This window comes from Pseudomonas sp. GD03858 (genome assembly GCF_029840925.1).
GTDB lineage: Bacteria > Pseudomonadota > Gammaproteobacteria > Pseudomonadales > Pseudomonadaceae > Aquipseudomonas.
This window is the reverse complement of record NZ_JAOCDM010000004.1, coordinates 1-107,688: the sequence shown is the minus strand read 5'-3', so window position 1 is coordinate 107,688 and position 107,688 is coordinate 1. Positions and strand designations below refer to the sequence as shown.

Here is a 107,688-nt window from a genome sequence, read left to right as displayed (position 1 = left end):
CCGCAGGTGACCGCGTACTTCTGCGCCAGGCGCAGGCCCGGCAGGGTCTTGCGGGTGTCGAGCAGGCGCACCTGGGTGCCCTCCACCAGGTCGGCCAGAAAACGCGCGCGGGTGGCCACGCCCGAGAGCATCTGCAGGAAGTTCAGCGCCGTGCGCTCACCGCTGAGCAGCGAGCGTGCCGGGCCTTCAAGATGGAACAGCGCCTGGTTGGCCGTGGCCCGCTCGCCATCGGTCACCTGCCAATGCACCGCGACTCGCGGGTCGAGCTGGCGAAATACCGCATCGACCCAGGCGGTGCCGGCGACCACGCAGTCCTCGCGGGTGATGATGGTGGCCTTGGCCAGGCGCTCGGCCGGGATCAGCTGGGCGGTGATGTCGCCGCTGCCGATGTCTTCCAGCAACGCGCGGCGCACGTTGGCTTCGATTTCGGCGGTCAGGTCGGCGAGACGTAGGTTCGGCATGGTCGGCTCCACAAGCTAGGTGGCGGCGATTATAGGGCAGGGGGGCGGCGTGTACAGCTGCCTGGCCGATGACCTTTGGTCGGGACGCGCGAGCGGATTGGCGATTGCAGTGTCAGTTCAGGGCGTGCGAATACGCGCTGGCAGCTGTCACTTTTTTCACCGATAATGGCGCCCAGTATTTGGCGTCATAGCTTTGACGATTTTCCTTCCAGTCGAACAACCAACATCCAGCAAGGAGTCCGGGATGCATAAAGAAGGCAAGGTGGTGCCCTTGGCGACCACCCTCGACCGGGGCGCGCGCGCGTCCTCGCCGTGCCTTCCCGTGCTGCTCCTGCAAGTGCGCGACAAGGCTGCCCTGCAACTGCGCCAGGGCTTGCAGGCGTTGTTCGACAATGCCGACGACACCCTCTTCGAGATGGCCGACAAGGCCAGTGGGCGTCTCGACCAGAACCTCTACTTCGAAGCCATGCGCGACCTGCGCCTCAAGCGCAAGAGCATCGAGCGTGGCTTCCTCGATACCTTCTACGATGCCTTCGCCCGCATTGGGCAGAACGATGCGCTGGCGTCGCTGGTCCGTGCGCAGCTGGCCCAGGGCGGGGTGTCGCTGGAGCGCTCGGTGGCGGTGCAGGCCATGGTCGACCGGGTGCTGTCGCGCGATGGCTTCATGCTCGAGCACCTGAACCTGCGTTTCGCCGCATTGCTCGAGACGCCCCTGGACGAGCCACGCAACCCGCTTGGTCCCGCCAGCCTGTGTGGCTATTTCCTCGAGGCCGGGCGCAGCCTGGGCGTGGGCGCCAACGTCAAGCTGGTGCTGCTCAAGCTGTTCGAGCGCGCGGTGCTGCGTGACCTCGACTTGCTGTATGGCGAAGCCAACCAGTTACTGGCCAGTGCCGGGGTATTGCCCGACCTCAAGCCCTCACCGCGTCGACGCGCCGAGGACCGACGCGACATCGCCCGGCGCACGCCGACTGATCCGGCCTTGCATGCGCCAGGGGCGGACAGCGCCGGCCAGGCGTTCTTCGCCTCCCTGCAGGCGTTGCTGGCGCCAACCCGGGGCCGCGTGGCACCGCGCCTGCATACCGTCGGCGTGGCCCAGCCGATCAGCAGTGGCGACCTGCTGCGACTGCTCACCCACCTGCAGCACTACGTGCCGGCGCCCGGCGAGCCGGACGACTTCAACCTCGGCCAGCAACTCGAACAGCTGCTGCTGCGGGTCAGCGTGCGCAGTGGCACGCGTCGGCGCATCGCCACCAGCGACGAGGACATGATCAACCTGGTGGACCTGCTGTTCGCCTTCATCCAGGCAGACGCCAACCTGCCCGCGAGCCTGCGGGCGTTGATCGGCCGCCTGCAGATCCCGCTGCTCAAGGTGGCGCTCATCGACAAGGGGGTGTTCAGCCGCGCCAGCCACCCGGCGCGCCGCCTGCTCAACGAGATCGCGTCGGTGGCGATCGGTTGGGAGAACAGCGCCGAAGGCCTGCGCGACAGTCTGCACCTGCAGGTGGAACGTATCGTCCAGCGTCTGCTCAACGACTTTTCCGAGGACTGCGGACTGTTCAGCGAGCTGCTCGAGGAGTTTCTGGCGTTCAGCCAGGACGAGCGGCGGCGCAGCGAGTTGCTGGAACAGCGCACCCGTGACGCGGAGGAAGGCCGGGCGCGGGCGCTGCTGGCGCGCCAGCGGGTACAGCACGAACTGAACCTGCGTCTGCGCGGCCGGGTGCTGCCGCGTGCGTTGGTGCAGATGCTGGAACAGGCCTGGAGCCAGGTACTGCTGCTGGCCTGGCTGAAGCAAGGCGATACTTCCACGGCATGGGACGAGGCGCTGGCGACGGTGGACGAGCTGCTCGCCAGCGTCGCGCCGCAGCAGGACCCATCCCGTCTGCTGGCCCGGGTACCGAGCCTGCTCAAGGCCCTGCGCGAGGGCCTGGCGGGCGTGGCGCTGGACTCGGCGGTCACGCGCGACTTTTTCCTGCAACTGGAGCAGTTGCACCTGCGGGCCTGTGGCGGGGCGCTGCAAGGTGACGATGATCTGCCCGAAGTGCTGGTGCAGGACGATATCGTCCTGGCTGTCAGCGATGAGCTCGCCCCGAGGCCATGCCTGCAGCTCGACGACCAGGATCCGGCCCTGCGTCAGGTGCAGCGCCTGCCCGTCGGCACCTGGGTCGAGGTGCTGGATGATGACGAGCCGCTGCGCTGCAAGCTGGTGGCGCGCATCGACAGCAGCGATCGCATCGTGTTCGCCAACCGTACCGGCCTGAAGGTCCGCGAGTGGAGTCGCGCCGGGCTCGCCGTGGCGCTGCGCCGTGGCGAGGTGCGCCTGCTCGATGCCGGCTCGCTGTTCGAGCGCGCCCTGGACGCGGTGCTCGAGCAATTGCACGGGCAGCGGCCGCAGTGATGCCGCCGGCGCCCTGAAATCCGCGCACAATCATTTACATGCAAGCGCCATCGGCGCACGGCATACTGACGGCCTGCCTCCGGCGTTTTTCAGGATCTGCCCCATGCAATTGGACCGTGCGACCGGCTGGTTCTCCGGCGTCAGCCACTGCCCCTCGCCGAATTTCAATGCCCGCCCCGAGGGCGAGGCCATCTCGCTGCTGGTCATTCACAACATCAGCCTGCCGCCTGCCTGTTTCGGTACCGGCAAGGTGCAGCAGTTCTTCCAGAACCGCCTGGACCCGAACGAGCATCCCTATTTCGCGAGCATCAACCACCTGACTGTCTCGGCGCACCTGTTCGTCGAGCGCGATGGCGCGGTGACCCAGTTCGTCTCGTTGCTCGATCGCGCCTGGCATGCCGGGGTGTCGCGCTTCGGCGAGCGTGAGGGGTGCAACGATTTTTCCATCGGTATCGAGCTCGAGGGCACCGACGAGCTGCCCTACACCGATGCCCAGTACGCCACCCTGGAGCGGCTGACCCGCGAGATCCGTGCGGCCTGGCCGGTGATCGACTCGCAACGCATCCGCGGCCACAGCGATATCGCCCCGCAGCGCAAGACCGATCCCGGCCCGGCCTTCGACTGGGCGCGTTATCGGGCTGCGCTGCAACGCAACGAGGACAAGGCATGAGTTTTCTGGTGTTGGTGCTGGCGCTGTGGGTCGAGAAATTCTCCGCCTTGCGCCAGCGGTTGCAGCGCGACGGCTTCTATCTGGGCGAGCTGGTGCGTCTGGAGCGCAATGGCAAGGTCCATCCCTGGTGGACGCTGGCCATCCTGATCCTCGCGCCAGTGGCGCTGCTGGCGCTGCTGCTGCATGTGCTGGAGCCGGTGGCCTACGGCCTGCTGGCGCTGCCGGTGCATCTGCTGGTGCTGGTCTACAGCCTGGGGCGTGGCGATGTGAAAACGGCGCTGGGGCCGTTTCGTGATGCCTGGCGCCGAGGTGACGAGCAGGCCGCGCTGCATGTGGCCGAGCGTGACCTGGGGCTGGCGGCCGACGATGCCCAGGGCCTGATCAAACGGGTCCAGGGGCATCTGCTGTGGCAGGCCTACCAGAGCTTCTTCGCGGTGATCTTCTGGTACTTCCTGCTGGGCCCGGGCGCGGCACTGGCCTATCGCTTGCTCGCCCTGACCGCCGACAACAGCCGTCAGCCGGCGCTCAAGACCCTGGCCGGGCAGCTGCGCCATGCCATGGACTGGTTGCCGGTGCGGGTGATGGCGGTGAGCTTCGCCCTGGTCGGCAACTTCGTCGCGGTGACCCGGGTGATGCTGCACGAACTGCTCGACTGGCACATCAGCGCCGGGCACCTGGTGGCCAAGGTCGGGCGCGTGGCCGATGACATTCCCGAGGAAGAAGATCGCCAGCGCGGCCTGGAGCGACTGGACAGTCTGTGGGAACTGCTGCTGCGCTGCGCGGTGTTGTGGTATGCCTGCTTTGCCCTGTGGACCGTTCTGGTCTGAGGTATTGCCGGCCAATACACGCCACGTTTAACCATAAGTTACAAACCTTGAATTCAATTTGCGCTATACAAGGCTTCGGCCCACAGATGGCCTAGTGCTACCCCGCAGAAAAACAAGAATTCAAGGAGGTGACCTGTGAAGCGTCTGCTCTATCCGGCCATCGCACTGATGGACCGTCTGAGTTTCGGCATGAAGTTCAGCCTGATCAGCGTCCTGTTCTTCCTGCCCATGCTGGTCACCAGCTTCTATCTGGTCCGCGATGCCTACAGCCAGCTCCAGGCCACCCGTGGCGAGCTGCAAGGGCTGGTGCCGCTCGCCGAGAGCCTGGCCCTGCGCGGCGACCTGGAGACCTTGGGCAACCTGTTGCAGATCAACGCCGTGCTCGGCCAGTCGGGCCAGGCCGGTGATGTGGAGAGCCGCGTTGCCACCCAGCAGGACAAAGTCCAGGCCCTGCTCGATAACCTCGAAGGCAGCGACCCGGCAGTCGAAGCCAAGCGCGGCGAACTGGCCGAGGCCTTTGCCCGCGCCAGGGGCGAGACATCGCTGCAGAACAAGCTGGCGCTGTTCGACAAGCTGCTGGTCCAGGCTCAGGTACTGGGCAGGCTGGTCGCCAGCCAGGCGGGGCTGACGCAGGACAGCGAGGCCTCGGTACGCCAGCTCAGCGAGCTGATCGGCAGCGCTACGGCGCAGGTCACCCAGGCGATCGGTGAAGGCCGGGCGATGGGCGCCGTGGCGCTTGGGCGTGGCTTCATGGATTCCTCCGCCAGCGCACGCTTCGAAGACCTGCTGCAGCGTCTGGAACGCTTGTCCGCCGATTATGCGCTGCGCCTCGACGACGCCCTGGCGGCCGATACGCAGGCCAAGGCCGCCCTTGACGCCAGTGCCCAGGCCAGTCAGGCCACGGTCAGGCAGGCCGCGACGTTGTTCGAGGACCAGGTGGTGGTGGCCGAGACCCTGGACAGCCCCTGGGCCGCTTTCTACCAGCAATCCAGCGAACTGATGGCCCAGACCTATCGCCTCAACGACGCCGTGCTCGCGCACCTGCAAGGGCAACTGGAGCATCGCCTGGGCCAGCACCAGTTGCGCATGGTCGCACTGGTTGCCGCCCTGGCCACGGTGTTCGCGCTGATCATCTATCTGTACAGCGGCTTCTATGTCTCCACCCGCGCCACCCTCGGCAATCTGGGGCGCGCCATGGATCAGGTGGCCGCCGGCGACATGACCGTCAGCTTCCAGGCCAGCAGCCAGGACGAGCTGGGTGAGTTGGGGCGTGGCTTCAACGAGACCGTGCGGCGCATTCGCGGCCTGATCGAGCAAGTCGGCAAGACCGTGGTCACGGTCGAGGAGCAGGCCGGCCAGGTGCTGTCGGTATCCAGTCGCAGCAACCAGGCGGTCAGCGGCCAGCGCGAGCAGATCGAGCAGGTGGCCACGGCCATGAACCAGATGAGCGCCACGGCGCTGGAGGTCGCGCGCAGTGCCGCCCTGGCCGCCGAGGGCGCGCAGCGCGTCAATCACGAGAGCGCTTCGGGGCGCGACCTGGTGGCCAGCCAGCAGGGCAGCATCGCCCGCCTGGCCGGCGAGATCGACCAGAGCGTGGCCACGGTGAACCAGCTGGCGGGCGACAGCCAGGCCATCGGGCGCGTGCTGGAAGTGATCCGCAGCATCGCCGAGCAGACCAACCTGCTGGCGCTCAACGCCGCCATCGAAGCCGCCCGGGCTGGGGAACAGGGCAGGGGCTTCGCGGTGGTTGCCGATGAAGTGCGCACCCTGGCCAGGCGTACCCAGGACTCCACCGAGGAAATCGCGCAGATGATCCAGCGTCTGCAAGAGGGCGTGGGCGCGGCGGTGCGGGTGATGGGCAGCAGTCACCAGATGGCCGCTGGTACCGTGGACGAAGCGCGCCAGGTGCAGCAGGCGCTGGGCAACATCCTCGGCGCGGTGGGCGGGATCGTCGAGCAGAACCAGCAGATCGCCGCCGCCGTCGAGCAGCAGACCGCCGTGGCCCACGACATCGACCAGAACATCGTGGCGATCAACCGGGCGGCGCAGGCCACGACCGAGGGCGCCTGCCAGACCGAGGACGCCAGCCGGGCGTTGTCGGCGCAGGTGGTGGAGCTCAAGCGGTTGATCGGGGCGTTTCGGGTGTGATCGATGGCGGTACGTTCCCTGCTGGAGATCACCTGCGTAGGGAACTTAGTGGGAGCAACTGTCTTGCTCAATTTTTAGAATCTGGCGCGCTCCCTGTGGGAGCGGGCTTGTCGGGACGCCGAACCGCCGCGAACACGGGCGAAGCCCGTGCCATCCACCACAGTGTCGGCCTCGCGGGTAAACCCGCTCCCACAGAATCTAGCTAAATCAATGAGTTACATTCAGGTCTGCAGGAGTGGCCTGCCAGCCAAACAGCTCGCAGGCATTGCGGCTGCTGGCCTCGGCCAGCAGTCCTGGGTCTATCCCCATGACCTCGGCCAGCGCCTGGGCAATCTCGGGTAGGTGTTCCGGGCTGTTGCGCAGCCCTGGGAACATCGCCGGAGCCATGTCCGGCGCATCGGTCTCCAGCACCACGCTGTCCAGCGGCAAGCGCGGCAGCGTCTTGCGCAGGCGCAATGCCTGCGGCCAGGTGCCGGCACCGCCGAGCCCCAGCTTGAAGCCCAGCTTGATGTACTCCCGCGCCTCTTCGTAGCTGCCGGCAAAGGCATGGATGATCCCCGCCCGCGCCGGCTTGTAGCGCTTGAGCGTGGCGATCACCTGGGCATGGCTGCGACGCACGTGCAGCAGCGAGGGCAATTGGAAGTCGCAGGCCAGTTGCAACTGGGCCTCGAACAGTGCCTGTTGGCGCGCTGGGTCCAGCTCGGGCAGGTAGTAGTCCAGGCCGAACTCGCCGACCGCGCAGAGCTTAGGGTCGCCCCGCAGGCGTTCTAGCCAGTCGCGCAGTCGCACCAGGTGCTCGGGCCGGTGCTGCTCCAGGTACACCGGGTGCAGCCCCAGCGCCGCGTACACGCGCTCATCGCTGCAGGCCAGGTCCCACACGCGCTGGAAATTGTCCTGCGACACCCCCAGCACCACCATGCGCTCCACCCCGCGCGCCGCCGCGTTGGCCAGCAGGCGCGAACGGTCGGCGTCGAAGTCGGGGAAGTCGAGGTGGGTGTGGGTGTCGATCAGGCGCATGCTCAGGCCTTGGCGATCCGTTGCTTGAAGGTGCGGCCGATGGCGTGCACGCCGGGTTCGTAGCGCTTGTCTTCGATGGCGGCCAGGGCCAGCTCCAGTGCGGTGGCGGCGATCAGCCCATGCTGCTGGGCCATGGCGTTGACCGGCAGCGGCAGGAAGTCGAGCAGCTGGTTGTCGCCGAAGGTACCCAGTTGCAGCTGGCGCGAATCCTCCGGGCGTGCCTGCAGGGTGTCGAACACGCCCTGCAGCAGCACGTAGGAGGTCGTCACCAGGGCGTCCGGCAGGCCGCCCAGTTCATCGATCAATTGCTGCATCAGACGCTGGCCGCACTCGCGGCTGAAGGCTTCGCCCTGATAGCGACGCGCTTCGCCATCGAAGCCTTGCAGGGCTTCGTCGAACCCACCGGCGCGGGCCTGGCTCACCGACAGCTCCGGGCGGGCGCCGATCAGGGCGATGCTACGCGGACGGGTGCTCAGCAGGCTCTGGGCCAGTTGGCGGCTGGCGTCGCGGTCGTCGCTGATCACCGAGCAGAAGTGCGCCGGGTCCAGGCGTCGGTCGATGGCGATTACCGGCAGGCCCTTGGCTTGCAGTTCGCGATAGCTGTCGTCTTCCGGTGGCAGGCAGCTGGCGACGAACAACGCATCGCAGCGCCGGGCGCGGAACAATTGCTGCAACTGGCGCTCGCTGTCGGGCTGGTCGTCGCTGCTGGCGATCAGCAACTGGTAGCCGCGGGCGCGGGCGCCTTGCTCCAGCTGCTTGGCGATGCGGGCGTAGCTGGGGTTCTCCAGATCCGGGAGAATGAAGCCCAGTGTGCGGGTATGCCGGCTGCGCAGGCCGGCGGCCTGGGGGTTGGGCGTGAAGCCGTGGGCCTCGACCACCGCGCGCACGCGCTCGACGGTGCTGTTGCTGATGCGTTGCTGTTCGGCCTTGCCATTGATGACGTAGCTGGCGGTGGTCACGGACACACCGGCCAGACGGGCGATATCGCTGAGTTTCACCGAATTTTCCTTGTTGTTTCCGGGACTGGCTGCGGGGCTTGACCGGCTAGTTTCACCCATCGGCGGGCCCGCGCGCAGACGACCATTGTCGCAATTGTCCGACAGGATGGGGCTTTTTCGTCGGCAGATTATCGAGTAACGTGGCCGTCTGGTCAGATTAAACGTTTCAGCAAGGCGAAATTTCCTGCCGCGAAATCCGTATTCGCCCCTTGCGCTGTTCGTTTTGGCGGCTTTTGCCGGCGAATTCCACAACAATACCTCGGTGGCCGACTGGGCCGCCGCAAAAGGAGAGGGTCATGCTCGAGCTTGCCGTGGAGCAGATTGCCATGGGCCAGCGCGCCGCCGACAAGGGTCAGGCACTGGCGTTGCTGGCCGACCGGCTGGTTGCCGATGGTCTGGTCGCAGAGGGTTATCTGGCGGGGTTGCAGGCCCGGGAGGCGCAAGGCTCGACCTTCCTTGGCCAAGGCATCGCCATCCCCCACGGCACGCCGCAGACCCGTGATCAGGTGTTCGCCACCGGCGTGCGCCTGTTGCAGTTTCCCGATGGCGTGGACTGGGGCGATGGCCAGATCGTCTACCTGGCCATTGGCATCGCCGCGCGTTCCGATGAACACCTGCGCCTGCTGCAACTGCTGACCCGCGCCCTGGGCGAGACCGACCTGGCCGAAGCGTTGCGTCGGGCCGCCAGCGCCGAGGCGCTGCTCAAGCTGCTGCAAGGCGCGCCACGGGAGCTGGCGCTGGATGCCCAGCTGGTTGGCCTCAACCTGGCGGCGGAAGACTTCGACGAGCTGGCCTGGCGCGGCGCTCGCCTGTTGCAACGGGCCGGGTGCGCCGACAGCGGTTTCGCCGCCGTGCTGCAGCAGACCGAAGCGCTGCCGCTGGGTGAGGGCCTTTGGTGGCTGCACAGCGAACGCGAGGTGCGCCAGCCGGGCCTGGCTTTCGTCACCCCGCAACAGCCACTGCGCTACCGTGACCAGCCGCTCAATGGCCTGTTCTGCCTGGCCAGCCTCGGCGCCGCCCATCAGGCCCTGCTCGAACGGCTGTGCGAGGTATTGATCGAGGGCCGAGGGCAGATGCTCTACCAGGCCACCAGCAGCCGCGCGGTGCTCGAAGTGCTCGGCGGCGAGGCGCCCGCCGATTGGCCGAGCGCGCGCGCGCTGCTGGCCAACGCCCATGGCCTGCACGCTCGCCCGGCCAAGGTGCTGGCGCAGTTGGCCAAGGGCTTCGAGGGGGAGATCCGTGTACGTGTGCAAGGCAGCGACCAGCCCGCCGTTTCGGTGAAGAGCCTGAGCAAGTTGCTGAGCCTCGGCGTGCGCCGTGGCCAGGTTCTGGAATTGATCGCCGAGCCGGGCGTTGCCGCCGATGCCTTGCCAGTGCTGCTGGCTGCCATCGAGCAGGGGCTGGGCGAGGACGTAGAGCCCTTGGCGCAAACGGCAGCGGTGGAGCAGTCACCGGTCGAAACCCTCCAGGCCCCGGCGCCCGGCAGCACCCTGCAGGGTGTCGCGGCCGCGCCGGGTATCGCCAGTGGCCCGGCCCATGTCTGCGTCGAGCGCGAGATTGACTATCCGCTGCGCGGCGAGTCGCCCGGCCAGGAGCGCGCCAGTTTGCGAGCGGCCATCGACAAGGTGCACGCCGACCTGCAGGCCCTGGTGCAACGCAGCGACAAGGCCATCGGCGAAATCTTCGTCACCCACCAGGAAATGCTGGCCGATCCGGCCCTGACCGACGACGTCGAGCTGCGCCTGGCCCAGGGCGAGAGCGCCGCCGCCGCATGGATGGCGGTGATCGAGAGCGCCGCCCGCCAGCAGGAGGCGCTGCACGATGCGCTGCTGGCCGAGCGCGCCGCCGACCTGCGCGACATCGGTCGCCGGGTGCTGGCACAGCTGTGTGGCGTGCAGCAGGGCGCCGAACCCGAACAACCCTACGTGCTGGTGATGGCCGAGGTCGGTCCGTCCGATGTTGCCCGCCTGGACCCGACCCGGGTCGCCGGTATCGTCACCGCCCAGGGCGGCGCCACGGCGCACAGCGCCATCGTCGCCCGGGCCTTGGGCATTCCGGCGGTGGTCGGGGCCGGGGCGGCGATACTGTTGCTGCAAAGCGGCACGCCGCTGCTGCTCGACGGCCAGCGCGGACGCGTCGTGGTCGCGCCGCCAGAGGCCGAGTTGCAACGGGCCCTGGCCGAGCGCGATGCCCGTGAGCGCCGGTTGCAGATCGCCTGGGCCAACCGCCATGAGCCCGCGCAGACTCGCGACGGCCATGCCGTCGAAGTGTTCGCCAACATCGGCGAAAGCAACGGCATCGAAAAGGTGGTGGAGCAGGGCGCCGAAGGCATTGGCCTGCTGCGCACCGAACTGATCTTCATGGCCCATTCACAGTTGCCTGACGTGGCGACCCAGGAGGCCGAATACCGTCGGGTGCTCGATGGCCTGAACGGGCGGCCACTGGTGGTCCGTACCCTCGATGTGGGTGGCGACAAACCTTTGCCGTACTGGCCGATCGCGGCCGAGGAAAACCCCTTCCTCGGCGTGCGTGGCGTGCGCCTGACCCTGCAACGTCCGCAGGTGATGGAGGATCAGCTGCGCGCCCTGCTGCGCGCGGCGGATGGCCGCCCGCTGCGTATCATGTTCCCCATGGTCGGCCAACTGCACGAGTGGCGCGCCGCCAAGGCCATGGTCGAGCAGCTGCGCCAGGAGATCCCGGTGGCCGATCTGCAGGTGGGCATCATGGTCGAGGTGCCCTCGGCTGCCTTGCTGGCGCAGCAGCTGGCTCGCGAAGTGGACTTCTTCAGCATCGGCACCAACGACCTCACCCAGTACACCCTGGCCATCGACCGTGGCCACCCGAGCCTCTCGGCCCAGGCCGACGGCTTGCACCCGGCGGTGCTCAACCTGATCGACATGACCGTGCGCGCCGCCCATGCCCAGGGCAAGTGGGTGGGCATATGCGGCGAGCTGGCGGCCGATTCGCAAGCGGTGGCGGTGCTGCTGGGCCTGGAGGTGGACGAGCTGAGCGTCGCCGCCCGCAGCATCCCTGAAGTCAAGGCACTGGTGCGCCAGGCCGACCTTTCAACGGCCCGCGCCCTGGCGCGCGAGGCCCTGCGACAAGACAGCGCCGAGGCAGTTCGGGCGCTGGTGGAGCGTTATTGATGGCCAAGATCCTCACCCTCACCCTCAACCCGGCGCTGGACATCACCATCGGCCTCGAGCGGCTGCGCCCCGGCGCGGTCAACCGCAGCCAGGCCCAGCACAGCCATGCCGCCGGCAAGGGGCTGAACGTCGCCCAGGTGCTGGCCGATCTGGGCCACCAGGTGACCGTCGGCGGTTTCCTCGGGCTCGACAACCTGGCGCCGTTCGAGGCGCTGATCGCCCAGCGCGGGTTTGTCGATTGCTTCGTCCGCGTGGCGGGCGAGACCCGCAGCAACATCAAGCTGGTCGAAGCCGATGGCCAGATCACCGATATCAATGGGCCGGGGCCCGAGGTCGACGAGGCCGCTCGCGACACCTTGTTGCGCCGCCTGGCTCAGGTGGCCCCAGGGCATGATGCCGTGGTGGTGGCTGGCAGCCTGCCGCGGGGGATCAGCCCCGAGTGGTTGCGCGAGCTGCTGCTGATGCTCAAGTCGCTGGGCCTGAAGGTGGCCCTGGACAGCAGCGCGGACGCCTTGCGCGCTGGCCTGGAAGCCGCGCCCTGGCTGGTCAAGCCCAACACCGAGGAGCTGGCCGAGGTGCTCGGGTTGCCCGTGCAGGACCCGGTCGGCCAGCGCGCCGCCGCGCAGCGGTTGCTGGCCAGCGGCATCGAGCATGTGGTGGTGTCCCAGGGCGAGCAGGGCGTGAGCTGGTTCGCCGCCGACCTGGCACTGCACGCGCAACCGCCGAAAGTGCGCATCGCCAGCACGGTAGGTGCCGGTGATTCGCTGGTGGCGGGCATGGTCCATGGCCTGCTTCAGGCCGAAGCCCCCACCGTCACCTTGCGCCGCGCCACCGCCATCGCCGCCCAGGCGGTCACTCAGGTCGGTTTCGGCATCCACGATCGCGAGCAACTGGCGCGGCTGGAAGCCGCCGTGCACCTGGCAGAACAACAAGAAGAGGGCTGCTGATGAACATCGCCATTGTCACCGCCTGTCCCAACGGCCAGGTATCCAGCGTGCTCAGCGCCCGCCTGCTGGCCGCCGCGGCCCAGCGTCGGGGCTGGAGCACCAGTGTCGAGGTGCAGGATGCCGAGCACCCCGAGCGCCGCCTGACGCCAGCACAGATCCTGGAGGCCGACTGGGTGCTGGTGGTCAGCACCGGGCCGGTGGACCTGGCGCGCTTCGCGGGCAAGCGTCTGTTCCAGAGCACGCCGGCCCAGGCGCTGGCGGACCGTGAAGGCTTTCTCGACGAAGCCGCGGCCGGGGCTCGGGTGCGAGAGGCGGCGCCATCCTCACGGCAGCGCGCGCCGAAGATCGTCGCGGTGACCGCCTGCCCGACCGGCGTGGCCCACACCTTCATGGCCGCCGAAGCCCTGCAGCAGGCGGCGCAGGCCATGGGCTTCCAGCTCACCGTGGAAACCCAGGGCTCGGTCGGTGCGCGCAATCCGTTGCCGCCCGAAGCCATCGCCGAGGCCGATGTGGTGCTGTTGGCCGCCGATATCGAAGTGCCGGCTGCGCGTTTCGCCGGCAAGCGGATCTACCGCTGCGGCACCGGCATCGCCCTCAAGCAGGCCCGCGCCACGCTGGACAAGGCACTGGCCGAGGGCAAGGTGGAAAGCGCGGCGGATGCGCCCAGCGCGTCGCCGAATGCCGAGAAGGCCGGCGTCTACAAGCACCTGCTGACCGGCGTCTCGTTCATGCTGCCGATGGTGGTGGCCGGCGGCCTGCTGATCGCCCTGTCGTTCGTGTTCGGCATCGAGGCCTACAAGGAGCCCGGCACGCTACCCGCCGCGCTGATGCAGATCGGCGGCGAAGCGGCGTTCAAGCTGATGGTGCCGCTGCTCGCCGGCTACATCGCCTGGTCCATCGCCGACCGTCCGGGCCTGGCGCCCGGGATGATCGGCGGCCTGCTGGCCAGCACGCTTGGCGCCGGTTTCATCGGTGGTATCGTCGCCGGCTTCCTCGCTGGCTACAGCGCCAAGGCCATCGCCCGTTGGGTTCGCCTGCCCAACAGCCTCGACGCGCTCAAGCCGATCCTGATCATTCCACTGCTGGCCAGCCTGTTCACCGGCCTGGTGATGATCTACGTGGTCGGTCAGCCCGTGGCCGCCATGCTCGAGGGGCTGACCCATTTCCTCGACAGCATGGGCACCACCAACGCCATCCTGCTCGGGCTGCTGCTCGGCGGCATGATGTGCGTGGACCTCGGTGGGCCAATCAACAAGGCCGCCTATGCGTTCTCGGTGGGGCTGCTGGCTTCGTCGAGCTATGCGCCGATGGCCGCGACCATGGCCGCCGGCATGGTGCCGCCGATCGGCCTGGGCATCGCCACTTTCCTGGCCCGGCGCAAGTTCGCCCAGAGCGAGCGCGAGGCCGGCAAGGCTGCCTTGGCGCTGGGGCTGTGCTTCATCTCCGAAGGGGCGATCCCGTTTGCGGCCAAGGACCCTTTGCGGGTGATTCCGGCGAGCATCGCCGGTGGCGCATTGACCGGGGCCTTGTCGATGTATTTCGGCTGCAAGCTGATGGCGCCCCATGGCGGGCTGTTCGTGCTGCTGATCCCCAATGCGATCAACCATGCGCTGTTGTACCTGCTGGCGATCGTGGCGGGGAGCCTGGTGACGGCGGTGGTGTATGCCGTGATCAAGAAGAGCGAGCAGGTCGAGCTGGTGGTGGCGCCGGCCAAGGGGTAACCCGGCCCTGCGCAATTCCTGTAGGAGCGGCCTTGTGTCGCGAAAGGGGCGCGAAGCGGCCCCGGCGATTGTTGCATGAACGCTGAAATCCAGGGGCCGCTTTGCGGCCCGATCGCGACACAAGGCCGCTCCTACAGAGGGCCGTCACCCCCGCGTCTTGCCCCGCAACGGTTTCAACAGATCGCCCAGCCCGTTGTGGTCGATCTCGTGCATCAACGCCAGCAACCCGCCCAGCTCTCCGGGCGGAAACCCCTTGCGCGCGAACCATGCCAGGTAGTCGCCGGGCAGGTCGGCGATGATTCGCCCCTGGTACTTGCCGAAGGGCATGGTGCGGGTAACCAGCAGTTGCAGGGATTCGGGCTTCATCAGGTGGTGGCCTGTGGCGGGTGATGCGCGGACCATACTGCAAACTGCACGACGACCCAAGCGCCGATCATGCAGAACGCCGTTTCCCAGAGTTTCTATATAAATAGAAGTTGTTGATTTAATTGGATTATTTTTTAGATTTCGGCCTGGCATGAAGCCTGCTCGGGTAAAGGTGACTTCCACCTGCCAAGGAGTAGTTGCCATGAGCAATCCCAACAAAGACACGATCGATGTGCTCAACGACCTGATCGAGTACAGCAAGGATGGCGAGAAAGGTTTCAAGACCTCCGCCGAGGATGTCAAGAACCCTGAACTCAAGGCTTTCTTCGCGCAGCGTGCCGGTGAGTGCGCCAGCGCCGCGGCCGAGTTGCAGAGCGAAGTGCGTCGTTTGGGCGGCGATCCGGAAACCAGCACCAGCATCAGCGGTGACCTGCATCGTGGCTGGGTGAACCTCAAGTCGATGGTCACCGGCAAGGATGAGGAAGCGGTGCTCAACGAAGTCGAGCGCGGCGAGGACCATGCCCTGAAAGCCTACAAGGAAGCGCGCGAGAAGCTGGTCAAGCTGGGGCGCTCCGCCAATGACCAGAGCTATGCGCTGGTGGAGAAACAGCTGCAGGGCGTGCAGCGCAATCATGACCAGGTGAAGGCGCTGCGTAACGCGGCGCGGGCTCGGTCTTGATACTTTTGGGGCCGTTCTGCGGCCCCTAGCCCTGAGGCCCTTCCACCCGGTTTCGCCCATTGGCCTTGGCCCGGTACAAGGCTTCGTCGGCGTCGCCCAGCAGGGCCGTCAAGTCCTGCTGCATCCCGGGAACATGCAGGCCGATGCCGACGCTGACGGTCACCGAACGCTGGTCATCGCCGAACGGCGGCATCGCCTCGACGCTGGCGCGAATGCGCTCGGCCAGCAGTAGGGCGCCGGCCAGCTCGGTCTCCGGCAATACCACCTGGAACTCCTCCCCACCGTAGCGTGCCGCCAGGTCCGCCGGGCGGCGGGTGCACAGCGCCAGGGTCGTGGCCACCTCGCGCAGCACATGGTCGCCACCGGCATGGCCATGGCGCTGGTTGAATGCCTTGAAATGATCCACATCCACCATCAGCACCGCCAGCGGCTTGCGGTTGCGCTGCGCGCGCGCCCACTCCTGGCGCAGCACCTGGTCCAGGCGGCGCCGATTGGCCAGCCCGGTGAGGCTGTCGGTCGCCGCCAAGGCCGCCAGGCCTTGCTCGGCATCGTGGCGGCGGCGCAGCTCACGGCCCAGCAACAAGGTGAGCCAGAGAATGCCGATGCACAGCACGCCAGTGGCGACGCTGACCAGGATCGCCGTGCGCCGCCACGACTGGAACACCTCGTCGGCCGAGTGCACCACCAGCACGATCAGCGGCAGGTCGGCGACTCGGGCGAAGGTGTACATGCGCTGGCCGCCCGTAGTCATGGACGTGGCGGTGAAGCTGCCGCTGCGCTCGATGAGGATGCGCTGGAAATTGGGGCGTTCGCTGTAGCTGGTCCCGATCAACGGATCCTGCGCACGGGTCGGCTGACGGGCCAGCAGTTGGCCGTTGGTGTTGAGCAGGTTGATGCTGCTGTCCACGCCGATGTCCAGGCGCTGGAACAGCTCGTTGAAATAGGACAGGCGCAAGGCGCCGGCGGCCAGCCCCTGGAATTCGCCGTTGGCGTCGGAGATGCGCCGGCTGAAGCTGATGCACCAGTCCAGATTGCCCAGCCGCGCCTTGAATGGCGGGCTGATCAGCAGGCCCAGGCCGGGGTGTTCGCGATGGGTCTGGAATGGCACCGTGTCGGCGAAGTTGGCCTGGCGCGGCACCGCGCTGGTGGAGTCACCGAGCACATCGCCCTTGGCGTCGAGCCAGAGGATGTCGCCGCGCACGGGGGCGGAGAAGGCCTGGTTGAACAGGATCTGTTGGCGCAGCTTGCTCGGCACGTTGAGCAGTTCGGGATGCTGCACGGCCCAGATCAGGCCCTTGAGTGACTGGTCGTAGAGCTCGACGTTGCGCAGGATGTCGCTTTCGATCAGTTGCACGATGTTGCTCGACGAACGCATGGCCGACTGCTCGACACTGTCGCGCTCACGGGCCAGCAGGTAGCTGACGATGGCAACAATGGCGAGCACGGCGAGGCAGCTGCCCAGGTTGAGGACCAGCTCGGGGTGCGACTTGTACAGGGCGGATCGTGGTGATCGGGTGGGCAACGTCATGCTCGCTACTGCATAAGCCCCGGGATCCATGGGGAGTGGGCCAAAAAGCGGCGGCGGTATTTTAGGCAAGAGGGGGATTGTCGGACAAGATCAAAGCTGTTTCGCCCGACGGAAATGCTTCAGCAGGGGCCTGCGCGAGCAACTGTCCTGCTCGGATGTCTCGATCTGGCGCGATCCGTGTGGGAGCAACTGTCTTGCTCAATTTTTAGAATCTGGCGCGATCCCTGTGGGAGCGGGCTTGTCGGGACGCCGAACCGCCTCGAACACGGGCGAAGCCCGTGCCATCCACCACGGTGTCGGCCTCGCGGGCAAACCCGCTTCCACAGGACACTGTGCAGTGCCTGTGGAAGCGGGCTTGCGGATCAGAACACGTTCAGCGGGTAATCCACGATCACGCGGAATTCGTCGTTGTCCGCCGCGTCCGAGTACGCCGCGTTGGCCCGGTGCGTGGCATAGCGCAGCAGCACCGACAGGTCCTTGAGCTGGCCTTCCTGGAACACGTACTTCAGGTCGAAGTCGCGCTCCCAGTGCCGGGCGTTCTTGCCCTCGGGATTGTAGAAATCATAGAACTGGGTGTCCTGGCTGGCCTTGGTCAGGTCGGCCTTGCCGCGCGAATACGACAGCGACGAGGTCAGGCCCGGCACGCCGAGGCCGGCGAAGTCGTAGTCGTACTGCAGCTTCCACGAGCGCTCGTTCGGCGCGTTGAAGTCCGAGTACATGCGCGAGTTGTCCAGGTAGATGCTGTCACCCAGGTTGATGTAGTCGAACGGCGTGTTGCCGTTGACCCGCTGGTAGGCGGCGGTGACGCTGTGGTAACCGGCGGCCACGGTGAAGTGCACGCTCCAGGTGTTGTTGTCGATGCTGCCCAGCTTCGATTCGCCGGTGTCCTGGGTGTGATAGAAGTGCACGCCCGGATTGAGGCTGACCAGGTCGTTGACCGCGTAGGTGTAGTCGAAGTCGGCGTAGTACTGGTTCCAGATGTCCTTGAGCTCGGCGGCATAGACATTGGCGGTGATGTTCTCGGTACCGCTCCAGGAAGCGCCAGCCCAGCTCAGGTTCTGGCTGTCCTGGTCCGGTGTCTGGTTGCTGTAGTAGGTGTTGATGCGGCGATGGCCGCTCTGGTTGTACGGCTTGGTGAAGCTGACCTTGCCGCCTTCGAGCATCAGCCCGTCGATGCTGTTGTTGGTCACCGCGAAGCCACGGAAGGTCTGCGGCAGCATGCGTGTCTCGCCACCGGCGATCACCGGGTTGGTGAGGAACAGGTCACCGGCCTTGAGCTCGGTGTCGAAGCCTTTGAGCTTGATCGCGCCGCCGGCGGTGGAGAACGAGTGCGGCGCCGCGCCCTGGCTGCCATCGTCCTTGACGTGGTTCGGCAGGATCGAGGTTCCGGCGTGGCCGGCTCCGCCGTCCAGCTTCAGGCCGACCATGGCGTGGGCGTCCAGACCGAAGCCGATCACGCCCGGGGTGTAGCCGGACTCGAAGCGCGCCACGGCCCCTTGGCCCCACTCGCGCTTGTCGTTGTTGTCGTGGTTCTTCTCGTTGCGGTTGAAGTAGGCGTTGCGAAAATGCAGGTTCAGCGTGGAACCTTCGATGAAGCCATCAGCCAGGTCTTCATCGGCCTGTGCGGCGACGGGCATCGTTGCGGCCAATGCAACGAACAGCGGGGTGAAACGAAACGCGAAAGGCACCGGTACAAACTCCTTTGGTCAAGCGGTGGGGCAGTTTTTATTGTCGTGTCTGCAAGTTTCTTATTAGAGACGTAACAGCCTGGCTGATATTTTCGACACATAAAAAAAGCCGCTGATGGGCAGCGGCTTTGAAAGGCTAACATATCGTCACGGGCAGTGCCCATGGTGTAGCCAAGGGAAAACTGAGAAGCGCGAGGCGCCGATCAACTGTCGGCATTGCCGTCGCTGGAAACCTTGGAAGCAGTCTGCTGTACGTCTTTCACCGTATCGCTGCGTTGCCCGGCATAGGCTTCGCGAGCCTCCTGATGCACGGTGGAGAGTTCGGCGTTACGGGCGACGAAGGCCGGGGATTCTTCTGCCATGGCCAGGGGCGACAACAACAGGGAAGACAGGACGAAGACGCTGGCAATACCCATACTGTTGGACATTTGATGCAACCTTCTTGCGATGCAAGTGTGAGTGGAGACAGGGCTAAAGTTAGTCCTGTCGACACCGGCGAAACAGAGCCTGTTCGGATAAGCACTCTTGCGAAAAAGGTAATTATTGCCGCGCAAATCCTTAGACTTTTACCGCAAACCCTTGTAGTTGAGCGCTTGGCAGGCTGATGCCGAAGGTGTTGGCACCGGCCTCGCTATGCACGAAGACATTGCCGCCATGCATCAGGGCGATGGCCTTGACGATCGCCAGCCCCAATCCGTGGTTGCCCGCGCCACTGTTGGTGCGGGCGGCATCCACGCGATAGAAGCGCTCGAACAGCAGTGGCAGGTGCTCTTCGGCGATCGCCGGCCCCGGGTTGCTCACGGCGATGCTGACCTGTTCCGCATCCGCCTCGATGCGCACCCGGATCACCTGCTGCGGCGCGGTGTGCTGCACGGCGTTGTTCAGCAGGTTGATCAGCGCCCGGCGCAGTTGGGCCTTTTCGATGCGCGCCTGGGCGTCGCCGCTGACGCTGACGCTGACCTGGGCGTCCTCGAGGATGTAGTCGAGGTAGTCCAGGGTGGTGGCCACTTCCTCGGCCAGCGAGGCGTGGCTCAGGGCCGTGGCCTTGCTGCCCTGGTCGGCGCTGGCCAGGAACAGCATGTCGTTGATGATGCTGCGCAGGCGCTCCAGTTCCTCGAGGTTCGATTGCAGCACTTCGAAGTAGTGCTCGGCGCTGCGGCCACGGGTCAGCGCGACCTGGGTCTGGCCGATCAGGTTGGTCAGCGGCGAGCGCAGTTCGTGGGCGACGTCGGCATTGAACGCTTCGAGCTGTGTATAGGCCTGGCTGACCCGGTCGAGGGCGGCGTTGAAGGCGCCGGCGAACTGCGCCAGCTCCGGCGGCAGGTCGTGGGTCTGCAGGCGCCCGTCCAGGCGTGGCGGGGCGAGGGTCTGGGCTTCGTCGGAGAGCGCTTGCAGCGGCTTGAGGCCGATGCGCGCGACCCAGTAGCTGAGCAGCGAGGCCAGCAGCACGCCCAGCACGGCCAGGCCGACGATGGCCACCAGCAGGCTGTGCTGGGCCTGCCAGAAGGTTTCGGTGTCGATGCCGATCAGAAAGCGCAGCGGCGGGCGGCTGCCGAGGGCCGGCAGTTCGCTGACCAGTACCTTGTACGGGTAGGGGCTTGCGGCCAGGCGCAGCTCACGCATGCCCTGCGCGCCGTTGGCGAAGGCGCGGATCTGCTCGCTCGGCTTCCCGTATTCGAAGGCCGGGTCGCCACTCACCACCCAGAAGCGGATGCGCCGGTCTTCCTCGCCCAGCAGGTTGAGCTTGTTGTTGATCTTGGCCCAGTGCTCGGCGGTGCCGTAGCGGTTGAGGGTGGACTCGAGCACGCTGAAGCGCGCGTCCAGCTCGGCCTCGGGCAGCAGGTCGAGACTGCGGTCGACCTGGCGGTACAGGGCGCTGCCGATCAGCACGAACACGGCCAGGGCGACCAGGGTGAACAGGGCCGAGAGGCGCAGGGCGATCGAGTTGCCGGGTTTTCTACGCAAAAGGTTCATGGGCGACTACCCCAGGGGGCTGCCTTGCGGCCCTTTCGCGACACAAGGCCGCTCCCACAGGGGACCGCGATCCTCTGTAGGAGCGGCCTTGTGTCGCGAAAGGGGCGCGCAGCGCCCCCCGGGCTAGCCACGGCTTTCCAGGACATAGCCCATGCCTCGGATGGTGTGCAGCAGCTTGTTGTCGAACGGCCCGTCGAGCTTGGCGCGCAGGCGCTTGATGGCCACTTCGACGACATTGGCGTCGCTGTCGAAATTGATGTCCCAGACCAGCTCGGCGATGGCGGTCTTGGACAGGATCTCGCCCTGGCGCCTGGCGAGCACGCTGAGCAGCGAGAACTCCTTGGCGGTCAGGTCCAGGCGTGCTCCGGCGCGGGTGGCCTTGCGCGCCATCAGGTCGATCCACAGGTCGGCCACCTGGATCTGCAACGGCTCGTGAATGGCGCTGCGCCGGGTCAGGGCCTGCAGGCGGGCGACCAGTTCGAGGAACGAGAACGGCTTGCCCAGGTAATCGTCGGCGCCTTCGCGCAGGCCGTGGATGCGATCCTCGACCCGCTCGCGGGCGGTGAGCATGATCACCGGCGTCTGTTTGCGGGCCCGCAGCGCGCGCAGCACGCCGTAGCCGTCCAGGCCGGGGAGCATCACGTCGAGCACGATCACCGCGTAGTCGCCCTCCAGGGCCAGGTGCAGCCCGTCGATGCCGTCCCGTGCCAGGTCGACGGTGAAACCCTGCTCGGTGAGGCCGCGATGCAGGTAGTCGGCGGTTTTCTCTTCGTCTTCGATGATCAGCACACGCATGGTCTTTTCTCAGCTGGCGGTCGGCGCTGGCACGGCGGTGGCCCGACGGCGGTGGAACAGACGCTCCAGCGCCAAGTATATGACCGGTGTGGTGAACAGCGTCAGGGCCTGGCTCACCAGCAGGCCGCCGACCACCGCGATGCCCAGGGGTTGGCGCAACTCGGCGCCGGTGCCGAAGCCGATCATCAGCGGCACCGCGCCGAGCAGCGCGGCCAGGGTGGTCATGATGATCGGGCGAAAGCGTACCAGGCAGGCCTGGTGGATCGCCTGTTCGGGGGACATGCCGTGGTGGCGCTGGGCCTCGAGGGCGAAGTCGATGAGCAGGATGCCGTTCTTCTTGACGATACCGATCAGCAGCACCACGCCGATCAGCCCCATGATGGTGAAGTCCTGGCCCATGGCCCAGAGCATGAACAGCGCGCCGAGGCCCGCCGACGGCAGCGTCGAGATGATGGTCAGCGGATGCACGAAGCTCTCGTAGAGCACGCCAAGGATGATGTACACCGCCACCAGCGCGGCGAGGATCAGGTACGGCTGGCTCGCCAGCGAGCTCTGGAACGCCTGCGCCGCGCCCTGGAAACTGCCGGCGATGGAATCGGGCATGCCCAGCTCGCGCTGGGTGCGCTCGAGGATCTGCACCGCGTCGCCCAGGGCCACGCCGGGGGCGAGGTTGAACGACAGGTTGGCGGCCGGGAACAGGCCGTCATGGCTGATCGACAGCGGGCCGGTGCCGGGTGCGGCGACGTGGGCCAGCGCCGACAGCGGGACCATCTCGCCGGACAGCGGCGAGCGCAGGTAGAAGTAGTTGAGGCTTTCGGCCTTGCCGCGCTGGCGCGCGTCCAGCTCGAGGATGACCTTGTACTGGTTGGTCTCGGTCTGGAACTCGCTGATCTGCCGCTGGCCGAAGGCGTCGTAGAGGGCCTGGTCGACGTCGGTGGTGGTCAGGCCGAAGCGTGCCGCGGCCTGGCGGTCGATCTCGATATGGGTGACGCTGGCGCCCAGTTGCAGGTCGTTGGACAGGTCGCGCAACGCCGGGCTCTCGCGCAGGCGCTCGGTCAGGCGCTGGGTCCACAGGTTCAGGGCCGCGCCATCGTTGCTCTTGAGCACGTACTGGTACTGGGTGCGCGTGGGGCCGGAGCTGAGGTTGATGTCCTGGCCGGCGCGCATGTACAGGACGATGCCGGGGACCTGGGCCAGTTGCGGGCGCATGCGGTCGATCCACTGGCTGACCGAGACATCGCGATCACCGCGCGGCTTGAGGGAAATCCAGAAGCGGCCGTTGGCGATGGTCTGGTTGCTGCCGGTGACGCCGACCGAATGGGAGAAGGCGCGCACCGCCGGGTCGGCGCCGACGATCTTCGCCAGGGCCTGGTGTTTCTCGATCATCGATGAATAGGACACATCCGCCGCGGCCTCGGTGGTACCGAGGATGAAACCGGTGTCCTGCATCGGGAAGAAGCCCTTGGGGATGACGACGTAGCCGGCGATCGTCAGTGCCAGGGTGACGCCGAACACGCCCAGGGTGATGCGCTGGTGGGCCAACGCCCGGTCCAGGCCCTTCTCGTACCAGCGCACCAGGCGTTGGCCAAGGCCACCATGCTGCTCCTCGGGCGGGCGACGCATGCACAGCGCGGCGAGGGTCGGCGCCAAGGTCAGCGACACCACCACCGAAATCAGGATGGTGGCGGTGGCGGTCAGGGCGAACTCCTTGAACAGCCGGCCGACCACGCCGCCCATGAACAGCAGCGGAATGAACGCGGCGATCAGCGAGAAACTGATGGAAACCACGGTGAAGCCAATCTCGCCAGCGCCCTTGAGCGCCGCGGTGCGGCTGTCGTCGCCCGCTTCCAGGTGACGATGGATGTTCTCCACCACGACGATGGCGTCGTCGACCACGAACCCCACGGCGATGACGATGGCCACCAGGGTGAGGTTGTTGAGGCTGAAACCGAAGACGTACATCAGGGCGCAGGTGGCAATCAGCGAAACGCCGAGCACGCTGGAGACGATGAAGGTCGCCGACCACTGGCGCAGGAACAGCGCCATGACGCCGATCACCAGGACCACGGCGATGATCAGCGTCAGCTCCACCTCGTGCAGCGAGGCGCGGATGGTCTGGGTGCGGTCGTTGAGCACCGACACCTCGACCGACGCCGGGAGCATTTCCTGCAGGCGCGGCAGGGCCTCCATCATGCGGTCCACGGTGTCGACGATGTTCGCCCCCGGCTGGCGGAAGATCACCAGGTTCAGCGCCGGCTTGTCGCCGGACCAGGCCTTGGCATAGGCGTTCTCGGCGTCGTAGATCACCTTGGCGACGTCGGACAGGTGCACCGGGGCGCCGTTGCGGTAGCTGACGATCAGCCTGGCGTAGTCATCGGCGTGGAACAGCTGGTCGTTGGCGGCGATGGTCGAGACGCTGTGCTCGCCGTACAGCGCGCCCTTGGCCAGGTTCAGGCTGGTCTGCTGCACGGCCTGGCGGATGTCGGCCAGGGTCAGGCCGATGGCGGCGAGCTTTTCTGGCTGGGCCTGCACGCGGATCGCCGGGCGCAGCTGGCCGGTGATGTTGATCAGACCGACGCCTTCGATCTGGCTGAGCTGGCGGGCCAGCAGGGTTTCGGCGTAGTCGCTCAGTTCGTTGCCGGGCATCTGCGTCGAGCTGACCGTCAGCACCAGCACCGGGCTGTCGGCCGGGTTGACCTTGCGCCAGGTCGGCGGGCTGGGCATGTCCTGGGGCAGGCGAGCGGTGGCGGTGTTGATCGCCGCCTGCACTTCCTGGGCGGCGGTGTCGATGTTCTTGTCGAGGGTGAATTGCAGGATCAGGTTGGTCGAGCCCAGGGCGCTGCTGCTGGTCATCTGGGTCATGCCGGGGATGGCGCTGAACTGCACTTCCAATGGCGTGGCGACCGAGGACGCCATGGTTTCCGGGCTGGCGCCGGGCAGCTGGGCGGTGACCTGGATGGTCGGAAAGTCGGCCTCGGGCAGTGGCGCCACCGGCAGGCGCGGGAAGGCGATGGCACCCAGCAGCACCAGGGCGAAGGTCAGCAGCAAGGTGGCGATGGGGTGGTCGATGCACCAGGCCGAGACGCCGTTGCGGGTGTTCATGGCTGGCTCCTGCGCTCGGCGATCTCGGCGGCGGCGGGGGCATCCGGGGTGACTTCGATGGTCGAGCCGGGCTTGAGCCGCGACTGGCCATCGAGTACCAGGCGGTCGCCGGCCTTGACCCCGGCGATGATGTTCAGCGTGCTGTCCTGGTACACCACCTTGACCGGCACGGCGCTGACCTTGTCGCCGTCCAGGCGGTAGACGAAGTGGCCATCGAGGCCGCGCTGCACCACCGGTGGCGGCACCACCAGGGCGTTCTCGTCGACGGCGGTGCGCAGGCGCACGGTGACCAGTTGGCCGGGCCACAGGCGCCCGTGCTTGTTGTCGAATTCGGCCTTGACCCGCACCGTGCCGGTATTGGCCGAGACCTGGTTGTCGATCAGCGTCAGGTGACCCTTGTCGAGCAGGCTGCGCTCGCCGTCGGCATCCATGTAGGCCTCGACTTCGGCGGGCGTGGCGGATTCAAGCAGGCCTTGCAGCACCGGGAGTTGCTGCTGGGGCAGGGCGAATTCCACGGCGATCGGGTCGATCTGGGTGACGCTGAACAGGCTTTGCGTGTCGCTGGTGCGCACCAGGTTGCCGGGGTCGACGTTGCGGATGCCGACGCGGCCGGTCACCGGCGAGCGGATCTGCGTGTAGCTCAGTTGCACGGCGGCATTGTCGATCGCCGCCTGGTTGCCCTTGATCGTCGCCTGCAGCTGATTGACCAGCGCCTGCTGTTGGTCGAGGGTCTGCTTCGACACGCCATCGTCGGTGCTGAGCAATTGGTAGCGCCTGAGGTTGACGTTGCCCACTTGCAGTTGCGCCTGGGTCTGGGCGAGCTGGGCGCGGGCCTGGTCGAGACTGGCGCGGATGGCCCGGTCGTCGAGGGTGGCCAGCAGGTCGCCTTCCTTCACCCACTGGCCTTCCTTGACCAGCACCTGGGTGAGCACGCCCTCGACCTGGGGACGGACCTCGACGCTGTGCAGCGACAGCACCGAGCCGATCGCGCTGAGGTAGCGTGGCACATCCTGCTGGGCCACGGCCACCACGCGCACCGGCACGGCACTGCTGGGGCGGTTGGCCGGGGCCTGCTGGCGCAGGCTCAGCCAGGCGCCGACGCCCGCCAGTAGAACCAGGGCCAGGGCTGCGAGAACGAGGGGGCGGGTTGGACGTCGCATCGTGGCGGGCACCTTGGCCGGAGGGCGGGGAAACGGGTCTGGGTAGTGACTGGTTATAGCGCGCCGACCGGGTCGCCAGCGTGACGCCTGGCTGTCACGTCTGTCAGTTTCGGCTCGCTGATGGCCAATTGCCAATATGCTGTCGTGGATCAATGTTTCGCCGGCCATTGGCCCTAGTGTCCTGTCTCGGAAATAAGCTGTTCACTTTTGGCGGCGTCTTGGGCGCCCGGCCGGCGTTGCCGCTCCTCGCCATAGCCCTGCTATGACTCGTCGCGGCGCCTTGGCCGAGCACCCAAGCCACTCGCCAAAAGAGAACGTATTTCCGAGACAGGACACTAGAGTCGTACGCCCTGCCGATCTCCCGTACAACAACGAGAGCCTCCGATGAAGCGCAACATGCCCATTACCGGTCGCGAAGTGGATTACCCCGGCGACGCCAACATCCTGTCCACCACTGACCTGGACAGCCGCATCACCTATGCCAACGACGACTTCATGCGGATCAGCGGATTTTCCCGCGAGGAGCTGCTGGGCAACGCCCATCACATGGTCCGCCACCCGGACATGCCGTCCCAGACCTTCGCCCAGATGTGGCAAACGCTCAAGGCCGGGCGCTCGTGGATGGGGCTGGTGAAGAATCGCTGCAAGAACGGCGACCACTACTGGGTGAGCGCCTTCGTCTCGCCGATCAGCAATGGCGGGCAGGTGCTGGAGTACCAGTCGGTGCGGACCCGGCCCGGGGCCGAGCAGGTCGCGGCGGCCGAGCGTTGCTATGCGCGCCTGCGCGAAGGCCGGCGTAGCTGGTTCGAGCGTTTGCCGGTGCTGGGGCTGGGAGCGCGCTTGTCGCTGGCGGTGGGGGGCGTGCTGGCATTGGTGCTGGGGGGCGGGCAGTGGTGGCTGGGGGCGCCGTTGCTGGCGTCGCTGGTCGAAGTGATGCTTGCCGTGGGGCTGAGCAGCCTGGCGATCCTGGCGCTGCTGCGCCCCTACGAGCGGCTGCGCCGACAGGCCCAGGCGATCGCCGACAATCCGCTCAGCCAGCAGTTGTATACCGGCCGGCGTGACGGCCTGGGACAGATCGAGTTCGCCATGCGCATGCTCAAGGCGCAGCTGGGCGCGGTGGTCGGTCGCATCGGCGACACCTCGTCGCGCCTGGCCGGGCATTCCGGGTCGCTGGTCGAAGCCTTGCACAGCAGCCATGCCAACAGCCTGGAGCAGCAGAGCGAAGCCGACCAGGTGGCCACGGCGATCCACCAGATGAGCGCCAGCGTGGCCCAGGTGGCGAGTAGCGCGCAGATGGCCGCCATGGCCGCCGACCAGGCCGAGGACGAGACCCAGTCCGGCCATCGACTGGTCGATCGCAACCGCTGCGCGATCCAGGACCTGGCCGGCTCGCTGGTCGAAGCCAGCGAGGTGATCCAGCAGTTGGAGAGCCACAGCAGCGAGATCTCCGGGGTGCTCGACGTGATCCGTGGCATCGCCGAACAGACCAATCTGCTGGCGCTCAATGCCGCCATCGAAGCGGCGCGGGCGGGTGACCAGGGGCGTGGTTTCGCGGTGGTCGCCGATGAAGTGCGCGGCCTGGCCCAGCGCACCGCGCAGTCCACCCACGATATCCAGCGCATGATCGGCGCGTTGCAGCAAGGTGCGCGGGCAGCGGTGCAGGTGATGCAGCAGAGCAGCGCCCATGCCGGGCACAGTGTCGAGCAGGCGCAACTGGCCAGTGACGCGCTGGACAGCATCAGCGTGCGGGTCAACCAGATCAACGAGATGAGTTTGCAGATCGCCGCGGCGGTGGAGCAGCAGAGCCAGGTCAGCGAGAGCATCAACCGCAACATCAGCAGCATTCGCCAGGCCAGCGAGGCGACGGTCAGCGTCGGCCAGCGCAGCCACAGCAGCGCCAGCGATGTGGCCGACCTGGCCAAGGACCTGCGGCGGCTGGCGGATGAGTTCTGGCGGCGTTGTCAGTGATTGGGTTGTCAGTACTGGCCCTATCGCGGGGCAAGCCCGCTCCCACAATAGTGGCCTCGAAGCCAGGAGTGTTGAGGGCCAGGGCGTGGGAGCGGGCTTGCCCCGCGATTGGATCTATCTAGAAACCGATGAACGCGTAGTAGACCGGCGCTTCGCCCGTCACCTGCAGGCGATGATCCTGTAGCTCGGTCGCAAGCGCCTCGTCCTGCACATGCACCACCCACGGCCCATCGACCGCTGTTGGCGCCTGTTTCAGCACCGCAGCAAACGCCGCCATGTCCGGCAACCACGCGGTAAACCCGTTGCCCTTCAGCGCGCTGGTGGTCATCCCCAGCGCCTGACAGATCGCCACCTTGGCCGCGATATCGTCGCGGTCGGCCTGGCGCGAGGCCTCGATCAAGGCGCGCAGTCCCTCATCCACCGGCAGGCTGCCATGAATCAGCTCAGGCCCTTGTTCCCAAGCCTCGGGCGGGCAGTCCTTGTTTTCCGGCCGCAGCGGCAGGTGCGGGTTGATCTCCGCCGGGTAGATGCGACAGACCAGTGGTCGGCTTTCATAGATGCCGCACAGGTCGTTGTCGTCAAGGTTGCGGCAGCGCCCCGGGTTGAACGCGGCGAAGGTGACCGATACGTGTAACTGCCCAGCGCCACAGGGCACCGGGAACGAGCGGCGCAGCACATGCTCGCGATGGTCCGCCGGCATGCCAGGGCCATCGGCAATGAACCCTTCGATCAGCACCACCACCTGGCCGCCGGAGGCTGCCCATTGGCGGGCCTCGGCAAGCGTCAGCGGCACATGATGGCCCGTGCAGCATTTGCCGCAGCCGGTGCAGGCGAAGCGAATACTGTCGCTCATCGCTTGCCGGCTTCCCATTCGCTGGTGAAGGCTTGCTGGCGTTGGCGGTCGTAGAGGCACAGCTCGGTACCGGTGCGGTTCTGCATGTGCTTCTGGGGGTAGGTGCCCTCGATCAGCAGCGCGCTGTAACCGACCTGGTCGTCGAACTCGGCGGGTTTGCCCAGGGCGTGGGCATCCTTGAACTGGCTGGCGGCCAGGCAGGTCTTGAGCATGTGCTGGCGCTGGTCGCTCCAGGCCTGGTTGCTCGAGGCGTGGGCTGCGCCGCTGGCAAGGGCGCAGAGGATGAGGAACGAACAGAGATATTTCATACGCGACACCGCCAATGAACCTGCGAAGGGCGCGAATTATGCCCGAACGTTTTCCTTCATCAAGTCAGGAAAATCCTGACCTGATGTGTCAGCGCTCCTCGAACACCACCGCCCGCGCCGCCGTCACCAGGCAGTTGGTCAGCTCCGGCGAGGAGAACTTGGTCAGGATCGCATTGGCCCCCGCCAGCTTGGCCTTGTCGCCGCTCATCGCGCTGTCCAGCGAGGTGTGCAGCAGGATGTACAGGTGCTGGAAGTCCGGGGTTTCACGCAAGGTGCGGGTGAAGGCGAAGCCATCCATCTCGGACATCTCGATGTCGGAGACGATGATGTTGATCTCCCTGTCGGTGCCTTGCAGCTCCAGCAAAACGTTGATCGCATCCTTGGCGCTGCGCGCGGTATGGCACTCGATGCCGAGGTTACGCAGGGTGTGCACCGACTGCTGCAGCGCGACCTGGCTGTCGTCCACCACCAGGATGTTGGCGGCGGCCAGCAGGCTCGCGTCTTCCTCGCTGACTTCGCCGGGGTGCGGTTCGTGCGGCGGCGGCGCGATGCCGTGGATGACCTTTTCGATATCCAGCACCTGTACCAGGGTGTTGTCGACCCGGGTCACGCCGGTGATGAACGAGCGATTGCCCGAACCATAAGGGGGCGGTTTGATGTCGGTGCTCAGGCAATGAACGATGCGGCTCACCGCCTGCACATGCAGGCCCTGGCGCGAGCGGCTGATCTCGGTGACGATCAGGCAGCCGCCGTCGGGGTCGGCCAGGGGCATTTCGCCAATGGCGCGGGACAGGTCGATCACCGACAGCGAATTGCCGCGCAGGGTGGCCACGCCTTTGACATGCGGGTGCGCCTCCGGCAGCTTGGTCAGCGGCGGGCAAGGGATGATCTCGCTGACCTTGAGCAGGTTGATTGCCATCAGCTTGCCGCTGCGCAGGGTGAACAGCAGCAGGGACAGCGAATCCGCGCGGGCTTTTTGCGTGGCCATTGGGCAACCTTCGGTTCGAAATGGAGAGGATGCCGGGTTATCGGCTTTCGGGCGCCGGGCTTTAGCTTAGTTTGCTATTGGCGATCCATCGGGCAAGCCCGCTCCCATGCTGTTTACCCTGCCTGCTTGACCTGCCTGCGTGGGAGCGGGCTTGCCCCGCGATGGCGTCCTCAGCGCAGGCCCAGCCGCTTGGCCAATCGGCTCAGATTGGCCCGGTCCAGCCCTAGCTCCCGTGCCGCGGCAGCCCAGTTGTCCCCGTGACGCGCCAGGCACGCTTCGACGATCTGTCGCTGATAGTCATCCACCGCCTCGCGCAGGCCGCCTTCGGGCAGCGGCGCATCGGCGGGAGGTGTCTCGGTCTCGACATGGACGATGGGCGCCATGGTGCGCAGATCAAGGTCAGCCGCCTCCAGTGTGAGAATCTTCGGCCGTTGCCCATGCTGCCCCAGCGCCTTGAGCGCCGAACGACCGATCAGGTGTTCCAGCTCGCGCACATTGCCCGGCCAGGCGTAGGCCAGCAGCGCAGCCTGGGCATCGGTTGACAGGCGCAGGCTGCCCAGACCGAGTCGGGAGCGGTTCTGCTCGAGGAAGTAACCGGCCAGCAGCAGCACATCGCGACCGCGCTCGCGCAGTGGCGGGACCTGCAGCGGATACACGCTCAGGCGGTGATAGAAGTCGGCGCGGAAGTTGCCGCTGCGCACTTCTTCGGCCAGGTTGCGGTTGGTGGCGGCGATCAGGCGCACATCCACCAGGTGCTCGCGATCGGAACCCAGTCGCTGCAACTGACCGCTTTGCAGCACCCGCAGCAGCTTGGCCTGCACCGCCAGCGGCAGCTCGCCGACTTCGTCGAGGAACAACGTGCCGCCATTGGCCAGCTCGAACTTGCCACGGCGCTCGCCGTGGGCGCCGGTAAAGGCGCCGCGCACATGGCCGAACAGCTCGCTCTCCACCAGTGTGTCGGGCAGGGCGGCACAGTTGAGGCTGATCAGCGGCTTGTCGGCGCGATGGCTGGCGCGGTGCAGGGCCTGGGCCACCAGCTCCTTGCCGACGCCGGTCTCGCCGGTGATCAGCACGGTCAGGTCGCTGCCAGCGACCAGGCGGATTTCCTCGACCAGGCGTTTGTGCGCCGTGCTCTGGCCGATCAGCTCCCGGTCCTGGCCGCTGGCCTGGCGATACAACTCGGCGCGCTGGTGTTCATCCTCGGCGCGCAGGGCCAGGTGCTCGATGCGTTCGGCCACGGTGACGGTGGCGGCAGCCAGGCTGGCGAACGCCTGCAGGGCGTCCAGTTCCAGGCTCTGGAACTGACCGGGGCTGAGGGCATCGAGGGTCAGCAGGCCCCAGGGGCGTTCGTCGACCATCAATGGGCAGCCCATGCAGTCATGCACTTCGAGATCGACGTGCTGGGCATTGACCAGGCCGTCGTAGGGGTCGGGCAGCGGGCTGTCGCTGGCGAAGCGAGTCGGCCGTGGGCTGCTCAGCAAGATCTCGAAGCGCGGATGTTCGCTGACCCGGAAGCGTCGGCCCAGGGTATCGGGCGAAAGTCCGTCGACCGCCAGCGGCACCAGCCATTCGCCATCGAGCCGCAGCAGTGCGGCGGCGTCGCACGGCAGCAGGCCGCGCATGGCCTCCAGTAGCCGGCGATAGCGCTCCTGGTCGGGCAGGTCGCAGGACAGGTCGCTGACCAGGGGGAGCAGGGCGGTGAGCAGGGGCTTTGCAGTCATATGGACTCCTGTTGGTCGGATTGACTATACGCTTGAGTGTGTCGTTTTGACAGCGACTGGCTCAAGCCCCTGATTTCATGGGGTTTTGAAGTTGGCACGATTGCTGAAATAGCGAAGGCAACCATTCGAAGCCAAAGGCTCAGGAGTTGTCGCAATGCTCAATGCCGAACAACGTGCAATCATCAAGGCCACCGTCCCCCTGCTGGAAAGCGGCGGCGAGGCCCTGACCACCCATTTCTACAAATTGATGCTCAGCGAGTACCCCGAGGTGCGCCCGCTGTTCAATCAGGCCCACCAGGCCAGCGGCGACCAGCCGCGTGCCCTGGCCAATGGCGTGCTGATGTATGCCCGCCACATCGACCGGCTCGAGCAGCTCGGTGGCCTGGTCGGGCAGATCATCAACAAGCATGTGGCCCTGCAGATTCTCCCCGAGCACTACCCGATCGTCGGCAGCTGCCTGCTGCGCGCTATCGAGGAAGTGTTGGGCAAGGACATCGCCACGCCAGAAGTCATCGCTGCCTGGGCCGCGGCCTACGGCCAGCTGGCCGACATCCTCATCGGCGCGGAAGAGAACCTCTATAAAGAGAAGGAGCAGGCCGCCGGCGGCTGGCGCGGTAGCCGTGAATTCCGCCTGGCGCGCCGCGAGCAGGAAAGCCGCGAGATCGTCTCGTTCTACTTCGTCCCGGTCGATGGCAAGCCGGTGCTCAAGGCCGAGCCGGGCCAGTACATCGGTCTGCAGCTGTTCATCGATGGCCAGGAGCTGCGTCGCAACTACTCGTTGTCGGCCCTGTGCGACGGCGAGCAGTACCGCATCAGCGTCAAGCGCGAAGCGGGGGGCAAGGTCTCCAACTACCTGCATGACGGGTTGATGGTCGGCGATACCCTGCAACTGTTCCCACCGTCCGGCGACTTCACCCTGGTGGCCAGTGACAAGCCGCTGGTGCTGATCAGTGGCGGCGTGGGCATCACTCCGACCTTGGCCATGCTCGAGGCGGCGCTCGAGACCGAGCGTGCGGTGCACTTCATCCATTGCGCGCGCAATGGCGCGGTGCATGCCTTCGGTGACTGGGTCGATGATCTGGCCGCGAAGCACCCGCAGCTCAAGCGCTTCTATTGCTACGCCGAGGACGATGGCAGCCGCAAAGCCGACGCCGTCGGCCTGCTGGATCAGGCGCTGCTGGGCGAGTGGTTGCCGCGTGAGCGTGACATCGATGCCTACTTCCTCGGGCCGAAGGGCTTCATGGCCGCGATCAAGCGCCAGCTCAAGGGCCTGGGCGTGCCGGAAGGGCAGAGCCGCTACGAGTTCTTCGGGCCGGCGGCGGCTTTGCAGTGAAACGCTGAGCCCGTCGCGGGGCAAGCCCGCTCCCACGCTGAACCAGGTGGTGCTGGCGTGGGGGCGGGCTTGCCCCGCGATTCATCCCAATCGCTGCGGTTCGGCGTTCTGTCGGGCCGGCAGCACCCGGATGCTCCCGGCCGTGGGTAATCGAGAACGAAACGGACGATGACATTCGGCGCTGTCGGCGTGGCCGAGCGCCGAACCGCAGCGATTGGGCCTATCCCTTCTCTATATAGAAAGAGATGAACGCCTCTACACTGGCGTTCATCTTTAATCCTCCTTTAATCACTGTATCCTTCACTCCTGAGTGTCGAGGGGCTTGGCCCTGTCCGGCGCTCGGGCTGCCGTGTTTTTCATCCGCGGCAGTTGAACCGAAACCGACCCGCTCGGTCCTAGGTCATCAATGGATAGCCGCGCACGCCCCCTCTATGCATTCACAGGTCATCTCCAGCGTGTAGACTTGGCGCCCCCGGGCAGCCAGCGCTGCCACTCTCCATCGAAGGAACCGGCAATGAACGAACTCACATCGCGCCTGAATCGGGAACGGCGCTTTCTGGTGCTTCTCGGCGTGATCTGCCTGGCGTTGATCGGCGGCGCGCTGTACATGCAGGTGGTGCTGGGCGAGGCGCCGTGCCCGCTGTGCATCCTGCAGCGCTATGCCTTGCTGTTCATCGCGGTCTTCGCCTTCATCGCCGCCGCCATGCCGGGGCGCAAGAGCCTGACCTTCTTCGAGGCCCTGGTGGTGCTCAGCGCCATCGGCGGGATCGTTGCGGCCGGCAACCATGTGTATATACTCGCCAACCCGATGGTCAGCTGCGGCATCGACACGCTCCAGCCCATCGTCGACGACCTGCCCCTGGCCAAGCTCTGGCCGCTGGCGTTCCAGGTCGACGGTTTCTGCTCCACGCCGTACCCGCCGATCCTTGGCCTGTCCCTCGCCCAGTGGGCCCTGGTGGCGTTCGTGCTGACGGCGATCCTGGTGCCGCTGGGCATCTACCGCAACCGTCGTCGCGCTTAGACCAAAGTCCCGAGTTGACCCAGGTCTGTTGCGCGGCGAGATAAGTCGGAAATCTTTCCCCGCAGTTGATCCAGATCAGGCTTTAGCCCTTGCGCAGCAAGGGTTTCAGGGCTATCAAGCGGGGTGCGACAAACTGTCGCGAAGTTGATTTTTTGAGCAGCATTGTTACGCATCCTGTAAAAGACTGTTGCTCAATAAGTCATAGTCAAGGTCTATCGACCTATCTACAATCGCCCCCAATTTCCGTTCGGCACTGCTTGCGAGTCGCAGGATTGATGGAAGCCGCAGCGCTTTCCATTTGCTGACTTCGACAAGTTTCGCCCAACGGCGATACCGGGCGGACCCCCCTCCGCGTTTTCCCGCACCAAATGGACTTGGTCTGAAGTACAGGCCTGTTGCCTACGAAACCATAAGCACCGCTAACACGCTTGACGCCAAGGTCCTGCAGTCGGACCCCGGGCAGGAGCGAGTACGGGCGCGAATTGCCGCACTTGGCAGGACGAAGTGTTGGCTACCAAAACACAAATTGCATTGAAGCAAGCTGATCTAGAGGTCGTGAGATGAGTAAAAAGCGTTACCCCAGACTGTTTGGCATATTGCCCTTTTTAGGCATGCTTTTACTCAGTGGGTGCAACTGGACCCTGCTCGATCCGAAGGGCCAGGTCGGCATTGAGCAAAAGAACCTGATCCTGATCGCCACCGGCCTGATGCTGCTGGTGGTCGTGCCCGTGATCATCATGACCCTGGCGTTCGCCTGGAAGTACCGTGCTTCCAACAAGGCCGCCACCTACACCCCCGACTGGTCGCACTCGACCAAGATCGAAGCCGCGGTGTGGATCATCCCGATCCTGATCATCATCGCCCTGGGCTACGTCACTTACCACTCCACCCACAAGCTGGACCCGTACCGTCCACTGGATTCCGATGTGAAGCCGGTGCAGATCGACGTGGTCGCGCTGGACTGGAAATGGCTGTTCATCTACCCGGAGCAGGGCATCGCCACGGTCAACAAGATCGTCTTCCCGGCTAACACTCCGGTCAACTTCCGCGTCACCTCCGATGCCGTGATGAACTCCTTCTTCATCCCGGGTCTGGGCGGTCAGATCTACGCCATGGCTGGCATGACCACCAAACTGCACCTGATCGCCAACGAGAACGGTGTGTTCGACGGTATCTCCGCCAACTACAGCGGCGCCGGCTTCACCGGTATGAAATTCAAGGCTGTCGCCACTTCGCAAGCCGACTTCGATGCATGGGTCGCTGAAGTGAAGGCATCGCCGAAGAAACTGGACAAGGCCGAATACGACGCCTTGGCCAAACCAAGCGAAAACAACCCGGTCGAGCTGTACAGCGAGGCGCCGGCTGACCAGTTCCAGCGCATCGTCGACAAGTACGAAGGCATGAACCGCGGTCGTCCGAGCCACGAAGAAGCAGGCAGCAAAGATCTGGCCACAACCAAGGGTGTGGAATCGAGTATGCAACCAGCTGCCGGTGCAGAGGAGTAAGAGATGTTCGGTAAATTAAGCCTGGAGGCGATACCCTATCACGAGCCGATAGTCATGGTGACGCTTGCCATGATCGCGCTCGGTGGTATCGCCGTCGTTGGTGCCATCACCTATTTCCGCAAGTGGACCTACTTGTGGACCGAGTGGCTGACCACGGTCGACCACAAGAAAATCGGCGTGATGTACATCATCGTCGCTATGATCATGCTGCTGCGCGGCTTCGCCGACGCCATCATGATGCGTACCCAGCTGGCCGCCGCCACCGGTGGCTCCGAAGGCTACCTGCCGCCTGAACACTATGACCAGATCTTCACCGCCCACGGTGTGATCATGATCATCTTCATGGCGATGCCGTTCTTCACCGGCCTGATGAACCTCGCGGTTCCGCTGCAGATCGGTGCGCGTGACGTTGCCTTCCCGTTCCTCAACTCCCTGAGCTTCTACCTGCTGCTGGCAGGCGTGCTGCTGGTCAACATCTCGCTGGGCGTTGGCGAATTCGCCAAGACCGGCTGGGTTGCCTATCCGCCGCTCGCGGGTATCCAGTACAGCCCTGGGGTGGGTGTCGACTACTACATCTGGGCGCTACAGCTATCCGGATTGGGTACGACGCTTACCGGCGTGAACTTCCTCGTCACCGTGATGAAGATGCGCGCCCCTGGCATGAAGCTGATGGACATGCCGATCTTCACCTGGACCTGCACCTGGGCCAACGTGCTGATCGTCGCTTCCTTCCCGATCCTGACCGCCGCACTCGCCCTGCTGACCGTTGACCGTTATCTGGACTTCCACATCTTCACCAACGAGCTTGGTGGGAACCCGATGATGTACGTCAACCTGTTCTGGGCGTGGGGTCACCCTGAGGTCTACATCCTGATCCTGCCGGCCTTCGGCGTGTTCTCGGAAGTCACCTCGACCTTCGCGGGCAAGCGCCTGTTCGGTCACCACTCGATGATCTACGCCTCGGGCGCGATCGCCATCCTCGGCTTCGCGGTCTGGCTGCACCACTTCTTCACCATGGGTGCCGGCGCCAGCGTCAACACCTTCTTCGGCCTGGCGACGATGCTGATCTCCATTCCGACCGGTGTGAAGCTGTTCAACTGGCTGTTCACCATCTACCAGGGCCGTCTGCGCTTCACCGCGCCGATCATGTGGACCCTGGGCTTCATGGTCACTTTCTCCATCGGTGGCATGACCGGCGTCCTGCTGGCTGTTCCAGGTGCCGACTTCGTTCTGCACAACAGCCTGTTCGTGATCGCCCACTTCCACAACGTGATCATCGGTGGCGCGGTATTCGGCTACATCGCCGGCTTCGCCTTCTGGTTCCCGAAAGCCTTCGGTTTCACCCTGAACGAGAAGTGGGGCAAGGCTGCCTTCTGGTTCTGGATCTCCGGCTTCTACGTAGCGTTCATGCCGCTGTACGCCCTGGGCTTCATGGGCATGACCCGTCGTCTGAACCACTCCGACAACCCGCTGTGGGAACCCTACCTGTACGTAGCCGTGGTCGGCGCCGTGCTGATCCTGTTCGGTATCGCTTGCCAGCTGATCCAGATCTACGTCTCGGTTCGCGACCGCAAGGACAACATGGACGTCACTGGCGATCCATGGGGCGGCCGTACCCTGGAATGGTCGACTTCGTCGCCACCTCCGTTCTACAACTTCGCTCACATGCCTGAGAAAGTTGGCCTGGACGCCTGGCACGAAGCCAAGGAAGCCGGTGTTGCCTACAAGGCGCCTGCCAAGTACGAAGCGATCCACATGCCGAGCAACACTGCTACCGGCCTGTTCATGGGTCTGTTCCTGACCGTGTTCGGCTTCGCCTTCATCTGGCACATCTGGTGGCTGGTGGGCGCGAGCCTGGTTGCGACCATCGCTGTCTTCGTTCGCCACGCCGCGCGTGACGACCAGGGCTACATGGTTCCGGCCGAAGAAGTGGCGCGCATCGAAGGCGAGCGCATGAAAGCGCTGGCCCAAGCAGGTGCTCTGCCTGCCGGCGCACGTGTCGAATCGTTTGAACGGGTGTAATCAATGTCCAGTCAAGTAATCCACGGTGGCGCGCATGGCCATGACCATGCGCACGATGACCACCACCACGACTCGGGCCAGATGACCGTACTCGGTTTCTGGCTGTACCTGATGACCGACTGCATCCTGTTTGCGTCGCTCTTCGCCACCTACGCGGTGCTGTCCGGCGGTTTCGCCGGCGGCCCGTCGGGTCATGACATCTTCCAGCTCGACTTCGTGCTGGTCGAAACCGCGTTCCTGCTGCTGTCCTCGATCACCTTCGGCTTCGCCATGCTGAAGATGTTCGACGGCAAGAAAGCCGGCGTGCTGGGCTGGCTGGCCGTGACCTTCGTGTTCGGCGCGGCCTTCATCGCGATGGAAATCTATGAGTTCCATCACCTGATCGCCGAGGGCTACGGCCCGCAGCGCAGCGGCTTCCTGTCGGCGTTCTTCGCGCTGGTCGGTACCCACGGTCTGCACGTGACTGCCGGTCTGATCTGGATGGCGATCATGATGTATCAGATCAACAAGCACGGCATCACGCCGACCGCCAAGACCCGCATGAGCTGCCTGAGCCTGTTCTGGCACTTCCTGGACGTGGTCTGGATCTGCGTGTTCACCGTCGTCTACCTGCTGGGGGTTCTGTAATGGCTAGCGCACACGACACTCATCACGAGGGTAACCACGGTAGCGTGAAGTCGTACATGATCGGCTTCGTGCTCTCGATCATCCTGACCGCGATCCCGTTCGGCCTGGTGATGTTCCCGACCCTGCCGAAGAACCTGACCGTCCTGATCGTGGTGGCCATGGCCGTCATCCAGGTGGTGGTACACCTCGTGTACTTCCTGCACATGGACCGCTCGAAAGAGCAGCGCTCCAACGTGTCGACGTTCCTGTTCACCGTGCTGGTCATCGCACTGCTGGTCGGCCTGTCGCTGTGGATCATGTTCAGCATCCACTTCGAAATGATGGCCAAGTGAGGTAAGACTGCATGTCCGTTAAGCACCTTATCCAAATCACCAAACCGGGGATCATTTTCGGTAACGTGCTTTCCGTGGCAGGCGGTTTCTTCCTTGCCTCGAAGGGCCATGTGGATTTCGCCCTGTTCCTGGCGGTGGTGATCGGTACGTCCCTGGTGGTCGCGTCCGGATGCGTGTTCAACAACTGCATCGACCGCGACATCGACCAGAAGATGGAGCGCACCAAGAACCGCGTCATGGTCCAGGGCGGCATGTCGCTGCCCTTCGCGCTGCTTTACGCCACCCTGCTCGGGGTGGCGGGTTTCAGCCTGCTGTATGTCCAGGCCAACCCGCTGGCGGCGTTCTGCGCCCTGGTCGGCTTCATCGTCTACGTCGGTTTCTACAGCCTGTGGCTGAAGCGCAAATCGGTGCACGGCACCCTGGTCGGCAGCCTGTCCGGTGCCATGCCTCCGGTGATCGGCTACTGCGCCGTGAGCAACAGCTTCGACCTGGCCGCGGTGACCTTGCTGGTGATGTTCAGCCTGTGGCAGATGCCGCACAGCTTCGCCATCGCGATCTTCCGCTTCAAGGACTACAGCGCCGCCAACATTCCGGTACTGCCGGTGGCGCGCGGTATCCTCGCGGCGAAGAAGCAGATCGTGCTGTACGTGCTGGCCTTCGTCCTGGCGACCCTGATGCTGACCCTCGGCGGCTACGCCGGCCTGGGTTACCTTGCCGTGGCGGCCGCCATGGGCCTGTACTGGCTGTACATGGCCTGGGGTGGCTACAAGGCCGAGGACGACAGCAAGTGGGCACGCAAGGTGTTCGGCTTCTCCATCCTCACCGTCACCGCCCTGAGCGTGATGATGTCGGTGGACAGCCAGACCGCGGCTGATGTGCTGATGACCTACGCACGCTGATACCGCTACCTGTTGCAAGAAAAGCCCCGGCCTTGTGCCGGGGTTTTTTTTGATCTTCAGGCACGGCTTCCAACTGATGGTGCCTACACCGCAAGCGCATTCTTCCCACTCCTACAACAGAGGAGTCAGGCAAATGAGTGTATTTACAGCTTACTTTTGCGGTACTGGTTCTCACCGATTCGACACCACGAATCCGAATTTCTGGAATGGCGAGCTGGTCTCGACACTGGCCAGCAACGATCTGGGCAAGGAGTTCGCGCACTGGATCGCGGTCGATGGACCGGGGAGCGGCAACATGCAGGACGACGCGCTGTTCGTCGAGCCAGGCGGGTATTTCAACTGGACCGGTCAGGTGTTCGGGCGAGGTTGGGAGGAAAACGTCGCGCACGTTCTGCAGGTCATCAAGGGCAAGAGCCAGTGGCAGCGCGAAACGCTCACCCAGGCCCAATACGAGGCGCTCAGGCGCGCGGGTGTCAACATTCCCGAGGTGGCCTCCAATGGTTCGTGGTTCTGGCGCAAGTACAATTACGGCAATCGCCAGCCCACCCCACAGGCATTGCAGGAGCAGATCATCAGCGTTTTCCGCAGACCGCGCATACCGACCACGGTCAACCTGGTGGGCTGGAGCCGCGGTGGTATCAGCTGCCACATGCTGGCCAACGCCATGGCCAACGCCATGGCCAACGATCCGGAGCTCAGGCATGTGGCGGTGAACATCTTCGCCATCGATCCGGTGCCGGGGGCCGGTAACGTCCAGCCCCATAGGGTGCAACTGGGCAGCAACGTCAAGGAATATGTCGGCTTCTACTCTCGCGATGAACGTTCCAGAGGTTTTGCCTGCGTGATTCCGTCGGTCCAGCGCAGTACCCGTAAACGCATTTTCCCGATGCCGGGGCGCCATGCCACGCTGGTGGGCAACGCATCGCTGGATGGCGCGGGCAGTGGCAGGCAGCTCGCCGAGCCGGGACTGATCGTGCGTCATTTTGCCGAGGTGTGCCTGACGCGCTGGGGAGCCAAGCTGGACAAGTGTCTGCGCTTGAGCGACAGCCAGTTGATGGACTATCACCGCGTCATCGCCAACCAGGACTCGCAGTACGTTGCCATGCGCAGCAAGTCCTACACGGTCGTCACCGAAGGCGACCGCAATGACCGCCTCGTTCATCGTGGCTCGACCAGTACCACCTTCAGCAAGGTCCAGGGCGCGCACCTCGATCCTAGTGCTGGATTGAGCCTGCAGCGTTTTGATCTGAGCACCTACAAGGCGCTACGTTGACCGGGTAAAGGGCGCCTGCGCAGGCGCCCTTTACAAGGCCAGGACGATACCGCTATCTTCTGTTTCGGCCGCCACAGCGGCCAGCGTCGCTCGGACGGTTCCGGGCGCTTACGTCTCCAGAGGAAAGCATGGCCAACCCAGGTTCGCCGCGCCGCTTCGCGCGCATCGATCGTCTCCCCCCGTACGTTTTCAATATCACCGCCGAACTCAAGATGGCCGCCCGCCGCCGTGGCGAGGACATCATCGACCTGAGCATGGGCAACCCCGATGGCGCCACGCCGCCGCACATCGTCGAGAAGCTGGTGCAGGTCGCCCAGCGTGAAGACACTCATGGTTACTCCACCTCGCGCGGCATCCCGCGCCTGCGCCGGGCCATCTCCAACTGGTACAAGGAACGCTACGAGGTCGAGATCGACCCAGAAAGCGAAGCCATCGTCACCATTGGCTCGAAAGAGGGCCTGGCGCATCTGATGCTTGGTACCCTCGATCACGGCGACACGGTGCTGGTGCCCAACCCCAGCTACCCGATCCACATCTACGGCGCGGTGATCGCCGGCGCCCAGGTGCGGTCGGTGCCGCTGGTGCCGGGGGTGGACTTCTTCAACGAGCTGGAACGCGCGATCCGCGAGTCGATCCCCAAGCCGAAGATGATGATCCTCGGTTTCCCGTCCAACCCGACCGCGCAGTGCGTCGAGCTGGATTTCTTCGAACGCGTGGTGGCGTTGGCCAAGCAGTACGATGTGCTGGTGGTGCATGACCTGGCCTACGCCGACATCGTCTACGACGGCTGGAAGGCGCCGTCGATCATGCAGGTGCCGGGGGCCAAGGACATCGCGGTGGAGTTCTTCACCCTGTCCAAGAGCTACAACATGGCCGGCTGGCGTATCGGCTTCATGGTCGGCAACCCCGAGCTGGTCAGCGCCCTGGCGCGGATCAAGAGCTACCACGACTATGGCACTTTCACCCCCTTGCAGGTCGCGGCCATCGCCGCGCTGGAAGGAGACCAGCAGTGCGTGCGCGACATCGCCGAGCAATATCGCCAGCGCCGCAACCTGCTGGTCAAGGGCCTGCACGAGCTGGGCTGGATGGTCGAGAACCCCAAGGCGTCGATGTATGTCTGGGCGAAGATCCCCGAGCAGTACGCGCACCTGGGCTCGTTGGAGTTTTCCAAGAAGCTGCTGGCCGAAGCCAAGGTCTGCGTGTCTCCAGGCATCGGCTTTGGCGACTATGGCGATGACCATGTGCGCTTCGCCCTGATCGAGAACCAGGACCGCATCCGCCAGGCCATTCGCGGTATCCGCCAGATGTTCCGGGCCGATGGGCTGACCGGCAAGTAAGCCGCAAGCTCCAAGCTCCAAGCCGCAAGCTCCAAGCCGCAAGCCGCAAGCCGATCTGTGCAATACAGCCTTCTTGCGGCTTTCCATATGAGCGGGGTAGGGAAGACACAGCGCTTTTTCTTGCCGCTTGTCGCTAACCGCTTGAGGCCGCGATAAGCGGCCGTCTTTTTTTCATTGCCCCTCTTCTCAGCCGTTCGCGCCTGGATTACAAATAGCGCCGCGGGCGCTCGCCCGGATAACAACAACCTCCCTTCCTGGCCATCATGTCCGAACAGAATCCTTGCCTGACCTGCGGCGCCTGCTGCGGCTACTTTCGTGTGTCTTTCTTCTGGGGCGAGTGCCAGTCCGCTGGCGGTGTGGTGCCCGACGATCTGGTGGTACAGATCAACCCGACCCGTGTCGCCATGATCGGCACCGACGCCAAGCCCTGCCGTTGCGTCAGCCTGGGCGGCGAGATCGGCACGCAAGTGGCGTGCTCCATCTACGAGAACCGCTCCAGCCCATGCCGCGAGTTCGAGGCGTCGTGGGAAAACGGTGTGCACAACCCCAGTTGCGATGATGCCCGCGCGGCCTACGGCCTGCCGCCGCTGACGCCACCTGGCGCCAACGAACCCCACTGGCCGGACGATGGGGCGGAGGTCGCCTGACCCTGGCGCTCCGTGGGCACAAAACAGAGCCTGTGGGAGCGGGTCTACCCGCGAATATGCCGTTGCGCCGAGTAACGCGTTCGCGGGTAAACCTGCTCCCATAGGAGCTCAATAGCTGACCGTTCGTCGGTTGGATCCAATGGACAAGTGGCTGAAACCCGCGAATCACGTGCCGCCTCGACAAAGTATTAACACCATTTGATCGGCTCCGACGCCTTACTCCCGGCTCCTGAGCGGCTACACATTCCTGCAAAGGAAACCTGTTAGCCATTGATCAGGCGTTTCGGCCGTCGCGTGTTTCGCGTCTCGCTTGCACCCCGCAGTACACGCATTCAAGGACTGAATTGCCTGATCCACGAAGGAGCTCTCCGTGGACAGACGTGCCGCCCCCCGTTCGCCCGCCCGTATCTCGCAATTGTCGCTTGCCGTCAGCCTGGCCGTCGGAACCTTGGCCTTCGGCCTGAGCAGTGAGCAGGCGCTGGCCGTCTGTTCCGCGGCAGGCGCCACGATCACCTGCAACGGCGCGGCCAACCCGCTGGCGCCGAGCTATACCAATGGCGGCAACAACCTCAACGTGACCGTCAACCCAGGCGCCTCGTTGGGCACCTTGCTGGGCGTCGGCGGCACCTCGCTGTCGCTGGCGGGTACTGGCAACACGCTGACCAACTCCGGCACCATCGATCCGACCTTGCTGGGCTTGCTGAGCATCCAGTCCACAGCGGTGCTGATGGGCAACACCGGCAACAGCGGCAACCTGACCATTACCAACAATGCCTCTGGGGTGATCAAAGGCACGGGTGCCTTGCTGGGCCTGAACCTGCTCAACCTTACCGGCATGGCGCTGGATGCCCGCAACGGCGCGAGCGGCACTACCACCATCAGCAACGCCGGGTCGATCGGTTCCTCGGCCCTGGCGGGGCTTTCGATCTTGAGCGAGGACACCCCGGTGATCGCGGTGACCGGCGGCAGCAGGGTGATTTTCACCAACACCGGCACCATCCTCGGGCGGGCGGCGTTCGAAGCTTCCACGACGGGCAACACCTTCACCAACGCGGGGTCCATCACCGGCAGCCTGTCGATGGGGGCCGGCAGCACCAACCGCTTCAACGCCATCACCGGCTCCAGCGTCAGTGCCGGGCTGGGGATCGGCGTGGCGTTGCTGGTCACCAGCAACCCCAACCTTGGCTTCGCGGCGGCGGGCAAGATCGACGGTGGCGCCGGTGGCACCAACACCCTGGCGCTGCAGAACGTCATTGGTGGCGGTAGCGGTACCAGTGGCAGCGGCACCATCAACGCCGCCAACTACATCAACTTCAACCGGCTGATCGTCGACGCCGGCACTTGGAGCCTGATCGGCCAGGTGCTCAACGGCACCACCCAGACCACCCTCAACGATGGCCAGCTCAACTTCGACAACGCCAGCGCGTTCGGCACCGGCGCCATCACCGTCAATGGCGGCGGCCTGGCGGGTACCGTCGGCGGGCTGAACCTGGCCAACAACCTGACGCTCAATGCCGGGTTGAACGTCGGCGGCGCCACGGACATGGGCCTCAATGGCGTGATCTCCGGGGTCGGCGGCCTGACCAAGACCGGTGCCGGCCTGCTTACCTTGGGCGGCACCAATACCTACAGCGGCGGCACCACCTTGGCCGCTGGCGGCCTCAACCTCACCAGCGCCGCGGCGCTGGGCAGCGGTGGCCTGACCGTCAGCGGCGCCGGCAGCCTGCAAGGCAGCGTACCACTGGTGCTGAACAACGCCGTGACCCTGAACGCGGCGTTGACGCTGCCCGGCAGCAACGCCCTGACGCTTGGCGGCGTGCTCAGCGGCACTGGCTCGCTGGCCAAGAGCGGCACCGGCAACCTGACGCTGAACGGCCTCAACACCTTCAGCGGCGGTACCACGCTGGCCGGCGGCATCCTCACGCTAGGCAATGACGGCGCGCTTGGCTCCGGCGCCCTGACCCTCACCGGCAATGGCACGCTCGACAGCAGTGCGCCGCTCACGCTGGGCAACGCCATCGCTTTGGGCGGCAACACCCTCACGCTGCCGGGCAGCAACGCGGCGACCTTGAACGGCGTCATCAGTGGTACGGGCGGTCTGACCAAGAACGGGGCGGCCGACCTGATCCTCAATGGCGTCAACACCTACAGCGGCACCACCACGCTCGGCGCCGGCAAGCTCACCCTCGGCAACAGCGCCGCGCTTGGCACCAGTGGCCTGGCCCTGACCGGCAATGCCAGTCTCGATGCCAGCGGCGCGGTCAGCCTGGGCAATGCGATTGCCCTCGGGGCCAATACCCTCGACCTGCTCGGCACCAGCGCCATGACCCTGGGCGGCGTCATCAGCGGCACCGGCGCCCTGGTCAAGAATGGCGCCGGCGACCTGACCCTGAACGGCAACAGCACCTTCAGCGGCGGCCTGACGCTCAACACTGGCAAGCTCACCGTCGGGCACAGCAACGCGCTGGGCAGCGGTGCGCTGACCCTGGGCGGCAACGCCAGCCTCGACGCCAGTACTGCGGTCAACCTGGGCAACGCGGTCAATCTCGGCGCCAACACCCTCGACTTGCTGGGTACCAGCGCCACCACCCTGGGCGGGGTCATCAGCGGTACCGGCGCGCTGGTCAAGAACGGCAGTGCCGGCCTGACGCTCAACGGCAACAACACCTTCAGCGGCGGCACTACCCTCAATAGCGGCGTGCTGACCGTGGGCAACAACAATGCCCTGGGTACCGGCGCGCTGACCCTCGGTGGCAATGCCAGCCTGGATGCGGGCGTGGCGGTCAACCTGGGCAATGCCATCAATCTGGCCGGCAACACCCTGACCCTGGCGGGCACCAGCGCCACCACCCTGGGCGGGGTGATCAGCGGTACCGGAGCACTGATCAAGAACGGCAGCACCAACCTGACCCTGGGTGGCGCCAACACCTACAGCGGCGGGCTGAACCTCAATGCCGGTACCCTGACCCTGGCCAGCGCGGCGGCCCTGGGCACGGGCGACTTGACCGTCGGTGGAGCCTCGACCCTGGCCAACGCCGTGGCGATGACGCTGAGCAATGGCGTCAACCTCGGCGCCGACCTGACCCTGGCCGGCGCCAACAATCTCAATCTGGCCGGTAATCTCAGCGGTACGGGTGGCCTGATCAAGAATGGCAGCGCCAGCCTGACCCTGAGCGGCGCCAACACCCACAGCGGCGTCACCGCGCTCAACGCCGGCACCCTGGTGCTCGGCAGCAACACCGCGCTGGGCAGCGGCGCGCTCAACGCCGCCGCCAACACCACGCTGGACACCAGCGTCGCGGGGCTGAACATCGCCAATGGCTTGACCCTGGCCGGCAACCTGAACCTGCCTGGCAGCAACGACCTGACCCTGAGCGGCGTCATCGCCGGCGTTGGCGGCATCACCAAGGGCGGCAACACCAGCTTGACCCTGACCGGTGCCAACACCAACAGCGGCTCCACCTTCCTCAACAGCGGTACCCTGGTGGTCGGCAGCAACACCGCGCTGGGCACCGGTACCCTCAACACCGCCGCCGGCACCCACCTGGACGCCAGCACTGCCGTGAGCCTGGCCAACAACGCCATCATCGCCGGCCCCCTGACTATCGACGGCAGCGCCGACCTGGGCCTGAGCGGCGTGCTCAGCGGCATCGGCTCGCTGGTCAAGAACGGCAACGCCAGCCTGACCCTGAGCGGCAACAACGTCTTCACCAACGGCACCCAGCTCAACGCCGGCACGCTGATCCTCGGCAGCAACACCGCATTGGGCATCGGCGGCCTGACCCTGGGTGGCAACGCCAACCTCGACACCAGCAGCGCCGTCGCGGTGACCAATAGCATCAGCCTCGGCGCCAACACCCTGACTGTGCTGGGCAGCAACGCCACCACCCTGACCGGGCAGATCAGCGGCACCGGCGCGCTGGTCAAGAGCGGCAGCGCCGGCCTGACGCTCAACGGCAACAACACCTTCAGCGGCGGCACTACCCTCAACGCAGGCACCTTGACCCTGGGCAACAGCAACGCCCTCGGCACCGGTGCGTTGACCCTGGGTGGCAATGCCAGCCTCGACGGCAGCGGAGCGCTCAACCTGGGCAACGCCATCAACCTCGCCGGCAATACCCTGACCCTGGCGGGCAGCAATGCCACCACCCTCGGCGGCGTGATCGGTGGTACCGGTGGCCTGGTCAAGAACGGCGCCAGCAACCTGACCCTGAGCGGCGCCAACACCTTCAGCGGCGGCCTCGACCTCAACGCCGGCACCCTGACCCTGGCCAGCGCCGCGGCGCTTGGGACCGGCGCGCTGAACATCGGCGGCGTTGCCACCCTGGCCAACTCGACGGCGATGACCCTGAACAACGCCATCAACCTGGGCGCCGACCTGTCGCTGCCCACCACCAGCAACCTGACCCTGGCCGGCACGCTCAGCGGCACCGGCGGCCTGATCAAAAGCGGCAGCGCCACCCTGACCCTCAGTGGCAACAACACGCACAGCGGTACTACTGCCCTCAACGCCGGTACCCTGGTGCTCGGCAGCAACACCGCCCTGGGTACCGGCGCGCTCAATGCCGCCAACAACACCACCCTGGACACCAGCGTGGCCGGTCTGAACATTGGCAACGCACTGAACCTGGCCGGCAACTTCATCCTGCCCGGCAGCAACGACCTGACATTGAGCGGCACCATCGCCGGCAACGGTGGCATCACCAAGAACGGCGCCACCACCCTGACCCTGACCGGCAACAACAGCAACAGCGGCCTTACCCGCCTCAACGACGGCACCCTGGTAGTCGGCAGCAACACCGCACTGGGTACCGGTACCCTCAACACCCTGGCCGGCACCCACCTGGATGCCAGCACCGCGGTGAGCCTGGCCAACGGCGTCACCATCGCCGGCCCCCTGACCATCGATGGCGGCGCCGACCTGGCCCTGGGCGGCGTGGTCAGCGGTATTGGTTCGCTGATCAAGAACGGCAACGCCAACCTGACCCTCAGCGGTAACAACATCTACACCAACGGCACCCAGCTCAATGCCGGCACGCTCACCCTCGGCAGCAACACCGCGCTGGGGATCGGCGCCCTGACCCTGGGCGGCAACGCCAACCTCGATGCCAGTACCGCGGTGGCGGTGACCAACGGCATCGGCCTGGGCGGCAACACCCTGACCGTGCTGGGCAGCAATGCCACCACCCTCGGCGGCCTGATCAGCGGCAGTGGCGCGCTGGTCAAGAACGGCAGCGCCGGGCTGACCCTCAACGGCAACAACACCTACAGCGGCGGCACCACCCTCAATGCCGGGCTGCTGACCCTGGGCAACAACAACGCCATCGGCAGCGGTGCCCTGAGCGTGGGCGGCAATGCCAGCCTCGAGGGCAGCGCCGCGCTCAACCTGGGCAACGCCATCAACCTGGGAGCCGGCGCCACCCTGACCTTGCCGGGCAGCAGCAACACCACGCTCGGCGGCGTGATCAGCGGCACTGGCGCGCTGACCAAGAACGGCAGCAGCAACCTGACCCTGTCGGGGGCCAACACTTTCAGCGGTGGCCTCAACCTCAATGCCGGTACCCTGACCCTGGCCAACGCCACGGCGCTGGGGACCGGCGCGCTGAACGTCACTGGCGCGTCGACCCTGGCCAACAGCTCGGCGCTGACCCTGGGCAACAACGTCAACCTCGGCGCCAACCTGACCCTGGGCGGCAGCAGCAACCTGACCCTGGGCGGCGTGCTTGCCGGCACCGGCGGCTTGATCAAGAACGGCGTGTCCGACCTGACGCTTACCGGCAACAACACCTTCAGCGGTGCCATCGACCTGCAAGGTGGCAGCATCAGCACCGTTGGCGGCGCGGCCTTGGGCAATACCTCAGGGGTCAATGTCGGTGCCGGTGCCAGCCTCAACCTCGGCGCCAGTGCCAGCATTGGCGGCCTGACCGGCGCCGGCACGGTGAACCTTGGCGCAGGCAGCGATCTGAGCGTGGGTGGCAACAACCTCAATGGCGTGTTCAGCGGTGTCCTGGCCGGCAGCGGCGGGCTGATCAAGCAAGGTACCGGCAGCCTGGAGCTGTCGGGCACGAACGTGTTCGGCGGCAACACCACGGTCAACGCCGGCCTGCTCAACGTAACCGGCTCCCTGGCCAGCGCCAGCGTGCAGGTCAACAGTGGCGCCAGCCTCGGCGGCACCGGCAGCCTGCTGGGCGCGCTCGACATCGCCAACGGCGCGCACCTGCTGGCCAACAGCGGCGCGACCCTCGGCACCGGCGCGCTGACGCTGCACAGTGGCTCGATCCTCGACTTCGGCCTGGGCTCGCCCGCCACTGGCGGCACGGCACTGGTCAACGTCAACGGCAACCTGACCCTGGACGGTACCCTCAACGTCACCGATCTCGGCGGTTTCGGCACCGGTATCTACCGGCTGTTCGACTACACCGGCGCGCTGGTCGACAACGGCCTGCTGGTCGGCAACGTGCCGGGTGCCATGCTGCCCGGCGACCTGCAGGTGCAGACGTCCATCGGCAGCCAAGTCAACCTGCTGGTTGGCGGTGCCACCGGCACCGTGCAGTTCTGGGATGGCGGCCAGAACGTGCCCAATGGCGTGATCGACGGCGGCAACGGCACCTGGAATGGCAGCAACACCAACTGGACCGATGTCAACGGCGTGCTCAACGGCAGCTGGGCCAACGATTTCGCGGTGTTCCAGGGCACCGCGGGGGATGTCACCGTGGTCGGCACCCAGGCCGCCACCGGGCTGCAGTTCGTCACCAATGGCTATCGCCTGATCGGCGCTGGTGGGCTGGACCTGGTCAACGGCAGCAACGGCGCCTTCGCCGTGCGTGTCGACCCCGGCGTAACCGCGACCCTCAACATCGGTCTCTCGGGCAGCGGCCAGCTGGCCAAGCTCGACAGCGGTACCCTGGTGCTCAATGGCGCCAACAGCTACACCGGCGGCACCCTGTTCAACGGCGGCACGGTCGTGGTCGGCAACAACAGCGCTTTTGGTACCGGCTCGGTCAGTACCGCCAACGGCACCACCCTGGACAGCAACACCGCCGTGACCCTCGGCAACGCCTTCAATCTCAGCGGTGCCCTGACCGTCGCCGGTTCCGCCGACCTGGGGCTGTCCGGCGTGGTTTCCGGTCTTGGCAGCCTGGTCAAGGGCGGCGGCGCCAACCTGACCCTGGGCAGCGCCAACACCTACAGCGGCGGCACCAGCCTGGGCGCCGGCACCCTGACCCTGGGCAACGCCCAGGCGCTGGGCACGAGCGGCTTGGCGGTAACCGGCGCCTCCAGCCTGGACACCACCGGCAACCTGGCACTGGGCAATACCATCGCCCTGAACGCCAACCTCACCCTGCCGGGCAGCAATGACCTGACGCTCAATGGTGCGCTCAGCGGCAGCGGTGGCCTGATCAAGGCCGGCGCCGGCACGCTCACCCTCAACGGCAGCAACAGCCAGCAGGGCAGCACCAGCCTGAACGGCGGCGCTCTGGTGGTGGGAAGCAACACTGCGCTGGGCACGGGTGCCCTGAACGCGGTCGGCGGCACCACCCTGAGCAGCAACGCCAGCGTCACCCTGGCCAACCAGATCAACCTGGCCGGCAACCTGACCATCGCCGGGGCGCAGAACCTGACCCTGGGCGGCAGCATCGGCGGTGTCGGCGGCCTGACCAAGATCGGCAGTGGCACCCTGACCCTCAATGGCGCCAATGGCAACCTGGGCAACACCAATCTCAATGCCGGCACCCTGGTGCTCGGCAGCACCACCGCGCTCGGTCTCGGCCAGCTCAATGCGGCAGCCGGCACCACGCTCGATAGCAACACTGCGCTGAGCATCGGCAATACCGTCAACCTGGGGGGCGGTGTCACGATCGCCGGCAGCAACAACCTGGAACTGGGCGGGTTGGTCACGGGGGCCGGCAATCTGACCAAGAACGGCGCCGCCAACCTGACCCTCAGTGGCGCCAACACCCTGACCGGTGGCGTGACCCTCAACGCCGGCACCCTCACCCTGGGCAACAACCAGGCGCTGGGCACCGGCACCCTGACTGTCGGCGGTGCGAGCGAGCTGGCCACCCTTGGCGCGCTGACCCTGGCCAACCAGGTGACGCTCAACGACACCCTGAGCCTGATCGGCAACGACAACCTGGCGCTCAATGGCGTGATCAGCGGCACTGGTGGCCTGAGCAAGACCGGCAGCGGCAACCTGACCCTCGGTGCCGCCAACACCTACCAGGGCACCACCACCCTTGGGGCTGGCACCTTGACCCTGGGCAACAACACCGCCTTGGGTACGGGCAGCCTGGCGGTGACCGGCAACAGCACCCTGGCCACTATCGGCGTGCTGCAGGTGGCCAACGCCATCGGCCTCGGCACCGGTGTCACTCTCGGCGTCAACAACACCCAGACCCTGACCCTCGATGGTGTCATCAGTGGTGCCGGGGCGCTGAACAAGCTTGGCGCCGGGCAACTGGTGCTCAATGGCAACAACACCTATGCCGGTGGTACTTCGCTGCAGGCCGGCAGCCTGCTGCTCGGCAATGCCGGGGCCCTGGGCAGCGGAGCCCTGACCGTCAACGGCGCCGCCAGCCTCGATGCCAGCCAGGCGCTGGTGCTGGTGAACGCCGTCAACCTTGCCGGTGGCAACCTGACCCTTGGCGGCAGCCAGGCGCTGACCCTCAACGGCGTGGTTTCCGGCAGCAATGGTCTGATCAAGAACGGCGCCGCCACCCTGACCCTCAACGGCAACAACACCTACAGCGGCGGCACCAGCCTCAACGCAGGCACCCTGGTGGTCGGCAGCAACACCGCGTTGGGCAGCGGCGACCTCAGCACCGACGCCAATACCAGCCTCGATGCAGGCGGCGCGGGCGTCACCCTGGCCAACAACGTGCACCTGGGAGGCACCCTCAACCTGCCAGGCAGCGCCGACCTGACCCTCACCGGTGTGGTGGACGGCGTCGGTGGCCTGAACAAGTCCGGGAGCGCCACCCTGACCCTAAACGGCGCCAACAACTACCTGGGCGGCACCACCCTCGGCGCTGGCCGGCTGGTGGTCGGCAACGACAACGCGCTGGGGCAGGGCGCCCTGACCGTGGCCGGGGCCTCGACCTTGAGCAGCGGCACCGGCACCACCCTGGCCAACAACGTCACCCTCAATGCCGGGCTGACCGTCGACGGTGGCAACGATCTGACCCTCAACGGCGTGCTCAACGGCACTGCCGGCTTGACCAAGAATGGCAGCGGCAACCTGACCCTCAATGGCAACAACGGCTACCAGGGCGGCACCCAGCTCAACGCCGGGCGCCTGACCCTGGGCAGCAGCGGCGCGCTGGGCACCGGCACCTTGGCGGTTACCGCCGACGCCACCCTGGCCAACAGCGCCCCCATGGCCCTGGGCAACACCATCGCCCTGAGCAACGGCGCCAACCTGACCGTCGAAGCCGCCAATGCGCTGATCCTCAGCGGCGACCTCGGCGGCAGTGGCAACCTGGTCAAGACCGGCGTCGACGACCTCACCCTGGTCGGCGTCAAGACCTTCACCGGTAACGTCGACATCCAGGCCGGCTCCCTGACCACCCTTGGTAGCGGTGTGCTGGCCAACGTCGACACCGTCAACGTCGGTGCCAGCGGCCAGCTCAACCTCAACGGCAATGCCAGCCTCGGCAGCCTGACCGGCAGCGGTCAGGTCGATGTCGGTATCGGCAGTGTCCTGAGCCTGGGCAGCAACAACCTCAGCAGCACCTTCGCCGGTGGCCTCAACGGCCTGGGCGGCCTGACCAAGGTCGGCAGCGGCACCCTGACGCTGACCGGCACCAGCAACCTGGCCGACAACACCCAGGTCAACGCCGGCACCCTGAAAGTGGACGGCACCCTGGGCAGCAACCTGCTGACGGTCGCCAGTGGTGCCACCCTGACCGGTAGCGGCACCGCCAACGCCACCGTGGTGATCAGCAACGGCGGCCATCTGGCCGGGCAGAGCGGCGCCACCCTGGGCCTCGGCAGCCTGGTGCTCAACAGCGGCTCGATCGTCGATGTCGGCCTCGGCGCGCCGTCAACCGGCGGCACCGCGCTGTTCAACGTCGGCGGCAACCTGACCCTCGACGGCACGCTCAATGTCGGCAGCATCGGCGGCTTCGGCAACGGTGTGTACCGCATCTTCGACTACGCCGGCTCCCTGACCGACAATGGCCTGGACTTCGGCAGCCTGCCACTGGGCGTGGGCCTGGGCGACGTGAGCCTGCAGACCGTCCTGGCCAACCAGGTCAACCTGCTGGTCAGCGCCGCGGGCCTGAACATCCAGTTCTGGGACGGCAGCCAGAGCGTGCCCAACGGCCAGGTCGATGGCGGCACCGGCGTGTGGAACGCCGGCAACACCAACTGGACCGACCTCAACGGCGTGCTCAACACCACTTGGGGCAGCACCTTCGCGGTGTTCCAGGGCACGCCGGGCGATGTCACCGTCGAGGGCAGCCAGACGGTCAACGGCCTGCAGTTCGTCAGCGATGGCTATCGCCTGCTGGCCGGCACCGGTGGCGCGCTCGACCTGATCAACGGCAGCGGTGGCGACACCAGCGTGCGGGTCGACCCCGGCGCCACGGCGACCCTCGATGTCGGCCTGAGCGGCGTCGGCAAGCTCAACAAGCTCGACACCGGCACCCTGGTGCTCAACGGCAACAACAGCTACAGCGGTGGCACCCTGCTCAGCGGCGGTACCCTGATTGTCGGCCACAACGCAGCCATGGGCAGCGGCGCGCTCGACACCACGGCGGGCACCACCCTCGACAGCAACGCCTCGGTAACCCTGGGCAATGCCATCACCCTGGCCGGTCCGCTGAACATCGCCGGTAGCAACGACCTGGCGCTCAACGGCAACATCGGTGGCACCGGCGGCCTGGTCAAGGCAGGCAACGCACGGTTGGCGCTGGCCGGCAACAATACCTTCGCCGGCAACACCGCGCTCAACGGCGGTACCCTGGTGCTGGGCGCCAATACCGCGCTCGGCACCGGCAACCTGAGCACGGCGGCGGGTACCAGCCTGGACAGCAGCCAGGCGGTTACCCTGGCCAACAACGTCAGCACCACGGGCGATCTCACCGTGCTGGGCAGCAACGACCTGACCCTGAGCGGCACCGTCGCCGGCACCGGCCGCCTGATCAAGACAGGCACGGCCCGCTTCGCGCTGATGGGGGCCAACACCTACAGCGGCGGCACCGAGTTGCAGACCGGCACCCTGGTGGTCGGCAACAACGCGGCGCTGGGCACTGGCGGTCTCGAGGTCACCGGCAACGCCAACCTCGACAGTGCCAGTGCCGTCACCCTGGCCAACCCGGTCAATGTCAGCGGCGTGCTCAACGTGCTGGGCAGCAACGACCTGCACCTGGCCGGTGTGCTCAGCGGCGCGGGCGAGCTGAACAAGAGCGGCCTGGCCGACCTGACCCTGTCGGGCAACAATACCTTCAGCGGCATTCTCAACATCCTGTCCGGCAGCCTGAGCACCATCGGCACCACCGCCCTGGGTACCCAGAGCCAGCTGAACGTCAGCAGCGGCGCCAGCCTCAACCTCGACGGCAACACCAGCCTCGGCGACATCGGCGGTACCGGTGCGATCCAGATCGCCGCCGGCAACAGCCTCAACGTCGAAGGCGGTGTGTTCGACGGCAACATCAGTGGCTCCGGCACCCTGAACAAACTCGGCATCGACACCCTGGCGCTGAACGGTGCCAACAGCCATACCGGCACCACCAACGTGCAGGGCGGCGGCCTGAAGGTCGATGGCTCCCTGGCCAGTGGCGCGGTGAATGTCGCCAGCGGTGCCAGCCTCAGCGGCGCCGGCAGCCTGGGCGGCGCGGTGACGGTGGCCAATGGCGGCAATCTCGCGGCTGTCAGCGGCAGCACGCTGAACGCCGGCAACCTGGTGCTCGACAGCGGCGCCAACTTCAATGCCTCGCTGGGCGCGCCGTCGACTGGTGGCACCCCACTGGTCAACGTCGCCAACGACCTGACCCTGGGCGGCACGCTCAACGTCGCCGATATCGGCGGCTTCGGCGCCGGCGTCTACCGGCTGTTCGCCTACGGCGGCAGCCTGGTCAACAACGGCATGAGCTTTGGCACCACCCCGGTGCCGGTCACCGACCTGACCGTGCAGACCGCCGTCGCCAACCAGGTCAACCTGGTGGTCGGTGGCGCCAGCAACGTGCTGTTCTGGGACGGCAGCCAAAGTGTCGCCAACGGCGTGATCGATGGCGGCAGCGGCACCTGGGATGCCACCAACACCAACTGGACCGATGCCAACGGCGTGCTCAACAGCACCTGGAACGATACCTTCGCCGTGTTCCAGAACACCGCGGGCACCGTCACCGTCAATGGCAGCCACAACATCACCGGCCTGCAGTTCGTCACCGACGGCTATGTGCTCAATGCCGGCGTGGGCGGCGAGCTGCTGGGCAACGGCGCCACCAACCTGCGGGTCGACAATGGCGTCACCGCCACCCTCAACGTCGCCCTCAACGGCACCGGCAGCGTCGCCAAGCAAGATGCCGGCACCCTGGTGCTCAATGCCGCCAACGGCTACAGCGGCGGCACCGCGCTCAACGGCGGCACCCTGGTCGTCGGCAACGACAGCGCGCTGGGCAGTGGCGTGCTGACCGCCGCTGGCGGCACCACGCTGGACAGCAATACCGCCGTCACCCTGGCCAACGACACCGTGCTCAACGGCGCCCTGGCCATCGCCGGCAGCAACGCCCTGACCCTGGGCGGTGTGGTCAGCGGTAGCGGAGGGCTGATCAAGAACGGCAATGGCGTGCTGACCCTGAACGGTGCCAACAGCTACAGCGGCGGCACCCAGATCAACGCCGGCAGCGTCGTGGGCAACACCACCAGCCTGCAGGGGGCGATCCTCAACAACGCCGCGCTGACCTTCGAGCAGAACGCCAACGGCAGCTACACCGGCAACCTCACCGGCAATGGCACCCTGGCCAAGAACGGCACCGGCGAACTGCTGCTGACCGGCGTCAACACCTTCACCGGCGCCGCCAGCGTCAATGCTGGCAGCCTGCTGGTCAATGGCCGCCTCGACAGCGCCACCGTGCAGGTCGCCACCGGCGCCCGTCTCGGCGGCAGCGGCACCTACGGCGGTGCTGTGCAGATCGCCAACGGCGCCACCCTGGCCGCAGGCCAGAGCGCCACGCCGCTCACCGTCGGCAGCCTCGACCTGAGTTCGGGCAGTGCCCTGGACTTCAGCCTCGGCGCGCCGGCCGCCTCCACCACCGTGGTCAAGGTCAATGGCAACCTGGTGCTCGACGGCACGCTGAACATCACCGACGCCGGCGGCTTCGGCACCGGTGTGTACCAACTGTTCAACTATGGCGGCACGCTGACCAATAACGGCCTGGTGTTCGGTGCCATTCCTGGCAGCGTGGCCCTGGGCGACCTCAGCCTGCAGACCGCCATCGCCAACCAGATCAACCTGGTGGTGCAGAACGTCGGTGAGGATCTGCAGTTCTGGAACGGTGGCAAGACCAATCCCGATGGCAGCATCGGTGGTGGCAGCGGTACCTGGGGCCCGAATACCGGCTGGACCAACGCCAGCGGCACCAGCAACGAAGGCTGGAGTGGCGGCTACGCGGTATTCGGCGGCACCGCGGGGACCGTTACCGTGGTGGGCAACCAGTCGTTCGATGGCTTGCAGTTCCTCAGCGATGGCTATCAGGTGGTCCCCGGCAGCGGCGGCAGCCTGACCCCGGTCAATGGCGCCGACGGCAGCCTGGCCCCAGTGCGGGTCAACGCCGGCGCCACCGCCACGGTCAGCGCGCCGCTGGTCGGCACCGGCGGTATCGAGAAGCTCGATGCCGGCACCTTGATCCTCGCGGGCGCCAACACCTACAGCGGCGGTACCACCGTCAGTGGCGGCACGCTGGTCGGCAACACCACCAGTCTGCAAGGCAACATCCTCAACAACGCCAGCCTGGTGTTCGCCCAGGGCAGCAACGGCACCTTCAATGGCACCCTCAGCGGCACTGGCACCACCACCAAGCAAGGTGGCGGCACCTTGCTGCTGACCGGCAACCAGCCGTTCAGCGGCGCCTTCAACGTCAACCAGGGCGTGCTCCAGGTGGGCGACGCCGCCAACCCGGGCAGCAACCTCGGCGCCCAGGTGACCGTGGCCAACGGCGCCGCGCTGACCGGCAACGGCACCGTCGCCGGGCTGACCAACAACGGCACCGTGCTGCCAGGGCCTGCCGGCAACCTGAACGTCTCGGGCAACTTCACCAATGGCGCCAGCGGCACCCTGGTCATCGACCTGGGCACTTCGCCGGTGAACTACCTCAACGTCGGCGGCACCGCCAACCTCGGCGGCAGCCTGATGGTGGCCAACCTCGCCAGCGGCAACGGCCAGTACACCGTGGTCAGCGCCGCGGGCGGGGTCAACGGCACCTTCGCCACCACCAACCTGGCCAACTCGGCGTTCCTCAACAGCTCGCTGGACTACGGCGCCAACCAGGTGACCCTGTCGGTGAGCCGCAACGGCAACTCCTTCGCCGACGTCGCCGCCACCGGCAACCAGCGTGGCCACCGCCCTGAGCAGCGCCGGCGCACCGGCCATACTGGTGGAAAACCTGCTGCCGCTGGATAGCCAGAGTGCCCAGGCCGCGTTCGACAGCCTGTCCGGCGAGATCCACGCCAGCACCGCGACCGTGCTGATCGAGGACTCGCGCTACATCCGCGAAGCGGTCAACGATCGCCTGCGCCAGGCTGACTGCACTGACCCGAACGATCCACGCCGCACCCTGGCGCCCACCGCCAACCAGCAGCTGACCAGCGAAGGTTGCCAGGGCCAGGCCGTGGGCTGGATCCGCGCCATCGGCGGCTGGGGCACCTACGACGGCAGCAGCAGCCATGCCAGCGTCGATCGCGACCTGTCCGGCTTCATGCTCGGTGTCGACCGTGCCCTGGATGACGCGTGGAAGGTCGGCGTCGCCGCCGGCTACACCCGTTCGAGCATCGATGCGCACCGTCGTCGCTCGGATGCGTCGGTGGACAGCTACCACCTGACCACCTACCTGGGTTACCAGATGGACGCCTTCGCCGCTCGCCTGGGCGTGGCCTACAGCTGGCATGACATCGACAGCAAGCGCGACGTCGAGGTGGGCGGCTACAACGACCGCCTGAAAGCCAAGTACGACGCACGCAGCGCCCAGGTGTTCGGCGAAGTGGGCTATGCCATCGACGCCGGTGGTATCGCGCTGGAGCCGTTCGCCGGGCTGGCCTATGTCAACTACGACAGCGACACCGCTCGTGAGAAAGGCGGGGCAGGGCGGTTGCAGGGCAGCGTGGATCAGGACGTGACGTTCTCCACCGTTGGCGTGCGGGCTGGCAAGCGCATCAAGCTCGACAACGGCAGCGAGATCACCCCACGGCTGTCGCTGGGCTGGCGCCATGCCTTCGGCGATGACAAACCCGATGCCGACCTGCGCTTCATCGATGGCGGCGCCGGGTTCAGCACCGAGGGTGTGCCGATCGCCAAGGATGCGGCGGTGGTCGAGGCCGGGCTGGATCTGTCGGTCGGGCAGAGCGGCAAGCTGGGGGTTGGTTACTCCGGGCAGCTGTCCAGCGAGAACCGCGACCATGGTGTGGTGGTGAGCTTCAGCATGGGGTTCTGAGGTAGATTGCCGGGGGCTGCTTTGCAGCCCTTTCGCGACACAAGGCCGCTCCTACAGGGGACCGCGTCCCCCTGTGGGAGCGGCCTTGTGTCGCGAAAGGGGCGCAACGCGCGCCCAGCGTCCTCTAACCCGGTCATTTTCGAGATCTGACCGCATCAGGGCCACCAGGTGTTCGCCGCAATCCTTGCAGCGCCTATGAGATCGAGCGCCGCCCGCGCGGCGCATCGCGACGCAAGGCCGCTCCTACATTTGTTTCGGGCCAGTCCATCCTGCGCCATTGCCTGGTCCGCCTTGTTTGCCTGACGCGGTTTCAGCGTGGGCACCGCTGGCGCCCCATCTGCCTTGAGACATGCGCCAAGGCGGGCAGCGGTACTTTCACAGGACTCATTGGCCCGAAACAGATGTAGGAGCGGCCTTGCGTCGCGATGCGCCGCGCGGGCGGCGCTCGATCTCACAGGCGCTGCAAAGCTATCGCCATGCCCCTGGCAGCCCCACCGCGGACCATTGGCAGCCCTCACCCCGCCCCAAGGCGTAAGACAATTCCGAACTTGAAACCAATTCCTTCAGCCTGACAGCGCTTGGGACCTATCCTACGCGCCTGCCGGAAGGCTCCGCATTGGCTGGGAAATACCCCGGGGGTAACGTCGCCGGGTCGTCACATTTGACGACCGGGTGTGAGAAGCCCGCTGTATTTCAACCCCGCTGGCCAGTTATGGCAGCTGTGCGCGTGCAGGCTCAGGCCTGGCCGTGATGGTTGGAACACGGTCTTCTCACCTCGCGCATGGCTGCCACCCTAGTTTGTGAGAAGGACGGAGGTGGTTGTTCAACAACATTTCCAACCGGTAACCACAAATGAAAAAGATCGTCCCTGATCCGCCATACCCCATCCCCTACATCACCATCATCAACGACCTCGCCCCCGAGGAAGCCATGGCCCAGGCCAACAAGCTGATGGAAACCCTCGCCGACACGGTCCACGCCTACGTGAACTGCCAGCCCGACGACCGTCTCGACGTGATGATGGACAGCGCCGAAATCCTCTCGCAACTGGTGCTGGCCCTGATCCGCCACGCTCGAACCAAGGGGGCACCGGTATGAGCGACGACCTCAAGCCTGGCCCGACCCAGGGCCAGACCACCTGCCTCGAGATTTTCCGCATCCAGCCCGGCATCCCGTTCGATCATGCCTTCAGCGACCTCTCCGTGCTGCTCGGCTGCGTGGCGCACTTCACCACCGAGGCCGAAATGGAAGGCGACCTCATGGCCGGCAGCGCCGCGCGGATTCTCAGCGGCCTGGCCAAGGGGCTGATCGATGACATGGAGCTGGGGCTGAATCGAGGGCGGTGAAAGGGGCTGCCAGGCAGCAAACCATGATGCCGCGGTCAGCTTAAATCCTGTGGGAGCGGCTTCAGCCGCGAAGCAAGCGACGCGGTGGATGGCACCGGCTATGCCGGTGTTCGCGGCTAAAGCCGCTCCTACAGGGTCAGGTTGGATCAATGGGGTATGGGCGCGTCCAGGGATGCCAGCGCGAGCCACTGTCGTTAGACTGTCATCTCCCCACCACCGGACAGGAGTCCCGGCGTGCCCGACCCCCGCAGTTTCCCCAGCGACCTGTGCCTCGACAGCCCACGCCTGCAGCTGCGCCCCATGCGCCATGGCGACGCGCAGCAGTGGCTGACCATCATGGCCGACCCCGAGGTGATGCGTTACTGGTACCACGCCCCCTGGCAGACCCTGGCCGAGGCCGAAAGCGCCCTGGCCGCCGACCGGGAAGCCTACGCCGCCGGCCAGCTGCTCAAGCTGGGCATGTACCGCCGCGACAACGGCGAGCTGATCGGCATGGTCCAGCTGTTCAATCTCGAAGAGGGCTCGCGCCGTGGCGAGATCGGCTATTGCCTGGCCAAGTCCGCCCAGGGTCGCGGTTACATGGACGAGGCCCTGACCTGCTTCATCGACTACCTCGCCCATACCCTGCACCTGCGTCGCCTGGAGGCGGAAATCGACCCGCGCAACCAAGGCTCGGCGCGTACCCTGGAGCGTCAGGGCTTCGTGCTGGAGGGCACCTTGCGCGCCCGCTGGTGCGTGGCGGGCGAGTTGTCCGACTCGGGCCTCTACGGCCTGTTGCTCGAACCGCCTGTCGCCTGATGCCGACCTGCGCTATGGTCGGTGTTCGATCGACGACTGACGGAGCACCTGGGTGCCTGCTTTCTACCTGACCTGCAGCCTGGCGCTGTACCTGTCGAGCCTGGCCTTCGATGGCGCCCTGACCGGCGCCGGCCAGCATGTGCCGGCCTTGCAGATGCTGCTCTACGGGCCTTGGGGCATGGCCTTCGGCTTGTACCAGTGGTTCGCTAACCCGCTGCTGGCGCTGGCGATCCTCGCCCATCGCAGGTTCCGCCGCCTGGCGCTGGTCTGCGGGTTGGCGGCCCTGTACCTGGCGGCCAGCAGCTTTGCCATCACCCGGCTGCCGGACAACCAGAGCTATGCGTTCCAGGACGTGAGCGGCTTTGGCGCGGGGTTCTACCTGTGGTTGCTGGCGATCCTGGTGTTCTGCCTGGGGCAGCTCTGGTGGTGCTGGAAGGCCCGTTCGGCCGACGATGTGCCGGGCTGGCGCTGGCTGGATGTGGCGCTGATCGCGGCGCTGGGCGTGACGATGTATGCGGCGACGCAGATGCCGTCGCTGCGTTTCGAGCCGCACAAGGTGATCGCGCCGCCGGAGCAGCCGCACACCTTGTGACCTTTCGCGCTTAAAGTGTTGAGAATCGCAGAACCTTGAAAGGGATGGTGCTTGCAGCGGGCGTCTATCCGAGTGAGCAAGAGCGTCTGAACTTCAGGTCACCTGGCGCACCGTCCCCCACTGCACCACGACCATGCCCAGCACGATCATGCCCACCCCGGCCAAGCGCATCAGGTTCACCGGCCGCTCCGGCAACCCCATCAGCCCGAACTGGTCGATCAGCAGCGACGACAGCACCTGCCCGGCCACCACGCAGACGATGAACCCCGCCGCCCCCAGCCGTGGCGTCAGCACCAGCGCGGCGGTGATGTAGAGCACCCCGGCCACGCCGCCGAACCAGGCCCACCACGGCGCCTGCGCCAGCTGCTGGACCTGCGGCATGGGCGCGCGCATCAGCAGCAGGGCCGGCACCAGCATCAGCAGGCTGACCAGCAGCGACACCCCCGCCGCCCACAACGGGTGGCCCAGCAAGCGTCCGAGCGCGGCGTTGCTGCCAGCCTGGAACGGCACGGCGGCACCGGCCAGCAGGGCGACGAGCAGGGGAAGGGCGGACAAGAGGTTGGCGGGCATGCTGTCTACTCCTGATCAGAACACTGGCGCCAGTCTCCGGCATGCATTTCAATGATGGAAATTCGAATTTCACACAGGCTGTATTCGCACCATGGATGATCTGCGCCGCATCGATCTCAACCTGCTGCTCACCCTGCATGCCTTGCTCAGCGAGCAGCACGTCTCCCGCGCGGCCTTGCGCCTGCATCGCAGTCAACCGGCGGTGAGCCACGCACTGGCGCAACTGCGGGAGATCTTCGCCGATCCGCTGCTGGTGCGTCGGGGCGGTCGCTTGCAACTCAGCGCCCGCGCCGAAGCCCTGCGCGAGCCCTTGCAGCAGGCGCTGGGGCAACTCGACGACCTGCTCGGCAGCCCAGGGTTCGAGCCCGGCAAGGCCCGGCGCAGCTTTCGCCTGGCCATGTCCGACTACGGCGCGCGGGTGGTATTGCCGGCCCTGATGCACCTGCTGCGCCGCGAGGCCCCGGGTATCGACCTGGTGGTGTCGCAGGGCAGCCGCGAGGCGATGGTCGGCCAGTTGATCGACGGTGAGGTCGACCTGGCGCTGGGCGTGTTTCCCGAGTTGCCGGCCGAGATAGCGCAGCAGGTGCTGTTCGAAGAGTCCTTCGTCTGCCTGGCCGACCGCGCGAGCCTGCCGGCCAGGGGCGGCCTCGACCTCGACCAGTGGCTGGCCCGGCCCCATGTGCTGGTGGCCGTGCGCCCCGGTATCGACAACGAGATCGACCAGGCCCTGGCCAGCCAGGGCGCGCGTCGCCGCATCGCCCTGACCTTGCCGCATTGGGGCGTGGCCCAGAGCGTGATCGCCGGCACCGACCTGGTGCTCACCGTCGCCCGCCGCAGTCTGGCCGGCGCCCGACTGGACCCAGCCTTGCGCCGGTTCGAGCCGCCGCTGGCGATCTCGCCTTTCGCCTTCACCCAGACCTGGCACGTCCGCCGCGAGGGGGATGCCGGGCATCGCTGGCTGCGCGGGCAGATCCAGGCGCTGTGCATGCGCTAGGCTATGTCGCGTTCACCCCAGACAAGGAACCTCCATGTTCAAGCGTTATCTGTTCGGCACCGTCGCCGCGCTGGCCCTGGCCACGGCCCACGCCGAGGACTACTCGCCCACCTATACCCAATGCATGGACAAGGCCTCCAGCACCCTGGCCATGGGCGCTTGCATCCAGGCCGAGACCCAGCTGCAGGACGATCGGCTGAACCGCGTGTACAAGCAGCTGATGGCCAAGCTCGACGCCCAGCAGCAGAAAGAGCTGCGCGAGGTGCAGCGCACCTGGATGAAGTACCGCGACGGCAATTGCGCGTTTCACGGCAAGCTCAGCAGCGGCAGCATCTACCGCATCGAAGGGGCGATGTGCGAGATGGACATGAGCAAGGACCGCGCGGCGGAGCTGGAGCGGGTGCTCAGCCCGGGGCAGTGACCTGCTCGGATTCCTCGATCCTGTGGGAGCAACTGTCTTGCTCAATTTTTAGAATCTGGCGCGATCCCTGTGGGAGCGGGCTTGTCGGGACGCCGAACCGCCGCGAACACGGGCGAAGCCCGTGCCATTCACCACTGTGTCGGCCTCGCGGGCAGACCCGCTCCCACAGGGGAACAATCAGCCGTTGCGGCGCTGGCGCCCGGCCCGGGCCTTGAGGTACTCGCGCACTTCCACGCCATCCCCGGCGAATTCGATCCGGCCAGACTTGGCCTCGCGCTGGAAGGCATACATCGGGTCGTAGTACTCCTTGAGCAAGCCCTCGATCCAGCCCCGGTGCAGGCTGACATCGCCACTGCGCAGCTGCTCTTCCAGCGCCTGGTCCAACAGCGCGGACAGCCGCTGGAAGCGTTCGCCGCCCAGGCGCTTGTGAATATTGGCCATGCTCTGGCGCATGCGTTCGGCGAACAGGCGACGCCCGTCTTCCTCACCCTGGACTTCGACGAATTCCGCGCACAGGTTGATCACGTAGTCCCGCAGGATGCGCTCCACGCGGTTGGCGAAACTGTCCTCCAGCCACACCATCGGGTACTGCTGCATGCCCTGGTAGAGCTCCAGCGGCACCGAGCAGCTGCCGACGATGCGCCCTTCGTCCTCCAGCACGAACTGGTCGATGCCGCGTGCGCGCTTTTTCAGTACATCGATGGCCAGGCGGTTTTCGAAGTCGATCTGCGCCGGCTGCGCGGTGGCGCGCTTGCCGAAGCTGGAGCCGCGGTGGTTGGCGTGGCCTTCGAGGTCCAGCACGTTGTCCAGCTGGTGCAGCACGTCGGTCTTGCCGGTGCCGGTCAAACCGCCCACCAGCACGAAGTCGCATTCAGCGACGGCCTGTTGCGTGGTTTCCAGCAGCAGGGTGCGCATGGCCTTGTAGCCGCCGACCACCTTGGGGTACTGGATGCCGGCGTCCCTGAGCCAGCCCTGGACGATCTGCGAACGCAGCCCGCCACGGAAGCAATAGAGATAGCCGTCGGGATGGGCCTGGGCGAAGGCCGCCCAGGCGTCCAGGCGTTGTTGCTTGAGCGCGCCGCCGACCAACTGGTGGCCGAGGGCGATGGCGGCGGCCTGGCCTTGCTGCTTGAAGCAGGTGCCGACCTTCTGCCGCTCCTGGTCGTTCATCAGCGGCAGGTTGATGACGCCGGGGAAGGCGCCCTTGGTGAATTCGATCGGCGCACGCATGTCCATCATCGGTACGTCGTCGAGGAACAGCTGTTTCAGCTCGGTGCAGTCGGGGCGCATCAGATCACCTCGACCGCGTGGCTCTGTCGCTCGACCAGCGCGCCGATCGGCGCCAGGTCCAGCCCCAGCTCCCGCGCCACGGCGAGGAATTCGGCCTCGCCTTCGGACGTGACCGCCACCAGCAGGCCTCCGCTGGTCTGCGGGTCGCACAGCAGGTGCTTCTGGTCGTCGCTCAGCGCGCCGATCTTGTGCCCATAACTGTCGAAGTTGCGCAGGGTGCCGCCGGGGATGCAGCCCTCGGCCAGGTAGTAGTCGACGCTGGGCAGGCGTGGCACGGCATCGAACTGCAGGCGCGCGGTCAGGCCGCTGCCCTCGGCGACTTCGACCAGGTGACCGAGCAGGCCGAAGCCAGTGACGTCGGTCATGGCCTTGACGCCGTCGAGCTTGCCGAAGCGGCTGCCCGGGGTGTTGAGGGTACACATCCAGTCGCGGGCCAGGCCCTGGTCCTGCTCGCGCAGCTTGGCCTTCTTCTCGGCGGTGGTGAGGATGCCGATGCCCAGCGGCTTGGTCAGGTAGAGCTTGCAGCCGACGCTGGCGGTGTCGTTGCGCTTGAGGTGGCGCTTGCTCACCACGCCGGTGACGGCCAGGCCGAAGATCGGTTCGGGGGCGTCGATGGAGTGGCCGCCGGCCAGCGGAATGCCGGCCTCGGCGCACACGGCGCGGCCGCCACGGATCACTTCGCGGGCCACCTCTGGCGGCAGCACGTTGACTGGCCAGCCGAGAATGGCGATGGCCATCAGCGGGTCGCCGCCCATGGCGTAGATGTCGCTGATGGCGTTGGTGGCGGCGATGCGACCGAAGTCGTACGGATCGTCGACGATGGGCATGAAGAAGTCGGTGGTCGAGACCACGCCGCGCTCGTCGTCCAGGGCATAGACCGCCGCGTCGTCGCGCGAGGCGTTGCCGACCCACAGTTTCGGGTCCAGGGCCTGGGTGCCGCTCTCGGCCAGGATCACATCCAGCACCTTCGGGGAGATCTTGCAGCCACAGCCAGCGCCATGGCTGTACTGGGTCAGGCGAATCGGCTCGCTCATACGCACCTCGGATTTTCGTGATGCGCGATTGTAGCAAAGCTGGCCTTTGCGCCAGTGGCTCTTATAATTCCCTCGGTCAGCTGCAAGCTGCAAGCTGCAAGCTTCAAGCTTCAAGTCAGGACGGCGGATGCTAACTTGCTTTTTCTTGCAGCTTGCAGCTTGCAGCTGCTTTCCCCGCTATTGAACCGGAGACCCCCCCATGCTCAAACGCCCTCTGGCACTGGTTGCCGGCCTCGCGCTGTCTTGCTGCGCCGTGATCGCCCAGGCCGCCGACGTCCTGCGCGTCAGCGCGATCCCCGACGAAGCGCCGACCGAGCTGCTGCGCAAGTTCAAGCCGCTGGGTGAATACCTCGAACAACAACTGGGCATGAAGGTGCAGTTCGTGCCGGTCGCCGACTACCCGGCGGTGGTCGAGTCGCTGGCCAGCGACCGCCTGGACCTGGCCTGGCTGGGGGGCTTCACCTTCGTCCAGGTGCACCTGAAAGACCCGACCGCGACCCCCTTGGTGCAGCGAGAGCAGGATGCCCAGTTCACCTCCAAGTTCATCACCGCCAACCCGGACGTGAAGAGCCTCAAGGATCTGAAGGGCAAGACCTTCGCCTTCGGTTCGATTTCGTCCACCTCCGGCAGCCTGATGCCACGCTACTTCATGCTCAAGCAAGACAACATCAAGCCCGAGAGCTACTTCAGCCGCGTCGCCTATTCCGGCGCCCACGATGCCACCGTGGCCTGGGTGCAGGCCGGCAAGGTCGACGCCGGGGTGCTCAACGCCAGCGTCTGGCAGAAGCTGGTCGACGCCGGCAAGGTCGACACCAGCAAGGTGAAGGTGTTCGCCACCACCCCGACCTACTACGACTACAACTGGACCGTGCGCGGCAGCATGGACCCGGCGCTGAAAGAGAAGATCAAGCAGGCCTTCCTCGCCCTCGACCCGGCCAAGCCGTCGGACAAGGCGATCCTCGACCTGCAAGCCGCCAGCCGCTTCATCGAGACCAAGCCCGAGAACTACCAGGGCACCGAGCAAGCCGCGCGTGAGGCCGGCCTGCTCAAGTGACTATTCGTCTGCAAGGGGCCGGCCTGCGCCATGGCCAGGTCCAGGCCCTGAAGGCTGTCGACCTGCGTATCGACAAAGGCGAGCGGGTGGCGATCATCGGCCCGTCCGGGGCCGGCAAGTCCAGCCTGCTGCACCTGATGGCCACCGCCGTGCAACCCAGCGCCGGGCAACTGACGCTGCTCGACGCCCAGCCCTGGGCGTTGTCGGCGCGTGCTCGCCAGCGTCTGCGGGCGCGGGTTGCCCTGGTGCACCAGGCGCCGCCCTTGCCGCCGCGCCAGCGGGTGGTGACGGCGGTGCTGGCCGGGCGCCTGGGGCAGTGGGGCACCCTGCGCGGGCTGCTCAATCTGCTGCATCCGGGCGATGTGCCGGGCGCGCGCCAGGCGCTGGCCGAACTGGGCATGGCGGACAAGCTGTTCGTCCAGTGCGGGCAACTGTCCGGTGGCCAGCTGCAGCGGGTCGGCATCGCCCGGGCGCTGTACCAGAACCCCGAGGTGCTGCTGGCCGACGAGCCGGTCTCGGCGATGGACCCGGTGCTGGCCGACCACAGCCTGGCGCTGCTCAACCGCCATGCCCTGGCGCACGGCGTGACGCTGGTGGCCAGCCTGCATGCGGTGGAACTGGCGCTGGCGCATTTCCCCCGGATCATTGGTATCCGTGAAGGACAGGTGGTGTTCGACTGCCCGGCCCAGGCGGTGAGCGAGGAGCTGCTGGATGCCCTCTATGCCAACGAGCAACTGCTCTCGCCGGTCGCGCCCGGGCCGACCCTGACGGTGCAGATTCCACGATGCTGAAAGCCGACGCCCGCGACCCCGCGGCGCTGCCCCGACTGTTGCTGACCTTGTTGTGCCTGGCCCTGCTGTGGCCGGGGCTGCAACTGAGCGAGCTGAATCCCGGCGTGCTGCTGCAGGCAGAGAACCGCCAGCAGATGGCCAGCTTCGTCAGCGCCTTCTGGCCCCCGGCCCATGATCGCGACTTTCTCGGCCTGTTGTGGCAAGCCACCTTGCAGACCTTGGCCGTGGCCACCACCGGCATGGCCCTGGCGCTGCTGCTGGCGGTCCCGACCAGCCTGCTGGCCAGTCGCGCCCTGTCGCTGCGCGCCGCCTCGCGCGGTGGCCGCCCGGGCTTCTGGTCGCGCGCCCTGCGCCTGCCCGTGCGCGGCCTGCTGGTGTTCCTGCGCAGCGTGCCGGAGATCGTCTGGGCGTTGCTGTTCGTGCGTGCCGTGGGCCTGGGGCCGACCGCAGGCGTGCTGGCCATCGCCATCACCTACAGCGGCATGCTCGGCAAGGTCTACGCGGAAATCTTCGAGTCGGTCGACCAGCGCCCGGCCCATGCCCTGCTGCAGGCCGGCAGCAGCCGCTTGGCGGCGTTCTGCTACGGCATCCTGCCCAACGCGGCGACCGAGCTGGTGTCGTACACCGTCTATCGCTGGGAGTGCGCGGTGCGCGCCTCGGTGGTGATGGGCTTCGTCGGCGCCGGCGGGCTGGGGCAGCAGATCGACCTGTCGATGCGCATGTTCGCCGGCGCCGAGGTGGCGAGCATGCTGCTGGCGTTCCTGCTGCTGGTGGTGCTGGCCGACCTGCTCAGCCGCTTTCTGCGCGGGAGGCTGGCATGAACCGGGCGATCAACCTGCTGGTGCTGCTGGGTATCGTCGCGGCGGTGGTGGCGTCGTTCGCCTACCTGGAGCTGGACCTGCATGCCGTTGTCGGCAACGGCGGCCTGGGGCAGATGGCCGAGTATGCCGGGCGTTTCCTGCACCCGGACCTCTCGCTCGAGCACCTGCGCGCCGTGGGCTGGGGCGCGCTGGAGACCCTGGCGATGTCCGGGCTCGGCACCTTGCTGGCGATGGTGCTGGGCATGTTGCTGGCGTTGCCGGCAGCGGGGCGCTTCGGCTGGCCGTTGCAGGGGGCGGCGCGTCTGCTGCTGAACGCGCTGCGGGCGATTCCCGAACTGGTGTGGGCGGCGCTGACCGTGCTCGCTGCCGGGCTTGGGCCCAACGCCGGTACCCTGGCCCTGGCGCTGCATACGGCTGGCGTGCTCGGCCGCTTGTTCGCCGAGGCGCTGGAGAATGCGCCCCCGGAGCCGGCCGCGGCGATTCGCCTGCAAGGTGGCAGCCAGGTCGCGGCGTTCTGCTTCGGCACCCTGCCCAACCTGTGGCCACAGCTGCTGGCGTACAGCCTGTACCGCTGGGAGAACAACATCCGCATGGCCAGCGTACTTGGCTTTGTCGGCGCGGGCGGGCTGGGGCAGATGCTCTACACGACCCTGAGCCTGTTCCAGGAGGCCCAGGCCAGCACGGTAATCATCGCCATGCTGGTGCTGGTGTTGCTGGTGGATGCCTTCAGCGATGCGCTGCGCCAGCGCTACGTAAGGGCCTGAAACGCGCTGTTCGTGGGAGCGGGCTTGCCCCGCGATGGCGATTACCTGGGTTGACACGATCGCGGGGCAAGCCCGCTCCCACGGTGCATCACGTGGCCTGCGTCAATTCCCCACACTGCGCCTCGCGCTGCATGGACTCCAGGTTGCGCTCGATGGTCTCGCAGATGGTGTCCATCGGAATCTGATGCTCGCTGAAGCGAAACGGGCTCTGCAGGTCGGTACCGATGCGCTCGATCGCCAGCAGCATGAACCCCACCACCGTCGATGCCAGCGGCGTGAACCAGCCCAGCGACTCCACCAGCCCCACCGGCACGATCAGGCAGAACAGCGTGATGAACAGCCGTGGAAAGTACACGTAAGGGTAGGGCAGCGGCGTATTGGCGATGCGCTCCATGCCGCCCTGGGCGTTGGACAGGTCCACCAGCGTCGACTCCAGCCGTGCCAGGCGAATGCTGTCCAGGCGCCCTGCCTGGTATTCCCGCGCCAGCAACGCGGCCGAGCCGCCGAGAATGTCGTTGGCGAAGTTGTTCGAACGGTTGCGGCGCTCGAACTCCCCGGGCGGAATGAAGGCCATCAGCTCATCGGGGCATTTCTCGCCTTTTAGGTGCGCCGCCAGGCAATTGACATAGGCGATGTGCCGGCGCAGCAAAGTCGCTTTCACTGGGTTCGGCCCGTCAGCCGGGTCATCGACCAGCGTCAGCACCTGCCGCGCGAAGCTGCGCGAACCGTTCACCAGCGCGCCCCACAGCGTGCGCGCCTCCCACCAGCGGTTGTAGGCGCTGCTGTTGCGAAAGCTCACCAGCACCACCAGCGCCGAGCCCAGCAGGGTGAGGGGGATCAGCGGCAGGCTGAACTTGCTGTTGAAGAACAGCATGAAGTCGATGGTGACCAGCACGTCCCAGATCAGCAGCCAGAACAGCGACCAGCCGATGTAGCCGAAGGTCTTGACCACCAGGCGGTATTTGCGGGCGAGGAGGGCTTTCACGTGGGGGAACCTCGATGCGGGGATGCAGGTTCCGACGTCGCGGGAGGGGCAAGGTTCGGTGGGATTCGTCGCAGGGTGTTACGTGGTTATTCTGGATAGGGTTAAAGAAGAGGCCTACAGCAAGCGGTAAAGCTTCCCTCAGGGCTATGGTTTAGGCTCGTCACCATTCACATTGCGAGGTAGTCGTGCATGGCCAGTGAACTGACGCCATTCAAGATTGCGGATCTACTGGATTCCGAGGCAGCGATTCAGGAATACCTGTTACAGGTAGCGGCCGAAGGTGACGCTGATGAAATCATTCGAGCACAGTCCCATGTCCAGGCTGCGCGCTTGCGCAATACAGAAGGCTAGTCCAGCCAGATCCCCTGTCACCCAGCGCTTTGTCCTGCGCTGTCGCACGGTGAGCAGATCGCCAGCGTGGGAGCGGGCTTGCCCCGCGATGGGCTGCCACGTAGCCCCAATCCAGGCCACACTGCACACCCGTAAATCACCTCAACCTCAGCCCAACACCTGCTTCATCTGCACCAGCGCTACCCGGGACCCATCCGGCGCTTGCCGCTCCTCAATCCCGAACGGAACAAAACCCAGCTGTGGATAAAGCAGCAGCCCTGCGGTGTTGTGATTGAAACACGACACCCAGACCTCTCGCGCCGCGAACTCCTCGCGAGCCAGGGCGATCATGCGTTGTACAAGGTAGCGCGCCACGCCCTGACCCCGCGCAGTTGGGGCTACAACCACATTACCCAGTGCGCATATACCGCCGTGTTCGGCCTTGTAGAAATTGGCGAAGCCAGCGACCGCCCCGTCAATTTCGATCACCGTAGAGCCGCTGCGCTGGGCGATGGCTTCACTCAGTTGCTCGGGAGTGAGCGGGTAGGTGGCTTTGGGGAACATATAGAACAGTTCGTCCGGGCCTTGAGGCAAGTTGCAGAGCGTGGCGATGTCGGCAGGGCGGACGGGGCGATGGCTCAGTGGCATGGATGATGTTCCGCTGTGTGGATAGGTGACCAACCCAGTGTGGTCGGAAGGGTGGTGTTAGTGCTGGGCCGGCAAGTCATTACCTTACATCAGGAACCTGTGATCGCCCGCGCCAGCAACCGCGTCCTCCAGGGACAAACAAAGCTCACCGAACAACTGCTCGACGGTCTCCACCACATAGCTCCAGAATGCTGGGTTTTCGATAGTCTGCGACACCACGTGCAAGGGAAGAAAGCGACGCATCTCCGCCTGGAAGTCACGCTGCCTCTGTGCCTGCTGCAAACAGGCGACTCGCTCCGTACCTTGCAGCAATAGCCAGTCGGCAGTAACCGCGTGGTCCCCAAGTTTGCGCCTGACCAGTGCGAAAGCCGGTATCACGGCGCGCTGTTTGAGCCAGGCCAAGTCCCAGAGGTCACGATTCTTGATGCGTCCTCGGCGCAGGGCGAAAGCCAGCAGCTTGTCGATGAAGATCTCTTCGAGACTCTGCGTGTTGACGATCAATCCTTCGGTTCCCATATCGACCCCGTAGGGGTTCAGCAAGGTCATGGGTTTGTATTGATAGGACGGGACTGCGCAGATATCGATGTGGATTCTCTGCGCGGGCAGGTTACGAGCCTCGGGGCGTGTCTGCACGCACAGCTTCCAGGTGTCCACATTGCCAGGCGTGTGCAGCGGCTCGCTCACATCGACCTGCAATCCGTACTTTTCACTCAGCCTTGCGATCAGGCTTTCCTTCAGTGCCGAAAAGTCTTCCCGTTTGAAATCCGCGCCACCGGTGAAGTCGAGATCTTCACTCAGGCGCCTGGAACCGTAGCAGGTTCGCAGGCAAGTGCCGCCGATAAAGCAGAGCCTCTGCAGCAAGCCGGACTCGCTGAGTATCCGCAGGATGTCGTGATGCAGCAGCTCCTTTTCTACCACCACTTGCAGTGGCGCGAGCTCAGGTGTGTTGCCCAGGGCGTGCTGGACAAGTCGATCAAACAAGTTCATTGGCCGTTTTCCAGTCGATCAGCTCCAGATTGCGTCTGGTCCGTTTCATGTCGGCCAAGGCCAGCGAGGCTTTGGCGCGCCATAGGCGGCAGCGGTCGTCGTAGTCGAGTTGGCCGTTGAGTTCGAGAGCGGTACGGGTGGTATGGACGAACTCGACCGTGCCGAAAGCTGCGCAGCTTATGGTCTGGCTTCGTCCTGACGACATGATAGTCAGCCAGTTCTGTGGTACCTGAGAGATCACTCCGATATCGCTGAGGGCGCACTCGAGGCTGATGTAGTTGAGGTTGTCAGCTCGCAGGCGGGCCGCAGCGTGATAGAGCACGAGCCCAGGGTTGGGTTTGGCGGGAGTGAAGAGGTAAAGCCCCCTGCACACCCTGATCAGGATGCTGTCGTTGGACGCTCTGCTCAGCAGCGAGCGATAGGCACCGTCGGACAAGCCGGGCACCAGGGCGCGCATATCCGCTGGCGTGAACAGATAGCGCTGGGGCGTGGCGAGGTGATGCAGGCCTCGATAGAGGCGCTGGAGCGGCTGTGCAGGCATGGGAATGATTCAACAGAAAGTCACGGTTTGTGTAACTTAGTGTAGAACGGCAGCTGAGGCTATGCAGTAAGTTGCACTATGTGTGATTTTCTGTGTGGTTAGGCGTGTTGGAAGGGGTTGAGGAAAGTGTGCGGACGTGCGGGCTGATGCCAAGCATGTAAACCCGCAAGGATGCTGCTGGCGGCGAAGGTTTTCTGAGCTGTTGAATAGGCCGCTCAGAAATGCTCATCTGGGTAGCTGCGTCGCTACTGTGAGCAAGGCTTCATGCCTCTTGGCGCCCTGCCATACAAGACCTACTGCGTCGGCGCGAGGTTGATGACACTGTAGGTAAACTCGTAGTCCTCGCGCACGCTGCCGTTTTCGGCGTCCTTCACCTTGACTCGATCATCATCGTGTACGACCAATACTCGGTGCTGATCAAGCACTTCGACACCTTCCGGCTTGTTGGCGAACTTTATCGGTGCTCCATCCTTGCCTCTGACGGGTTGTGGCTGTCCTGCAGCGCCTTTTTCCAGAGGTAGCATCCACAGGTAACCACCGAGGACATCACCTTTTTCGAAGCTGGTGACGGCAAAGAAACGGTCATTGTTGTAACGGTCGAACTCGATGCCTGACAGTCCGAGCTCCGCAAGCGAGCCGTCGGGCAGTCCCAATTCGCGCGCAAGCTTGTCGGGTGTGAGGTCCAGGATGACCTTGAACGCATCGCCCAGCATCAGTTCTCCATCGTGCTGTTTCAACGAAACCGAGAGCAGCAGGAAGGAGAAAGTGGCCCTCTTGCTGTCCTGCCCGTACTTGCGGATGCCGATCAACAAGGTGCCGTCGGGGGCGGTTGTCAGTGCTTCGATCTGAAAATAAGACGCGGCGGGCGAATGGGCGCCTCCTTCCTGCTGTTTGTGCAAGTCGATCGCCTTGAAGATCTTTTCCCGCAGTTCGCGCGAGCTGGTGATACCGCCTCGCGTCGAGGGCGACAGGACCTTGGCCTGGTCCGGCGCGCTTACAGGCCAGTACACCAGGGTATTGAGCACATCGAGCCCGGGGTTATCGCGGGTGCCTTCCTTGTTGAATGCAGTACTGGCGATGACGAACTTGCCGTCCAGGGTGGTGGTCAGGGCTTCGTATTTGTCGGCCTGGCTCAAGGCCTGGTTTTCCAGGTAGGTAGGAGGGCCGATGGCCTGGTCGTCCTTGAGCTGCATCGTGAACACTGCGGAGCCAGTGGGGGTGGGCATGCGCTTGTCATTCACGAGGATCAACCCGGCACTGCTGCGCACAACCCCGGACACCTCGCAATTGACTTTCTGTACGGGGCTGAAGCAGGGGGCGATAAAGTGTTGTACCGACTCGGCGGTGACGGCCATGACGTTGGTCGTGGACAGGCAGCACAACACGCCTGCCAACAGGATGGATACGTTCCGTGTGCACATGCGCTTGATTCCCTGGCAGTTGGCGCCTGATTGCGTCCTTCACGGTCAACATACCCATGGTCTAGAGCCGAGGGTAACTGGCATTTTTGCCAGGTGCGAGGCAATGGCGAGAGCCGAGGGAAGGGCAGCTGCCAGTTGCAGGCGCAAAAAAACCGACCATAAGGTCGGTTCTTTGCGAGTCCTGATGTCCGAGAGAGCCGTTACCTACAGGTATATCGCATCACTCGCACGGCTATCAGCCGCCTGGTTCACTTCAGCGAAACTTCATTGAACTTGAGTGCCTGCTCTTCATTCATGCGAGTACGGAAGATGAGCTTGATGGATGGCGAGCGCTCGATCTTGCGATCAGCTTCCTGGAAAACCAACGTGACACGGGTGGGCACAGTACGAATCAGCTGGAACTCACCCCATGGATTGTTGCGTTGCTGGCCCACGCGCATTTCGCCGACACGCAACGGGGCGCCTGCTTCGTCGAACAGGCGGGAAGCGTTATCGAAGCGGAAATCACGGTCCATGCCCTGGTTGGTCAGCTCGAAGGTGCAGTTGGGGAAGCGGCCAATGTTCTCGCAACCGATCAGTTCGAACCTGACGTCATCCACCACCTCAAGGCGCTTGCCAAGCAGGTTGTTGCCTTCGTTTTCGACCACGGTCGATTGCACCTTGGCGAACTCGAAGGAAGGCTTCGCATACTCCGTACCCAGAATGAAGAAAATGAACGAGACCGCGGCGATCAGGAAGGTCAGCAGCGTGCCGTGCAGTACTTTGGGCAGGTTGCGCATCTGCCAGCAGATCGACAGGCTGCCAAGCAGCGTGAAGGTACTCACCAGCAGCACGATATTGCGCCAGTTGATGAAGCCAAAGCCAAACACGCTGGGATCAGGCACCAGGTAAGTGATGACAGCCCACATGCCGCCGAGCAGTACACCTATCCCTGTCATTACCTTGGCCACGAGAGATGTGATTCGGCTGCTACGTGTGGAAGGCAAGGTCTGTTCTGCCTGAATCATGCGAACTCCGTTTCGAGGCTGGGATAAAGCGCTAGGCTGATTGCAAACTGACATTATCGGCATCTGAAACGGGTTTGGTAAAGCGCATGACCGAGGGAGGGCATGAAAAGACGAGGGATCGGGCACGTCGACGGATGCACCAATTTGCAGGCACAAAAAAACCGACCATAAGGTCGGTTTTTTCTGGATCTTGGTGCCCCGAGGGAGACTCGAACTCCCACTCCTTTCGAAAACGGATTTTGAATCCGCCGCGTCTACCAATTCCGCCATCAGGGCTTGTGGCGCCGCAGTATAGAGAGGTGCCTCTGGTCGGTCAATCGGCTTTCATGGTCAATTTTCACGCATTGGGCTAAACTTCCCGGCCCTGTCGAACCCGAACATCATCATGCGCGTCGCCGATTTTTCCTTCGAACTCCCCGATTCCCTGATCGCCCGCCATCCGTTGGCCGAGCGCCATGGCAGCCGCCTGCTGGTGCTCGACGGCCCCAGTGGCGAACTGGCCCACAAGCAGTTCACCGATCTGCTCGACTATCTGCGCCCGGGCGACCTGATGGTGTTCAACAACACGCGGGTGATCCCGGCGCGGCTGTTCGGCCAGAAAGCCTCCGGCGGCAAGCTGGAAGTGCTGGTCGAGCGCGTGCTCGACAGCCACCGCGTGCTGGCCCATGTGCGCGCCAGCAAGGCGCCGAAAGAGGGCGCGCAGATCCTCATCGACGGCGGCGGCGAGGCCGAGATGGTCGCTCGCCACGACACGCTGTTCGAGCTGCGCTTCAGCGAAGAGGTGCTGCCGCTGCTGGAGCGCGTCGGCCATATGCCGCTGCCGCCGTACATCGACCGCCCGGACGAGGGCGCCGACCGCGAGCGCTACCAGACCGTCTACGCCGAGCGCGCCGGTGCCGTGGCGGCGCCGACCGCCGGCCTGCACTTCGACGAGGAGCTGCTGGCGAAGATCGCCGCCAAGGGCGTCGAGCGGGCCTTCGTTACCCTGCACGTCGGCGCGGGCACCTTCCAGCCGGTGCGGGTCGACAAGATCGAAGACCACACCATGCACAAGGAATGGCTCGAAGTGAGCCAGGACGTGGTCGATGCCGTCCAGGCCTGTCGGGCCCGTGGTGGCCGGGTGATCGCCGTGGGCACCACCAGCGTGCGTTCGCTGGAAAGCGCCGCCCGCGATGGCGAGCTCAAGGCGTTCAGCGGCGATACCGATATCTTCATCTTCCCGGGCCGGCCATTCCATGTGGTCGATGCCCTGGTCACCAACTTCCACCTGCCGGAGTCCACGCTGCTGATGCTGGTCTCGGCCTTCGCCGGTTACCCCGAGACCATGGCTGCCTACGCGGCGGCGGTGGCGAACGGTTACCGCTTCTTCAGTTACGGTGATGCCATGTTCATCACCCGCAATCCGGCGCCACGCGGCCCAGAGGATCAAGCATGAGTCGCACCTGTCGAATGTCGTTCGAACTGCTGGCCACCGACGGCAAGGCCCGTCGCGGCCGGCTGACCTTCCCCCGTGGCACCGTCGAGACCCCGGCCTTCATGCCGGTGGGCACCTACGGCACGGTCAAGGGCATGCTGCCGCGCGACATCGAGGCCATCGGCGCCGAGATCATCCTCGGCAATACCTTCCACCTGTGGCTGCGCCCGGGCACCGAGGTCATCAAAAAACACAACGGCCTGCACGACTTCATGCAATGGAAAGGCCCTATCCTCACTGATTCCGGTGGTTTCCAGGTGTTCAGCCTGGGCGCCATGCGCAAGATCAAGGAGGAAGGTGTGACTTTCGCATCGCCAGTGGATGGTTCGAAAGTGTTCATGGGCCCGGAAGAGTCCATGCAGGTCCAGCGCGACCTGGGCTCGGACATCGTGATGATCTTCGACGAGTGCACGCCGTACCCGGCCGAGCACGACGTGGCGCGCACCTCCATGGAGCTGTCGCTGCGCTGGGCCCAGCGCTCGAAGAACGCCCATGGTGACAACACCGCGGCACTGTTCGGCATCGTCCAGGGCGGCATGTACCAGGACCTGCGCATGCGCTCGCTGGAAGCGCTGGTCAACATCGACTTCGATGGCCTGGCCATCGGCGGTCTGTCGGTGGGCGAGCCCAAGCACGAGATGATCAAGGTGCTGGACTACCTGCCCGCGCAGATGCCGGCTGACAAACCTCGTTACCTTATGGGGGTAGGCAAGCCGGAAGATCTTGTAGAGGGTGTGCGCCGCGGCGTCGACATGTTCGACTGCGTGATGCCGACGCGCAATGCGCGCAACGGCCATCTGTTCGTCGATACCGGGGTGATCAAGATCCGTAACGCATTCCATCGCCATGATGAATCGCCGCTGGATCCGACCTGCGATTGCTATACCTGCACCAACTTCTCCCGCGCTTATCTGCACCACTTGGACAAGTGCGGCGAAATGTTGAGCAGCATGCTCAATACCATCCACAACTTGCGCCATTACCAGCGCTTGATGGCCGGTTTACGCGAGGCTATTCAACAGGGTAAATTGGCCGCCTTTGTCGACGCCTTCTACGCCAAGCGCGGGCTGCCTGTGCCGCCCTTGGACTGACTGTCCGCATCCATTATTAGAAAACATTCATTAGGAGTGCCCAATGAGCTTCTTGATTCCCGCCGCCTACGCGGACGCAGCAGCCCCAGCCGCCGGCCCAGCCGGTACCGGCTTCGAGTGGATCTTCCTGGTCGGTTTCCTGGTCATCTTCTACCTGATGATCTGGCGCCCGCAGGCCAAGCGTGCCAAAGAGCAGAAGAACCTGCTGAGCAACCTGCAAAAAGGTGACGAAGTGGTCACCACTGGCGGCATCGCCGGCAAGATCGTCAAGGTCGCCGACGACTTCGTGGTCCTGGAAGTGTCGGACAACGTCGAGCTGAAGTTCCAGAAGGGCGCCATTGCCGCGACCCTGCCAAAAGGTACGCTCAAGGCTATCTGAGTTACCGGTTTCATTTTTCCAGTCGGGGCGCGCAAAGCGCCCCGCGTCTTGAACGGGCGGCGTGATGCTGAACAAATACCCTCTGTGGAAATACCTGCTGATCGTGGTGGTACTGGCGGTCGGCTTCATTTATTCCGCACCCAACCTCTACCCGGATGATCCGGCGGTGCAGATCAGCGGCGCCAGTTCCGCCCTGCATGTCAGCCAGGCCGACCTCGATCGCGTGACCAAGGCGCTGACCGATGCCGGGATCGCGGTCAAAGGCAGCAGCCTGGGCGAGAAGGGCAGTGCGCTGGTGCGCCTGACCAACCAGGAAGCTCAGCTGCCGGCCAAGGATGTGGCGCGCAAGACCCTGGGCGATGACTACGTCGTAGCCCTGAACCTGGCCCAGACCACCCCGCAGTGGCTGCGCAACCTGGGTGCCAGCCCGATGAAGCTGGGCCTGGACCTGTCCGGTGGCGTGCACTTCCTGCTGGAAGTGGACATGGACAAGGCCATGACCGCTCGCATGAAAGTCTACGAAGGCGAGGTCAAGACCTTGCTGCGCAAAGAGCGCGTCCGCTACCGCAGCCTGCCTCAGCAGGACGGCGGCATCATGCTGGGCTTCGCCGACGATGCTACCCGCGAGCAGGCACGCAGCCTGATCCGCAAGAATTTCAACGATTTCGACCTGACCACCACCGAGCGCAACGAGCTCGCCGTGCTGCGCCTGGCGCTGACCCAGGCCAAGGTTGCCGAAATCCGTGAATACTCCATCAAGCAGAACCTGACCACCGTTCGCAACCGTGTGAACGAGCTGGGCGTGGCCGAACCGCTGGTGCAGCGCCAGGGCGCCAACCGCATCGTGGTCGAGCTGCCGGGCGTGCAGGACACCGCCGAAGCCAAGCGTATCCTCGGCAAGACCGCCAACCTGGAGTTCCGCTTCGGTGCCGAGCCGGGCGCGTCCAAGGCCACCACCGAGGTGTTCGAGTTCCGCGAAGGCGGCCGCTCCGCCGCGGTCGAGCGCGGGCTGATCATCACCGGTGACCAGGTTACCGACGCCCAGGCCAGCTTCGACGAGCATGGTCGCCCGCAGGTGAACATCCGCCTGGATGGCCATGGCGGCGAGCTGATGAGCCGTGCCACCCGCACCAACGTCGGGCGCAGCATGGCGGTGATCTTCATCGAGCAGAAGCCGGTCACCCGCTATCAGAAGCAGATGGTCGGTGGCGTCGAGAAGGAGGTCGCGGTCCAGACCTTCCAGGAAGAGAAGAAGATCATCAGCCTGGCGACCATCCAGTCGCCGCTGGGCAGCCAGTTCCGCATCACCGGCCTGAACGGCCAGGGCGAGTCCTCCGAGCTGGCGCTGCTGCTGCGTGCCGGTGGCCTGGCCGCGCCGATGTACTTCGCCGAAGAGCGCACCATTGGCCCGAGCCTGGGTGCCGACAACATCACCAAGGGTATCGACGCATCCCTGTGGGGCATGCTGTTCGTCTCGCTGTTCATCATCGCCATCTACCGCGCCTTCGGCGTGCTGGCGACCATCGCCCTGGCGGGCAACATGGTCCTGCTGCTGGCGCTGATGTCGTTGCTGGGCGCCACCCTGACCCTGCCGGGCATCGCCGGTATCGTGCTGACCATGGGCATGGCGGTGGACGCCAACGTGCTGATCTTCTCGCGTATCCGTGAAGAGATCGCCGCTGGCATGTCGGTGCAGCGCGCGATCCACGAAGGCTTCAACCGCGCCTACTCGGCGATCGTCGATGCCAACCTGACCACCCTGTTGGTCGGCGGTATCCTGTTCGCCATGGGGACCGGCCCGGTCAAGGGCTTCGCGGTCACCATGTCCCTCGGGATTTTCACCTCGATGTTCACCGCCGTCATGGTGACCCGCGCACTGGTCAACCTGACCTGCGGCGGGCGTGACATCAAGAAGCTGTGGGTTTGAGGGAGCTGCGATGAAAACCATCAACTTCATGGGCGTGCGCAATGTCGCGTTCGCCATTACCGTGCTCCTCACCGTGTTGGCGCTGTTCAGCTGGTGGCACAAGGGCCTGAACTTCGGTCTGGACTTCACCGGCGGTACGCTGATCGAGCTGACCTACGAGCGTCCTGCGGACCTGGAGAAGGTACGTACCGAGCTGGTCGGCTCCGGTTTCCACGATGCCGTGGTGCAGAGCTTCGGCGCCACCACCGACCTGCTGGTGCGCATGCCGGGCGATGACCCGCAGCTGGGTAACCGCGTGGCCGAGGCGCTGCAGAAGATCGGCGGCGACAACCCGGCCACGGTCAAGCGTGTCGAGTTCGTCGGCCCGCAGGTGGGTGAAGAGCTGCGTGACCAGGGCGGCCTCGGCATGCTCCTGGCTCTGGGCGGCATCCTCATCTACCTGGCCTTCCGCTTCCAGTGGAAGTTCGCGGTCGGCGCCATCGTCTCGCTGATCCACGACGTGGTGGTCACCCTGGGCATCCTGTCGTTCTTCCAGATCACCTTCGACCTGACGGTGCTGGCGGCGGTGCTGGCGATCATCGGCTACTCGCTCAACGACACCATCGTGGTGTTCGACCGGGTGCGCGAGAACTTCCGGGTAATGCGCAAGGCTTCGCTGATCGAGAACATCAACATCTCGACCACCCAGACCCTGTTGCGTACCGTCGCCACCTCGGTGTCGACCTTGCTGGCCATCGCCGCGCTGCTGTTCTTCGGCGGCGACAACCTGTTCGGCTTCTCCCTGGCACTGTTCATCGGTGTCATGGCCGGTACCTACTCGTCGATCTACATCGCCAACGTGGTGCTGATCTGGCTGAACCTGAGCAGCGAAGACCTGATTCCACCGGTCAAGACCGAGGGTGTGGACGACCGTCCTTAAGGAATCGTCCTACGCCATTTGGCGTAAAGAGAGGCGCGAGTGTTGAACTCGCGCCTTTTTTTTTGCTCCAAGGCAGGGAGAAGGCGGGCCGGAGCCCGCGGGTACGATCAGGAGGTTCACGTGAACAAATCAATGCTGGTGGGTGCGGTTCTGGGTGCTGTCGGTGTGACTGCCGGAGGTGCTGTGGCGACCTACAGCTTGGTGAACAAGGGGCCTGAGTACGCCCAGGTCACCGACGTGCAGCCGATCAAGCAGCAGGTGAAGACGCCGCGCGAGGTCTGCAAGGATGTCACCGTCACGCGCCAGGCGCCGGTCAAGGACCAGCACCAGATCGCCGGCACGGTGGTGGGCGCCATTGCCGGTGGCCTGCTGGGCAACCAGGTCGGTGGCGGCACGGGCAAGAAGATCGCCACGGTCGCCGGTGCGGTGGGTGGTGGCTACGCGGGCAACAAGGCCCAGGAGTACATGCAGGAGCGTGACACCTACACGACCACGCAGACCCGCTGCAACACGGTCAACGACATCAGCGACAAGGTGGTGGGCTACAACGTCACCTATTCGATCGGTGACCAGGTGGGCAAGGTGAAGATGGATCACGAGCCGGGCTCGACCATTCCGCTGGACAAGAATGGCAAGCTGATCCTGGGGCAGAACCAGCCGGGGCAGTGATCTCGGCACGGGCTGCTTTCTGTAGGAGCGGCCTTGTGTCGCGATAGGGGTGCGAAGCGCCCCAGGATCTTCGCTCTATCTGAAATCCCCGGGGCTGCTTTGCAGCCCTTTCGCGACACAAGGCCGCTCCTACAGGGCTGGATTGCAGGCACAAAAAAGCACCCCGAGAGGTGCTTTTTTTGTGCCTGCAGCGCTTAGCGCTTCATGTGCTCTGGCAGGTGCGGCTGGATGGCGGTCAGCACGGCCTTGAAGCACTTGATGTTGCCGGCGACGATATGACCCTTCTCGAGGTGGTCGTGGCCACCGTTGAAGTCGCTCACCAGGCCGCCTGCTTCCTGAATCAGCAGCACGCCCGCGGCCATGTCCCATTCGGACAGGCCCGACTCCCAGAAGGCATCGAAGCGGCCAGCGGCCACGTAGGCCAGGTCCAGGCTGGCGGAGCCGGCGCGGCGGATGCCGGCGGTCTGGCCAGTCAGGGCGCGGAACATGCCCAGGTAGTTGTCCAGGTCGGCCATCTGGTTGTCGCGGAACGGGAAGCCGGTGCCCAGCAGGGCGCCTTCCAGGCTGGTGCGCGAGCTGACGCGGATGCGGCGGCCGTTGAGCTGGGCGCCACGGCCACGGCTGGCGGTGAATTCTTCCTGGCGAACCGGGTCGACGATCACGGCGTGCTCGAGGCGGCCACGGTATTTGCAGGCGATGCTGATCGCAAAGTGAGGAACGCCACGCAGGAAGTTGGTGGTGCCGTCCAGCGGATCGATGATCCACAGGTAGTCCTTGCCTTCTTCGCCGGTGCCGGCGTGCAGGCCGGTTTCTTCACCTTGGATCGAGTGGTTCGGGTAGGCCTTGCGCAGAGCATCGACGATGACCTTCTCGGCGGCGCGGTCGACCTCGGAGACGTAGTCCTTGGCCTGCTTTTCGTCGACTTTGATGCTATCCAGGCGTTCGATGGAGCGGAAAATCAGTTCACTGGCGCTGCGAGCGGCGCGCAGGGCGATATTCAGCATAGGCTGCATGGGCGTTTCACCTGGGGATGTTAAAGAGGAAAGCCGCATAGTCTATCAGAAATCCACGACGGCAGAAGGGTCAGATGCGCATTCGTGGCGTTACGCCCGTCGCTTCTGTAAGATCGTTTGCCCCTTTATCCCTACTCCGTGAGCTCAACACCTTGTTGCAGAATATTCGTGTTGTTCTGGTCAATACCAGCCACCCCGGCAATATCGGCGGCGCTGCGCGTGCCATGAAAAACATGGGCCTGTCGCGCCTGGTGCTGGTGCAGCCGAAAGAGTTCCCATCCGGCGATGCCACCGCGCGTGCCTCGGGCGCCGACGACATCCTGGCCAATGCCCAGGTGGTCGACAGCCTCGAGGACGCGCTGGTCGGCTGCAGCCTGGTCATGGGTACCAGTGCCCGTGAGCGCAGCATCCCCTGGCCGCTGATCGACCCGCGCGAGTGCGGGGCCAAGGCCGTGGAGCACGCCGGGGGCGGCGAAGAAATCGCCCTGGTGTTCGGGCGCGAGCACGCCGGGCTGACCAACGAAGAACTGCAGCGATGTCACTTCCACGTGCACATTCCCTCGAACCCCGACTTCAGCTCGCTGAACCTCGCCGCCGCGGTCCAGGTGCTCTCCTATGAGGTGCGCATGGCCTGGCTGGCAGCCGAGGGCGCGCCCTCGAAAGTCGAGAAGTTCGATGCCAACTCGCTGCGCAGCAACGAGCTGGCGACCATGGACGAAATGGAGCTGTTCTATGAACACCTGGAAAAGACCCTGGTGGACATCGGCTTCCTCGACCCGGAAAAGCCCAAGCACCTGATGCCGCGCCTGCGCCGGCTCTATGGGCGCAGCGCGGTCAATCGTTCGGAAATGAGCATTTTGCGCGGCATCCTCACCGAGACCCAGAAAGTCGTACGGGGCGAGCCGCATAAACGGAAGGACTGAAGATGTTCGAGCGTCTGCGTGAAGATATCCAGAGCGTTTTCCATCGTGACCCGGCGGCGCGCAACACCTTTGAAGTACTGACCTGCTACCCGGGCATGCACGCCATCTGGCTGCATCGTCTCGGGCATGCCTTGTGGGTGCGCGACTTCAAGTGGCTGGCGCGCCTGGTGTCCAACTTCGGTCGCTGGATGACCGGTATCGAGATTCACCCTGGCGCCACCATCGGCCGGCGTTTCTTCATCGACCATGGCATGGGTATCGTCATTGGCGAAACCGCCGAGATCGGCGACGACGTCACCCTCTATCAGGGTGTGACCCTTGGCGGCACCAGCTGGAACAAGGGCAAGCGTCACCCGACCCTGGAGGACGGGGTGGTGGTCGGTGCAGGCGCCAAGGTGCTGGGGCCGTTCACCGTCGGTGCGGGGGCCAAGATCGGCTCCAATGCCGTGGTGACCAAGGCGGTGCCGGCCGGTGCCACGGCCGTCGGCATCCCTGGACGGATCATCGTCAAGGCCGAGGACGACGCCGTCGAGGTCAAGCGCAAGGCCATGGCCGAGAAAATCGGCTTCGACGCCTACGGTGTCAGCGGTGACATGCCCGACCCGGTGGCTCGCGCCATCGGCCAGATGCTCGACCATCTGCAGGCTGTCGACGAGCGCCTGGAAGGCATGTGTGGCGCGCTGACACGGATGGGCAGTGATTACTGTGCCAAGGAGCTGCCGGCATTGCCCGCCGATGACTTTGCCGAGGCGTGCGCAGAAGAGCGGCAGGGCGACACTCGGTCGCATTGATTGCGTCGGGTCGATGCAAGGGGCGTGTGCTTGCGCCCCTTGTCTGCTACACTCGCGCCCGCCTCCCACATGCATACCCGACTAAAGCACTAGGTCTAATAGTTGACTTAAACGCTCGGGAATCGCATACTCGCACACATCCTGTAACTCCCGTGGTACCCATACGCCATGCGACTGACTACCAAAGGCCGATACGCCGTGACCGCCATGCTTGACCTGGCGTTGCACGCGCAGCATGGGCCGGTGTCTTTGGCCGATATTTCCGAGCGCCAGGGCATTTCCCTCTCTTATCTGGAACAGCTGTTCGCCAAGCTGCGCCGCAGCAGCCTGGTTTCCAGCGTTCGCGGCCCAGGCGGCGGCTACCAGCTGTCGCGCGGCATGGAAACCATCCAGGTGGCCCAGGTCATCGACGCGGTCAACGAGTCGGTCGATGCCACCCGTTGCCAGGGCCTGGGGGATTGCCATGCCGGTGATACCTGCCTGACTCACCACCTGTGGTGCGACCTGAGCCAGCAGATCCATGAATTTCTCAGCGGCATCAGCCTGGCCGACCTCGTCATGCGCCGAGAGGTGCAGGAAGTCGCCCAACGTCAGGACCTGCGCCGTGTCGCGGGCCGAACCGCCCAGCTGGACAAGATTGAGACGTCCGCCGTCGACTGAAGCAGCGATGAGCGACGCCAACGCCTGATAGGAGATACTCAATGAAGTTGCCGATCTACCTCGATTACTCCGCGACCACCCCGGTCGATCCCCGTGTAGCCCAGAAGATGGCCGAATGCCTGCTGGTCGACGGGAACTTCGGTAACCCGGCCTCGCGTTCCCACGTGTTTGGCTGGAAGGCCGAAGAGGCAGTCGAGAATGGCCGCCGTCAGGTCGCCGAGCTGATCAACGCCGACCCACGCGAGATCGTCTGGACCAGCGGTGCCACCGAGTCCGACAACCTGGCGTTGAAGGGCGTGGCGCACTTCTATCAGACCAAGGGCAAGCACATCATCACCTCCAAGATCGAGCACAAGGCGGTCCTGGACACCGCTCGCCAGCTGGAGCGTGAAGGTTTCGAAGTTACCTATCTCGAGCCCGGCGAAGACGGCATCGTCACCCCGGCCATGGTCGAGGCTGTGCTGCGCGACGACACCATCCTCGTTTCGCTGATGCACGTGAACAACGAAGTCGGCTCGATCAACGATATCGCCGCCATCGGTGAGCTGACCCGCTCGCGTGGCGTGCTGTTCCACGTCGATGCCGCCCAGTCGGCCGGCAAGGTCGAGATCGATGTGCAAAAGCTCAAGGTCGACCTGATGTCGTTCTCGGCGCACAAGGTCTACGGCCCCAAAGGCATCGGCGCGCTGTACGTCAGCCGCAAGCCGCGCGTGCGCCTGGAAGCCATCATCCACGGTGGTGGCCATGAGCGCGGCATGCGTTCGGGCACCCTGCCGACCCACCAGATCGTCGGCATGGGCGAGGCCTTCGCCATCGCCAAGCAGGAAATGGCTGCCGAGAACACCCGCATCAAGGCCCTGAGCGACCGCTTCTTCAAGCAGGTCTCGGGCCTGGAAGAGCTGTACGTCAACGGCAGCCAGACTGCCCGCGTGCCGCACAACCTGAACCTGAGCTTCAACTACGTCGAAGGAGAGTCGCTGCTGATGTCCCTGAAGGACATCGCCGTTTCGTCCGGTTCGGCCTGCACCTCCGCTTCGCTCGAGCCGTCCTACGTCCTGCGCGCCCTGGGCCGCAACGACGAGCTGGCGCACAGCTCGATCCGCTTCTCCTTCGGCCGCTTCACCACCGAAGAAGAAGTCGACTACGCCGCGCAGAAAGTCTGCGAGGCCGTCAACAAGCTGCGTGAACTGTCGCCGCTGTGGGATATGTACAAAGACGGCGTCGACATCTCCAAGATCGAGTGGGCCGCCCACTAAGCAGTCGCCGGCAAGAGCGGCTCCCTGATGAGGAAGGAATTGCACCATGGCATACAGTGAAAAGGTCATCGACCACTACGAAAACCCGCGCAACGTCGGCAAGATGAACGCCGACGATCCGGATGTCGGCACCGGCATGGTCGGCGCCCCGGCCTGCGGCGACGTGATGCGTCTGCAGATCAAGGTCAACGAGCAGGGCGTGATCGAAGACGCCAAGTTCAAGACCTACGGCTGCGGTTCGGCCATCGCCTCCAGCTCCCTCGCCACCGAGTGGATGAAGGGCAAGACCCTGGACGAGGCCGAGACCATCAAGAACACCCAGCTGGCTGAAGAGCTGGCGCTGCCGCCGGTCAAGATCCACTGCTCCGTGCTCGCCGAAGATGCCATCAAGGCCGCTGTTCGCGATTACAAGCAGAAGAAAGGCTTGATCTGAGTCGCCTGACGCAAGGTAAGGAGTTCCGATGGCTATCAGCATGACAGAAGCCGCCGCCAACCACATTCGCCGCTCCCTCGACGGGCGCGGCAAGGGTGAGGGCATTCGCCTGGGCGTGCGCACCACCGGCTGCTCGGGCCTGGCCTACGTGCTGGAGTTCGTCGACGAGCTGGCTGCCGAAGACCAGGTGTTCGAGAACCACGGCGTGAAGGTCATTATCGACCCGAAGAGCCTGGTGTACCTCGATGGCACCGAGCTGGACTTCGTCAAGGAAGGGTTGAACGAAGGCTTCAAGTTCAACAACCCCAACGTGCGCGGTGAGTGTGGCTGCGGCGAAAGCTTCAACGTTTGAGGCTGGCCGTGGGTACTCCTTGTCATTTCGCCCTGTTTGACCTGCAGCCCGGTTTCCGCCTGGACCTCGACAAGCTGGCCACTCGCTACCGCGAGCTGGCCCGCGAGGTGCATCCGGACCGTTTCGCCGATGCCTCCGAGCGTGAACAGCGCGTCGCCCTGGAAAGGTCGGCGGCGCTCAACGACGCCTACCAGACCTTGCGCAGCGCGCCGCGTCGCGCCCGCTACCTGCTGGCCATCAGTGGCCACGAGGTGCCGCAGGAAGTCACCGTGCACGACCCGGACTTCCTGCTGCAGCAGATGCAGTGGCGCGAAGAGCTCGAAGAGTTGCAGGACGAAGCCGACCTCGACGGCGTCGCCGTGTTCAAGAAGCGCCTCAAGGTCGCCCAGGACACGCTGAACGAGGATTTCGCCGCCTGCTGGGATGTTGCCGCGCAGCGTGAGCAGGCCGAGCGCCTGATGCGCCGCATGCAGTTCCTCGACAAGCTCGCCCAAGAAGTGCGCCAACTCGAAGAGCGCCTCGACGATTAACCCCGGCGTTGCCCGTGATGACGCCTAAGGTACTCAGATAAGCATGGCCCTACTGCAGATCGCCGAACCCGGTCAGAGCCCCCAGCCGCACCAGCGCCGCCTGGCGGTGGGCATCGACCTGGGCACCACCAATTCTCTCGTCGCCGCCGTGCGCAGCGGGCGCAGTGAACCGCTGCCCGATGCCCAGGGCAAGCTGATCCTGCCGTCGGCGGTGCGCTACCTGGAAGGCCGCAACGAAGTCGGCCAGGCCGCCCGCGACGCCGCCTCCAATGACCCGCTGAACACCATCCTGTCGGTCAAGCGCCTGATGGGGCGTGGCCTGGCGGACGTCAAGCAACTGGGTGAGCAACTGCCGTACCGCTTTGTCGGCGGTGAGTCGCACATGCCGTTCATCGACACCATCCAAGGGCCAAAGAGCCCGGTGGAGGTGTCGGCCGATATCCTCAAGGTGCTGCGTCAGCGCGCCGAGGAAACCCTCGGTGGCGAGCTGGTCGGTGCGGTAATCACCGTGCCGGCCTATTTCGACGATGCCCAGCGCCAGGCCACCAAGGACGCCGCGCGTCTGGCCGGCCTCAACGTGCTGCGCCTGCTCAACGAGCCGACCGCGGCCGCCGTGGCCTATGGCCTGGACCAGAACGCCGAAGGCCTGGTGGCGATCTACGACCTGGGCGGCGGTACCTTCGATATTTCCATCCTGCGCCTGACCGGCGGCGTCTTCGAGGTGCTGGCCACCGGTGGTGACACCGCGTTGGGCGGCGACGACTTCGACCACGCCATCGCCGGCTGGATCATCGAGCAGGCGGGGCTGTCCTCCGACCTCGATCCGGCCACCCAGCGCCAGCTGCTGCAGGCCGCCTGCGCCGCCAAGGAAGCCCTGACCGACGCCGATGTGGTCGGCGTCAGCCACGGCGCCTGGCAGGGCGAACTGAGCCGCGCCGCCTTCGAGGCGATGATCGAGCCCCTGGTTGCCCGCAGCCTCAAGGCCTGTCGCCGCGCCGTGCGCGACAGCGGCATCGAGCTGGAAGAGGTCGGCGCGGTGGTGATGGTCGGCGGTTCGACCCGCGTGCCGCGCGTGCGCGAGGCGGTCGGCGCGCTGTTCGGCCGTACTCCGCTGACCTCGATCGACCCGGACCAGGTAGTGGCCATCGGTGCCGCCATCCAGGCCGACACCCTTGCCGGCAACCGTCGCGAAGGCGGCGAACTGCTGCTGCTCGACGTCATCCCGCTGTCGCTCGGTCTTGAGACCATGGGCGGGCTGATGGAGAAGGTGATCCCGCGCAACACCACCATTCCGGTGGCCCGCGCCCAGGAGTTCACCACCTACAAGGATGGCCAGTCGGCCATGATGATCCACGTGCTGCAGGGCGAGCGCGAGCTGATCAGCGACTGCCGCTCCCTGGCGCGCTTCGAGCTGCGCGGCATCCCGGCCATGGTCGCGGGCGCGGCGAAGATCCGCGTGACCTTCCAGGTCGACGCCGATGGCCTGCTCAGCGTCGCGGCCCGCGAACTGGGCTCGGGCGTGGAATCGAGCATCCAGGTCAAGCCGTCCTACGGTCTGACCGACGGCGAGATCGCCCGCATGCTCAAGGACTCGTTCGAGCACGCTGGCTCCGACAAGCACGCGCGCCAGCTGCGCGAGCACCAGGTCGATGGCGAGCGCCTGCTCGAGGCGGTGCAGGGCGCCCTGGACGCCGATGGCGAGCGCCTGCTCAGCAGCGACGAGCGCGAAGCGATCGAATTCCAGATGCAAGAACTACGTGATTTGCTGACCGGCACCGATGGCGCCGCCATCGAGCAACAGACCAAGCGTCTGTCGCAGGTGACCGACGCATTTGCCGCCCGTCGCCTTGATTCGACGGTCAAAGCCGCACTGGCCGGGCGCAACCTGAATGAGATCGAGGAGTAACCGATGCCGCTGGTGACATTCCTGCCGCATGAGAAGTTCTGCCCCGAGGGGCTGACCGTGGAAGTGCCGACCGGGACCAACATCCTGGAGCTGGCCCACGACCATCACATCGAGATGGAAAGTGCCTGCGGCGGCGTCAAGGCCTGCACGACCTGTCACTGCATCGTCCGCAAGGGTTTCGACTCGCTTGAAGAAGCGGACGAGCTCGAAGAGGACATGCTGGACAAGGCCTGGGGCCTGGAGGCGCAGTCGCGCCTGGGTTGCCAGGTGGTGGTGGGCGACGAAGACCTGACCATCGAGATCCCCAAGTATTCGCTCAACCACGCCGCCGAAGCGCCGCACTGAGGGATCACCCATGAGCCTGAAATGGATTGATGTACTTGAGATCGCCATCCAGCTTGCGGAAAGCAAGCCCGAGGTCGATCCTCGTTACGTGAATTTCGTCGATCTGCACCGCTGGGTGCTGGCACTGCCCGACTTCAGCGACGATCCGTCGCGCGGCGGGGAGAAGGTGCTCGAGGCCATCCAGGCGGCCTGGATCGAAGAAGCCGACTGAGCGCACGCTGCAGGTTAGGCAATCCCCTGGAACCCGCGTATAATTCGCGGGTTTAATTTTTCGCAACACTCAATATTCTGGAGTTTTCCATGGCTGTTCAACGTACTTTCTCCATCATCAAGCCTGACGCCGTCGCCAAGAACGTCATCGGCAAGATCACCACTCGCTTCGAAGAAGCTGGCCTGAAAATCGTTGCCTCGAAAATCAAGCAGCTGTCCAAGGCCGAAGCCGAAGGCTTCTACGCCGAGCACAGCGCTCGTGGCTTCTTCGGCGACCTGGTTGCCTTCATGACTTCGGGCCCTGTCGTCGTTCAGGTTCTGGAAGGCGAAAACGCCATCGCTCTGAACCGTGAGCTGATGGGCGCCACCAACCCTAAAGAAGCTGCTCCAGGCACCATCCGCGCTGACTTCGCCGAGTCGATCGACGCCAACGCCGTTCACGGTTCGGACTCCGAAGCTGCCGCTGCTCGCGAAATCGCTTACTTCTTCGCTGCTACCGAGGTAACCACTCGCTAAGCGAAAGCTTACGGGTGAGGGTGAATCCATGACGACATCGACTGACAAGATCAACCTGCTGGGGCTGACCCTGGCGGAAATGGAACAGTTCTTCGACTCAATCGGGGAGAAGCGCTTCCGTGCCGGTCAGGTGATGAAATGGATTCACCACTTTGGCGTCGATGATTTCGCCGCCATGACCAATGTCGGCAAGGTCTTGCGCGAAAAGCTCGAGGCCGTTGCCGAGATTCGCGGTCCGGAGGTGGTCAGCGAAGACATTTCCGCCGACGGCACCCGCAAGTGGGTGGTCCGCGTTGCCTCCGGCAGCTGCGTCGAGACCGTCTACATTCCCACCGACGATCGCGGCACCCTGTGCGTGTCGTCGCAAGCCGGCTGTGCCCTGGACTGCAGCTTCTGCTCCACCGGCAAGCAAGGCTTCAACAGCAACCTCACCGCCGCCGAAGTGATCGGCCAGGTGTGGCTTGCCAACAAATCCTTCGGGACCGTCCCGGCCAAGATCGACCGCGCCATCACCAACGTGGTCATGATGGGCATGGGCGAACCCCTGCTGAATTTCGACAATGTCATCGCCGCCATGAAGATCATGATGGAAGATCTGGGCTATGGCATTTCCAAGCGTCGCGTCACCCTGTCCACCTCGGGCGTGGTGCCGATGATCGACGAGCTGGCCAAGCACATCGACGTGTCGCTGGCCCTGTCGCTGCACGCGCCGAACGACGAGCTGCGCAACAAGCTGGTGCCGATCAACAAGAAGTACCCGCTGAAGATGCTGCTGGAGTCGTGCATGGGCTACATGTCCACCCTCGGCGGCAAGCGCGTGCTCACTATCGAGTACACCCTGCTCAAGGATGTCAACGACCAGCCCGAGCACGCCGCGCAGATGATCGAGCTGCTGCGTGACGTACCGTGCAAGATCAACCTGATCCCGTTCAACCCGTTCCCGCACTCGGGCTACGAGCGACCGAGCAACAATGCCATCCGTCGCTTCCAGGACCTGCTGCACCACGGCGGCTTCAATGTCACCACCCGCACGACCCGCGGTGACGATATCGACGCCGCGTGCGGTCAGCTGGTGGGGCAGGTCAATGACCGTACCCGCCGCAGCGAGCGCTACATCGCCGTGCGCCAGCTGGCTGCCGACGAGCCGCAAGACAGCGCCGCGCGCCCCTGACGAGCACTTGCCTCCATGACCCTGCGCGCCGCGCTGCCGATCCTGACGCTTTTGCTGCTGGCCGGCTGCGTGTCCGGTGGCGCGAGCGATCCCCTGGCCAGTCGCCAGGGGCGTGAAGACGCGGGCAGGGCGTATGTGCAACTGGGGCTGGGGTATTTGCAACAAGGTTTGACCGAGCAGGCCAAGGCACCCTTGAGCAAGGCCCTGGCCCTGGATGGCCGTGATGCCGACGCTCACGCCGCCCTGGCGCTGGTGTTCCAGGCCGAAGACGAGCCGGCATTGGCCAGCCAGCACTTCCAGAAAGCGTTGGCCGTACGCTCGGATGACACACGAATCCGCAACAATTACGGCAGTTTCCTATATGCTCAGGGCCGTTTCGGCGAAGCCCAGGCGATGTTCCGTCAGGCTGCCGCCGATACCCTGTATCCTGAGCGGTCCCGGGTCTACGAGAACCTGGGGCTGACCGCCCTGAAACTAGGGCAGGGCGAGCAGGCGCGCGAATATCTGGAGAAGGCTCTTCGGCTCAATCAGCGGCAACCGAAGGCTTTGCTCGAAATGGCTGAGTTGTCCTACGAAAACAGGCATTATGTGCCGGCCCGGGACTACTACGATCGATTCAGCCAGCTGAGCGACCAGGACGCCCGCAGCCTGCTGCTGGGCACGCGCCTGGCTCGCGCCCTCGACGACCAGGGCAACGCGGCCCGCCTGGGCCGGCAATTACAACGACTTTATCCCGGTACGCCGGAATATCAGCAATACCTGTCGGAGCAACGATGAAAGCCGCGCACACTGAAGTAGCAGCAGCGACTCGCCAGAACCCCGGTGACGTCTTGCGCCAGGCCCGTGAAAAACGCGACTGGAGCCAGGCCGAGGTCGCTCGCAAGCTCAACCTCACGGTCTCTTCGCTGAACAACCTGGAAAACGGCGCCTTCGACAAGCTGCCTGGACACACCTTCGCCCGTGGTTACATCCGCGCCTACGCCAAGCTGATGGACATGGACCAGGCGCCGCTGGTCGAGGCGTTCGACCAGATCACCGGCACCCATGCCCAGGGCAGCGAGGTGCATTCGCTGGGGCGCATCGAAGAGCCGGTACGCCTGTCGCATAACATCCTGCGCGTGGTCAGCCTGCTGCTGCTGGTGGCGGTGGTCGGCGGTGGCTTCTTCTGGTGGCAGGACCAGAGCAGCCTGCGGGGCAAGGATCTGGCCAAGATCGCCCTGGAGCACGTCGAGGTCGAGAGCGCCGACGGCACCACCCAGATTCATCCGCTCGACGAGCCGGAAGACCAGGCCGTGAGCGAAGGCCAGCAGTCCGAAGGCCAGGCCCTGCCGCTGGAGCCGAGCGGTACCGAGCAGGCACCGGTCGCCGAAGCCGAGACGCCAGTTGCCAGCACCGCGCCGACGCCGACCGCTTCAGCGCCAGTGGCAGCGGTTGTCGCGCCAGCCACTCCCGCTGTGGTCACGCCCGCCGCGCCTGTTGCCGCTGCGCCAGCCGCCCCCGTCGCATCGACCGCTCCGGTCGCACCGGCTGCGCCCGCTGAGGCCGCGCCGGCTCCGGCCGGCAGCGCCAAGGTCCATATCCAATTCACCGCCGATTGCTGGACCCAGGTCACCGATGGCAACGGCAAGGTGCTGTTCAGCGCGATCAAGCGCAAGGGCGACAACCTGGAACTGACCGGCAAGCCACCGTTCGCGGTACGCCTGGGCTTCGCCCGTGGCGCCCAGGTGAGCTACAACGGCCAGGCGGTCGATGTCGCCCCGTTCACCAGTGGCGAAACCGCTCGCCTGAAGTTGGGACAGTAAGTCATGCACGGCGAATCTCCGATCAAACGTCGCGAATCCCGCAAAATCTGGGTCGGCAATGTGCCGGTGGGTGGCGATGCGCCCATCGCGGTGCAGAGCATGACCAACACCGACACCAACGATGTCGCCGCCACCGTGGCGCAGATCCAGCGCCTGGTCGACGCAGGCGTGGACATCGTGCGCGTCTCGGTGCCGGACATGGACGCCGCCGAGGCCTTCGGCAAGATCAAGCAGCTGGTCAGCGTGCCGCTGGTCGCCGACATCCACTTCGACTACAAGATCGCCCTGCGCGTGGCCGAGCTTGGCGTCGACTGCCTGCGCATCAACCCGGGCAACATCGGCCGTGAAGACCGTGTGCGCGCCGTGGTCGATGCCGCCCGCGACCGTGGCATCCCGATCCGCATCGGCGTCAACGCCGGCTCCCTGGAAAAGGACCTGCAGAAGAAGTACGGCGAGCCGACGCCGGCGGCGCTGGTCGAGTCGGCCATGCGTCACGTCGAGCATCTGGACCGTCTGGACTTCCAGGACTTCAAGGTCAGCGTCAAGGCCTCCGACGTGTTCATGGCCGTCGAAGCCTACCGCCTACTGGCCAAGCAGATCATCCAGCCGCTGCACCTGGGTATCACCGAAGCCGGTGGCCTGCGCTCGGGGACGGTGAAATCCGCCGTCGGCCTAGGTATGCTGCTGGCCGAAGGCATCGGTGACACCATCCGCATTTCCCTGGCCGCCGATCCGGTCGAGGAAGTGAAGGTCGGCTACGACATCCTCAAGTCGCTGCACCTGCGCTCGCGTGGCATCAACTTCATCGCCTGCCCGAGCTGCTCGCGGCAGAACTTCGATGTGGTCAAGACCATGAACGAGCTGGAAGGGCGCCTGGAAGACCTGCTGGTACCGCTGGACGTGGCGGTGATCGGCTGCGTGGTCAACGGCCCGGGTGAAGCCAAGGAATCGCACGTGGGCCTGACCGGCGGCACGCCGAACCTGGTCTACATCGATGGCAAGCCATCGCAGAAGCTGAACAACGAAAACCTGGTGGACGAGCTGGAAAAGCTCATTCGCCAGAAAGCGGCCGAAAAGGCCGAGGCCGACGCGGCGCTGATCGCCCGCGGCTGAGCACAGATTCGTAAGGACTATTCGTGAGCAAATCGCTGCAAGCCATCCGTGGCATGAACGACATCCTGCCCGACCAGTCGCCGCTGTGGCGCTACTTCGAGGGCACCGTGGCCGGCTTGCTGGACAGCTACGGCTATAGCCAGATCCGCACGCCGATCGTCGAGTTCACCGAGCTGTTCAAGCGCTCCATCGGTGAAGTCACCGATATCGTCGAAAAAGAGATGTACACCTTCGAGGACCGCAACGGTGATTCGCTCACCCTGCGTCCCGAAGGCACCGCCGCCTGCGTGCGCGCCGTGCTCGAGCATGGCATCACCGGCAACGGGCAGGTGCAGAAGCTCTGGTACATCGGCCAGATGTTCCGCCACGAACGTCCGCAGAAAGGCCGCTACCGCCAGTTCCACCAGATCGGCGTGGAGGTGTTCAACCTCGACGGCCCGGACGTCGACGCCGAGCTGATCATGCTCACCTGGCGCCTGTGGAGCCTGTTGGGCATCCAGGACGCGGTCGAGCTGCAGCTCAACAGCCTGGGCACCAGCGAAGCCCGCGCTCGTTATCGCGACGCGTTGGTCGAGTATCTCTCGGCCCGCCTCGAGCAACTGGACGAGGACAGCCAGCGCCGTCTGAAGAGCAACCCGCTGCGCATCCTCGACAGCAAGGACCAGAATACCCAGGCGGTGCTGGTCGGCGCGCCGAAGCTGGAAGACTACCTGGACGAAGAATCCCGCGTGCACTTCGAGGGCCTCAAGGCTCGCCTGGACGCCGCCGGCATTCCGTTCGTGATCAACACCAAGCTGGTGCGTGGCCTCGATTACTACAGCAAGACCGTGTTCGAGTGGGTTACCGACAAGCTCGGCGCCCAGGGCACCGTCTGCGCGGGTGGCCGCTATGACGGCCTGGTCGAGCAGATGGGCGGCAAGCCGACCCCGGGCGTCGGTTTCGCCATGGGCATCGAGCGCCTGATCCTGCTGCTGGAGACCCTGGGCAAGGTGCCCGAGTCGATCAGCCGCACCGTCGACGTCTACCTGTGCGCCTTCGGCGACGCGGCGGAGCTGGCCGGCCTGCGCCTGAGCGAGCGCCTGCGCGATCGCCTGCCGGGCCTGCGCCTGGCGGTCAATGCCGGTGGCGGCAGCTTCAAGAGCCAGTTCAAGAAGGCCGACAAGAGTGGCGCGCTGTTCGCCCTGATCCTCGGCGACGACGAGCTGGCCAAGCAAGAGATCGGCTTCAAGCCCCTGCGTGGCCAGGGCGAACAACAGAACATTGCCTGGGATGCTCTTGCCGAGCACCTGGAAACCGCGATCGCCCAGGCGTGACGCGGTCCGACAACGAATAGGCGAATAGGAGTATTGGGGTGTCGAGTACCGATGATGAGAGCCTGGCAGCGGCCAAGGACTGGTGGAACCGCAACGGCAAGCCGCTGCTGACCGGCGCCCTGCTGGCCGGCGTGGTGGTGTTGGGCTGGCAGACCTGGCACAAGTACCAGGCCAACCAGTCGCAAGGCGCCTCGGCGCTGTACCAGGCGCTGCTGGAAACCTCGCTGACGCCAGACGGCAAGCCGGACGCGACCAAGGTCGCCGAGCTGTCCGGCAAGCTCAAGAGCGAGTTCGGCGGCACCGCCTACGCCCAGTACGGCAGCCTGTTCGTGGCCAAGGTCGCGGTCGAGAGCGGCAAGCTGGACGATGCGGTCAGCGAGCTGAAGAACGTGATGGACAAGCCGGCCGACGCCACCCTCGGTGAGATCTCGCGCCAGCGCCTGGCCCGCGTGCTCGCCGCCCAGGACAAGGCCGAGGACGCGCTCAAGCTGCTCGACGGTGACACCGACAAGGCGTTCCTGGCCAGCCGCGAAGAACTCAAGGGCGACCTGCTGGTACAGCTGGGCCGCGCCGACGATGCGCACAGCGCCTACGAAAAAGCCAAGGCCGCGCTGTCCGACGACGCCGCGATCGGTGGCCTGCAACTGAAGCTGGATGACCTGGCCAAAGGGGACGCCTGAAGTGAAGGGTTGGAAACAAGCAGCAGTGCTCACCCTCGCCGTGCTGGCGGCGGGTTGCAGCAGCAACAGCAAGAAGGAACTGCCTCCGGCCGAGCTGACCAAGTTCACCGAGGAAGTGGTGCTGAAGAAGCAGTGGAGCCGTTCGATCGGTGACGGCCAGGGCGAGACCTACAACACCCTGGTGCCGGCCATCGAGAACGACCGTATCTACGCCGCCGATGTCAACGGCAAGGTCTTCTCCCTCGATCGCCTCACCGGCGACGTGGTGTGGAAGAAAGATCTCGAGCTGCCGGTTTCCGGTGCCGTGGGCGTGGGCTACGGCCTGGTCATGCTGGGGACCCTCAAGGGCGAAGTCATCGCGCTGGACTCCAGCACTGGTGAAGAGCGCTGGCGTTCCCGCGTCACCAGCGAAGTGCTGGCGCCGCCGGCCAACAACGGTGATGTGGTCGTTGTGCAGACTCAGGATGACCGCCTGATCGGCCTCGACGCCGCCACCGGCGACCGTCGCTGGATCTACGAGAACAGCCCGGCCGTGCTGACCCTTCGCGGTACCGGCGCGCCGGTGGTGACCAACCGCCTGGCGGTGGCCGGCCTGTCCACCGGCAAGGTGGTTGCGGTGGACATCAGCAACGGCGTGCCGGTGTGGGAGAGCCGCGTGGCCATCCCGCAGGGCCGTTCCGAGCTGGATCGCGTGGTGGATATCGACGGTGGCTTGCTGCTGTCCGGTGGCACCCTCTACGTCAGCACCTACCAGGGCCGCGTCGCCGGCCTGGACCTGGAAAGCGGCCGCGTGCTGTGGCAGCGCGATGCTTCCAGCTACGTGGGTGTCGCCCAGGGCTTCGGCAACGTCTATGTGAGCGAAGCGTCGGGTACCGTGCAAAGCGTCGACGAGCGTTCTTCCAGCGCGCTGTGGAGCAACGACTCGATGGCCCGCCGTCAGCTGTCGGCGCCGGAGGTGTTCTCCAGCTACGTGGCGGTGGGTGATTTCGAGGGTTACCTGCACCTGCTCAGCCAGGTTGATGGCCGCTTCGTCGGCCGTGAGCGTATCGACAGCGATGGCCTGCGTGCCCGACCGCTCGTGGTCGGCAACACCATCTACGTCTTTGGCAACAGCGGCAAGCTCGAGGCACTGACCATCCGCTGAGGCTAAGCTTGGGGCTCTGACCGGCCCCGGGCAGCGGCGCATGACGCGCCGCCCGAATACCGGCCGCTGCCTTGCAGCGGCCTTTGCATTTTCAAGAATTCAAGAGTGGAGAGCCGCATGGTTCCCGTAATCGCCCTGGTGGGCCGGCCGAACGTCGGTAAATCCACCATGTTCAACCGCCTGACCAAGACCCGCGACGCTATCGTCGGCGACCTGTCGGGCCTGACCCGTGATCGCCAGTACGGCGATGCCAGCTGGCAGGGTCGTTCCTACATCCTGATCGACACCGGTGGTATCACCGGTGACGAAGTGGGCATGGACGAGAAGATGGCCGAGCAGTCGCTGATGGCCATCGAAGAAGCTGACTACGTCTTGTTCCTGGTCGATGCCCGTGCTGGCATGACCGCCGCCGACCAGATGATCGCCGATCACCTGCGCAAGCGGAACAAAGAGGCGATCCTGGTCGCCAACAAGATCGACAACATCGACCCCGATATCGCCCGCGCCGAGTTCTCGCCGCTGGGCATGGGCAACGCCATCCCGGTGGCGGGCTCCCAGGGCCGCGGTATCAACGCCCTGATGGAGTCGCTGCTCGGCCACATTCCCCGTGACCCCGAGGAAGAAGCCCTCGACGAGGATGTCGCCGAAGGCGAGGAAGCCACCCGCATCCCTGGCCCAAGCGAGAAAGATGGCATCAAGATCGCCATCATCGGCCGCCCCAACGTCGGCAAGTCGACCTTGGTCAACCGCATGCTCGGTGAAGAGCGCGTGGTGGTGTACGACCAGCCGGGCACCACCCGCGACAGTATCTACATCCCGTTCGAACGCGATGGCGAGAAGTACACCTTCATCGACACCGCCGGCGTGCGCAAGCGCGGCAAGATCCACGAGGAAGTCGAGAAGTTCTCGGTGGTGAAGACGCTGCAGGCGATCAAGGACGCCAACGTGGTGATCTTCGTCATGGACGCCCGCGAAGGCGTGGTCGACCACGACCTCAACCTGCTGGGCTTCGCCCTGGACGCCGGTCGCGCCGTGGTCATCGCCCTGAACAAGTGGGACGGCATGGAGTCGGGCGAGCGCGACTACGTGAAGACCGAGCTGGAGCGCCGGCTGTTCTTCGTCGACTTCGCCGACATCCACTTCATCTCGGCGCTGCACGGCACCGGCGTGGGCCACCTGTACAAGTCGGTGCAGGCCGCGTTCAAGTCGGCGGTCACCCGCTGGCCGACCAGCCGCCTGACGCAGATTCTCGAAGACGCCATCAGCGTGCACCAGCCACCGCTGGTCAACGGTCGCCGGATCAAGCTGCGCTATGCCCACCTCGGTGGTGCCAACCCGCCGCTGATCGTGATCCACGGCAACCAGACCGACAAGATCCCCAACTCTTACTCGCGCTACCTGGAGAACACCTACCGCCGGGTGCTCAAGCTGGTCGGCACGCCGATCCGCATCGAGTACAAGGGCGGTGACAACCCGTTCGAGGGCAAGAAGAACACCCTCACCGACCGCCAGGTCAACAAGAAGCGCCGCCTGATGTCGCACCACAAGAAGGCCGAGAAGAAGCGTCGCGACAAGCGCTAGCAACCGCTTGGCGTGCGCCTGTTCAGGCCATGCGAAACCCCTGTAGGAGCGGCCTTGCGTCGCGAAAGGGCTGCAAAGCAGCCCCGGTTATCTTGCAGTCCTGCTGAACCCTGGGGCTGCTGCGCAGCCCTTTCGCGACACAAGGCCGCTCCTACACGGACACGCGTAAACCCTGATCTCTCTCTACGCGTTGACCCACCGCAATCCCCCTATTGTTTCAACCTTTTTCCTGACTGCTTGATCCGCTATGCTCGGACCCAATCCCGTGCCGGACAAACCCCAGGAAAGAGGGCTCCATGATCCGCAGCAAACTGCCGAACGTCGGCACGACCATCTTCACCACCATGTCGCAACTGGCCATGCAGACCGGTGCGCTCAACCTCTCTCAGGGCTTCCCGGACTTCAACGGCCCCCAGGCCTTGCTCGATGCCGTCGGTCGCCATGTGGCCGCCGGGCACAACCAGTATTCGCCCATGACCGGCCTGCCGGCGCTGCGCCAGCAGGTGGCGGCGAAGATTGCACGGTTGTACGGCGCGAACGTCGATGCCGACCAGGAAGTGACCATCACCCCTGGTGCCACCGAGGCGATCTTCTGCGCCATCCAGGCGGTCATCCATGCCGGCGACGAGGTGATTGTCTTTGACCCTAGCTACGACAGCTACGAGCCGTCCGTGGAACTGGCCGGCGGGCGCTGCGTGCATGTGCCGCTGGCCGACGGCAGTTTCAGCATCGATTGGCAGAAGTTCAGTGATGCTCTAAGCCCGCGCACGCGCATGGTCATCCTCAACTCGCCGCACAACCCCAGCGGCGCGCTGATCAGCCGCGACGATCTGGACCAACTGGCCAGGCTGATCGGTGATAGGGATATCTATCTGGTCAGCGACGAAGTCTACGAACACCTGATCTACGACGGCGTGCGCCACGCCAGCGTGCTGGCTCACCCGCAACTCTACGCACGGGCGTTCGTCGTCAGCTCGTTCGGCAAGACCTATCACGTCACTGGCTGGAAGACCGGCTACGTGGTCGCCCCGCCGGCGCTCAGCGCGGAACTGCGCAAGGTGCACCAGTACGTCAACTTCTGCGGTGTGACGCCGCTGCAGTGCGCGCTCGCCGATTTCATGGCCGAGCATCCCGAGCATGTCGACCAGCTGCCGGGCTTCTACCAGGCCAAGCGCGACCTGTTCTGCGAGCTGCTGCAGGCCTCGCGTTTCACCTTCACCCGCACGCCGGGCACTTATTTCCAACTGGTTGACTACTCGCAGATCCGCCCCGACCTGAACGATGTCGACATGGCCCTGTGGCTGACCCGTGAGCATGGCGTGGCCAGCATCCCGGTGTCGGTGTTCTACCAGCAACCCATCCCCGAGCAACGCCTGGTGCGCCTGTGCTTTGCCAAACGCGAGGAGACGCTGCGTCAGGCAGCGGAGAAACTATGCGCGATCTGAGCCAACTGCCGAACCTGAAAATCGCCCTGGTGCAGACCACCCTGGCCTGGCACGACCGCGAGGCCAACTACGCGCACTTCGAGGAGTTGATCGGCCAGGCCGGTGAGGTGGACCTGGTGATCCTGCCGGAGATGTTCACCACCGGTTTCTCGATGGAGTCCGAGCGCCTGGCCGAGCCGGAAAACGGCCCGACCTACAAATGGCTCAAGGCCCAGGCGAAGAAGGCCAATGCGGTGATCACCGGCAGCGTGATCATCCAGGCCGCCGACGGCAGCCACCGCAACCGCCTGCTGTGGGCGCGGCCCGACGGCGAGATCCTGCACTACGACAAGCGCCACCTGTTCCGCATGGCCGGCGAGCACAAGCACTACACCCCCGGCGAGCGCCAGGTGCAGTTCGAGCTCAAGGGCTGGCGCATTCGCCCGTTGATCTGCTACGACCTGCGCTTTCCGGTATGGAGCCGCGATGCCCAGGACACCGACCTTTTGCTGTACACCGCCAACTGGCCGGCGGCGCGGCGCCTGCACTGGAACCGGCTGCTGCCGGCGCGAGGCATCGAGAACCTGTGCTTCGTGGCGGCGGTGAACCGGGTGGGCACCGATGGCAAGGGCTTCGCCTATTCCGGCGACAGCCAGGTGCTGGATTTCCAGGGCGAGAGCCTGCTGAGCGCCGGGGAGGCCGACGGGGTGTTCACCGTGGTGCTGCGGGCGGCGGAGCTGGCGGCGTATCGGGCGCGGTTCCCGGCGAACCTGGATGCCGATACCTTCGAATTGCACTGATCATCGGTGTCGCCTTCTTCGCGGGTAAACCCGCTCCCACAGGGTTTCGCGGATCCTGTGGGAGCGGGTTTACCCGCGAAGAAGGCCATGCTGTTGCGTGATCAGTAGACGTCTCGCCGGTACCGCCCATCCTCGATCAGTTGCTGCACTGCTGATTCACCCAGGATCCCCTGCAGTGCCGCATCCACCCCCGCGGCCATGCCTTGCAGGCTACCGCAGACATACACGCAGGCGCCGTCATCGACCCAGCGCTTGAGCTCGGCGGCCTGCTGCAACAGCAGGTCCTGCACATAGATCTTCTCCGCCTGGTCCCGCGAGAAAGCCAGGTCCAGCCTTTGCAGATCGCCGCTTTGCACCCAGCCTTGCAGTTCCTCGCCGCACAGCAGGTCGCAGGCTTGGTTGCGCTCACCGAATAGCAGCCAGTTACGTTGCTCGCCTCCGGCAATACGGGCTTTGAGCAGGCTGCGCAGGCCGGCCAGGCCGGTGCCATTGCCGATCAGCACCATGGGCGCCGACTCGGCGGGCAGGTGGAAACCGCTGTTGCGACGCAGGCGTGCGCTGACGCTGCCTTCGTGGGGCAGGTACTCGGTCAGCCAGCCGGAGCCCAGGCCCAAGCTGCCATCGGCATGGCGTTCCTGGCGCACGATCAGTTCCAGCACGCCATCGCTGGCGATGGAGGCGATCGAGTATTCGCGGGCGCTCAGCGGGATCAGGGCATCGACCAGCGCTTGGGCGTGCAGGCCGATCAGGTGTTCGCGGCTACTGGGCAGTTGGCGGCTGGCCAGGGCTTGCGCCAGGGTTTCCGGCAGGCCGTCGAGCTGTACCGGGCTGTGTGGATCGAGGCCCAGGCCCGCCAGCAAGGCATCGACACGGGGTTGGCCGTTACGCGGCAGGATCTCGATCAGGTCGCCGGCTTCCCAGGTCGCGGGCGTTTCCGCCTGCAGGCCCAGCAGATACACCGGCGCACCCTGGCTGCCTGGGTTGATCACTTCGCGGCGTGACAGGCGCCAGTTGCCGAAGCTTGGCGGCTGCCAGGCGGCGACCGGACGGGCGCCGGTCAATTGCGCGAGCTCCTGCTGCCACAGCTGCAAGGCGACGGGATCGGCATTGTCCACCTCGACCGGGCTGAAGGCGCTGGTGGCACCGCGCTCGGCGAGCCAGGCTTGCAAGCGTCGGGCGAAGCCGCAGAAATGCGGATACTGGCGGTCGCCCAGGGCGAGCAGGGCATAGTCCAGGTGTTGCAGCGCCCAGGGCTGGCCGAGCACCTTGCGCTCGAAGCCGCGGGCGCTGTCCGGGGCCTCGCCGTCGCCGAAGGTACTGACCACGAACAACGCGCGATTGGCCTGGCGCAGTTCGGATTCGCCCAGTTCGGCCAGCGGGCGCACCTGCACGGGCAAGCCGGCGGCCTGCAACTGTCCGGCGCTTTGCCAGGCCAGTTGTTCGGCAAAGCCGCTCTGGCTGGCGAAGCCGATCAGCCAGCTGTCGCCGTCGTTGGTGGCGGCCACCGCGCCACGGGCGGCGCGGACCTGGCGCTGCTTGCGCCGGCGGTCGAGGTACAGCAGCCAGCCGGTGATGAAGAACAGCGGCATGGTCAGGCTGGCGAGGGTGACGATGATGCGTCCCGGCAGGCCGAAGTAGCTGCCCACGTGCAGGGCATAGACGCTCTGCAGCAACTGGGCCTTGAACGACTTGTCGGTGTAGCGCTCGTGACGCTTGATCTGGCCGTTGGCTGGGTCGAGGGTGAGGGTGTTCAGGGCGCGCTCGTGTTCAGCGCCCTGCAGCAGGTAGAACAAGGTCGCCGGTTGCCCGCCGACCGGCGGCAGGCGCAGGTTGTAGGTGGACAGGCCGGGGCCTGCGGCGGCCTTGAGATTGGTCCAGATGGCATCGTAATCGACAACAAGAGGCGGGGCGTTCTTGTCCACCTTGGGCGGGCCATGGCGACCGCCGCGGCCTTCGCCACGCTTCTGCTCGCCGGCTGCGGGCTGGTCGGCCAGCAGGCGATTGAGGCCTTCGCGGTACCACTCGTAGGACCAGAACAGCCCGGTCAGGGCGAACAGCAGGTAGAACAGCAGGCACCAGGTGCCGAACACCGCGTGCAGGTCCCAGTTGAAGGCACGGCCTGTCTTCGCCCAGTCCAGGGTCAGCCAGGTCCGCCAGTTCAGTGCCTTGCGCGGCCAGCGCAGGTACAGGCCGGACAGGCAGAAGAAGATCAGCATCAGGGTGCAGGCGCCGGTGATTTGCCGGCCTGTGTCGCCCATGGCCAGGAACCGGTGCAGGTTGAGCATGAGGTTGAAGAAGCCGAGGCCGGCGACATCGCCCTTGAGTTCGCCCGTGTACGGGTCGGCGTAGCGCAGCGCGCCACGTCGCTCGCCGGGGGCGGGGGTGAAGAAGATCCGTGCGGCGTTGCCCTCGCGGGTATCGACCCAGAGCATCGAGACCTTGTCGCCTTGCGCGGCCTCGACCCGGCGCACCAGCTCGGCCGGCGGCAGCACGCCCTGCTGGCGTACCTCGACCTTGAGCACTTCGGCGTTGAACGCGCGCAGCAGCTCTTCCTGGAACGACCAGATCGCGCCGGTAACGCCCATCAGCGCCAGCACCAGGCCGGCGGTGATGCCAAAGAACCAGTGCAATTGGAACAGCGTCTTCTTCACCACATCGATCACCTTGTATTGCCGCCAGGAACCGCGCGGCGTGCATTATGCCTTGATACGCAAACGCCCCGTTCACGGGAATGAACGGGGCGGGGTGTCCTGGGCCGGCCTCTTCGCGGGCAAGCCCGCTCCCACAGGTACAGCACTGACCTCCAGAGCGGTGGCGAACCTGTGGGAGCGGGTTTAGCCGCGAAGAGGCCAGTGCAGGCGCCGCTTACATCAGAAGTGCACGCTGGTGGTCAGCAACGCCGTGCGCCCCGCCGCCTGGTTGGCGAAGTGGGTGGAGTACGCCTTGTCGTAGTAGACCTCGTTGGTGAGGTTCTGCACGTTCAGCTGCAGGTCGATGTTCTTGGTCAGCTTGTAGGCGGCCATCGCGTCGTAGCGGACATAGCTGTCGACCATCGTGGTGTTGGCCACGCTGCCGTAGACGTCATCGACATAGAAGGCGCCGCCACCGACGGTCAGCTTCGGCGTCAGCTGGTAGGTGGTCCACAGGCTGGCGCTGTTGTTCGGCGTGTTGGGCAACTGGTTGCCATCGTTCGCCTTGCCCAGCGTGCCACCGTCGATCTGGCGCGCCTGCATGTAGGTGTAGCCGGCGAATACCTGCCACTTGTCGGTCAGTTTGCCGCTGGCCGACAGCTCGATGCCTTGCACGCGGGTTTCACCGACGTTCTCGTAGGTGTTGGTGTTGACCTGGACCCGGGCGTTTTCCTTCTCGGTGCGGAACAGCGCCGCGGCCAGGGACAGGCGCTGGTCGAGCAGGTCCCACTTGGTGCCGATCTCGTAGTTGGTGGTTTCCTCCGGCTCCATGTCACTGTTCAGCAGGTTGCCGGAGCGATCGGTGGTATTGCCCAGCGGGTTGCCTTCGGTACCTTCGCCGAGCATGGCGCCGGGAGGCGTGGCAGAGGTGGCGTAGGACGCATAGATGCTGCCGTTGTCGCTCGGCTTCCACACCAGGCCCAGCTGGCCGGTGATGAACTCGCTGGTGTCCTTGCCCTTGGCTGTTACGCCCTTGCTGCTTACCGCAGTGCTGCCGTCGGCGTTGTAGCCACGGTACTGGGTGTCGAAGTGGTCGTAGCGCAGGCCCATGTTCAGCAGCCACTGGGGCGTCAGCTCCAGGGTGTCGAACACATAGAGCGCGCGGGTCTTGCTGCTGGTCTTGGTGCCGGCGTAGTTGCGCGCGACGGTGCCGACCCAGTCATCGTCCGGGTTCGGGCTGTCCAGCGAGGTGCAGCTACCGCCACTGCCTGGCCCTGTGCAGGTGAGCTTGCTGTTGGGGGAAACGGTGTAGCTCTGGCGGTCGGACTCTTCCTTGGTGAACTCGACGCCAGTGGAGAAGCTGTTCTTCAGTCCGCCCAGGTAGAACTCGCCGAACAGGTCGGTCTGGTTGGTGGTGGTGGCGGTGTTGCCCACACGGGTGTTGGCGCGACGCCAGACGCCGTTGTTGTTGACGTTGCCGGCGCTGTCGTCGGGCTGGGTCAGCACGTAGTCCTGCATGCTGTTACCGTGGCGCAGGGTGTTCTTGATGGTCAGCGTGTCGGACAGGTCGTGCTCGATGGCGAAGGTCGCGATATCGACACGGGTCTTGCGGAAGTCGCGCCCGGTCAGGCCGTAGAAGTTGTCGCTGTCGCCACCGTCGATCGGTTTGTCCGGGTGGGCCGAGGTCCGTGCGTTGCTGCCTGCCCGTGGCACGCTGTAGGGGATGCCGGAGTCTGGCAGGTCATCGCTTTCCAGGTGGTAGTAGTCGAGGTTGACGCGCGTCGGCGTGCCCAGGCCGAAGGCCAGCGAGGGGGCGATGCCCCAGCGGTCGTAGTTGACCTTGTCGCGGCCGGCGACGTTGCTCTCGTGGGTCATCAGGTTGAGGCGGCCGGCGACGCTGTCGCTGAACTGGTAGTTGCCGTCGAAGGTGTAGCGCTGGGTCTGGTCGCTGCCCCAGGTCCAGGCGCCGTCCAGCGAGTTGCCCAGGTGCGCGCGCTTGCTCACCAGGTTGATGGTGCCGCCCGCCGCGCCGCGGCCACCGATGGCCGAGTTCGGCCCCTTGGCCACCTCGATCGACTCGACGGCGAAGATCTCGCGGGTCTGCGCGCCGGTATCGCGCACGCCGTCCAGATAGGTATCGCCCTGGGCGTCGAAGCCGCGAATGAACGGGCGGTCGCCTTGTGGGTTGCCGCCTTCGCCGGCGCCGAAGGTGATGCCGGGCACGGTACGCAGGGCATCTTGCAGGGACATCGCGTTGGTGTCCTTGATGACTTGCTGCGGGATCACGGTGATCGAGCGTGGGGTGTCCACCAGTGGCGCGGTGTATTTCGGCGACGAGGCTTTGTCGACCTTGTACTCGGTGTTCGCCTGCTCGGCCTTGCCGTTGACGCTGGTGGCGTCGAGGGTAATGGCGCTGTTGGCGGCAGGATCGGCGGCGTAGGCGGAAGTGGCGGTGATCGCCATGCCGATGGCGGAGGCGAGCAGACGCGGTGAACTCACAGCAGATGGCACGTGACGCATGGTTAAGGACCTTCCCCAAGGTGTGAAGGCCGCGGAGCATAATGTAAGTGATTGTAACGAACAATTGAGAAGCGTTACCATTCGCTAAAAATTTACATTCTTTACAATTTTTCCTTACGGATTTTCCGGACTCATGCGTCTCGCCCCCTTCATGGGGGCTTGTGGTGAGTAAAAGGGAATCAATATCATTGTCGCCCAACTCCGCACCAGGTGCCGCCGTCATGCTGCTTCATATCCCCGGTCTGTTCGACGCCGATGAAATCTCGCGCATCCGCCAGGCCCTGGAGCAGGCCGACTGGGCTGACGGCAAGATCACGGCCGGGTATCAGTCGGCCAAGGCCAAGCACAACCTGCAACTGCCCGAGGGCCATGTGCTGGCCAAGGAGATCGGCAACGCGCTGATCGAGCGGCTGTGGCGCAACCCGCTGTTCATGTCGGCGGCCCTGCCGCACAAGGTGTTTCCACCGCTGGTCAACTGTTACCGCGAAGGGGGCAATTTCGACTTCCACATCGACAATGCCCTGCGTCAGCCCAAGGGCAACCCGGAACGCATACGCACCGACCTGTCCTCGACCCTGTTCCTGAGCGAGCCGGACAGCTACGACGGTGGCGAGCTGGTGATCCAGGACACCTTTGGCGAGCGGCAGGTGAAGCTGGCGGCCGGTGATATGGTGCTGTACCCAGGCACCAGCCTGCACAAGGTCAACCCGGTGACCCGGGGCGCGCGTTATGCGGCGTTCTTCTGGACCCAGAGCCTGGTGCGCGAGGACAGCCAGCGTACCTTGCTGTTCGAGATGGACAACGCCATCCGCCAGCTGACCGCCGATGTTCCGGAGCATCCGTCGCTGCTGCAGCTGACCGGCACCTACCACAACTTGTTGCGCCGCTGGGCCGAGGTCTGAGCCATGGTCTATCAGGTACGTCGCGAGGATGATGTGGACGTCGCCGGGCTGCGAGCGATGCTCGAGCACAGTCCGGGCCAGGCCGCGCAGGCGATCCTGGCGGCGGCGGGACAAGGGGTGGTCGAAGCGCAGTTGCTGCTCGGGCAGATCCTGCTCGATGGGCGCGGTATTGAAGAGGATGCTGGCGTGGCCCGCCGCTGGTTCGCCATCGCCGCCCAGGGTGGCAGCGCCATGGCGCACAACATGCTCGGTCGTTGCCTGGAGCACGGCTGGGGAGGCGAGATGGATCTCGCGCAGGCGGCCATTCACTATGCCCGTGCGGCCGACGCCGGCCTGGACTGGGGGATGTACAACCTGGCCAACCTGCTGGCCACCGGGCGCGGGGTGCCGGCCGACCAGGCCCAGGCGTTGATGTGCTACGAGAAAGCCGCGCAACTGGGGCATGCCAAGTCGATGAACCTGTACGGGCGTTACCTGGAGCAGGGTATTGCTACTGTGCCGAGTCCTGCTCGGGCCGTGCGCTGGTATCGGCGTTCGGCCGAGGCAGGGGATTTTCGCGGGATGTTCAGCCTGGCGTTGGTGCTGGTCGAGCGCGGGGAAGTCGGGGAGGCCGGGCCTTGGCTGGAGCGGGCCAGGGTCGAGGGCAACCTTAACTTCCTGCGCAGTGCGCTGGTGACGTTGCAGGGGGCGGGGCCGGTGCTGATGGCCCATGCG

87 protein-coding genes, 1 tRNA gene and 1 pseudogene are annotated in these 107,688 nt (G+C 65.3%); 61 read left to right on the top strand and 28 right to left on the bottom strand.

The annotated features are described in order from the left end of the window. Positions 1-461: pseudogene (locus N5D48_RS02495) on the bottom strand (nicotinate-nucleotide diphosphorylase (carboxylating)); the annotation flags it as partial. A gap of 244 nt (positions 462-705) precedes the next feature. On the opposite strand from N5D48_RS02495, the gene N5D48_RS02490 reads away from it, so the two are divergent. The 4 genes from N5D48_RS02490 (at position 706) to N5D48_RS02475 (ending at position 6,501) form a co-directional block, all read left to right on the top strand. Next, the gene (locus N5D48_RS02490) at positions 706-2,856 is read left to right on the top strand and encodes a DUF1631 domain-containing protein (protein ID WP_279880722.1); all 2,151 of its coding nucleotides are present in this window, start codon (positions 706-708) and stop codon (positions 2,854-2,856) included. A 103-nt stretch (positions 2,857-2,959) separates the two neighbouring features. Further along, positions 2,960-3,526: a 1,6-anhydro-N-acetylmuramyl-L-alanine amidase AmpD gene (gene ampD / locus N5D48_RS02485; protein ID WP_279880720.1), complete on the top strand. Its 567-nt coding sequence runs from the start codon at positions 2,960-2,962 to the stop codon at positions 3,524-3,526. Further along, complete coding sequence (gene ampE / locus N5D48_RS02480) at positions 3,523-4,353, top strand: regulatory signaling modulator protein AmpE (protein ID WP_279880718.1); 831 nt, start codon at positions 3,523-3,525, stop codon at positions 4,351-4,353. Before ampD ends, ampE begins: the two co-directional genes overlap by 4 nt. A 135-nt stretch (positions 4,354-4,488) precedes the next feature. Continuing rightward, complete coding sequence (locus N5D48_RS02475) at positions 4,489-6,501, top strand: methyl-accepting chemotaxis protein (RefSeq protein WP_279880716.1); 2,013 nt, start codon at positions 4,489-4,491, stop codon at positions 6,499-6,501. A gap of 207 nt (positions 6,502-6,708) precedes the next feature. On the opposite strand, the gene N5D48_RS02470 is transcribed toward N5D48_RS02475, so the two are convergent. Together N5D48_RS02470 and cra are read right to left on the bottom strand one after the other, a co-directional pair. Next, entirely contained in the window at positions 6,709-7,518 is an 810-nt protein-coding gene (locus N5D48_RS02470) for a TatD family hydrolase (RefSeq protein WP_279880714.1), read from the bottom strand. A 2-nt stretch (positions 7,519-7,520) separates the two neighbouring features. Then, positions 7,521-8,516 (bottom strand): catabolite repressor/activator, encoded by a 996-nt coding sequence (gene cra, locus N5D48_RS02465; protein ID WP_279880712.1) that lies wholly within the window; start codon positions 8,514-8,516, stop codon positions 7,521-7,523. A 296-nt stretch (positions 8,517-8,812) separates the two neighbouring features. On the opposite strand from cra, the gene ptsP reads away from it, so the two are divergent. The 3 genes from ptsP to N5D48_RS02450 are packed head-to-tail and all read left to right on the top strand — an operon-like array spanning position 8,813 to position 14,330. Continuing rightward, complete coding sequence (gene ptsP, locus N5D48_RS02460; protein ID WP_279880710.1) at positions 8,813-11,662, top strand: phosphoenolpyruvate--protein phosphotransferase; 2,850 nt, start codon at positions 8,813-8,815, stop codon at positions 11,660-11,662. Continuing rightward, positions 11,662-12,609 (top strand): 1-phosphofructokinase, encoded by a 948-nt coding sequence (pfkB, locus tag N5D48_RS02455; protein WP_279880708.1) that lies wholly within the window; start codon positions 11,662-11,664, stop codon positions 12,607-12,609. Before ptsP ends, pfkB begins: the two co-directional genes overlap by 1 nt. Then, on the top strand, positions 12,609-14,330 hold the full coding sequence (locus N5D48_RS02450) for a PTS fructose-like transporter subunit IIB (protein WP_279880706.1): 1,722 nt from the start codon (positions 12,609-12,611) through the stop codon (positions 14,328-14,330). The genes pfkB and N5D48_RS02450 overlap by 1 nt, the downstream gene beginning before the upstream one ends. Positions 14,331-14,474: 144 nt before the next feature. On the opposite strand, the gene N5D48_RS02445 is transcribed toward N5D48_RS02450, so the two are convergent. After that, entirely contained in the window at positions 14,475-14,696 is a 222-nt protein-coding gene (locus N5D48_RS02445; protein ID WP_110736839.1) for a DUF3820 family protein, read from the bottom strand. 202 nt (positions 14,697-14,898) lie between these two features. Between N5D48_RS02445 and N5D48_RS02440 the strand changes: the two genes are divergently transcribed. Then, positions 14,899-15,375, top strand: a complete 477-nt coding sequence (locus N5D48_RS02440) for a PA2169 family four-helix-bundle protein (RefSeq protein WP_279880682.1) — start codon at positions 14,899-14,901, stop codon at positions 15,373-15,375. A 25-nt stretch (positions 15,376-15,400) separates the two neighbouring features. Here N5D48_RS02440 and N5D48_RS02435 read toward each other — a convergent pair whose 3' ends face one another. The 7 genes from N5D48_RS02435 to N5D48_RS02405 all read right to left on the bottom strand — a co-directional run bounded on the left by N5D48_RS02435 (position 15,401) and on the right by N5D48_RS02405 (position 25,622). Continuing rightward, a complete protein-coding gene (locus tag N5D48_RS02435; RefSeq protein WP_279880726.1) occupies positions 15,401-16,897 on the bottom strand; it encodes a diguanylate cyclase in 1,497 nt (498 codons plus the stop codon). A 368-nt stretch (positions 16,898-17,265) separates the two neighbouring features. After that, positions 17,266-18,591, bottom strand: coding sequence for an OprD family porin (locus tag N5D48_RS02430; RefSeq protein ID WP_279880680.1), 1,326 nt, complete (start codon positions 18,589-18,591; stop codon positions 17,266-17,268). A 203-nt stretch (positions 18,592-18,794) separates the two neighbouring features. Then, positions 18,795-19,019, bottom strand: coding sequence for a hypothetical protein (locus N5D48_RS02425; RefSeq protein ID WP_279880678.1), 225 nt, complete (start codon positions 19,017-19,019; stop codon positions 18,795-18,797). A gap of 130 nt (positions 19,020-19,149) precedes the next feature. Continuing rightward, positions 19,150-20,565 (bottom strand): heavy metal sensor histidine kinase, encoded by a 1,416-nt coding sequence (locus tag N5D48_RS02420; RefSeq protein WP_279880676.1) that lies wholly within the window; start codon positions 20,563-20,565, stop codon positions 19,150-19,152. A 123-nt stretch (positions 20,566-20,688) separates the two neighbouring features. Next, positions 20,689-21,360: a heavy metal response regulator transcription factor gene (locus N5D48_RS02415; RefSeq protein ID WP_279880674.1), complete on the bottom strand. Its 672-nt coding sequence runs from the start codon at positions 21,358-21,360 to the stop codon at positions 20,689-20,691. 9 nt (positions 21,361-21,369) lie between these two features. Beyond that, positions 21,370-24,462 carry a multidrug efflux RND transporter permease subunit gene (locus N5D48_RS02410; RefSeq protein ID WP_279880672.1) on the bottom strand — a complete coding sequence of 1,031 codons (3,093 nt, stop codon included), beginning with the start codon at positions 24,460-24,462 and terminating at the stop codon, positions 21,370-21,372. Next, on the bottom strand, positions 24,459-25,622 hold the full coding sequence (locus N5D48_RS02405; RefSeq protein ID WP_279880670.1) for an efflux RND transporter periplasmic adaptor subunit: 1,164 nt from the start codon (positions 25,620-25,622) through the stop codon (positions 24,459-24,461). The genes N5D48_RS02410 and N5D48_RS02405 overlap by 4 nt, the downstream gene beginning before the upstream one ends. A gap of 384 nt (positions 25,623-26,006) precedes the next feature. Here N5D48_RS02405 and N5D48_RS02400 point away from each other — a divergent pair, with 384 nt between their 5' ends. Beyond that, positions 26,007-27,590, top strand: a complete 1,584-nt coding sequence (locus tag N5D48_RS02400) for a PAS domain-containing methyl-accepting chemotaxis protein (protein ID WP_279880668.1) — start codon at positions 26,007-26,009, stop codon at positions 27,588-27,590. 118 nt (positions 27,591-27,708) lie between these two features. Here the strand turns inward: N5D48_RS02400 and N5D48_RS02395 are convergent, their stop codons facing one another. The 4 genes from N5D48_RS02395 to norR all read right to left on the bottom strand — a co-directional run bounded on the left by N5D48_RS02395 (position 27,709) and on the right by norR (position 31,460). Continuing rightward, entirely contained in the window at positions 27,709-28,443 is a 735-nt protein-coding gene (locus N5D48_RS02395) for a YkgJ family cysteine cluster protein (protein ID WP_279880666.1), read from the bottom strand. Continuing rightward, entirely contained in the window at positions 28,440-28,751 is a 312-nt protein-coding gene (locus tag N5D48_RS02390; protein ID WP_279880664.1) for a hypothetical protein, read from the bottom strand. Before N5D48_RS02390 ends, N5D48_RS02395 begins: the two co-directional genes overlap by 4 nt. Positions 28,752-28,839: 88 nt before the next feature. Then, complete coding sequence (locus N5D48_RS02385; protein ID WP_110736814.1) at positions 28,840-29,739, bottom strand: chemotaxis protein; 900 nt, start codon at positions 29,737-29,739, stop codon at positions 28,840-28,842. 170 nt (positions 29,740-29,909) lie between these two features. Next, positions 29,910-31,460: a nitric oxide reductase transcriptional regulator NorR gene (norR, locus tag N5D48_RS02380; protein WP_279880661.1), complete on the bottom strand. Its 1,551-nt coding sequence runs from the start codon at positions 31,458-31,460 to the stop codon at positions 29,910-29,912. A gap of 154 nt (positions 31,461-31,614) precedes the next feature. Between norR and hmpA the strand changes: the two genes are divergently transcribed. The 16 genes from hmpA (at position 31,615) to N5D48_RS02305 (ending at position 60,842) form a co-directional block, all read left to right on the top strand. Next, positions 31,615-32,793 carry an NO-inducible flavohemoprotein gene (gene hmpA, locus N5D48_RS02375; protein WP_279880660.1) on the top strand — a complete coding sequence of 393 codons (1,179 nt, stop codon included), beginning with the start codon at positions 31,615-31,617 and terminating at the stop codon, positions 32,791-32,793. A 514-nt stretch (positions 32,794-33,307) separates the two neighbouring features. Beyond that, on the top strand, positions 33,308-33,814 hold the full coding sequence (locus tag N5D48_RS02370; RefSeq protein WP_279880658.1) for a disulfide bond formation protein B: 507 nt from the start codon (positions 33,308-33,310) through the stop codon (positions 33,812-33,814). A 560-nt stretch (positions 33,815-34,374) separates the two neighbouring features. After that, positions 34,375-35,319: a ubiquinol oxidase subunit II gene (gene cyoA / locus N5D48_RS02365; protein WP_279880656.1), complete on the top strand. Its 945-nt coding sequence runs from the start codon at positions 34,375-34,377 to the stop codon at positions 35,317-35,319. Positions 35,320-35,322: 3 nt separating this feature from the next. After that, positions 35,323-37,341: a cytochrome o ubiquinol oxidase subunit I gene (gene cyoB / locus N5D48_RS02360; RefSeq protein ID WP_279880654.1), complete on the top strand. Its 2,019-nt coding sequence runs from the start codon at positions 35,323-35,325 to the stop codon at positions 37,339-37,341. Between the two features lie 3 nt (positions 37,342-37,344). Then, positions 37,345-37,968, top strand: coding sequence for a cytochrome o ubiquinol oxidase subunit III (gene cyoC, locus N5D48_RS02355; protein WP_279807011.1), 624 nt, complete (start codon positions 37,345-37,347; stop codon positions 37,966-37,968). Beyond that, the gene (gene cyoD / locus N5D48_RS02350; protein ID WP_279880652.1) at positions 37,968-38,300 is read left to right on the top strand and encodes a cytochrome o ubiquinol oxidase subunit IV; all 333 of its coding nucleotides are present in this window, start codon (positions 37,968-37,970) and stop codon (positions 38,298-38,300) included. The genes cyoC and cyoD overlap by 1 nt, the downstream gene beginning before the upstream one ends. Positions 38,301-38,311: 11 nt before the next feature. Then, positions 38,312-39,199, top strand: coding sequence for a heme o synthase (gene cyoE, locus N5D48_RS02345; protein ID WP_279880650.1), 888 nt, complete (start codon positions 38,312-38,314; stop codon positions 39,197-39,199). A 133-nt stretch (positions 39,200-39,332) separates the two neighbouring features. Then, a complete protein-coding gene (locus tag N5D48_RS02340; protein ID WP_279880648.1) occupies positions 39,333-40,472 on the top strand; it encodes a hypothetical protein in 1,140 nt (379 codons plus the stop codon). Between the two features lie 128 nt (positions 40,473-40,600). Then, complete coding sequence (alaC, locus tag N5D48_RS02335) at positions 40,601-41,809, top strand: alanine transaminase (RefSeq protein ID WP_279880646.1); 1,209 nt, start codon at positions 40,601-40,603, stop codon at positions 41,807-41,809. 263 nt (positions 41,810-42,072) lie between these two features. Further along, positions 42,073-42,456 (top strand): YkgJ family cysteine cluster protein, encoded by a 384-nt coding sequence (locus N5D48_RS02330; protein WP_046857051.1) that lies wholly within the window; start codon positions 42,073-42,075, stop codon positions 42,454-42,456. Positions 42,457-42,826: 370 nt separating this feature from the next. Next, complete coding sequence (locus tag N5D48_RS02325) at positions 42,827-57,079, top strand: autotransporter-associated beta strand repeat-containing protein (RefSeq protein ID WP_347881607.1); 14,253 nt, start codon at positions 42,827-42,829, stop codon at positions 57,077-57,079. Continuing rightward, positions 57,012-58,106, top strand: coding sequence for an autotransporter domain-containing protein (locus N5D48_RS26180; RefSeq protein ID WP_347881606.1), 1,095 nt, complete (start codon positions 57,012-57,014; stop codon positions 58,104-58,106). Before N5D48_RS02325 ends, N5D48_RS26180 begins: the two co-directional genes overlap by 68 nt. Before the next feature lie 852 nt (positions 58,107-58,958). Beyond that, complete coding sequence (locus tag N5D48_RS02320; RefSeq protein ID WP_279880643.1) at positions 58,959-59,204, top strand: hypothetical protein; 246 nt, start codon at positions 58,959-58,961, stop codon at positions 59,202-59,204. Beyond that, positions 59,201-59,452, top strand: a complete 252-nt coding sequence (locus N5D48_RS02315) for a DUF3077 domain-containing protein (RefSeq protein WP_279880641.1) — start codon at positions 59,201-59,203, stop codon at positions 59,450-59,452. Before N5D48_RS02320 ends, N5D48_RS02315 begins: the two co-directional genes overlap by 4 nt. A gap of 234 nt (positions 59,453-59,686) precedes the next feature. Next, positions 59,687-60,250: a GNAT family N-acetyltransferase gene (locus N5D48_RS02310; protein ID WP_134690010.1), complete on the top strand. Its 564-nt coding sequence runs from the start codon at positions 59,687-59,689 to the stop codon at positions 60,248-60,250. 52 nt (positions 60,251-60,302) lie between these two features. Next, positions 60,303-60,842: a hypothetical protein gene (locus N5D48_RS02305; protein WP_279880637.1), complete on the top strand. Its 540-nt coding sequence runs from the start codon at positions 60,303-60,305 to the stop codon at positions 60,840-60,842. 93 nt (positions 60,843-60,935) lie between these two features. On the opposite strand, the gene N5D48_RS02300 is transcribed toward N5D48_RS02305, so the two are convergent. After that, complete coding sequence (locus tag N5D48_RS02300) at positions 60,936-61,412, bottom strand: DMT family transporter (protein ID WP_279880636.1); 477 nt, start codon at positions 61,410-61,412, stop codon at positions 60,936-60,938. 91 nt (positions 61,413-61,503) lie between these two features. Between N5D48_RS02300 and N5D48_RS02295 the strand changes: the two genes are divergently transcribed. Beyond that, positions 61,504-62,406, top strand: coding sequence for a LysR family transcriptional regulator (locus N5D48_RS02295; RefSeq protein ID WP_279880634.1), 903 nt, complete (start codon positions 61,504-61,506; stop codon positions 62,404-62,406). Between the two features lie 34 nt (positions 62,407-62,440). Continuing rightward, a complete protein-coding gene (locus N5D48_RS02290; RefSeq protein WP_279880632.1) occupies positions 62,441-62,827 on the top strand; it encodes a lysozyme inhibitor LprI family protein in 387 nt (128 codons plus the stop codon). A 177-nt stretch (positions 62,828-63,004) separates the two neighbouring features. Here the strand turns inward: N5D48_RS02290 and mnmH are convergent, their stop codons facing one another. Next, the gene (gene mnmH / locus N5D48_RS02285; RefSeq protein ID WP_279880630.1) at positions 63,005-64,117 is read right to left on the bottom strand and encodes a tRNA 2-selenouridine(34) synthase MnmH; all 1,113 of its coding nucleotides are present in this window, start codon (positions 64,115-64,117) and stop codon (positions 63,005-63,007) included. Continuing rightward, entirely contained in the window at positions 64,117-65,151 is a 1,035-nt protein-coding gene (gene selD, locus N5D48_RS02280; protein ID WP_279880628.1) for a selenide, water dikinase SelD, read from the bottom strand. The genes mnmH and selD overlap by 1 nt, the downstream gene beginning before the upstream one ends. Positions 65,152-65,350: 199 nt before the next feature. Here selD and N5D48_RS02275 point away from each other — a divergent pair, with 199 nt between their 5' ends. From N5D48_RS02275 to phnE, 4 genes are read left to right on the top strand one after another with little or no spacing between them, the layout of a single operon-like run. Further along, complete coding sequence (locus N5D48_RS02275) at positions 65,351-66,205, top strand: putative selenate ABC transporter substrate-binding protein (protein ID WP_279880626.1); 855 nt, start codon at positions 65,351-65,353, stop codon at positions 66,203-66,205. Continuing rightward, on the top strand, positions 66,202-66,996 hold the full coding sequence (locus N5D48_RS02270) for an ATP-binding cassette domain-containing protein (protein ID WP_279880624.1): 795 nt from the start codon (positions 66,202-66,204) through the stop codon (positions 66,994-66,996). Before N5D48_RS02275 ends, N5D48_RS02270 begins: the two co-directional genes overlap by 4 nt. Beyond that, positions 66,990-67,817 carry an ABC transporter permease subunit gene (locus N5D48_RS02265; RefSeq protein ID WP_279880623.1) on the top strand — a complete coding sequence of 276 codons (828 nt, stop codon included), beginning with the start codon at positions 66,990-66,992 and terminating at the stop codon, positions 67,815-67,817. The genes N5D48_RS02270 and N5D48_RS02265 overlap by 7 nt, the downstream gene beginning before the upstream one ends. Then, positions 67,814-68,581, top strand: coding sequence for a phosphonate ABC transporter, permease protein PhnE (phnE, locus tag N5D48_RS02260; protein WP_279880620.1), 768 nt, complete (start codon positions 67,814-67,816; stop codon positions 68,579-68,581). Before N5D48_RS02265 ends, phnE begins: the two co-directional genes overlap by 4 nt. An 88-nt stretch (positions 68,582-68,669) precedes the next feature. Here the strand turns inward: phnE and N5D48_RS02255 are convergent, their stop codons facing one another. Then, positions 68,670-69,566 carry a bestrophin family ion channel gene (locus tag N5D48_RS02255; RefSeq protein WP_279880618.1) on the bottom strand — a complete coding sequence of 299 codons (897 nt, stop codon included), beginning with the start codon at positions 69,564-69,566 and terminating at the stop codon, positions 68,670-68,672. Between the two features lie 189 nt (positions 69,567-69,755). On the opposite strand from N5D48_RS02255, the gene N5D48_RS02250 reads away from it, so the two are divergent. After that, the gene (locus N5D48_RS02250) at positions 69,756-69,917 is read left to right on the top strand and encodes a hypothetical protein (protein ID WP_157763504.1); all 162 of its coding nucleotides are present in this window, start codon (positions 69,756-69,758) and stop codon (positions 69,915-69,917) included. A gap of 147 nt (positions 69,918-70,064) precedes the next feature. Here N5D48_RS02250 and N5D48_RS02245 read toward each other — a convergent pair whose 3' ends face one another. From N5D48_RS02245 to N5D48_RS02220, 6 genes are all read right to left on the bottom strand, one after another. Further along, a complete protein-coding gene (locus tag N5D48_RS02245; protein ID WP_279880614.1) occupies positions 70,065-70,544 on the bottom strand; it encodes a GNAT family N-acetyltransferase in 480 nt (159 codons plus the stop codon). Between the two features lie 84 nt (positions 70,545-70,628). Beyond that, entirely contained in the window at positions 70,629-71,531 is a 903-nt protein-coding gene (locus tag N5D48_RS02240; RefSeq protein WP_279880612.1) for a nucleotidyl transferase AbiEii/AbiGii toxin family protein, read from the bottom strand. Beyond that, positions 71,518-72,072, bottom strand: a complete 555-nt coding sequence (locus N5D48_RS02235) for a hypothetical protein (protein ID WP_279880609.1) — start codon at positions 72,070-72,072, stop codon at positions 71,518-71,520. The genes N5D48_RS02240 and N5D48_RS02235 overlap by 14 nt, the downstream gene beginning before the upstream one ends. Before the next feature lie 293 nt (positions 72,073-72,365). Continuing rightward, on the bottom strand, positions 72,366-73,427 hold the full coding sequence (locus tag N5D48_RS02230) for a hypothetical protein (protein WP_279880607.1): 1,062 nt from the start codon (positions 73,425-73,427) through the stop codon (positions 72,366-72,368). Positions 73,428-73,741: 314 nt separating this feature from the next. Then, positions 73,742-74,500, bottom strand: a complete 759-nt coding sequence (locus N5D48_RS02225) for a hypothetical protein (protein WP_028689578.1) — start codon at positions 74,498-74,500, stop codon at positions 73,742-73,744. A 191-nt stretch (positions 74,501-74,691) separates the two neighbouring features. Next, positions 74,692-74,776, bottom strand: a tRNA-Leu gene (locus N5D48_RS02220). 109 nt (positions 74,777-74,885) lie between these two features. Between N5D48_RS02220 and queA the strand changes: the two genes are divergently transcribed. From queA to N5D48_RS02190, 6 genes are all read left to right on the top strand, one after another. Further along, a complete protein-coding gene (queA, locus tag N5D48_RS02215; RefSeq protein ID WP_279880603.1) occupies positions 74,886-75,935 on the top strand; it encodes a tRNA preQ1(34) S-adenosylmethionine ribosyltransferase-isomerase QueA in 1,050 nt (349 codons plus the stop codon). Between the two features lie 14 nt (positions 75,936-75,949). Then, the gene (tgt, locus tag N5D48_RS02210) at positions 75,950-77,065 is read left to right on the top strand and encodes a tRNA guanosine(34) transglycosylase Tgt (RefSeq protein ID WP_023629281.1); all 1,116 of its coding nucleotides are present in this window, start codon (positions 75,950-75,952) and stop codon (positions 77,063-77,065) included. 43 nt (positions 77,066-77,108) lie between these two features. Further along, positions 77,109-77,444 (top strand): preprotein translocase subunit YajC, encoded by a 336-nt coding sequence (gene yajC / locus N5D48_RS02205; protein ID WP_279880600.1) that lies wholly within the window; start codon positions 77,109-77,111, stop codon positions 77,442-77,444. Positions 77,445-77,508: 64 nt separating this feature from the next. Further along, complete coding sequence (gene secD, locus N5D48_RS02200; protein WP_279880597.1) at positions 77,509-79,371, top strand: protein translocase subunit SecD; 1,863 nt, start codon at positions 77,509-77,511, stop codon at positions 79,369-79,371. Between the two features lie 10 nt (positions 79,372-79,381). Then, positions 79,382-80,290, top strand: a complete 909-nt coding sequence (secF, locus tag N5D48_RS02195) for a protein translocase subunit SecF (RefSeq protein WP_279880596.1) — start codon at positions 79,382-79,384, stop codon at positions 80,288-80,290. Positions 80,291-80,410: 120 nt separating this feature from the next. Then, positions 80,411-80,959, top strand: a complete 549-nt coding sequence (locus N5D48_RS02190) for a glycine zipper 2TM domain-containing protein (protein WP_279880593.1) — start codon at positions 80,411-80,413, stop codon at positions 80,957-80,959. A gap of 194 nt (positions 80,960-81,153) precedes the next feature. Here the strand turns inward: N5D48_RS02190 and suhB are convergent, their stop codons facing one another. Further along, a complete protein-coding gene (suhB, locus tag N5D48_RS02185) occupies positions 81,154-81,972 on the bottom strand; it encodes an inositol-phosphate phosphatase (protein WP_279880591.1) in 819 nt (272 codons plus the stop codon). Between the two features lie 152 nt (positions 81,973-82,124). On the opposite strand from suhB, the gene trmJ reads away from it, so the two are divergent. The 21 genes from trmJ (at position 82,125) to N5D48_RS02080 (ending at position 100,922) form a co-directional block, all read left to right on the top strand. Continuing rightward, a complete protein-coding gene (trmJ, locus tag N5D48_RS02180) occupies positions 82,125-82,895 on the top strand; it encodes a tRNA (cytosine(32)/uridine(32)-2'-O)-methyltransferase TrmJ (RefSeq protein ID WP_279880589.1) in 771 nt (256 codons plus the stop codon). A gap of 2 nt (positions 82,896-82,897) precedes the next feature. Next, on the top strand, positions 82,898-83,686 hold the full coding sequence (gene cysE, locus N5D48_RS02175; RefSeq protein WP_279880586.1) for a serine O-acetyltransferase: 789 nt from the start codon (positions 82,898-82,900) through the stop codon (positions 83,684-83,686). Between the two features lie 168 nt (positions 83,687-83,854). Further along, positions 83,855-84,346, top strand: a complete 492-nt coding sequence (gene iscR / locus N5D48_RS02170; protein WP_008092572.1) for a Fe-S cluster assembly transcriptional regulator IscR — start codon at positions 83,855-83,857, stop codon at positions 84,344-84,346. Positions 84,347-84,387: 41 nt separating this feature from the next. Then, the gene (locus N5D48_RS02165; protein WP_279806986.1) at positions 84,388-85,602 is read left to right on the top strand and encodes an IscS subfamily cysteine desulfurase; all 1,215 of its coding nucleotides are present in this window, start codon (positions 84,388-84,390) and stop codon (positions 85,600-85,602) included. 46 nt (positions 85,603-85,648) lie between these two features. Beyond that, positions 85,649-86,035 (top strand): Fe-S cluster assembly scaffold IscU, encoded by a 387-nt coding sequence (iscU, locus tag N5D48_RS02160; RefSeq protein ID WP_011532337.1) that lies wholly within the window; start codon positions 85,649-85,651, stop codon positions 86,033-86,035. A 28-nt stretch (positions 86,036-86,063) separates the two neighbouring features. Beyond that, on the top strand, positions 86,064-86,387 hold the full coding sequence (iscA, locus tag N5D48_RS02155) for an iron-sulfur cluster assembly protein IscA (RefSeq protein WP_023630636.1): 324 nt from the start codon (positions 86,064-86,066) through the stop codon (positions 86,385-86,387). Between the two features lie 8 nt (positions 86,388-86,395). Further along, positions 86,396-86,917 (top strand): co-chaperone HscB, encoded by a 522-nt coding sequence (hscB, locus tag N5D48_RS02150; protein WP_279880583.1) that lies wholly within the window; start codon positions 86,396-86,398, stop codon positions 86,915-86,917. Between the two features lie 43 nt (positions 86,918-86,960). After that, the gene (hscA, locus tag N5D48_RS02145; RefSeq protein WP_279880581.1) at positions 86,961-88,823 is read left to right on the top strand and encodes a Fe-S protein assembly chaperone HscA; all 1,863 of its coding nucleotides are present in this window, start codon (positions 86,961-86,963) and stop codon (positions 88,821-88,823) included. A 3-nt stretch (positions 88,824-88,826) separates the two neighbouring features. Further along, the gene (gene fdx / locus N5D48_RS02140) at positions 88,827-89,168 is read left to right on the top strand and encodes an ISC system 2Fe-2S type ferredoxin (protein WP_264310212.1); all 342 of its coding nucleotides are present in this window, start codon (positions 88,827-88,829) and stop codon (positions 89,166-89,168) included. Between the two features lie 10 nt (positions 89,169-89,178). After that, positions 89,179-89,379 carry a Fe-S cluster assembly protein IscX gene (iscX, locus tag N5D48_RS02135; protein ID WP_011532342.1) on the top strand — a complete coding sequence of 67 codons (201 nt, stop codon included), beginning with the start codon at positions 89,179-89,181 and terminating at the stop codon, positions 89,377-89,379. Positions 89,380-89,468: 89 nt separating this feature from the next. Continuing rightward, positions 89,469-89,894 (top strand): nucleoside-diphosphate kinase, encoded by a 426-nt coding sequence (ndk, locus tag N5D48_RS02130; RefSeq protein WP_011532343.1) that lies wholly within the window; start codon positions 89,469-89,471, stop codon positions 89,892-89,894. A 28-nt stretch (positions 89,895-89,922) separates the two neighbouring features. Then, positions 89,923-91,065 (top strand): 23S rRNA (adenine(2503)-C(2))-methyltransferase RlmN, encoded by a 1,143-nt coding sequence (gene rlmN, locus N5D48_RS02125; protein WP_028689594.1) that lies wholly within the window; start codon positions 89,923-89,925, stop codon positions 91,063-91,065. A gap of 15 nt (positions 91,066-91,080) precedes the next feature. Beyond that, on the top strand, positions 91,081-91,842 hold the full coding sequence (pilW, locus tag N5D48_RS02120) for a type IV pilus biogenesis/stability protein PilW (protein WP_279880574.1): 762 nt from the start codon (positions 91,081-91,083) through the stop codon (positions 91,840-91,842). Then, positions 91,839-92,867 (top strand): helix-turn-helix domain-containing protein, encoded by a 1,029-nt coding sequence (locus N5D48_RS02115; RefSeq protein WP_279880572.1) that lies wholly within the window; start codon positions 91,839-91,841, stop codon positions 92,865-92,867. The genes pilW and N5D48_RS02115 overlap by 4 nt, the downstream gene beginning before the upstream one ends. A gap of 3 nt (positions 92,868-92,870) precedes the next feature. Then, complete coding sequence (gene ispG / locus N5D48_RS02110) at positions 92,871-93,980, top strand: flavodoxin-dependent (E)-4-hydroxy-3-methylbut-2-enyl-diphosphate synthase (protein WP_279880569.1); 1,110 nt, start codon at positions 92,871-92,873, stop codon at positions 93,978-93,980. 23 nt (positions 93,981-94,003) lie between these two features. Beyond that, complete coding sequence (hisS, locus tag N5D48_RS02105) at positions 94,004-95,293, top strand: histidine--tRNA ligase (RefSeq protein ID WP_279880567.1); 1,290 nt, start codon at positions 94,004-94,006, stop codon at positions 95,291-95,293. Between the two features lie 38 nt (positions 95,294-95,331). After that, positions 95,332-95,973, top strand: a complete 642-nt coding sequence (locus N5D48_RS02100; protein WP_279880564.1) for a tetratricopeptide repeat protein — start codon at positions 95,332-95,334, stop codon at positions 95,971-95,973. A gap of 1 nt (position 95,974) precedes the next feature. Further along, positions 95,975-97,117 carry an outer membrane protein assembly factor BamB gene (gene bamB, locus N5D48_RS02095; RefSeq protein ID WP_279880562.1) on the top strand — a complete coding sequence of 381 codons (1,143 nt, stop codon included), beginning with the start codon at positions 95,975-95,977 and terminating at the stop codon, positions 97,115-97,117. Between the two features lie 117 nt (positions 97,118-97,234). Next, on the top strand, positions 97,235-98,698 hold the full coding sequence (gene der, locus N5D48_RS02090; protein ID WP_203650724.1) for a ribosome biogenesis GTPase Der: 1,464 nt from the start codon (positions 97,235-97,237) through the stop codon (positions 98,696-98,698). 296 nt (positions 98,699-98,994) lie between these two features. After that, a complete protein-coding gene (locus N5D48_RS02085) occupies positions 98,995-100,143 on the top strand; it encodes a pyridoxal phosphate-dependent aminotransferase (RefSeq protein ID WP_279880558.1) in 1,149 nt (382 codons plus the stop codon). After that, positions 100,131-100,922, top strand: coding sequence for an amidohydrolase (locus N5D48_RS02080; RefSeq protein WP_279880556.1), 792 nt, complete (start codon positions 100,131-100,133; stop codon positions 100,920-100,922). The genes N5D48_RS02085 and N5D48_RS02080 overlap by 13 nt, the downstream gene beginning before the upstream one ends. A 101-nt stretch (positions 100,923-101,023) precedes the next feature. Here N5D48_RS02080 and N5D48_RS02075 read toward each other — a convergent pair whose 3' ends face one another. Further along, a complete protein-coding gene (locus N5D48_RS02075; RefSeq protein ID WP_279880554.1) occupies positions 101,024-103,576 on the bottom strand; it encodes a sulfite reductase flavoprotein subunit alpha in 2,553 nt (850 codons plus the stop codon). A gap of 216 nt (positions 103,577-103,792) precedes the next feature. Continuing rightward, positions 103,793-106,072, bottom strand: coding sequence for a TonB-dependent siderophore receptor (locus N5D48_RS02070; protein WP_279880553.1), 2,280 nt, complete (start codon positions 106,070-106,072; stop codon positions 103,793-103,795). Between the two features lie 221 nt (positions 106,073-106,293). Here N5D48_RS02070 and N5D48_RS02065 point away from each other — a divergent pair, with 221 nt between their 5' ends. Next, positions 106,294-106,974, top strand: a complete 681-nt coding sequence (locus N5D48_RS02065; protein ID WP_279880550.1) for a Fe2+-dependent dioxygenase — start codon at positions 106,294-106,296, stop codon at positions 106,972-106,974. 3 nt (positions 106,975-106,977) lie between these two features. Beyond that, the coding region (locus N5D48_RS02060; protein ID WP_279880548.1) for a tetratricopeptide repeat protein at positions 106,978-107,688 on the top strand (711 nt) is incomplete at its 3' end.

Coding starts and splice junctions, on each gene's coding strand:
- N5D48_RS02115 (WP_279880572.1), top strand. CDS start 91,839: ATGAAAGCCGCGCACACTGAAGTAGCAGCAGCGACTCGCCAGAACCCC.
- iscX (WP_011532342.1), top strand. CDS start 89,179: ATGAGCCTGAAATGGATTGATGTACTTGAGATCGCCATCCAGCTTGCG.
- N5D48_RS02320 (WP_279880643.1), top strand. CDS start 58,959: ATGAAAAAGATCGTCCCTGATCCGCCATACCCCATCCCCTACATCACC.
- fdx (WP_264310212.1), top strand. CDS start 88,827: ATGCCGCTGGTGACATTCCTGCCGCATGAGAAGTTCTGCCCCGAGGGG.
- iscU (WP_011532337.1), top strand. CDS start 85,649: ATGGCATACAGTGAAAAGGTCATCGACCACTACGAAAACCCGCGCAAC.
- N5D48_RS02295 (WP_279880634.1), top strand. CDS start 61,504: ATGGATGATCTGCGCCGCATCGATCTCAACCTGCTGCTCACCCTGCAT.
- N5D48_RS02390 (WP_279880664.1), bottom strand. CDS start 28,751: ATGAAATATCTCTGTTCGTTCCTCATCCTCTGCGCCCTTGCCAGCGGC.
- phnE (WP_279880620.1), top strand. CDS start 67,814: ATGAACCGGGCGATCAACCTGCTGGTGCTGCTGGGTATCGTCGCGGCG.
- ptsP (WP_279880710.1), top strand. CDS start 8,813: ATGCTCGAGCTTGCCGTGGAGCAGATTGCCATGGGCCAGCGCGCCGCC.
- N5D48_RS02490 (WP_279880722.1), top strand. CDS start 706: ATGCATAAAGAAGGCAAGGTGGTGCCCTTGGCGACCACCCTCGACCGG.
- pilW (WP_279880574.1), top strand. CDS start 91,081: ATGACCCTGCGCGCCGCGCTGCCGATCCTGACGCTTTTGCTGCTGGCC.
- N5D48_RS02290 (WP_279880632.1), top strand. CDS start 62,441: ATGTTCAAGCGTTATCTGTTCGGCACCGTCGCCGCGCTGGCCCTGGCC.
- cysE (WP_279880586.1), top strand. CDS start 82,898: ATGTTCGAGCGTCTGCGTGAAGATATCCAGAGCGTTTTCCATCGTGAC.
- N5D48_RS02395 (WP_279880666.1), bottom strand. CDS start 28,443: ATGAGCGACAGTATTCGCTTCGCCTGCACCGGCTGCGGCAAATGCTGC.
- N5D48_RS02340 (WP_279880648.1), top strand. CDS start 39,333: ATGAGTGTATTTACAGCTTACTTTTGCGGTACTGGTTCTCACCGATTC.
- N5D48_RS02445 (WP_110736839.1), bottom strand. CDS start 14,696: ATGAAGCCCGAATCCCTGCAACTGCTGGTTACCCGCACCATGCCCTTC.
- N5D48_RS02450 (WP_279880706.1), top strand. CDS start 12,609: ATGAACATCGCCATTGTCACCGCCTGTCCCAACGGCCAGGTATCCAGC.
- N5D48_RS02385 (WP_110736814.1), bottom strand. CDS start 29,739: ATGGCCACGCAAAAAGCCCGCGCGGATTCGCTGTCCCTGCTGCTGTTC.
- N5D48_RS02165 (WP_279806986.1), top strand. CDS start 84,388: ATGAAGTTGCCGATCTACCTCGATTACTCCGCGACCACCCCGGTCGAT.
- norR (WP_279880661.1), bottom strand. CDS start 31,460: ATGACTGCAAAGCCCCTGCTCACCGCCCTGCTCCCCCTGGTCAGCGAC.
- yajC (WP_279880600.1), top strand. CDS start 77,109: ATGAGCTTCTTGATTCCCGCCGCCTACGCGGACGCAGCAGCCCCAGCC.
- ampD (WP_279880720.1), top strand. CDS start 2,960: ATGCAATTGGACCGTGCGACCGGCTGGTTCTCCGGCGTCAGCCACTGC.
- selD (WP_279880628.1), bottom strand. CDS start 65,151: ATGAGCGAGCCGATTCGCCTGACCCAGTACAGCCATGGCGCTGGCTGT.
- cyoC (WP_279807011.1), top strand. CDS start 37,345: ATGTCCAGTCAAGTAATCCACGGTGGCGCGCATGGCCATGACCATGCG.
- rlmN (WP_028689594.1), top strand. CDS start 89,923: ATGACGACATCGACTGACAAGATCAACCTGCTGGGGCTGACCCTGGCG.
- cyoB (WP_279880654.1), top strand. CDS start 35,323: ATGTTCGGTAAATTAAGCCTGGAGGCGATACCCTATCACGAGCCGATA.
- cyoE (WP_279880650.1), top strand. CDS start 38,312: ATGTCCGTTAAGCACCTTATCCAAATCACCAAACCGGGGATCATTTTC.
- iscA (WP_023630636.1), top strand. CDS start 86,064: ATGGCTATCAGCATGACAGAAGCCGCCGCCAACCACATTCGCCGCTCC.
- mnmH (WP_279880630.1), bottom strand. CDS start 64,117: ATGCGCCCCGACTGCACCGAGCTGAAACAGCTGTTCCTCGACGACGTA.
- queA (WP_279880603.1), top strand. CDS start 74,886: ATGCGCGTCGCCGATTTTTCCTTCGAACTCCCCGATTCCCTGATCGCC.
- iscR (WP_008092572.1), top strand. CDS start 83,855: ATGCGACTGACTACCAAAGGCCGATACGCCGTGACCGCCATGCTTGAC.
- N5D48_RS02330 (WP_046857051.1), top strand. CDS start 42,073: ATGTCCGAACAGAATCCTTGCCTGACCTGCGGCGCCTGCTGCGGCTAC.
- N5D48_RS02300 (WP_279880636.1), bottom strand. CDS start 61,412: ATGCCCGCCAACCTCTTGTCCGCCCTTCCCCTGCTCGTCGCCCTGCTG.
- N5D48_RS02275 (WP_279880626.1), top strand. CDS start 65,351: ATGCTCAAACGCCCTCTGGCACTGGTTGCCGGCCTCGCGCTGTCTTGC.
- suhB (WP_279880591.1), bottom strand. CDS start 81,972: ATGCAGCCTATGCTGAATATCGCCCTGCGCGCCGCTCGCAGCGCCAGT.
- N5D48_RS02065 (WP_279880550.1), top strand. CDS start 106,294: ATGCTGCTTCATATCCCCGGTCTGTTCGACGCCGATGAAATCTCGCGC.
- N5D48_RS02420 (WP_279880676.1), bottom strand. CDS start 20,565: ATGAACCTTTTGCGTAGAAAACCCGGCAACTCGATCGCCCTGCGCCTC.
- ampE (WP_279880718.1), top strand. CDS start 3,523: ATGAGTTTTCTGGTGTTGGTGCTGGCGCTGTGGGTCGAGAAATTCTCC.
- N5D48_RS02440 (WP_279880682.1), top strand. CDS start 14,899: ATGAGCAATCCCAACAAAGACACGATCGATGTGCTCAACGACCTGATC.
- N5D48_RS02070 (WP_279880553.1), bottom strand. CDS start 106,072: ATGCGTCACGTGCCATCTGCTGTGAGTTCACCGCGTCTGCTCGCCTCC.
- N5D48_RS02265 (WP_279880623.1), top strand. CDS start 66,990: ATGCTGAAAGCCGACGCCCGCGACCCCGCGGCGCTGCCCCGACTGTTG.
- N5D48_RS02080 (WP_279880556.1), top strand. CDS start 100,131: ATGCGCGATCTGAGCCAACTGCCGAACCTGAAAATCGCCCTGGTGCAG.
- pfkB (WP_279880708.1), top strand. CDS start 11,662: ATGGCCAAGATCCTCACCCTCACCCTCAACCCGGCGCTGGACATCACC.
- tgt (WP_023629281.1), top strand. CDS start 75,950: ATGTCGTTCGAACTGCTGGCCACCGACGGCAAGGCCCGTCGCGGCCGG.
- N5D48_RS02245 (WP_279880614.1), bottom strand. CDS start 70,544: ATGCCACTGAGCCATCGCCCCGTCCGCCCTGCCGACATCGCCACGCTC.
- secF (WP_279880596.1), top strand. CDS start 79,382: ATGAAAACCATCAACTTCATGGGCGTGCGCAATGTCGCGTTCGCCATT.
- N5D48_RS02230 (WP_279880607.1), bottom strand. CDS start 73,427: ATGGCCGTCACCGCCGAGTCGGTACAACACTTTATCGCCCCCTGCTTC.
- N5D48_RS02410 (WP_279880672.1), bottom strand. CDS start 24,462: ATGAACACCCGCAACGGCGTCTCGGCCTGGTGCATCGACCACCCCATC.
- N5D48_RS02240 (WP_279880612.1), bottom strand. CDS start 71,531: ATGAACTTGTTTGATCGACTTGTCCAGCACGCCCTGGGCAACACACCT.
- hscA (WP_279880581.1), top strand. CDS start 86,961: ATGGCCCTACTGCAGATCGCCGAACCCGGTCAGAGCCCCCAGCCGCAC.
- N5D48_RS02415 (WP_279880674.1), bottom strand. CDS start 21,360: ATGCGTGTGCTGATCATCGAAGACGAAGAGAAAACCGCCGACTACCTG.
- N5D48_RS02235 (WP_279880609.1), bottom strand. CDS start 72,072: ATGCCTGCACAGCCGCTCCAGCGCCTCTATCGAGGCCTGCATCACCTC.
- alaC (WP_279880646.1), top strand. CDS start 40,601: ATGGCCAACCCAGGTTCGCCGCGCCGCTTCGCGCGCATCGATCGTCTC.
- hmpA (WP_279880660.1), top strand. CDS start 31,615: ATGCTCAATGCCGAACAACGTGCAATCATCAAGGCCACCGTCCCCCTG.
- cyoA (WP_279880656.1), top strand. CDS start 34,375: ATGAGTAAAAAGCGTTACCCCAGACTGTTTGGCATATTGCCCTTTTTA.
- N5D48_RS02400 (WP_279880668.1), top strand. CDS start 26,007: ATGAAGCGCAACATGCCCATTACCGGTCGCGAAGTGGATTACCCCGGC.
- N5D48_RS02370 (WP_279880658.1), top strand. CDS start 33,308: ATGAACGAACTCACATCGCGCCTGAATCGGGAACGGCGCTTTCTGGTG.
- cyoD (WP_279880652.1), top strand. CDS start 37,968: ATGGCTAGCGCACACGACACTCATCACGAGGGTAACCACGGTAGCGTG.
- N5D48_RS02085 (WP_279880558.1), top strand. CDS start 98,995: ATGATCCGCAGCAAACTGCCGAACGTCGGCACGACCATCTTCACCACC.
- N5D48_RS02405 (WP_279880670.1), bottom strand. CDS start 25,622: ATGCGACGTCCAACCCGCCCCCTCGTTCTCGCAGCCCTGGCCCTGGTT.
- N5D48_RS02315 (WP_279880641.1), top strand. CDS start 59,201: ATGAGCGACGACCTCAAGCCTGGCCCGACCCAGGGCCAGACCACCTGC.
- ispG (WP_279880569.1), top strand. CDS start 92,871: ATGCACGGCGAATCTCCGATCAAACGTCGCGAATCCCGCAAAATCTGG.
- secD (WP_279880597.1), top strand. CDS start 77,509: ATGCTGAACAAATACCCTCTGTGGAAATACCTGCTGATCGTGGTGGTA.
- ndk (WP_011532343.1), top strand. CDS start 89,469: ATGGCTGTTCAACGTACTTTCTCCATCATCAAGCCTGACGCCGTCGCC.
- N5D48_RS02425 (WP_279880678.1), bottom strand. CDS start 19,019: ATGTCCAACAGTATGGGTATTGCCAGCGTCTTCGTCCTGTCTTCCCTG.
- N5D48_RS02225 (WP_028689578.1), bottom strand. CDS start 74,500: ATGATTCAGGCAGAACAGACCTTGCCTTCCACACGTAGCAGCCGAATC.
- N5D48_RS02250 (WP_157763504.1), top strand. CDS start 69,756: ATGGCCAGTGAACTGACGCCATTCAAGATTGCGGATCTACTGGATTCC.
- der (WP_203650724.1), top strand. CDS start 97,235: ATGGTTCCCGTAATCGCCCTGGTGGGCCGGCCGAACGTCGGTAAATCC.
- N5D48_RS02470 (WP_279880714.1), bottom strand. CDS start 7,518: ATGCGCCTGATCGACACCCACACCCACCTCGACTTCCCCGACTTCGAC.